Source organism: Tenacibaculum sp. ZH5_bin.1, from assembly GCF_042865525.1.
Classification (GTDB): Bacteria; Bacteroidota; Bacteroidia; order Flavobacteriales; family Flavobacteriaceae; genus Polaribacter; species Polaribacter mesophilus.
In genome coordinates, this window is sequence record NZ_JBEGIO010000001.1 from 116,919 (window position 1) to 232,261 (window position 115,343).

Genomic DNA, 115,343 nt, shown 5'->3' on the forward strand with positions numbered 1-115,343 from the left:
CGACGAGGTGACCTTAAACGGCAATATGGTTGAATTGGAAAGTGGCGCTATAAACAATCAGCCAATGGAATGGTTACTTGCGGATGTTGCCAACGGTACCAAAGTGAATATTTTGGCATATAATCCGTCTACTACCTCAACGGGAAGTTATTGGGTGAGTACGGATGTGTAAGAATAATTTTTTATGAAAAATAACAACGTCATTATGAAGGAGGTACGACTGAAGTAAGCTGTTTATTTTGAACTATAAACTTAAAGGTTACTGTGTTTTCAGCCTGTCTTGAGCCTTTCGACTGTCGCTCAAGATAAACTTAAGTCGTAAGGCTCGTAATGACGTTTTTTGTGGTTTTAATTAAAATTATTGGTATTGTTTATCTCCTCCAAGATGGTTTGCTATTACTAAAATTGTCCGCCAGCAATCAGGAAGTGATGTAGAATTTCCTCTTACACACTTTACAAAACCAGAAGGTTCTGGAAGTCCAAATTCGGTTTCTTTATATTCCTGAACTTCTGAAATAAGTATAATATCTTGTCCCTCTACCCAAGCCTTTACTCTAACATCGTCAGACAAAGCTCTAATTGCATTAGTTACTAAATAAGTACCTGTATTTTCAACAATCGTATAATCCATTTTTTTAAGCCCATTAGGTAAAGACCCAAATGTAATTGCAGCATTTAGTACTTTAATTTTTGTTGAATTTGAATTCGGTTGATTTGTCCAAATAGATGTTTGGTCAGGATTTGTTTCAATAGTTGATACATTAGTTCTTTGACTTGAAGTATCCTTAGCTACATTTTTATAACATGAGCATGAAAAGCTTATTAATCCGAGAATTATTGTAGAAATATAAAGAGTTCTCATAATTGTTTTAGATAGTTTAATCAGCTTAAAATTAATCAATTGCTACTTCCTTTTTAAGCAAGTTCAATATAGTAAATACAAACTAAATAGAAAATCAGCTAGGATTCTTGTAAAAAAGTTCGCACTAGCAGTTAATTATACATGTATTATAGTTATTTTATTTCTTCCTTTAATAATTCTTTTACTAATCTTTCGAGATATCCTTCATATTTTACTTCTACCTCTAATTCCTTAGTTTTATCATTCAAATTAGAATATATTTTCATTTGATTATTACCCAAAAAATATATACCTATATGTGGAATATTCTCATTTATAAAATGTCTTCTTGCTCGTGATAAAATTAACCAAGACAACCGAACACCTATTCTCAATGATTCATTAAGCCCTTTCACTCTCATTTCCTTAATTAATCTTATTGACTCTTTATCAATATGATATTCTATTGAATTAAAAAAAGTTTCTTCAGTTTCATTCCAACTCTCAATAAATTCGCCTTTTACCCCCTCTCCCTTTTCATAGTATTTTGCTAGTTTATTCAATTCTATTTCGGGAAACTGAGTTTGTATTTCTGATGGCTTTGTTTTTTTTAACACCCAACTTTTTATTATTTCTACTTGTCTTTTAACATCAGTATTTGATGTTTGAAAAATAGGGCAGTCATCCCATTCGAATACATATATTGGAATTTCACTAAAATAGAATGGGTATACCTTACAACCTCTTTCTTTCTCTTTTAATTCAATATGAGATTCGTTACCAAAATCAGTTACAACATTTATTTTATTTCTCTCTATTTTATGTAATTCACCACAACTATTATTGAGTTCCAACTGCAATAACTCTAATTCTTTTCTCATTTTAATTTTTATTATTCTTCAATCCAGTATAACGTGCTTCTATATGGTTTGTTGCGTGTTACAACAATTAAGGTTAATAAATAGAAAATTCGGGAGTATTTTCAGGAGTAAGCAATAATAAGTAATTATTTATAGCCATTGTTATGTTTTCGTTTTTTCTTTTTAAAATGGTGCTCCAACAACTATGGATCTGCTCCATTTCCATCCAAAATACAATGTTCTTACGTCTTGTTCATATGTTCTTCCGTCGGCTGGGTCACTAACTATTACAAATCCACTTGGAGAAATCCCTTGAAGCATTATGAAATGTCCAACACTCGGATTATTCGAGGGATTAACAAAAGCAATTAATTTCCATCCACTTGATAATGTATTAAATAATTGTTGTGGATTAGCTGGATGTCCAACCGACCAAGCTCTAAAATTGTATGATTGTAAAACTGAAATTACTTCATTTATAGTTGCTGGTCTATTTTGAGGCCAACCAGTTAATCTTGATACTATCGCAGATTGTGACTGCCTGACATTCGCCTGAAATAAAGAACTTTGAATACAAGATGACCAACACCACATAGATTGTTCTTGTCTCTTTATCTGTGCATCAACATTTATTGTCAAAAATGTAAATACAACTGTCAAGAATAGAATTATTTTTTTCATAGATTATATAATTTAAATTACACTCAAACGTTCGATTTTAGATTCATCATATAATGAAACACAACAGTCCCAGCTATGAGTAGTTTCGTGGTTTATCGTTAAACTTTTGCAAGTACACACCAAAGCATGGGATACCATAAAGTTTAACTATTTTTATATGTTATCAAATACGCTAAAATCAATTATTCTATCTAAATATTATTTCTAGATTAAAGCTTGTTAATTACCTTGGTAATTTCTTATAAACCTAAAAAAACATCTTTACAAATAATCAAAAAAAACCTCAAAACCAAGTATTTAAGTCGTAAAAGTTAGTTTTTTCATCATTAATGTAATATTAAACTGAGTATAGAGTAGATTTATACTTAATAGTATTAATAAACTACTGCCTTCATTTTCTTTGCTTGTCCAAAGAAAACGAACCAAAAGAAAGGACACTTTTACGAGGAATTTTTAAACCTTGTTTAAAAACGTCTGAAAAACGATGCGAGGCAAAGCCTCTGAATCTCATCGCTTTTTCAGACTATTCTGCGTAAAAGAACTTCGAAAAACTCCTTTTTAAAATCGAACTTTTATTAGCTAACGTCATTACGAAGGAGGTACGACTGAAGTAATCTGCTTATTTTGAACTATAAACATACAGATTACTGTGCTTTTAGCCTGTCTTGAGCCTTTCGACTGTCGCTCAAGATAAACTTAAGTCGAAAGGCTCGTAATGACGTTTTTTAAGTGGTTACTTTTCTAGAATGTGTAGTAGCTCAGTTTTTCTCTGGCAAAGTAGTTGTAAAATCTAAACCATATTTTTCTCCTATTCTATAGTTAAGAACTCCATCTTTTTGAAAGGAATCTAATCTCTTTAATTTTTCTAATGGAGCATCTTCTGTCATTCTCATTATTTGATGCCCATATTTTTCAATACGCCCATTATAAAAAACTAAACAATTATAAAGTGTTTCAGGCTTTGTACTTTTAAAAAACAAGAATTTTCGTTTTGGTTCTTTTCTATATAAATAAACCGTTAAGTCATACATAAAATTCTCAATCCAACATATCTCTAATACAATAGTTCCTTCTAAACAATCTCTTTCAGCTTTTAAATAGTAGGATGTATCAGCATACCTTCTTTTATTTTCTGTAATTATTTTCCAATTCATAGTTATACTAACATCTTATATAAGCTTAGCTATATAGTTTGAACACCCAATTTAATAAATATGGGACTAGTAATGATTTATACACCCTTACTCTTTTCTAAAAATCTCATTAATTTAGTATTAAATCAATCACGGTCAAAGCCTAATAAAAAAAAGACGCTCCTAAAAAGAAGCGCCTCTTAAAAATATTGATATGTATTTTATTACAACGGTATGTTCCCGTGTTTTCTATTAGGTCTTTCTACCTTTTTACCTTCTAACATCGCAAAAGCTTTGATTAGTTTTCTACGCGTGTCTTGTGGTAAAATTACCTCATCTACAAATCCGCGTTCTGCTGCTCGGTACGGATTCGCAAATTTATCAGCATACCCTGCTTCTTTCTCGGCTAATTTTGCTTCGTGATCGTCTGCTTCAGCAATTTCCTTTTTAAAGATAATTTCACTCGCTCCTTTCGCTCCCATTACTGCAATTTCTGCACTAGGCCACGCAAAGTTCATATCGGCTCCAATGTGTTTTGAGTTCATTACATCATAGGCTCCACCATAAGCTTTACGAGTAATTACACTTACTCTTGGCACCGTAGCTTCACTCAATGCATACAATAATTTTGCTCCGTTCGTAATAATAGCATTCCATTCTTGGTCGGTTCCTGGTAAGAATCCTGGTACATCTACCAATACCAATAACGGAATATTAAAGCAATCACAAAAACGGGTGAATCGTGCTGCTTTTTTAGAACTGTTTACATCCAAACATCCTGCTAAACTCATCGGTTGATTGGCAACAATCCCCACACTTCTTCCTCCTAAACGCGCAAATCCAACAACGATATTATCCGCATAATCTTTATGGATTTCAAAAAACGAATCCGCATCGGCAATACCGTCAATTACGGCACGCATATCGTACGGTTTGTTTGCATTATCTGGAACTATATTGGCTAGTTCTTCTCTAATTTCATCTCCTAATTCAAACGGTAATTTCTCTGTAGTTTCTTGATTGTTCTGTGGCATATAACTCAACAATGTTTTAATATCTTCCAAACATTGTACATCGTTCGCTGCTGTTAAATGCGTAACTCCCGATTTGGTTGCATGCGTACTTGCTCCTCCTAATTCTTCTGAAGTTACTTCTTCATTAGTTACTGTTTTTACTACGTTAGGTCCCGTAACAAACATATAACTTGAATTTTCTACCATAACGGTAAAATCGGTCATGGCTGGAGAATACACTGCTCCACCTGCACAAGGTCCCATAATTGCTGAGATTTGTGGAATTACCCCTGATGCTTGTACGTTTCTATAAAAAATATCGGCATAACCACCTAACGAACGTACTCCTTCTTGAATACGTGCTCCACCAGAATCGTTCAATCCGATTAATGGTGCTCCTACTTTTACGGCTAAATCCATAATCTTACAGATTTTTTCGGCATGTGTTTCCGATAACGAACCTCCAAATACCGTAAAGTCTTGTGCAAACACGTACACTAAGCGTCCGTTTACCGTTCCGTATCCTGTTACCACTCCGTCACCATAAAACTTCTGATTTTCCATTCCAAAATCGGTCGTTCTATGAGTTACTAAAATACCTACTTCTTCAAAAGAACCTTCATCTAAGAAATAATCGATACGCTCACGAGCGGTTAATTTTCCTTTTTGATGATGACGGTCGATGCGCTGTTGTCCGCCTCCTAACTTTGCTTCGGTAAGTTTATGTTGTAATTCTTCTATTTTAGATTTCATCTATATTCTTTTTTTGGGCGTTCCCCAAGGGTCGGGCTTTCCGCTATATCTTTTGTTGGTTCTCGATACTTGCTTCGCAAACTCGAACTGACAACAAAAGGATGCCGCTGCAATCCCTAACGCACATTATGTATTAACAAGTTTTTAAAATACGTTGCTCTTTTAAATACTGCTGTAAGGCTACCTGTGCAGCAATCTTCGCTTCTTTTTCGTTTCCTGCTTCTAACAACTCAGGTGTGTAATACTTCTTTACAAAATGAGTATCAAAATTCCCTGAAGTAAACGCTTCGTGTTCGCATACGAACTTTCCAAACGGCAACGTAGTTTCTATTCCTTTTACCTTATAATTACTAATCGCTTGTTTCATTAACTCAATAGCTTCTTCGCGTGTATTTCCGTAGGTAATCAATTTAGAAATCATCGGGTCGTAATAAATAGGAATTTCCATTCCTTCTTCAAAACCATCATCTACACGAATATTTTCTCCTTTCGGATGTTGGTAGGTTTCCAACACTCCAATACTCGGTGCAAAATTGTCTAACGGATCTTCGGCATATACACGTAGCTCTAATGCGTGTCCGTTAATTTGTAAATCGTCTTGCGTGAATGATAGCTCCTCTCCTCTTGCTATTTTTATTTGTTGCTCTACTAAATCTACTCCCGTAATGAGTTCCGTAACCGGGTGTTCTACTTGCAAGCGTGTATTCATTTCTAGGAAGTAGAAGTTTTTGTTTTCGTCTAGTAAGAACTCCACCGTTCCTGCTCCTAAATAATCACAGGCTTTCGCAACTCTTACGGCTGCGGCTCCCATAGCTTCTCTAATTTCAGGAGTCAACACACTCGATGGTGCTTCTTCTACTACTTTTTGGTGGCGACGTTGTACCGAACATTCGCGTTCAAATAAGTGTACTACGTTTCCATGAGCATCTGCCAATACTTGGATTTCGATATGACGTGGTGACCCTACATATTTTTCTATAAATACAGAACCATCTCCAAAAGCTGATTCTGCTTCTGAAATTGCACGCTGCATTTGTTCTTTAATATCCGCTTCTTTTTCAACAACACGCATTCCTTTTCCGCCACCTCCTGCTGAAGCTTTGATTAAGATAGGATACCCAATTTCATTCGCTACTTTCGAGGCATATTCTACATCGGTTACCGCTTCGTCAATACCTGGAACCATTGGAATATCATAAGCTTTCACTGCATCTTTTGCAGCTAATTTACTTCCCATAACTTCAATAGCATGAGTTTTTGGACCTATAAATACAATTCCTGATTTTGCTACCGCTTCTCCAAAGGCTGCATTTTCACTTAAAAATCCGTATCCTGGGTGAATTCCATCTACATCTAACTCCTTCGCTACTTCAATAATTTTATCTCCTAATAAATACGATTGATTCGATGGTGCAGGACCAATACATACTGCTTCGTCTGCAAAAGTTACGTGTGGTGAATTTCTGTCTGCTTCCGAATAAACAGCTACCGTTTTAATTCCCATCTTTTTTGCTGTACGCATTACACGTAAGGCAATTTCTCCTCTGTTTGCTACTAATATCTTTTTCATATTATTCCATTTCTATTAAAACCGTATTCTTTTCTACTTTATCACCTGCCTGAATAGCTACCGATTTTACGACTCCGTCTCTTGGTGCTTGTAAGGTATTCTCCATTTTCATGGCTTCTAACACTAAAATTCCATCACCCTCTTTTACTTCTTGACCAATTTCAACATCAACAGAAACAATTAACCCAGGCATTGGTGCCTTGATATCGTTTTCTTTTTTCTCTGCAGCTACTTCTAAACCTAATTCATCAATCAACATATCTAATTCGTTAGAAATATTCACCTCATAGGTGTTTCCGTTGATTTGAATGGTGTATGTTTTTTTGTTGAAATTTGTTTGGAGTATGGTAGCTTGATACGATTGGTTACCATCAAGTACGTGGTAGTTATTTTGTGATTTTTCTACTATGTCTAACGCCTCTATTTGCGCTTCAGTAAAGTCAAAATCATGCGTTTTATTAACGCTCGTTTTAAAAGATTTACTCATAAATGTCTGATATTTTCACCACTAAAATATTAAAATTACAATGGAATGCATTGAGTTAAATCTATAAATTGGCTAGAATGTTTTTTTACTTCCTTGATTACTTCCTATCCATTTACTAACAACCTCAGAAAAACCCGCTATTTATCCCGCTTAATTCATATTTCATATTTACCTTTGCACTGTTCTCATAAAGGGGTGCCTTATTTGAATTACGAATTTTAATTATTAAAATAATTTGTAATTAATCATTTATAATTCATAATTAAATTCAGGCTGAGATCATACCCAACGAACCTGGAACAGGTAATGCTGTTTAGGGATTTTATCGTCATCGCGAAGTAATTTGGAAAATTACTGTGGCAATCTGTTTATTGAAGAAAAGATTACGTCGTCGTAAACTAACTCCTCGTAATGACAAATTTTAATTATTCAATGTTTAACTAAAGAATAATTACCTCTTTTTATTCGATTTTGTTTTTATAAAATGAGACCGATGTCTTTTCGTAAAAAAGTGAAGATAGTAGCTTTTTTACTCGTTGTATTCACAACATTAACAACAACCGCACAAACGTTTATTCTATCTGGTAAAATAGTTGATGCAAACCAAGAACCTTTAGTGGGTGCTACCGTAGCAATTAAAGCTCAAAACAAAGGAACTTCTACCGACTTTGAAGGTAAATTCAAATTAAACTTACCAAAAGGAACACATGTTATTGATGTTTCTTATGTGGGGTTTAAAAGCCTTTCACAAGAAGTTAAAATTACCAATAACCAACAGATTACGTTTCAATTAATTTCTAATGAAACTGTGTTAGATGAAGTGTTGGTATCTGCTGTTCGTGTAAAAGCAGATGCACCCGTAACACACTCTAACCTTGGCAAACAAGAAATTGAAAAACGTAATTTAGGACAGGATATTCCTGTGTTACTAAACTACTTACCTTCTGTAACATCCTCGTCAGATGCTGGGGCTGGTGTTGGTTATACTTATATTCGTGTACGTGGTTCGGATGCTTCTCGTGTGAATGTTACGATTAACGGAATTCCATACAACGACTCTGAAAGTCATGGAACTTTTTGGGTAAATATGGGAGATTTTGCTTCGTCTACACAAAGTTTACAGTTACAACGTGGTGTGGGAACGTCTACGAACGGTTCTGGAGCATTTGGAGCTAGTTTAAATATTTTAACCGATGCTGTTTCGGATGAAGCTAGTGGAGAAATTTCAAATGCTTTTGGTTCTTATGGAACTAGAAAACACACCGTAAAGTTTACCACTGGAAAATTAAATAATGGATTTGAGTTTGCAGGACGTTTGTCTAACATTTACTCTGATGGATATGTTGACCGAGCTTTTACCGATTTAAAATCGTATTTCTTACAAGGTAGTTATACTGATGACAATACGTTGATTAAAGCCTTAGCTTTTGGAGGAAAGCAACAAACCTATCAAGCTTGGTATGGCTTAAGTGCTGAGGAGTTACAAGAAAATCGTCGCCAGAACCCGTATACCTACGATAATGAAACCGATAATTATTGGCAAGATCATTACCAATTACATTGGAATGAGAAACTCTCTGATAACTGGTCTACCAATATTGGATTAAATTATACCAAAGGAGAAGGATATTTTGAACAGTTTAAAGAGGACAAAGATGCTGTTGATTATGGTAATGTAATTGTTGACGGAAGCGATGTTATTGTTCGTCGTTGGTTAGATAATGATTTTTATGTAGCTAATGCTAACGTTACTTATAAAACTGAAAAATTCGAGTTAATTTCTGGTGCTTCTTATAGTAATTATAAAGGAGATCATTTTGGTGAAGTTATTTGGGCTACACAATTTGCAGATGGTGCTAGCATTAGAGATCGTTACTATTTTAGTGATGCTAAGAAAAATGATATTAGCGTTTTTTCTAAAGCTACTTTTAATGTTTTTGATAATTTAAAAGCTTTTGTTGATGTACAAGGTAGGTTTATTGATTATACAACCGGAGGCTTTACTTCTGATTTAAATCCTTTAAATATTGACACTACATTTAGCTTCTTTAATCCTAAGTTAGGTTTTACTTACAGTATTAATAAAGAAAATAGCATTTATGCATCGTATGCTCGTGCGAACAGAGAACCGAACCGTGATGATTTTCAAAATGGCCCGAATGTACAACATGAAACCTTAGATGATTTTGAATTAGGGTGGCGTTTGCATAATAAAACGGTTCAATTGAGCACCAACATCTATTACATGTCGTACGACAATCAATTAATTCAAACTGGTGGACTGAATGATGTTGGAGAATATTTACGAGAAAATGTGAAAGACAGCTATCGTTTAGGAGTAGAAATTGATGCTAATATTAACATTTCAGACAAGTTTAGTATTAATCAAAACCTTACGGTAAGTAGTAATAAAATCAAGAATTTTATTTTAGATCGTGATGGTGTTCAACGCAATATTGGTACGACTAATATTGCTTTTTCTCCAAATATTATTGCTGGAAATGCTTTGGTTTATACGCCTACACAAGGGTTACAGCTTTCTTTATTATCTAAATTTGTTGGTGAACAATATTTAAGTAACACAAACACAGAAGCCTCTAAACTTGATAGCTATTACGTTAGTGATTTTAATGTTAGTTATGAATTAAAAATGAACAAAGTTTTTAAATCTATTGTTTTTACAGGATTGGTAAACAATCTTTTTGATAAAGAATATGTTGATAGAGGATATACCTATTTAAATACTTGGAATACTCCTGGAACTTCTTTTGAGGTCCAAGGATACTTTCCGCAAGCTACTAGAAACTTTTTAGTAGGTGCAACGTTAAAGTTTTAATTGGGAAAATGCTAGAAAAACAAAAAACCGAGACAATTAATTGTCTCGGTTTTTTTATATAATGTATTAAACACTATGTTTCTATCCTCCAAAGTCATCAAAACGAATGTTTTCGTCATCAAGACCAAAATCTTCACCCATTTTTTGTACTGCTTTGTTCATTAATGGTGGCCCACAGAAATATAATTCTAAATCCTCAGGACTTTCATGCTTAGATAAATATTGGTCTATTACAACTTGGTGAATAAACCCAACAAAACCATCTCCGCTTTCATCATTAATATCTTTTTTAACCTTCCAATTATCTTCTTCTAATGGCTCAGATAATGCTAAGTAGAATTTAAAGTTTGGAAAGTCTTTTTCTAACGCTCTAAAATAGTGAATGTAGAATAATTCTGCTTTAGAACGACCTCCGTACCAGTATGTTACTTTTCTACCAGTCTTTAAAGTTCTAAATAAATGATAAATATGTGAACGCATTGGTGCCATACCAGCTCCACCACCTACATATAACATCTCTGCATCAGAGTCATTGATGAAGAATTCACCATAAGGTCCAGAAATAGTTACTTTATCTCCTGGCTTTTGATTAAAAATATACGAAGATGCCACCCCTGGATTTACATCCATCCATCCGCCTTTAGCACGATCGAAAGGAGGTGTTGCTACACGAACATTTAACATGATTTCTCTTCCTTCTGCTGGATAAGAAGCCATAGAGTATGCTCTCTCTACAGTTTCTTCATTCTTCATTACTAATGGTCTTAGGTTAAATTTATCCCAATCAGCCTCAAATTTATCTGGTTCCCCTGGATGATCTTGTGGATGTGCAGAAATATCCATATCAGCATATTTTACTTCACATGGTGGTATTTCAATTTGAATATACCCACCTGCTTTATAATCCATTTCTTCAGGAATCTCAACTACAAACTCCTTAATAAAGGTTGCCACGTTATAGTTTCTTACAACAGTTGCTTCCCATTTCTTAATTCCAAAAATTTCTTCTGGAATAGAGATATCCATATCTTGTTTTACTTTTACCTGACATGCTAAACGGATACCATGTTGTAATTCTTTACGTGTAAAGTGTGGTGTTTCTGTAGGTAAAGCTTCTCCTCCACCTGAATTTACATGACACTCACATTGTACACAAGAACCACCACCACCACAAGCTGATGGTAAAAATATTTTTTCATTACCTAAGGTAGATAATAAAGTTCCTCCTGATGCTACTTCTATTGTTTTTTCACCATTGATTGTAATTTTTACAGGTCCAGATGGTGCCAATTTTTGCTTAACAAATAATAATAAAGCTACCAAAACTAAGATTACCGCTAAAAACGCTAATACTGTAATAGCAACTGTTCCTCCTGTGCTTACTTCTAAAAATACCATTATTCTGTAATTTCTTTAGTGTTATTAGCTAATTCTTCTGCCTTCTCTTCAGTCTTTTCAGTTTCCTCTACTACCTTTTCTTCAACTTCTTTCTTTTCAACCTTAACTTCAGCAGTTTCTTCTTTTTTACCTGCATCATCACCTCCTGTTAACATTCCACCGAAGCTCATAAACCCGATAGCCATTAAACCTGTAATAATGAATGTAATTCCTAATCCTCTTAATGCTGGTGGCACAGAAGAGTATCTGATTTTTTCACGAATAGCAGCAATTGCTAAAATTGCTAAAAACCATCCGATTCCTGAACCAATACCATACGTAAATGATAAACCTAATGTTGGAATTTCACGAGATTGCATAAATAAAGACCCTCCTAAAATTGCACAGTTTACTGCAATTAATGGTAAGAAAATACCTAAAGAGTTATATAATGCTGGCGCAAATTTTTCAACTATAATTTCTACTAATTGTACCATGGTTGCAATTGTTGCAATAAACATGATAAATGACAAGAAACTTAAGTCATAATCTACATATTCCTCTCCCAACCACTTTAAAGCTCCAGGTTGTAATAGGTATTGATCTAACAACCAGTTTACTGGTACTGTTACTGCTAATACAAAGATTACAGCAGCACCTAAACCTACGGCCGTTGATACTTTTTTAGATACTGCAAGGTATGAGCACATTCCTAAGAATGTAGCAAATACCATGTTATCTATAAATATCGATTTGAAAAATAATTCTATATGTTCCATTTTCTATATTTTTAATGAACACTAACTTAAGTTAGTCTTCTACTAATGCTTTATTTCTTGTACGTTGTACCCAAATAATAATACCCACAACAATTAATGCCATTGGTGATAATAACATAAATCCGTTGTTTTCGTATCCTAAAGCATACAATCCTGTTTTCTCGATAGGATCCCCTAATACTTTAAATCCTAATAAAGTACCTGAACCGAATAACTCTCTAAAGAATCCTACAATAATTAAGATTACTGCATATCCTAAAGCATTTCCTATTCCATCTAAAAATGATCTCCATGGTCCGTTACCTAAAGCAAATGCCTCAAAACGTCCCATAATAATACAGTTGGTAATAATTAACCCAATAAATACCGATAAGGTTTTACTTAAATCGTACGCAAACGCTTTTAGCACTTGGTCTACAATAATTACTAATGTAGCTACTACGATTAACTGTACAATAATTCTAATTTTTGATGGAATAATATTTCTCATTAACGAGATTACTACATTCCCTACTCCTAATACAAATAATACCGATATAGACATTACAATAGAAGCTTTTAACTCTGCTGTAATTGCTAATGCAGAACAAATACCTAATACCTGAATTGTAATTGGGTTATTATCTGCTAATGGATCAGTAATTAATGCTGCGTCTTTTTTTGATAAAAGTCCCATAATTATTTTAATGTTTTAAAGTAAGGTACGTATAATGCTAATTCTGATTTAAGCATTGCAGCTACCCCGTCACCAGTAATAGTTGCTCCTGCAATTGCATCTACCTCGTTATCATTTTTATCTTCATTCTTTGGATCGTTATTAGATTTAGATACTGCAATTCCTTTAAAAGAACCGTTGCTCATTAAATCTTCTCCAATAAAATCGTCCATAAAGTAACGTTGCTTAATGTTAGCCCCTAAACCTGGTGTTTCTCCTTTGTGATCGAAGAAAACTCCTTGAACTACCATGTTTTTATCCATTGCAACATATCCCCAAATAGCATCCCAAAGACCTTTACCTCTAATTGGAGCGATATAGAAAGTTTTTCCTTCCTTTTCACCTACAAATAATGGTAATTTTCTTGTTTTTCCTTCTTTAGCTGCTGTTTGTTGCTTTTTTACATCAATTAAATACGCTTTAGTATCTTCAGAAACGTTATCTCCTTCAATTACTAATTGTTTTTTAATGTATTTAGCAAACTCGTCTGCTACTTTATCTTTTGAAACAAACTCTACACTTGTTTCATCGTTTTCGTTTACACCCATTGCATACAAAATGTTTTGCTGCTTCTCGATACGCTTATTAGCGTCGATTGTTGGGCGAAGTGATGACGCTGTAAAAGCTAACAACGCACCCACTACTAGTACCATTCCTATTGCGAATACTACCGTATATACATTACTATCTGTCTTCTTACTCATAATTAGGCAGTTTTAGCTTTTAAACGTTTTAATCTTCTCTTAACATTACCTTGAACTACGTAATGATCAATTGTTGGAGCAAATACGTTCATTAATAAGATTGCTAACATTACTCCTTCTGGATATGCTGGGTTGAATACACGAATCATAATCGAGATAAATCCGATTAAGAAACCATAAATCCACTTTCCTTTGTTAGTTTGCGATGCTGTTACTGGATCAGTTGCCATATATACTGCACCAAATGCGAAACCTCCAATTAATAAATGTTTCCAGAAATCTAAACTCATTAATCCGTAAAACTTACTTGTTTCACCAACCCATCCCATATCAACTACTTGGTTGAAGATGAATCCCATTACTAAAGCTCCGATTACTGAAGATAACATAATTCTCCAGCTTCCAATCTTTGTAAAGATTAAGAATAAAGCTCCTAATAAAATTAATAATGTTGATGTCTCTCCTACTGAACCTGGAATAAACCCAAAGAACATATCAGAAACTGAATAGTTTAATGGTTGTGACTGTGCTAAACTTCCTAAAATTGTTTCTCCTGAAATAGCATCAGCTGTTCCAGCAGCTTCTACAGCTCCTTGAACCCATACTTTATCTCCAGACATCCATGTTGGATATGCAAAGAATAAGAATGCACGAATTGTTAAGGCTGGGTTTAAGATATTCATCCCAGTTCCTCCAAATACTTCTTTACCAATTACTACTCCAAATGCTACCGCTACTGCTAACATCCATAATGGTAAATCTACAGGTACAATTAACGGAACTAACATTCCTGTTACTAAGTACCCTTCTTCTATCTCATGTCCTTTGATTATACAGAAAATAAATTCTATTGCTAAACCAACAACATACGATACAATTACTAATGGTAATATTTTAACTAAACCGATTAGTAAGTTATCCATATTCCAAAATTCTCCAGAAAAGAAACCAGTTGCATTTGAAACGGCTTCTATTTGAAGATTATGCTGATATCCTGCATTAAACATACCGAATATTAAACATGGAACTAATGCCATGATTACTGTATTCATTGTACGTTTAAGATCATCTGCCGACTTAATATGAGTTCCTCCATGAGTAGTCTCATTCGGCATATATAAGAATGTATGAAAACCATTAAATAGCGGAGCTATTTTAGTTCCTTCATACTTCTTTTTTAAATTATGTAAGTTTTGTTTTAAGCCCATATCTTATCCTAATTCTTCTCTCATTAAATCTAATCCTTCACGAATTATTTTTTGGTGAGGTTGTTTCGACACACAAATAAATTCTGTTAACGCAAAATCTTCTGGTGCAATTTCGTAAGCTCCTAATCCTTCCATTTCGTCAAGATCTTTATACATACAAGCTTTTAATAATTGCATCGGATAGATATCTAACGGGAAAATTTCTTCATAAGAACCTGTTACTACAAATGCTCTATGCTCTCCGTTAGTATTCGTATCTAAGTCATATTTTTTCTTTGGGTTTAACCAAGAAAAAGTTAATGCTCTAGAAGTAGATATTTTATTAAAAACTGGCTTATTCCAACCAAATAACTCATAGTCATCTCCTTCTGGGATAGCTGTAATTAAGTTATCGTAGTATCCTAAGAAACCATCTTCTTTAACTTCTAAACCACTTAAAACATTTCCACTAATTATACGAGCATTATTAGCGTCTAAATTTCCTTTAACAACATCAGCAATTTGCGCTCCTGCTTTTGCAGTTACGTACTGTGGTTTGTTAAACTTAGATCCTGCTAATGCAATTGTACGAGTAATATTAAACTTTCCAGTTAATAACAACTCTCCTATTACTACTAAATCTTGAGGTGTAACTACCCACACAACTTCTCCTTTGTTAATAGGATCAATTTGTGCTATTTGAGTACTTACATTCCCTACTGGGTGTGGCCCTGAAACTTTATGTAGCTCAACTCCTTTCACATCTTTAAACGGTGATAGTGTTGAGTTTTTAGCTACAGAAACATGTACTTTACCTGCTGTTAATTTTGTTAACGCTGTTAAAGCTGCTTGTAATTCTGCTTCTTTGCCTTTTAACGCATAATCATAATCGGCTGCTAAAGGTGCACTTGCATAGGCTGATACAAAAATTGCTTTTGGTGCTTGATTAGGGTTTGCAACCACGTCGTACGGACGTTGTTTTACAAACGGCCAACAACCTGAAGCAAACAAGTGGTTTTTCACCTCTTCTCCAGACATTGCGTCTACATCTTTCTTACCAAAATCTTTGTATTCCTGCTGTGCATCAGCAGTGATTTTAATTGCTAAAACTTTTCTTCGTGCTCCACGAACGATTTCTGTAACTTTACCACTAACAGGACTAGGGAATAAAATACGCTCATCACTTTTTGAATAAAAAAGTGCTTCACCTGCTTTTACTTCTGTACCTTCTTTTGCTAAAATTTTAGGAATAACGCCGTGAAAATCATCTGGCTTTACTGCAAACAAACTACCTAATTGAAGTTCAGTAGTTATCTGTTCTGCCTCGCCAACTAGCTTGATATCCAAGCCCTTCTTAATACGGATGTCTTTTGACATAGGAACTGATTAATTTGATTTTCTTAAAAACACGCAAATTTAAAAATTTTGCATCCCTTTGCAGAACAAAACCTTTCTTATCTTTAAAAAACAACATTATTTATACTTATTCTAAATTAGCTTTTACTTTTTTAAGCTTCTTATTGTAGAACAAACAGTCATCGTGGTACTTCTGGAATCTCCATTTTGTACTTTGTTCCATTTAAAGCTTTTAGAAAAGCTACTAAGTCATTAATTTCTTCATCGGTTAAGTTTAAAGGTTTCATTAACGGGTCTACCACAGGAAACAATGAGTCTTTCTTTTTTTCTTCAAAAGATGGGTTTAACATCTGCATACCACTGTTATACATGTTTACCACTCCTGTTAAGTTATCAAAAAAACCATTGTGCATCCATGGTCTTGTATTAAGTAGATCTCTTAAAGAAGGGGTTAAAAATTTTCCAACATCTTCACTATTCTTCGTAACATTATAACGTCCTAGATCTTCTTGTTCTCTCTTGTAATATGTTAATCCTATATTATGAAATTTTTGATCTGTAAAAAATTGCCCATGATGACAATTCATACATCTTGCTTTTGTTCTAAAAAGATGTAACCCTTTAATTTCAGAATCTGTTAATGCTTTGTAACTTCCCTTCATAAATCTATCTACCTTACTAGGTTGACTTTTTATAGTTCTCTCAAAAGCTGCAATTGCACTTAAAACCTGCTCTATTGTTATATTTTCTTTTTTATAAACCTTTTTAAAAAGCTCTTCATATCTTTTTACTTTTTGAAGCTTACCAGGTAGTTCATCAATATTCATATTCATTTCATTATGAGCTGTTATAGGCCCCAGTGCTTGATTTTCTAAAGAAGCTACTCTACCGTCCCAAAAAAAGATTTTTTTTGATGCTACATTTAAAATTGTAGGTGCATTTCTAGAGCTTTGTAAATGATTATGACCCGTAGATTTTTCGGTATGAGTTGCCCATCCCATTTCTGGATGATGACAAGAACTACATGATATTTGATTTGAGGACGATAATTTGGGATCAAAAAAAAGTAGTTTACCTAGCATAACTTCTGGCTTTTTTATGTCTTCGAAATAATTGTAATTTATTTCTATGGGTTTCATTTCTTGCCACTCAACCCCTTCGTCAATGATTGGTTTTGGCCATTTTGAAATTGGTTTTTTATATAAGTCAACTATGGAATAACCTTTGTTTAATTTTTCTTCTTGTGAATTATGTTGCTTGCATGAATACAACACAAGGATAAGAATAAGGTATTGTAAAAATCGTGTCATTTTTTGTTGCAAAAGAAAATAAAAGGAGCATTTAAAAACTTACTCCTGTTGATATTGTATATAAATTATTTATTGCAGTGTTAACTAGAGCTGTTTCTGTATTAATTCCAACGAAAACATTAATTTTTTCCGCTACACTATAATCTAGCTTAAGTTTTACTCCTGAATTAATATAATTAGAGTTTAGTAATTCATTATTTTGATGAAGCATGTTTGATATGGAAACTTGATTATCGTTTCTTAACAAAGATTTCCCTTTTAAAACAGCTTTATAATTAAAGTTTACTACTGCAGAAAACAATATTTTCTCATTAACACTTGTTGTATATCTAGAGACAAATCCGACATTAAGATTATCAACATACTGGTAACTTCTAATTAAAAAATAGTCTTCTTTGTATTTTTGATAGTTAATATATGGAGAGAAGTACATAAAATACTTTTCAGCGTCTTTATAGTAAAGTGTACTTAATTGATAAGTAGTGTTATTTAGTTTGTAATTTTCGTTTTGACCTATAATTTTGAGTGTTGATCCAGTTCTTGAAGAAAGAATAGACTCTAATCCTTTTTTTTCTTGAACCTGATACATTAGTTTAACCCCAAAAGTTTGCCCTTTTTTCGTAAACAATTTTACCAAAGAAGCGTTTATATCGTTGCTTTTTAAGCTAGACAACTCTGTAGATACTGCTTCACTTAAAAATTTACTTATTTTCAATTGTTTTGTGTTTACATACAGCCATAAATCATTATTTTTTATTGGCTGTAACTGCATTCCTAAATTAAATCCACTACCATCATAAAAAACACTTTTATAAGTTCCTCTTACAATATCATTAAAATATCCTAAACCATTTAAATGATAAATCTCTGGTACTGAAATTTGATTAAAAAAACGAATATCATTGGATTGTGTATATTTCTGAAAACCTGCATGAAGCCCTAAGTCAACCCCAAAAAGATCTTTAAAATATACTCCTGATTTTATTTGAAAATTTGAACTTACGTCTTTTACTCTTGGATCTCTACTTCTACTAGCTAAGCTTGCTTTGTATTGTAACTGTGTTCCAAAATCTATTTTTTTAGTTGTTTTTGCATACCCTCCTAAAAAGTGATAACGCTCGTTACTTAAGTTTCCTCCTACCGAATCTGCTGTAATGTATGGATAAATCAAATCATAATCGATAGCTTCATTCCATACTTTATTTTTTTCTTCAATATTACTATAACTGGCTTTACCCCAAACTGTTTTTGTACTATCTATCGGATAAAAAGATGAAGCGGATATTTTAAAACCACTTTCTTTTCTTGGTTTTTGAATAGTATACATTTCATTAGCAGCATTAGAGTATGTTGCTTTTAATCTTGAAAATTGTCTAGTACCAAAACCCTGCATTAATGCAGGGTTTTGAAAAATATTTTTATAAAATTGTTTTTGATTATTGTGTTGTTTTATTTTTTGTAGCAGTTTTATATTTTCTTGTGCAAAAAACTTACCACTAAAAAGCAACACAAGACAAAAAAATATTATTTTAATTTTCATTTTTTGTTATATTAAAAAACAACTTTATGTAAAAACTTATTGTACAGAAAGGCTTGCTTCTGGAATAAAATCATTTGCTGAATTGTTAGTATCTTGCAATAAACGTACTCCATCTATTTCTTGTAACACTTTTCTCTTCACAGATTTTCCGTAACGTGAAGCATCTCTATCAACTTTTCCACAGTAAGTATAACCGCTATCTAATGAAGCGTCTGTTACTACCCATTCAAACTCTGACTCTACACTCATATTAACCGCATCTACAATCCATTCGTTAGGAATCTTATAATCAGATTCATTTTGCGGTATCTCATATTCACCAAAAACAAATAACCACTCATAGTTGTACTTATAATCACTTATATAATTGGTTTGATTTACGCCCTCTGGCAACCTTACTAATACGTAACTATTAAACCCTCTGTTATGAGGCACTATTCTATCGTAAAAATTGATTACATTAGTTACAGCAGGGTTATCCACATCATCTGTTCCTTCATAAAACATTTCAAAATCTGCTGAACTTAAATCGATAGATTTTGCATTATTTTCTTTATGATTAATACCTCCTAATGCTATAATTAATGATTCCCCTGGCTCGACAGCATATTCTTTACCAGACCCTGGAATCTGAATCATTGAACTGGTTGTAAAGTCAGTTTTCATAACATCTGGCGTATATTCTTGTTTATCTACAGTTAAGAATTTAGATTGCGCTAATATTAATCCGTCTGCATATAAAACTTCGTCTGTATTGTTATATATTTTAAAATATTGATCACCGTAGTATTGCTCTCCTTCTGGCGTTAACGTTCCTGTAAAGAATACTTCTTCAATAATAAAATCTTTACTAAAAGCTTTTAACGCTAATTGAATATCTTGTGCTTGTACATCACTTACAAAGTTTAACTCTGGTACAAACGCCACAACAACCCCTTCTCTTGTTTCACCATTTAAATCATATTGCACTTTACCAGAAACAGATACTTCGTAACTTCCTTGATTTAATTCTATGTTAACAAGGTTTGCTGTTACTTTTTGCTCTTGTTTTTCTTTAGTATTAAGCTCTGTAAACGATATAGTAACATCTGTATATTGTGTTATTTTTACCAAGTCCGATGGGTTTAATAAATTAAAAGTCGCATCACTTTTTCTTATTAACACCTCAGGGTCGTCACTACAAGACGTAAAAACTAGTAGTGTAATTACTGTTAAAAAATATGCTATGTTTTTCATGTAAAAGTATTTGTATAATTAAAAATTAAAATTGAGTTCCATTCCAAAATAGGGGTCGATAAAATTTCGCTGTGTTACTTGTTGGTTTGCTGTTGTATTTCTGTCATAATAGTTAAACAAATTGTTTACATACATAGAAACCACAAAATTTTTGTAAAACTTTTTTGAAATTTTAATGTGTGTATTTAAGCCCAGGGGACTCTCTCTGTATGCAACCTCTCCATCCCCTCTTACATCTAAGATTAAAGATTTTAAAACAGGGTCGTTAGCCTCTACTATGGTATAGGGCACAACAGTACCATCATTTTTTACATAATGTGTAGGCACACTACTTTCAGGCAAATAAAACGACTTAGTATACCATTGTACATCCATTCTAAAAGAAGTAGTTAAACCTAAATTCTGCAAATAGGTATCTGCTGTAAAACTTGTTTGTAACGACTCTTTAAAAGAGTTGTTATTAGCCATTTTATACAAACCAATATTGGTGTAGTTTACACCTCCTATAATTGCTGTTTCCGATTTATATCTTGGTAATGAATTAAAATATTCACTTTGTAACCAAGCACCATTAATTGTAAAGCGTGTTTTTAATGCCTCAATTCTTTTAGTAGCATATTGAAATTCTACTCCCTTTTTAAATATTGAGCTTCCATTACTTTCTTGTGATGATAACGCTAAACTATTTACTGTTTTGTAGGGTAAATTTTCTACGAGCGGCGCACTTGTTATCGTTTCATGGTTTAACCCTGATACATCATATTTTTTATAATTTACCTGATGAAAATTACTAATTGTTCTAAATCCAGAAGACATTTTTTCATCAAAATAAGTTATGTACAATGAGTGATGATCATAGTTTAACCCTAATCTTACTTCTTTTTTTACATTTAAAGCAGGCTGAATTTTGTAGTTTACTTGTGAAAACTTGTATGTTTTATAATGAACTTGTCTATACTCTTTAATATTATGATAATAGTTTAATTGCTCATAGTCTTCATACAACTCTTGCGGATATAACATATTTAGTGTTGGTAATTTATGATGTTTACCATAACCACTTGTTACCTCTATATTTAAAGCTTCGTTATTATTGAATTTTATTGCAGGAAAGGCTATCTTAAGATTAAGTCTAGGATCTAAAAACAGCTCATTATGTATAGCGTATTTTTTATTGAGCCCTAAAAACGATGTTCCTCTAACACCCGCTCTTAAAGTAAAATTTGTAGTGTTTACATCCCACTTTATTTCATCTTCTACATAAAAAGCCAATGATTGCATTGCTGGTATTTCTTTGTATGTTCTCGGTCGTGTTTTAATCGACGGAGAAGGTGGTAATTTACGATCGTATACTTGTCCTAACCCATTATTTTTAGCATATAAATAATTGACACCTAACGTAATATTGTTTTTAATTTTGTATGCTGAAAAATTTAAAATTCCAGAAAAATCTGCAAAAATATCTAAAGGCTTCCCATCAATTAATTGGTTAGACACGTAACTAGGTAAAAGATAAAAACCATAGCTCTCTCCTGCTTCTGTAGCCAATGGAAGTGCTGTTGCATCCCATAATTGAACCCATCTGGTCTGCTTTATTTTATCAAAAGACTGGTTAAAGCTTGTTTTAAAGTTTATGTTTTTTAATATACCTTCAGAAAAATCAATGTTAAACTCGTTAGACACACGAATACTATTATATGAGGATTTAAAAGACTCATATTTATCAAAAGGAACATCTGGATCCGATTTTTCACCATCTACAGTACCTGTATAATCTACATTTAAATTCCAACTAACAGGATTTCTTTTTTCAAACAACTTTTCTAACCGTAAAGATGTAGTGTATCTTTTATAATTTTCGTAGTTATCTCTAGGATCTGCTTTTGCATCTAAATACGCTACATCAAAATTAAGTTTTAAGTTTTCTTCGTTAAAATTGTATCCTTTTCCTAAAGAATACAGCTTACTAAAACCATCTGATTTTATTCTAGATTTCCAGCGTGTATATCCATTTTTACGCTTTATCTTTACTAAACCACTACTTAAATCTCCGTATTTTGCAGAAGCTACTCCTCTTACAATTTCTACCTTCTCTATCTCATCAGTAGATATTGATCGCATATCCACTCCTCTTCTTACTGTATTTCTATTATAATCTTTCGTAGATTTATTTACTGGTGCTGCCTCTACCACCTGTTGCAAGTTTGCATTAGTGTTTATTGGTACACCATCTACCAAAAAAGAAACACCTAATAAAGAAGTATCGTAATCTCTATCAGAAGAACCTACCTCTCTTAAACGTAAATGAGTAGATGCATTTAAATTACTATTAGTTATGTTTTTACCTGGAAGCAAACTAACCAAATCTGTAAAACTACTGGGCTGTAAATGACTCATCGCCTTTCTATCTACTAGAGACGAGGAGGTCATTCCTTCAGATTCTTTAGCTGTTATTACCACTTCTTGTAATAACTCTTTATTTTCTCTTAAAACTATAGTAACTATACTATCTTTTGACGCTAAAATTACTTTAGAAAAATCTAAATAAGCAATGTGATTAACCTTAATCGTATAGTTGTCTTTTTCTACATTAAAAAAAACTTCTCCTTTTTTATCAGTTACCTTTGCTTTGGAATTTATAAAAACATATGCATCTTCTATTGGGCTACCTAATGTGTTACTAACCTTAAAACCAATCTTTACTTGCGCCTTTGAAATTGCTGCCACAAACAACAACATAAAGAAACCAAACTTCATACCCCTCTTAATTTGAAATGCAAAAGTATAAATTATCTTTATTTAATCTAAATAAAAAGTAAGTAAATTAATGTTTTATATATTCGTAGTTTTACAAACTGAATCTTCACGTTTTTTAACGTATTAAGGCTTTATAAATGCGATTATCAAATTATTTTTTATTATTCTTTGCATTGTTATTTTTGAATATTCAAGCTCAAAATGTAAAAACAGTACAACTACGACCTAAAAATAACCCAAACTTTTATGCCCCTATTGTTCGCTTGGGTGATGTTTTAAAATTATCTTTTGATGATTTAGATGCTGATAGCAAACAGTATTTATACAAAATTGAACATATGACTCATGATTGGAGACCCAGTTCAATAACAAGTAATCAATACATTCAGGGTTTTGAACAAAACGAAATCTTCAACTTTACCAATTCCTTTAATACACTCCAACCTTATACTCATTATTCTGTAGAAATCCCTAATGAGAACACAGTTGTCACAAAAAGTGGTAATTATTTAATTTCTGTTTTAGATGAGGATTATAAAGTTGTTTTTACAAGACGCTGTGTCTTTTACGAAGATATTACCACCGTTGGTGTTGCTGCTTTTAGAAGCAGAAACACAACAACAACCAACCAACAACAAACCGTTCAATTTTCAGTTAATCACTCAGGTTTACAAATCAATAATCCTTCTCAAGAAATCAATGTTACATTGTTTCAAAACCATAATTGGAATACAGCTATTACTAATCTTCAACCTATTTTTATAAAACCTCAACAACTTTTATATAATCACACTGTAAAAACTAATTTCTGGGGAGGGAATGAGTTTTTAAATTTTGACACTAAACTGATACGAAACTCTAGTTTAAATGTTGCTAAAGTAGAACGCAAAAACGTATACCACAGCTACCTCTACACAGACGAGCCTAGGGCTGATAAAACATATACCTACAACCCTGATATTAACGGACAGTTTGTTATAAGAACCACTGAACGTGATGTTGTTGACAACAGAGATAACACTGAGGCTGATTATTCTTTAGTTCATTTTTCTTTAGATGCTTTTGAGCCTTACGAAAACAAGGAGGTTTATGTTTATGGAGCTTTTAACAACTACGAATTGTCTGAAGAAAATAAAATGACCTATGATCCTTCTCAGAAAATTTACAAGGCAATTTTACCTTTTAAACAAGGCTTCTACAACTATAGCTACGCTACTTTAAACAAGAAAAAAAACATTGACTTACACGAGGTTAACGGTTCTTTTTATCAAACTGAGAATGAATATACCGTAATTGTTTATTACAGACCTTTTGGTGAAATTTACGATAGAGTAATTGGTGTTGGTTACGGTTTTTTTAACCAAAATAGGTAAGGTATTTATGTAAACGTTGACTAAAAACTGAAAAAGAACTATCTTTATCATATGTTTCAGCAAATTACAAAAGGTATTAAGGTTTCTGTAAAAACGTCTTTTAGAGGCTCAGTTTACAGAGAGCATCGGCAATACTACGCTTTTAGTTATTATGTTTCCATAGAAAATAGTTCGAAAGAAACTGTAAAGCTATTGGAACGTTTTTGGGTTATTTTTGATGCTCTTAACAATACTGAATATGTAGAAGGTGAAGGTGTCGTTGGTGAAACTCCAATCTTAAGACCTAACGATATTTATAATTACAGATCAAATTGCTTTTTACTATCTACTACAGGTGCTATGGGTGGCAATTACAAGATGATTAACGTAGAAACTTTTGAGGAATTTCTTGTAATTATTCCTACTTTTCAATTAACCACCTCTTCTATTTTAAATTAATGATTAAGAAAAATAAAGTTCCGGTTATTAAAGATGCTAACTGTTTAAATTGCGGATGTCCTTTTACTAATAACGAAAAGTTTTGTCCTGAATGTGGACAAAAGAATAGAGGTAAGAAAATTACACTAAGTGTTTTTCTTCGTGAACTTTTTGCTGGTTTTTTCTCTTTAGATACTAAGTTTTGGCGAACACTAATCCCTTTACTAATAAGCCCTGGAAAAGTTTCAAAAGACTATATAGAAGGAAAAAGAATTAAATACACAAATCCTTTTCGGTTCTATTTAGCTACATCTATTATTTTTTTCTTAATCATAAGCTTAACAGATAGTTACAAAAAGTTTGAAGAATTAAGGATTGGACGTTCATCTAATATTAAAATAAGTAATGATGACTCAGAGGATATTCAAGTAGATTTGGACTCTATCCAAAGTATCGTTTTTAAACAACTTGAAGAACAAGACTCTATTGACACTAAACAAACTGAAACTGATTCTACTAAAGTTTCGTATAATATAAAACCAAAAACAGTTAAATCAAATCTTAGTAATTCTTTTGATATTATAGAGTTTATGAAATTTCAAAAGACGCATCCAAAAACCTCTATTGATGCTGCTTTGGACAGTTTACAAGTTACCAAAAATTTTAGCAATCGTTTTTGGTATTCTCGCGCTAAAGTTTTTAATTCAATTTTTTTAGATAGAGATGAAGCAAAGAAGTTTTTCCGTCAGGTACTATCATATGCTTCTATAGCACTTTTTGTTCTACTGCCTTTATTTACTTTATTTTTAAAATTTATTTATATTAGAAAAAAATATACTTACGTAGAGCATCTAGTTTTTGTATTTCATGTACAAACTGTGCTATTTCTTCTTTTTTCAATTTTTTATATTATAGACTTTTTTAAACACTCTAATAACTTTCTTTCTATTTTCTTATTACTTTTTATGGTTTACCTATACATTGCCATGAAAAGGTTTTACAATCAAGGATATTTTAAAACATTTACTAAATATATGCTTGCAAATACGATGTTTTTTATTCTAGCCATGCTTGGATCAGCCGCTATATCTTTTGCTGCATTTGCCCTGTATTAATTCAAGGCTTGTAAAAAAAAGTTTTTTGAAGTGTTTTTTAACTCTACAGTCGCCTTTAACTCGTTGTTATTAGCTACTAATAACTGCATTGTTTTCACTTTACTTAAATATTTATTTTTAATAGAATAAATACCTCTATCCCTATTCTGATAATCAGCCACGTTAAATAAGAAGTAAAATTTATTCTTTTTATTAACCTCTTTAATTGGCTTATCTCCTTTTATTGACACAAATCTTAAACCTTCTTCTTCGCAAAAGCTATAGGTAGTAAAAAAAGGCATTAATGTTAGAATGTCTTCATTATCTAGTTTTTGAATTGCTCTTTTTTCTTCTAAATACCTGCACAAATCATCTCCATCAACTTCTAAAATCACTTTGGGTGTTATTATTTTTTGAATTTCCTTCTTTTCAACCTTATTAAAATCATCATCGTACTCATAAGTTACAATCGTGTCTAATTTTTCTACGAAAGAACTAAGATTAAAATCTATCACTCCATCCCATTTATTAGTAACAGAATCTAATGACAATGTTGTTAGCTTTTTAAACTTTTTCTTAAAATCTACACCTAACCTATCTCTTAATACTTCGGTGTTTAATTTCCCTGACACAGTTACTATCGAACTACCCACTGAAGACGCTTTAAATGGCTTAAACAAGTTATTCTCTTCACTTAACTCTCCTTGAATCTTTAAACCACCTCCATCTGCAGAAAATTCAAAAAAGTCTCCTTGCAAAGTACTTATAACTATTGGCTGTTTACTATCCTTTATCCGCCTTAAGATTAAGTCGTTTTCAGAAAAATAGTTCTCATGACTTAGTTTAGATAATAACTGAGGGAGTATTTGTGCTCCTTTATATTTTTTTAATAGTACTTGCAAAGAATTACCTTTCACTACACAACTTATTACCCCTTTACTATAAACAGTTGTCTTATTTATATTTTTGACTGCAAATCCTTCTTCTTTTAAAGCTTCTTCAAAATTTTGTTTTACAACTATTGGGTTACTAATAAAAAAGTTTTTAAACTCTTGTTCATTAGTATAAAAAAACAAACCAGGAGGCACTTCTACCTCATCTAACCATGTTGTTTTCTTTTTTGCTTTTTTGCTTGTAGATTTCTTGAAGTCTAACTGAGAAAGTGGATGTTTTAAAAAACTACTAAGTATACTATACTCTATTTCTCTAAGATTGAGGTAAACTATAGTTTCAGCTGAAGTTGGTACTTTTTTTTCATAAATTACGGTTGGATTATATCTAAAAAATCCAACCGTAACTATAATACAGCATACTGTTACAAGTATATATGCTATTCTTTTTATCATTTAGCTTATTTCGCTACTGTATTGATAAATTCTAACAATAATTTTAACGTGTTCTCTTCTGTTCCTTGTGTAGATATTTTTAATTCAGAAGAAATTGTGTTTCCTCTCATTCTAGACACTCTAAATACTCCATCATTTAAGTTATCTGTTGAAAAGCGCATTGCCTCTTTTTCCGATTTACTCATCCATTTATTAGGAATTTTATTTAAAACCGCATTTACATCTACAAAAAGCACTGTTGAGTTGTCTCTAACCAACTTACTGTGTTTTTTTGTATTAAAGTTATTATTACCACTAGCAATGCTTAACGCATTCGTTTTTGATGTAGTTAAGTACAATACATCATTTTTAACTACTGAATATAAATCAAATGGTATATCAGACTTTTTAGTTTTAAACTTTACTACGTTATTTTCAATCTCAACTGCTTTATGCTTTTCCCCTAATTTGAAAAACTTATTCAATAAATCTTCTTCTTCTGAACCAATCATCAACATAAAATCAGGAATGAACTCTTCTTTTGTTTTTGTTACTTCTTTACGCTTATAATCTTTATCATATTCGTAAGTAGTGTACTCTACTTCTTGTTTAGAAAAATCGTTCAATACTAAAAGAGCATCTCCAGTAACTAATCTACCTACTGCTTTTTCATCTATAACTAAAGAAAATAAATCACCTACAAGTTCCATTTCTTCTTGAAATTTAGGTAAAATACCTCCGTACATCTTATGTAATAATTCTGGATATTCCTTTAATGTTTCTTCAGTATCTATAGAAATACTCCAAAAAGCTAATGCTTTATCATGATCAAAGCTATTAACTAAATTGCTACTCATTTTTTTATTATAAATCTTCTTAAAAGATTTCTTCATATCAGAACTAACCGACATATCTAATAAAATTCTTGCATCACTTTTATCAAAAAACAAATTAGCAGTTACTTCTTCAACTCCATAAATATTTTGATTTCCTCCTTCAGCATACATAGGATATAGATAACCTCCAAAAGACTTAAATAAGTCTGTCATTAACATTCCATAGTTACGAATCCAAAGTGTTGCCGATGCATTTTTCTTTTTACTCTTTTGAAACTTTTTATTAGTAGCAATAGACATTATAACATTCTTATTAAATAGGTCTAGCACATATTTTTTTGTCCAATCTTTACCTATTCTTTTTCTGAAGTTGTAACCAAACTCTCCTTCTTCTTTAAGCTTATCTAGACGTTCTTTATGAGTTGAGAAATATCCTCTTGACGCATCACCGTTTACCAATAAAAGGTAATTATCGTTCCATATTCTAATATCACTTCGTCCTTCAATAATATTATAACCCTCCATTCTCCTTATTTTCTTCTTATTTCGTTTACTTAACATAGACTCAAAGAGCTCTCTATCTTTCAACTCCACATAAAAGTTATGGTATGAAATACTATCTGTTTTACTAAAGAAATAATAGGCATTTGACTTAATATCTATCCCTGCATTAGCTACTGAAGAAACTTTTTTTCTCTCTTCTATATCTTTTGAGTCTTCTTTCTTTTCATCTGATTCTGACTCAACTACAGATTCTACTCTGTAAATATTATTATCTCTATTTAAATCCTTTAAAATTTCTTTTCCAATAGCATTTTTGTCAATATCTGATACTTCTATCAATTTAAATAAATTTTCTGCGTTTGCAGAAACTAACACATCTATGTTGTTAGGTATCTTAGACTCTAGTCGTTGAGCCTGTATAACTGTAAGTATATTTAAAAACAGTAGTGTAGCAATAATTTTTTTCATCCTAAATTTAATTCTCTAATTGTATTTTATTTTTGATTGTTTGTTTGTTTGCTATGATGTCTTGTGCCTGTAAATGCAACATAATAGCTTTTTTACTTTTTGATATTCTTGCTTGGTTGTTTTCTGTATATTTTATAGGTATTTCAAACCTATACACACTGGTGTAAGTTGCAGTTTCAAATACTTTACGGTCTTGATTTTTTGTTTTTCTAAACTCTTTTCCTAGATCAAAATGATGACTGCGTGTAAATGTTTTACTTTTTTCATTAAAGGTAAAATGTTTATTCTTTTTAATAGCTTTTATATGTTTCTTTGAGCTAAAATTAGCTATTACTTCATTTAAAGCTTCTACATTATCAAAATCACACGAAACTGTAACAATAAACTCATTAAAATCTAACGTGTTTTTTACATTATGAACTCCTTTTGTTCCTTTAATTTTAGAAACTATTTCTTGTACTTTTTTTCTTATAGTTACTTTTGAAGGTACTTTATAGCCATTAATACTGTCAAGTAGCATTATAGAAGCTAGCTTTGTTTTACTTTTACTTAAGTTAATGGTAAGTACAGCACTTCCTGAGCCATCTTTATTAAAACTCACTTCTTCAACAAACTCAAAACAGCTAGTAAATAAAAGGATAGAAATTGTAGAAAATAGCAATAATATTTTTTTATTCATAAAAACTTTTTTTGCAAAGATATTAAATCGCTTTTATTACAAACTAATGATTTCGACTCCTATTTTGTTAATATTTGAATGCAGGTCGTAGTAGCTCATGGTAAGTTGCTTTTCTTTTTTTATTACTGAAGTTACACTAACAGTTTCTACACTTTGACGCTTCATCTTTAATGACACTTCTCTATTACCTCTAGTTTTATCTTGATGAAAATTAATTATACCTGATTGATGAAACTCTTTGCTGTTGGATAACCAATCTGCAAACCACTCTTTTCTTAGCTGTTTCATTTCATCAGTATATAGTGTAGATGATGACCATATTTTAGGAGTTTTACCTAGCTCTTGAAAATGTTTTTTAACTCCATCCCAAACCAATTCATACGCTTGCAACCCATTATTCCAATCAACTAACACAATGGTAAAAGGCTCAATTCCTTCAAAGTCAAAGTGATTGATAATTTCAACAGGATCATCAACTTTTAATAACTGCTTTACAATCACTCCCCTACTCATTCGGTACGATTCTGCTCTTTGGTGTTTTGTAAACCCTCCATTTAGCAAACAAATCAATCTATTTTTTTCACTTAACCCTATCCATGTACCTCCAGCTAATTCATCTTTAGGGTATGTTAACTTCACTCCTTCTTCAACATACGTTTTTGGTGCAATCGTTTTTCGTTTCGGGTCTTCATCTCTATTTGATGTTAATATAAAATTATTATTCCCTAAAGGTAAATAAGTTACCGTACACATATTGTTTTACTTTTATATAATTCCAGCCTTATGTCCATTTAAATATTCCTAAAATAACCGTAACTTTGTCATTTAGGAAAGTCTGAGATAGACTTTTCAATAACAAAGAAAGAAATTTAATTCAACAAACAACATACAAATGGGAAAAGGATTTTTTCACGTACCAACTGCCATTAACGAACCGGTAAAAGGATATGCTCCAGGATCTTCAGAGCGCGAAGCCGTTTCAAAACAATACAAAGAATATTTTAACGGATCTGTAGATGTACCAATGTACATCGGTAACGAAGAGGTTAGAACAGGAAATACTCGTAATATGACACCTCCACACGACCACCAACATGTGGTAGGACAATATCATATTGGAGACAAAACACATGCAGAAAAAGCAATTGCTAATGCTTTAGAAGCTCGTACGGAATGGGCGCAAATGCCATGGGAACAAAGAGCTGCTATCTTTTTACGTGCTGCTGAGTTAATTGCTGGTCCTTACCGTGCAAAGATTAACGCTGCAACTATGATTGCGCAATCTAAAACTGTTCACCAAGCTGAGATTGATGCTGCTTGTGAATTAATTGACTTTTTACGTTTTAACGTAGAATATATGTCTGAAATTTACAACGAACAACCAAACTCTGACGACGGAATTTGGAACCGTGTTGAATACCGTCCGTTAGAAGGGTTTGTATATGCAATTACTCCATTTAACTTTACTGCAATTGCTGCAAACTTGCCTGCATCAGCTGCAATGATGGGGAATGTTGTAGTATGGAAACCATCTGATAGCCAAATTTTCTCTGCAAAAGTAATTGTAGATGTATTTAAAGAAGCTGGTGTACCAGACGGTGTTATCAACGTAATTTATGGTGATCCTGTTGAAATTACTGATGTAGTTTTATCTTCTCCTGATTTCGCTGGAATCCACTTTACAGGTTCTACTTATGTATTTAAGGAATTATGGAAAAAGATTGGTGAAAACATTCACACTTACAAAACATACCCAAGAATTGTAGGAGAAACTGGTGGTAAAGATTTTATCATTGCTCACCCTTCTGCAAACCCAAAACAAGTAGCTACAGGTATTTCTCGTGGTGCTTTTGAATTCCAAGGTCAAAAATGTTCTGCGGCTTCAAGAGTATACTTACCAAAATCGTTAGCTGAAGAAACCTTAAACTATGTAAAAGAAGACATCGCTTCTTTTAAAATGGGTTCTCCAGAAGACATGAGTAACTTTATTACTGCAGTAATTCACGAAGGTTCTTTTGATAAGTTAGCAAAATATATCGACCAAGCTAAAGCCGATGCTGATGCTGAAATTATTGCTGGTGGTAACTACGATAAATCAAAAGGATATTTTATTGAGCCAACTGTTATCTTAACTACAAACCCTAAATATACGACTATGGAAACTGAGTTATTTGGTCCTGTAGTAACTATTTATGTGTATGAAGATGCAGATTGGGCTGATACGTTAAAATTAGTTGACGGAACTTCTGAGTACGCTTTAACAGGTGCTGTATTCTCAACAGATCGTTATGCTGTTGCTGAAGCTACGAAAGCATTAGAAAACTGTGCTGGTAACTTCTATGTAAACGATAAGCCAACAGGAGCTGTTGTAGGGCAACAACCATTTGGTGGAGCAAGAGCTTCAGGAACGAACGATAAAGCAGGATCTGCTCAAAACTTATTACGTTGGGTATCTCCTCGTTTAATCAAAGAAACATTTGTTTCTCCAACTGATTATCGTTACCCTTTCTTAGGATAAAATATTCCGATTACGGAAATTTACTATAAGTTAAAAGCAACCTCAATGAGGTTGCTTTTTTTATTTGTTTTCAAACAGAATTCAACTAATTTCGTTTAACACATATTAGCGTTTATAAACAATGAATTATAAAGAAATACTTGAAGCTGTATATCAAAAAATAGCTCCTATTGAAAATATAGGTGAGTTGGCTACCTATATTCCTGAATTAGCTACCATTGATACTGAAAAATTTGGCGTATATATTTCAACAGTTACTAACACCAATTTTGGTTTAGGAAACTTTCAAGAAAAATTCTCTATTCAAAGTATTGCTAAAGTATTATCACTTTGTTTGGCTTATAAACATCTTGGTGAATCTATTTGGGACAGATTGGGTGTAGAACCCTCTGGTAACAGTTTCAATTCACTTGTTCAATTAGAAACTGACAATGGTATTCCTAGAAATCCGTTTATCAACGCAGGTGCTATTGTAATTGCCGATATTTTAATTAGCAGCTTAGTAAATCCGAAGGAAGATTTATTGAATTTCATTAAAAGTCTTTCTAAAAATAAAGACATTGACTACTCTGCAAAAATTGCGGCTTCAGAAAAATCGGTAGGATACAGAAATGTGGCCTTGTGTAATTTTATCAAGTCTTACGGAAACATTTATAATGATCCTGAAGTGGTGCTAGATTTTTATTTCGATTTATGTTCGCTGGAATTGACTTGCGAACAGCTTTCTGAATTGTTTTTCTTTTTAGCTAATAACGGACAAACCAGACAGGGAGAACAAATATTAACTAAAAGTCAATCCAAAAGAATCAATGCATTAATGCAAACCTGTGGTTTTTATGACGAATCTGGGGAGTTTGCTTTTAAAGTTGGACTCGCAGGGAAAAGTGGCGTTGGTGGTGGTATTATTGCCATACACCCTAACCAATACGCCATTGCAGTATGGAGTCCTAAATTGAATAAAAAAGGAAACTCATATAGAGGCATGCGCTTTTTAGAAGAGTTTACCACACTTTCTGAACAGTCTATTTTTTAGGTTTGATTTTTATCAGATTTAAACTAACTTGGTTGACGTTAAATATTAATGAACTTAAATGAGTACATATCAAGGCGCTTTAGAAGAGTACAGAAATGAAGATAATGACGGAAAATATCGTTTGATTTATACTTATTTCGGACTTGCTATTTATTTCAGTCAAGTTTTAGAAGAAACATTTTCTATAATGTTGTGGACTAATAGAATTTTCAAAGATAAAGCTAAAACCAACAAAGAAGTAAATGATATTATAGATACCATTGAAAACTCAAGAAAAACTATGGGGGTTTTCATAAATATTTTAAATTAGAGATTCAAAAGTGTTATTCTGATTTAGGAAGAAAAGAAATGCTAGAATATTTTGGAAACTTCATAGACGAAGCACAAAAAATCGATTCTGAATTAAATTTTTATTACTCAAAATACACGAAAAAAATGGGTCTAACACAAGAAAAAACAGAAGAATTAGTTAACAATATGAAAATAGAAGAGTTAAAAAGAGAAAGAGCTACAACCAACAATTTGAACGCAACTCTTTAATCTAACTAACTCAACTCAATTTTCATATTTAAGTACATCCATTTTGTTGGAACGTTTGATGATTGTCCGTTTACCAGTTTATAATAATTAATCTAAGTTTAACTAATCCGTTGACAAAACTTACCAAAACACACAACAGTATAAAATAAATTTTTCATTCTCTGTTTTAGCCTACCTTTGCAAAAAAATATTTGAATGCAGTTTACAGACTTACAACTCAATAAATCTATCTTAAAAGCGCTTACGGAAGAAAGGCATCACAAACCAACTTTAGTACAACAAAAAGTAATTCCGTTAGTACTAGACAAAAAAGATGTGATTGTAGCTGCACAAACAGGTACTGGCAAAACTGCTGCTTTTGCGTTACCTATCATTCATGAACTTTCTAAGGAAGATGATGTTGAAAAAAGAGCAAAAAAAATCAAAGCTTTAATTGTAAGTCCTACTCGAGAACTAGCTATTCAAATTGAAGAAAATTTTAAAGCATATAGTAAGTACACCAACTTAAGAAGTACTGTTATATACGGTGGTATGTCTACACAACCTCAAAAAGATGTGTTAGAAAAAGGAATAGATATTTTAATCGCTACACCAGGTCGTTTTATCGACTTGCATAAACAAGGTAGTATTGATGTTCGCCAACTGAAAACTTTTGTTTTAGATGAAGCTGATTTAATGTTAGATATGGGCTTTATCGACGATGTAAGAAAGATTGAAGAATTATGTCCACGTAAAAAACAAACCTTACTATTTTCTGCAACAATGCCTGACAAAGTAAGTGACTTGGCTCAATCAATGTTATACAAGCCAGAGAAGATAGACATTTCACCTGCAGAAACCACTTCAACAAATATTGGTCAGTTACTATACTACACCCCTAAAAAGCATAAGGTCGATTTGTGTTTGCACTTATTACGTAATACCATAAAAGGTCGTATTATTATATTTCGTCGTACCAAATTTGGGGTTGACAAATTGGAGAAAACTCTTCAAAAAAACGGATACAAAGCTACCAGTGTGCATGGTGATAAGTCACAAAACTTACGAAACCAAGCTATTGAAGATTTCAAAAACAATAAAGCCAACATTTTAATTGCTACCGATGTTGCTGCTCGTGGAATTGACGTTAGTAAAGTAGATGCGGTAATTAATGTTGACTTACCTAACATTCCTGAAACCTACGTACACCGAATTGGTAGAACTGGTAGAGCAGGTAAATCTGGAATCGCCTTTTCGCTATGTAGTGCCGATGAAACTTCGTACATTAAAGCTATTCAAAAGTTTATGGATAGAACTATAAAAATTATAGAAGACCATCCATTCCCTCTAGCTAAACCAAAGAAGAAAAAACAACCCAATACCATTAGCAAACATAAAAAAGGAAGAAAATCAGAAGCTTCTAAAAAGAAGAAAAAACGCTGGTATTAAACTTTTTATAAAAAATTTAACTTTTAAAGTTTTGTAAAAACCATTACTTAATCGTAATATTGCAATTAAATATTTAATAAATGGGATTAACTAAATCTGAAATTTTTTCTGAAGAGCAAAACCAATTGGCCTCTATTGCGAAAGTATTAGGACACCCTGCTCGTATTGCCATTTTACAACATTTATTCAAACTGAATTCTTGTGTTTGTGGTGATTTAGTAAATGAAATAGGTTTAGCGCAACCTACTATTTCGCAACATTTAAAAGAATTAAAAAAAATAGGAATTATTAAAGGAACTATTGAAGGCACAAGTGTTTGTTATTGCATAAATCCAGCTAAATGGCAAGAAACAAAAACTTTATTATCTTCATTTTTAAATCTTGACATAAAAGACATGTCGTGCTGCTAAAAAAATTTAAACTCATTAATCGTAATATTGCAATATAAAAATATATTAAAATGAATTTATCTGAAATAAAAAAACATCTAGAAAACTTAAAAACTATTGCTTTTCAACTTCCTGATGGTAGTTTGGTCCCTAACCATTTTCATGTAACGGAAGTTGGTAGAGTTACTAAAAACTTTATCGATTGTGGTGGAGTGGTAAGAAATGAAGAAGTGGTTAACTTTCAGCTTTGGAACGCAAATGATTATGATCATCGATTACACCCTGAGAAACTAATATCTATTATAGAATTATCTGAAAAGACATTAAACATTTCACCTAACTTAGAAATTGAAGTGGAATATCAAGGTAGTACTATAGGTAAATACGGACTAGATTTTGACGGAACTAACTTCTTACTTACTACAAAACAAACAGATTGTTTGGCGAAAGATAACTGCGGAATTCCACAAGAAAAACCAAGAGTAAAGCTATCTGACTTACAAAAACAAACTACTTGTGAACCTAACTCTGGATGCTGCTAATATGAAAACACAAACCTCAACACTATTTACTGAAATACAACAAACTCTTTCAAGTTTACCAACTGTTTCGGAAGAGCGAAAACAAGTTTTACAACCGCTTATAAGTTACATTCAAGAAAAACTGGATAATAAAGGACTTATAAACCTGAATTTTATTTGTACTCATAATTCAAGAAGAAGTCATTTGTCGCAAGTATGGGCACAAACGATGACTTCTTATCATCAAATACCAAATGTAAACGCATACTCTGGCGGTACAGAAGATACAGAGATGAACGAAATAGTAGTAAGCACTTTGGTTGATAACGGATTTCAAATTCAACAATTATCTGATGGAACAAATCCTATATACGCGGTAAAATATGCTGATAACGCATCACCTATTATAGGTTTTTCTAAAAAGTATGATAATGACTTTAATCCAAGCTCAGCTTTTTGCGCTATCATGACTTGTTCACAAGCCGATGAAGGTTGTCCATTCATTGCTGGTGCTGATAAAAGAGTACCTGTTACTTATGAAGACCCTAAACTATATGATGGTACACCTTTAGAAAAAGAGAAATACTTAGAGCGTAGCCTACAAATTGCTGCTGAAATGCACTATGTTTTTTCTTCTGTAAAAGCTTAACCTTTATATTTCATAGGTAAATGCACCACTTTTTTAGTTTCGAAGAAATCTTCTTCAAAAAAGTCTGGTAAATCATAAATGGTGGCTTTAGGAAAGTTCGCAAGTTCTTCCGTAAGGTCACCACCTTTTAAATATAAAATTCCGTTTTTAAGTGCATGATTTTGTTTTTTATGCACTTTATTTTTCACCCAACGGTGAAATGTTTCCATTTGCGCTACCGCTCTACTTACAATAAAATCGTACGTATCATCAACTTCTTCAACACGTCCGTGAGTCGTTTTTATATTCTGTAAACCTAAACCTTCAGCAACTTCATTTACTACTTTAATTTTCTTTCCGATAGAATCTACCAAATGAAATTGGGTTTCAGGAAATAAAATAGCTAACGGAATTCCTGGGAAACCTCCTCCTGTACCTACATCCATCACTTTGGCTCCAGCTTTAAACTCCATCACCTTTGCAATTCCTAACGAATGTAATACGTGACGTAAATACAACTCATCAATATCTTTACGAGAAACTACATTAATTTTTAAGTTCCAGTCTTCATACAATTCTTGCAACTTAGAAAATTGCTCTAATTGTGTTTCCGATAAATTGTCAAAGTATTTTTTTACAAGTTTCAAACCAATGTGTATTTAAATTAAGCACTTACTTTTTTTAGGTAACCTATTAAGACATATTAATCAGTACAAAATACTACCTACTATAAAATTTCTTCTCTTTGGGTATTACAACAGACTCTGTCTATTCAATAATTCCTCTATAGGAGGATTCCATGAAGTGATTTTTTCCGTTGCAAAAATAAAAAACTAATTGGTATTGTTAATTTTTCTACAAAAGATATTAATCTAGTTAAAAAGTTAAGCTTTAGCAATAACCGTGAACCAAAAACGTTTATTTTTGCGGTACAAACAAACAATAAATGAAGACAGTAAACTTCTCAAGAATAGACAAAGCCAAGTTTTTTAGAACTCTGAATAAAAGAGTTAACACTTACTTTAAAGAAAACAACATTAAGCGTACAGGTAACTGGAAACTATATTCAAAAGCTATTATTATGTTAGCTACGTTTATCGTTCCATTCATATTAATTTTAACTGTTGATATGTCGCAATGGATAAAATTAGCTCTTGCTATTGTAATGGGTATTGGAATGGCTGGAGTAGGAATGAATGTGATGCACGATGCCAATCACGAATCTTTTTCTAGTAAAAAATGGGTAAATAAGCTTTTTGGAAGCAGTATTTATATTTTAGCAGGTAACGTGTATAACTGGAAAGTACAACACAATGTATTACACCATACTTATACTAACATTCAAGATCATGATGAAGATATGGATGCTGGTAGAATTATCCGTTTTTCAAAACACACACAATGGTTATGGATTCATAAATTCCAAAAATATTATTCAATCTTTTTATACGGATTGTTAACGATTAACTGGGCAATCACTACTGATTTTAAACAAATGCACAGTTACTTAAAGCGAAAGTTATCGTATGGAGAATTTCCAAATCCAGCTAAAGAATGGACAAAACTAGTAGTTTCGAAAGTTATTTATTATTCACTTTGGATTGTATTACCAATTGCAGTAATGAATGTTGCTTGGTGGAAAGTATTAATCGGATTTTTTGTAATGCACTATACTGCAGGAATCATTTTAAGCGTGGTTTTCCAATTAGCACACATTGTTCCTAAAACAGAAACTCCTTTACCAGATGAAGATGGTAATATGAAAAACACTTGGGCAATTCACCAATTATATACTACAGCAAATTTTGCTCCTAAAAATTGGTTTATCAACTTTTATACAGGTGGATTAAATCATCAAGTAGAGCACCACATTTTCCCAAATATTTCTCATATTCACTATAATAAGTTAGCTCAAATTGTAAAAGAAACTGCTAAGGAATTTAACCTTCCTTATAATGAGTATAAAACTACACGTAAAGCAGTTATAGAGCATTTTAGACACTTAGCTGAATTAGGAAAAAAACCGCAATTAGCATAAATCAACATACAACATAACAACACAATGTCAAACGCATTATCAAACAGAATTCAAAGTTTACCAGTATCGCAAACTTTAGCAATGGCTGCTAAAGCGAGAGAATTAAAAGCTGAAGGTAAAGACATCATTAGTTTAAGTTTAGGAGAACCAGATTTTAACACTCCTGATTTTATTAAAAATGCTGCAATTGAAGCTATTAATCAAGATTATAACTCTTACACTCCAGTTGACGGGTATGTAGAGTTAAAAGAAGCTATTTGCGAGAAGTTTAAACGTGATAATAACTTAACTTATGCTCCAAACCAAGTAGTTGTTTCTACAGGAGCAAAACAATCTATTGCTAACGTAGCTCAGGTGTTATTAAACCCTGGTGATGAAGTATTATTACCAGCTCCATATTGGGTAAGTTATTCTGCAATTGCAACTTTGTGTGAGGCTAAGTTTACCGAAATTCCTTCTTCTATTGAAAACGATTTCAAAATCACTCCAGAACAATTAGAAGCCGCTATTTCACCAAAAACAAAAATGATTTTCTTTAACTCGCCAAACAACCCAAGTGGAACAATTTATAGCGAGGAAGAATACAGAGCATTGGCTAACGTATTAGAGAAGCATCCGGATATTTATATTTTATCTGACGAAATATATGAGCACATTAACTACGGAACAAAACCTTTTAGTTTTGCTGCTATTGAAAGTATGTACGATCGTACCATTACCGTGAACGGTTTAGCGAAAGCTTTTGCAATGACAGGATGGAGAATCGGTTATATCGGAGCTCCTGAATGGATTGCTAAAGCATGTACAAAAATGCAAGGTCAAATTACTTCAGGAACCAACTGTATCGCTCAACGTGCTGCAATTACAGCTGTAAAAGCATCGCCAGAAAAAGTACAGTACATGGTAGATGAGTTTAAAAATCGTAGAGATTTAGTGTTACAGTTATTAGGAGAAATTGATGGATTTAAATTAAACGTACCTGAAGGTGCTTTTTACGTATTTCCAGACATTTCTTATTTCTTCGGAAAAACTATCCAAGGAAAAGAAATTAAAAATGCAAATGATTTTTCTATGCTATTATTAGAAAAAGCAAATGTAGCTACTGTAACTGGTGAAGCTTTTGGTGCACCAAACTGTGTTCGTTTATCATATGCTGCTTCTGAATTACAATTACGTGAAGCAATTAAAAGAATAAAAGAAGTTTTAAGCTAATTAATTTAAACAATTGTACCGTCCTAAAAAACGTTACAGCTTTCATTAGGGCTAGAGTTATAAAAATCTCTCAATAAACAGTTGTTTGTTGAGAGATTTTCTTTTTATAAGTTTTTAATTTTACCTTGTTTATGCATTTGATCTGACACATAGCTTTGGCTTTCCTATAATCAAAGCTATCTTATTTTTCAAGCCAGTTCACAAATGGTTTTTCTACACTGAATACCATAAGCCTGAAATATTGATAAACAGTCCTACTCTACTTCTTGTACAGTACTAAAGTTAAAACTTACTGGTTACTCTTTTTGAGTATGTTTTTTATACTTATTATTCATTACACTTGTTCTTAATACAACGCTATTTCAGGACGAAGCGCCTTTAAGATAAATAAATCCCGAGTAGTATACTCGGGATTTTCTTTATTCTTTATTTTTCTCTGTCCATTCTAGATAACCTCCTAAAACATTGTATACTTTAAAACCTTTTTGAGCAAGTAACTCACTTGCTTTTAAACTTCTTCCGCCTGAACGGCAATAAAGGTATACCGGTTTTGTTTTATCTAATTTCTCCAGAGCTTTTCCTTCAAAATCATTACCTGTAACATCTATTTTAATTGGGTTTTCAATAACTCCTCTTGACCACTCTTCTGGGGTTCTAACGTCTAATAACTGTGCATTATTTTCATTCTGTAAAACTACTTGTAAGTTATCTATAGTAATGTTATTTACCTCAGTTTTTTGTGGTTTACACGACAATATCACTGTTAAAAATAAACCTACTAAAAAAACGCCTTTGTTCATATTGCTTATTTTAAAGTTGATGGACATACCGTTGCTGTCCTTGGAATATCAGTTTCTTTAATAGCCTTATACCCTCCAGCAACATCAATGATGTTATGAAATCCTCTGGCTTTTAAAATAGACGCTGCAATTACTGAACGGTATCCTCCAGCACAATGTACATAAAAGTCTTCTTTTGTTGGAAACTCTTCAACATGCTCGTTTAAGAAATCTAACGGTGTACTTGGTACATCTACAATATGTTCATTTGCATATTCTCCTGGTTTTCTAACATCAAAAACAGGTGCTTCTTTTGTTATTGCTTCTGCTAAAATAGTTGCAGAAACAGAACGTAACGTATCTACTTCTTTTCCTGCTTCTTTCCAAGCTGCAAAGCTTCCATCTAAATATCCTAACACATTATCAAAACCAACACGAGATAAACGTGTAATCGTAGTTTCTTCTTCTCCTTTAGGAGTAACTAATAAAATTGGTTGAGTAACATCTTTAATCAATGCTCCTACCCATGGAGCAAATGTTCCTCCTAAACCAATAAAAATTGATTGAGGAATAAATCCTTTAATAAATTCTGATTGATGACGTACATCTAAAATCAACGCATCTGTTTCGTTTGCTATTTTTTCAAAATCTATTACTGATAAAGCTCTTGCTCCATTTTTGATAACTTCATCGATAGATTGGTATCCTTCCTTATTCATTTTTACATTTAAAGGAAAATATTCAGGTGGAGGTAGTAACCCGTCTGTTACTTCTTTTACAAACTCCTCTTTGGTCATGTCTGCACGCAATGCGTAATTGGTTTTCTTTTGATCGCCAATTGTGCCTACTGTTTCTTTGCTTAAGTTTTTACCACAAGCCGATCCTGCTCCGTGTGCCGGATATACAATTACTTCATCTTCCAATGTCATAATTTTTGTACGTAAACTATCGTACAATAATCCTGCTAATTCATCTTGCGTTAAGTTTGCTGCTTTTTGTGCTAAATCTGGACGTCCAACATCACCTAAAAACAAAGTATCTCCACTGAAAACTGCATGATTTTTTCCGTCTTTATCTTTTAACAAATAAGAAGTACTTTCCATTGTATGTCCTGGAGTATGTAATACAGTAATTGTAATTTCTCCTAATCTAAATACTTCTCCATCTGTTGCTATATGAGCTTCATAATTTGTTTTTGCTGTTGGTCCGTATACAATTGTTGCTCCTGTTTTTTCAGCTAGTGTAACATGACCACTTACAAAATCTGCATGGAAGTGAGTTTCGAAAATATATTTGATTTTAGCGCCTTCTTTTTCAGCTCTGTTTATGTAAGGATCAACTTCACGTAATGGATCTATAATTGCTACTTCTCCATTACTTTCAATATAATAGGCTCCTTGTGCTAAACAACCTGTATAAATTTGCTCTATTTTCATGATATTATATATTATTTATACGCTTGGTGTATATACTGTGCGTATTTTTTCTGATTTTGATTATCTCCTGTTTTATAAAAATTTACGGCACCATTGGCACGCATAAAAAAGTGGTCTAAACTCACAACGTCTAATAAGCCTCCTCTAAAAAAGGCATCTCTTACAGGTCCTTTTACTCCTGCAAAGTAAAATTGAATGTTATGCTTGTTAAAATAAATAATACGTTCTTTTAACATATCAATTCCTGTACTATCAACTCTGTTTATGCTTTCAGCATCTAAAACAATCAACTTTAATGCTTTTCCTTTTTCTGATGCCATTTCATCTAACTTATCTCTAAAGTAATTTGAATTAGCATAAAAAAGTTGTGCATCAAAGCGAAATACTAAAATTTCATCATCTAGAATGACTTCCTTAAACCTGCTTTTATTACGATAGAAATCTGAATTTGGTACTTTTCCTAACTCTGCTACGTACGGTCTTGAAGTTCTAAAAATTAAAACAATTAATGATAAAACTACCCCGATTAAAATTCCATATTCAATTCCGAAGAAAATAGTAGCTAAGAAAGTAGCTAAGAGTAGCCAGAAATCTAAATTATTTGCTTTCCATAGCCTTCTTGCTTCTTTTAAATTTATTAAGTTAAAAACTGCAACTATAATAATTGCTGATAAAATAGTTTTTGGCAAGTGATAAAAAACTGGGGTTAAAAAAAGTAAGGTAAACACTACCAAAATTGCGGAAACTATTGCGGAAACTCCTGTAGTTCCTCCCGATTCTGCATTAATTGCCGAACGAGAAAAACTTGATGCTGACGGATATGATTGAAATAATGACCCAACCATATTACTTAAACCCAAAGCTACTAATTCTTGATTGGGTCTTACTCTATACTCATCTTGCTTAGCTTCCAAGGTTTTTCCGATAGAAATAGTTTCTAAATATCCTACCATAACCAAAGTTGCCGCTATCGGCATTAATTCACGTATTAAAGCTACATCAATTACTGGCATTGAAAATTTAGGTAAGCCTGATGGAATATCTTTTACAATGGCTACATCTGAAAATTCTGTTCCAAAAAAACGGATACTTATTATACCCAATATAACAACGATTAATGCATTGGGTATTTTTCTATTAATTCTTCTAAAAATTATAATAATAGCACATGCTATTAAACCTATTATTGTTGTATTTGTTTTAAAATATTTAAGTCTAAAGAGAATATCTTCTAATAATACATGGATTTGATCACTTTGTACAAAATCTACTCCGAATAAATTCCTAAATTGATTCAATCCAATAATTAAAGCTACTGCAGAGGTAAACCCAGTTATTACAGGTCTTGATAAAAAGTTAACAATAAATCCTAAACGGAAAATTCCCATTAAAAACTGAATAGTCCCTACTACTAGCGCGAGTAATATTGCTATAGCTATATAACTTTCAGAACCTGTTAATGCTAAGGTAGATACTCCTGTTGCTACAATCAATGAGTCCATTGCTACAGGACCAATTGCTACTTGACGTGACGTACCAAAAATAGCATATAGTAATTGAGGCACTAACGCAGCATACAACCCATAAATTGGTGGTAAACCTGCAATAAGTGCATACGCTATACCTTGTGGAATTAGCACAATAGCAACGGTTATACCTGCAACTACATCACCTTTTAACTGTGACTTTTTATAGTTGGGTAACCATTCTAGTATCGGTATAAGTTTTTTTAGTAATTCCATTTATTTAAAAGAGCTCTCCTTGACTAGTTCCTTTAATTCTTCCTAAATGTTTATATGCCAAATCAGTTACTTCTCTTCCTCTTGGCGTACGCATAATAAACCCTTGCTGAATTAAAAAAGGTTCATAAACTTCTTCTATTGTTTCTGAATTTTCTGCTACAGCAGTAGCTAACGTAGTAATTCCTACTGGGCCACCCTTAAACTTATCGATAATGGTGGATAAAATTTTATTATCCATTTCATCCAAACCATGTGCATCTACATTTAAAGCTTTTAAAGCATATTTGGCTATTTCTATGGTAATTGTACCATTTCCTTTAATTTGAGCAAAATCACGCACTCTACGTAGTAATGCATTAGCAATACGAGGAGTCCCTCTACTTCTTCCTGCAATTTCAATTGCGGCTTCCATAGAAATAGGCACTTTTAAAATAAATGCACTTCGTTGTATGATGGTTGTTAATAATTCTGTTGAGTAATAATGTAATCGGCTACTGATACCAAAACGAGCTCGCATAGGCGCTGAGAGCAATCCTGAACGAGTAGTTGCTCCTACTAAAGTAAATGGCTCTAAGTTAATTTGAACTGTACGTGCATTTGGACCAGATTCAATCATGATATCGATTTTATAATCTTCCATTGCTGAATACAGGTATTCTTCAACTATTGGACTTAATCGATGTATTTCATCTATAAATAAAACATCTCGTTCATCTAAATTGGTTAGTAAACCCGCTAAATCTCCAGGTTTATCTAGTACAGGCCCTGAAGTTACTTTTATTCCAACTCCTAATTCATTAGCTAAAATATGAGCCAATGTTGTTTTTCCTAATCCTGGAGGGCCGTGAAATAAGGCATGATCTAACGCTTCATCTCGTTGATTCGCTGCCTCTACAAAAACCTTTAAATTATCTATTGCCTGATCTTGGCCAGTAAAATCATCAAATGAAAGCGGACGCAGTTTTTTTTCTACATCTAATTCTTCATTTGAATAATTTGTGTTTTCAGGGTTTAAGTTTTCATTCATATTGTTGCAAATATACTTGAAATAAAATGTTCACATTGTAATATAAGTTACTTAACTAATATTTTATGCTAAAAAATTATTACAAGATCTACTAATACTTATAGAAAACAAAAGCCTCCCAGTTTTGGGAGGCTTTATAATTTATCTTTTTTAAGAAGGCTCTTCGCCATCTAATAGTGGTACGTTTTGTGGTACAAAGTCTTTTCCGTGTACATACTCACCATTTTCATCTGTTTTACTGTAATCGTAAGCCCATCTGTGAACTTCAGGAATTGCTCCTGGCCAGTTTCCATGAATATGTTCAACTGGAGTAGTCCACTCAAGTGTATTTGCATTCCAAGGGTTTTGTGTTGCTTTTTGACCTCTATACATAGAAATAAAGAAGTTTGCTATGAAGATTAACTGTGCTAAACCTCCAAGAATAGCCATGATAGTCATAAACACGTTTATATCTGCCAAATCATCGAACATTGGAAAGTTTGTATTTGTATAATAACGACGTGGTAAACCAGCTAACCCTATAAAGTGCATTGGGAAAAATACTCCGTAAGCACTGATTATTGTTAACCAAAAGTGCCAATATCCTAATGTTTTGTTCATCATTCTACCATACATCTTAGGGAACCAGTGATAAACACCAGCAAACATCCCTAATAAAGCAGATACACCCATTACCAAGTGGAAGTGTGCCACTACAAAATATGTATCGTGAACATTGATATCTAAAGCTGAATCTCCTAATACTAGTCCTGTTAAACCTCCTGTTACGAACGTAGAAACTAATCCGATTGAGAACATCATTGCAGGATTTAACTGTAGGTTACCTTTCCATAGTGTAGTAACATAGTTAAATGCCTTTACTGCTGATGGAATTGCAATTAATACTGTTGTAAATGTAAATACAGAACCTAAGAATGGATTCATTCCAGAAACGAACATGTGGTGACCCCATACAATCGTAGATAAGAATGCAATTGCCATAATAGAACCAACCATTGCACGGTAACCAAAAATTGGTTTACGTGCGTTTGTTGAAATTACTTCTGAACTAATACCTAATGCTGGTAATAAGATAATATATACCTCTGGGTGACCTAAGAACCAGAATAAATGTTCGAATAATACTGGTGACCCTCCTTGGTAATGTAATACTTCTCCAGAAATAAAGATGTCTGATAAGTAGAATGAAGTACCGAAGCTTCTATCAAAGATTAATAATAAGGCTGCTGATAATAATACCGGGAATGAAATTACACCAATAATCGCTGTAATAAAGAATGCCCACATTGTTAATGGCAATCTTGTCATTTTCAATCCTTTTGTACGTAAGTTTAAAACTGTTACGATATAGTTTAACGATCCGATTAATGACGATGCAATGAAAATTGCCATAGACACTAACCATAACGTCATTCCTGTACCTGAACCTGGGATTGCTTGTGGTAATGCAGATAATGGAGGATAAATTGTCCATCCTGCTGATGCTGGTCCTGCTTCTACGAATAATGAAATAATCATTATTACTGATGATAAGAAAAACAACCAATAAGATACCATATTTAAGAATCCAGAAGCCATATCACGAGCTCCAATTTGTAACGGAATTAATAGGTTGGAGAATGTACCACTTAAACCTGCCGTTAGGACAAAGAATACCATGATTGTACCATGAATCGTAACTAACGCTAAGTACATATCTGGGTTCATAATTCCATCTGTTTGATGGTTTCCTAAGAATGCTTCAACAATTGAAAACGATGTATCTGGCCATGCAATTTGTAAACGAAATAACATAGACATGAAACCTCCTATGATACCCATAAATATACCTGTAACAAGGAATTGTTTCGAGATCATTTTATGATCTTGACTAAAGATGTATTTAGTTACAAATGTTTCTTTGTGATGATGATCTGACATAATCTATATATACTTTAAAAAAATATCTTATTTAATAACTTGAGCTAATGTTTTTTGTTCTGATAACCACTTGTTGTACTCTTCTTCTTCAACAACAGTGATTTTCATTTGCATATTGTAGTGAGATGCTCCACAAATTTTGTTACACAATAATAAGTAATCAAACTCATATGGGTCTTCTCCTTTAGCTCTTCTAATTTTGTTAATTCCTTCTGTTTTTGCAATTACCTCAGAATTTTGACGCATTTCTGCTGTGGTATACTTTGGCGTAAATGCGAATTGAGTAACCATACCTGGAACACAGTTCATTTGTGCTCTAAAGTGTGGCATATAAGCAGAGTGCAATACATCTTGCGAACGGAACTTGAATAATACTTTCTTCCCTTTAGGTAAGTATAATTCTGTTACTTGCTTATCATCTTGTGCACTTGGGTCTGACATATCAACCCCCATAGTGTTAATTCCTTTGATAAAGTTTACATTACCTAAACCTAATTGGTTGTCTTCACCTGCATAACGTGCATCCCAGCGGAATTGTTGAGAGTATACTTCAATTACAATAGGGTTTTCATCGTCTCCAACATACATAATGTTATTCCAAGCCCATAAACCATATCCAATTAATAACACAATTGTTACTGCAGGAATAGTTGTCCAAATTAATTCTAACTTATGACTATCTGCATAAAATAATGCCTTATTGTTTTTATTTCCTCTGTACTTGTAAGTAAAGAAGAAAATTAAAAACTGCATTCCAAACTGAACTATTCCAATTAACCAAAAAGTGATATTAAAAAGGTTGTCATCATGCTCTCCTTCAAAAGAAGCAGCTTCTGGTAACATAATTACATTCATGGCAATTAAGCAGTAAATCATCATTGCATAAAGGAATGCTAGGAAAGCTAATGAATATTTAGCTTGTTTTTCGTTGTCTTCATCTGTAGCAATTACAGAACGGAAATTCATTATACGAGTAATTTGCCAAAAACTTACTCCGATTGCAACTGCTATGAAAATATAAAATAAAGCGAGCATATTATCTAAACTATTTGTTTATTAATTCTTTTTATTAATGATGATTACTATCTTCTCCTGTGTGTTCGATGTTGTAGTAATGATAGGTTTCACTTTCGTGTAAATAAGGATTACCTTTTGGCACTGGGTTAGCTTTTGCAAACGCATTAAACGTAGCAAAAATAAACAATCCTGTGAAGAATAGTACCCCACTTATCTCTCCAATTCCAAATACCCATTGACCACCTACTGTTCCTGGCATAACCATTACAAATAAGTCAATATAATGACCTGCTAAGATTACAACTCCTCCTAAAATTACAAACCAAGGTCTACTCTTAAAATCACTATTGATTAATAATAATACTGGGAAAATAAAGTTCATTACAACCATTGCTAAAAATGGTACTTTATATTCGTTAAAACGTAATAAGAAATAAGTTGTTTCTTCTGGCATATCTGCATACCAAATTAACATAAACTGTGCGAACCATAAATATGTCCAGAATACTGAGAAACCAAACATAAATTTAGCTAAGTCGTGAATATGACTATCATTTACCAATGGTAATACTCCTTTTGAACGTAAGTAAATAGTTACCATTGCTATGACTGTTAAAGCAGACACTAAGAAAGTAGCTAATACGTACCATCCAAACAATGTTGAGAACCAGTGCGGATCTATTGCCATAATCCAGTCCCAAGAAGCCATACTTTCAGTAATCATGAAGAATATAAGAAATATAACTGTTGCATTATAATTTTTCTTATGCTGCTTTAAATCTCCGTTATCTTGAGCTAACGACCACTTTCTTATTAGAAAACGATAAACATTCCAACCTGCTAAGTAAACAATACTTCTTATTAACCAACCTGGAGTATTTAACCACCATTTTTTTCCATCTACTATAGCATCATAATTTGGGCTTGTTGGGTCAGTTACTCCTTCTCCCATCCAAGTAAACAGGTGATTCATATGCATTGCTGTAAGTATTAAGAATACTAACATTATTAAACTCACATAATGTAAATTTGATGAAATAGCTTCCATTACTCTGTGCAATACTACAGACCATCCTGCTTGTGCAACAATTTGTGAACCATAAAAAGCAAGCACTAACAATGTAATACCTAAAGAGAATAATAAAGCAACATACAAAGCAGACCAAGGTCTATTTTGCATTTGGTGTAAAGCGTGTTCTGCATGAGCATCTCCGTGATCTTCACCATGAGCAGCTACTTCAGTATGTGCTTCAGTTGTTTCATTCGCTTCATCAGTTGCTGTTTCTTTATGATCATCTTCAGCTACATGTACTGCCGAACTATCTTTTGCTTGTGTATTTTCAGTAGCTTCTTCCGAATGATTTTGTTCACCGTTGTGTGCTACTTCTTCAGTGTGTGTAGCAGTACTGTCTGCAACATGCTCTTCAGTTGTTGTATCTTCTTCGTGATTTTCAACTTTAGCTTCTTCTTTATGCTCTACATCAGCATGATCTGCTTTCGCTTCATGACCTCCATGATGTGCATCTTGTTTTGCTAAAATTTCTTTTGCTTCTTCTAATGTTTTAGGCGCTGAAAAGAAACTATAACCTGTTCCTAAAAGTCCTACAGCCATCAAAACAATAGCTAGCATTTTTAATTTTCCTGAAAACTGGTACATATCTTAACTATCTATTATAGACTTATTTTAATTCGCTTCTTAATTTTTCTACGTATTGTACAACTTGCCATCGCTCATTGTATCTTAACTGTGATGCATGAGATCCCATTAAGTTCTTACCATACATAATTACATGATAAATATTCCCTGGGGTTAACTCTCTGTCTGCGTAATTTGGGATACCATTAAATTTATCTCTTTGCGATAACACTCCGTTACCATCCCCTTTTGTTCCGTGACAAGAAGCACAGTATATGTCATATAACTCTTTACCTTTTTCTAAGTTAGCCTCAGTAGTTGGTAATGGGTTTTTTAATTCAGTTTTTGCTTTTTCATATCCTTCATTAGTGTCAGGAATATCATAAGCTACAACTCCGTTTCTGCTTACAGTACCTGCTACTGGTAATTTATTTACCTCTTCATTATTAATACCTTCGGCTCCATTTGCATCGTAGGGTACAGATACATACATATCTGGCATGAACTGAACTTGTGGTTTTCGTTTATCGTTACAAGAACTTAAGCTTGTTGCTGCTACAGCTAAAGCGATAATTATTTTTAAATTCTTCATATCTCTTTATTAGTGCGTTTCTACTACGTTAATTTCTACAGCTCCAGTTTTCTCTAATAATGACACCAACTCTTCTTCACTCCCTTTAACAGGAATCTCCATTAAAAAGTGATCATCTGTAGTTCTTGGGTCAGGGTTTTCAGCTTCTTTAAATGGCCATATCTTACTTCTCATATAAAAAGTAATTACCATTAAGTGTGCTGCAAAAAACACTGTTAATTCAAATAATATTGGAACAAAAGCTGGCATATTGGTAGCCCATGAAAAGTTTGGTTTTCCCCCAATATCTTGAGGCCAATCAGCAATCATAGTATACCATGTTAACCAAACTGCTACTGATAAGCCTGTAATACCATATAAAAAAGCGGTAATTGCTAAACGTGTTGGTGCTAATCCCATTGCTTTGTCTAATCCATGAACTGGAAAAGGACAAAATACTTCTTCAATATGATGATTTTCTGCTTTTACTTTCTTAACGGCATCCATTAAGATATCATCATCATTATATAATGCGTGAATTACTTTATTAGTGCTCATTGTTCTCTTCTCTTGATTTTTTAAAATTCTCACCTGATGATTTCAAAATAGTCTTAATCTCTGCTGTAGGGATTACTGGGAAAGTTCTTGCATATAATAAGAATAATACAAAGAAGAATCCGATAGTTCCTATAAAGATACCTACGTCTACGAACGTTGGTTCAAAACGCCACCATGTAGATGGTAACTGTCCTTTACTTAATACAATTGCAATAATATCAAAACGCTCAAACCACATACCGATGTTAATTACTATCGAGATAATAAAAGACCAAATAAAACTTCTTCTAATCTTTTTGATCCATAATAACTGTGGTGTGAAAATGTTACAAATTAATAACGACCAAAATGCCCATCCGTAAGCTCCTGCTTCTGCTCCAAATGATAAGTATGTGTAGTTTTCGTAAGGAGAACCTGTATACCATGCAATAAAGAACTCTGTTGCATAAGCTACTGCTACGATACCTCCTGTTAAAATGATTACGATGTTCATATACTCTACGTGTAAACGTGTAATATATGCTTCCATATTTGTAACCTTACGCATAATACCTAATAAGGTTTGTACCATTGCAAATCCAGAGAAGATCGCCCCTGCTACGAAATAAGGAGGGAAAATTGTTGAGTGCCATCCTGGGTTGATAGAAGTTGCGAAGTCCATCGATACAATTGTGTGTACAGAAAGTACTAATGGTGTTGCTAATCCTGCTAATACTAACGACACTTCTTCAAAACGTTGCCAGTCTTTTGCTCTACCTGACCACCCGAAAGATAATAATGCATAAATTTTCTTTTGGAAAGGTTTAACAGCTCTATCACGAATCGTTGCAAAATCAGGTAATAAACCAGTCCACCAGAAAACTAATGATACCGATAAATACGTAGAAATTGCGAATACATCCCATAATAATGGCGAGTTAAAGTTAACCCATAATGATCCGAATTGGTTTGGAATTGGTAATACCCAGTATCCGTTCCATGGACGTCCCATGTGAATAATTGGGAATAATCCTGCTTGGAATACCGCAAAGATTGTCATCGCTTCTGCAGAACGGTTAATTGCCATTCTCCATTTTTGACGGAATAATAAAAGTACTGCAGAAATAAGTGTTCCTGCGTGACCAATACCTACCCACCATACGAAGTTGGTAATATCCCATGCCCAACCGATGTTTTTACTTAATCCCCATACACCAATACCTGTTCCTACGGTGTAAAAGATACATCCAAATCCCCATAACATTGCTGCTAAAGAGATATAGAATGCTATATACCAATTTTTGTTTGCTTTCCCTTCAATAGGTCTAGCAATATCTTCAGTAATATCATGGTAACTCTTGTCACCAAGTATTAAAGGTTCTCTATAAGATGATTCGTAATGAGACGACATAAATCTATATACTTATTAATTTTACTATTAAGCTTCGTTTGTATTTCTTACTTTCACTTGATACACTACGTTTGGTTTTGTACCAATATAATCTAAAACGTGGAAAGCTCTTTTATCTTCTTTTAATGCTGTAACTGTATCTTCAGTGTTGTTTATATCTCCAAATACCATAGAACCAGTAGAACATGCTGCTGAACATGCTGTTTCAAACTCGTCTTTTTTAACAGCTCTACCTTCTTTCTTAGCCTTTAAGATAGTAGCTTGTGTCATTTGAATACACATAGAACACTTTTCCATTACACCACGAGAACGAACTACTACGTCTGGGTTTAACACCATTTTACCGTACTCGTTATTCATGTTAAAATCAAACTCGTTGTTTTCAGCATAATTAAACCAGTTGAAACGACGAACTCTATATGGACAGTTATTTGCACAGTAACGAGTACCTACACAACGGTTATATGCCATTTGGTTTTGACCTTGACGACCGTGAGATGTTGCTGCTACCGGACATACTGTTTCACATGGTGCGTGGTTACAGTGCTGACACATCATTGGTTGGAAAGCAACCTGTGGATTTTCTGCTGGGTTTTCTAAAGCATCAAATAAATCTCCTTTGCTTAGCTCTAATACTTTTTCAGTATAACGTCTTTCAATTTCTTGGTTAGCTATGTTTGGATTTTGAGCTTTGAACTCCTCCAATGTCATTTTAGCCTTATGTTGCTTATCTTCCACAGTAGAAGAATAATAACGATCAATACGTAACCAAGCCATATCTCTACCAACTCTCATTTCATCTTTACCAACAACTGGTACGTTGTTTTCTGCGTGACATGCAATAACACATGCTCCACAACCTGTACAAGAAGTTAAGTCGATAGATAAGTTAAAGTGGTGTCCTAAACTTCTGTCATGCTCTTCCCATAAGTCAATTTTACTTCCTTCAACTTCTTGATGATCATAAGAGACCATGAATGGCTTATTCCAAGTATGCTTAGGATCTAATTTTTTATCGTTTACTTCTTTTAATGAAGCTTCTTTTAATATATCGTGACGACCTGCTAAAGTACTTTGTACTTGCATACAAGCAAACTTGTGCCATCCTGAAGTTCTTTCAATAGAAACATTATACTGAACATTGTTTCCATTTTGGTAGAATGGATAGGCATTGACACCTACTTGCATTTCTGATTTTAATCCTTGAGTTCTACCGTATCCTAATGCTAAACCTACTGATCCTTTTGCTTGACCTGGTTGTATAAGTACTGGTACTTTATTTATTGTTATGCCATTTACTGTTACGTTAGCATAATTACCATCAATAGCACCATTATCTTTTACTGGGTTTTCAAAACCTAATTCTTTTGCATCTGAAATCGAAATAGTCAAGTAGTTATCCCAAGAAGCTCTTGTAATAGGGTCAGGTAATTCTTGTAACCAAGGGTTATTTGCTTGTTTACCGTCTCCTAACGCTGTTGATGAGTATAAGTTTAATTCGAATCCTGAAGCATTATTAGCATTTTTCACTAATTGCGCTGCTACTACATTTATATCTACAGTAGTTTCAAAGGCTGTTTCTTCTTCAACAGTAACTTTTTCAGCTTTAAAGAACCCATCATGTAATGCTTGATTCCATGAAGCCCCTCCTAATACATTTGTACTCCAAAATTCTTTTAAAGTGTCGTAATAGTTCACTGTACTTCCAGACCATTTTAATAAAACGTCTTGTACTTGACGTGTGTTAAATAGTGGCTGTATAGTTGGTTGCATTAAACTATAAACACCTTGCTTCGCCATAACATCTCCCCAACTTTCTAAGTTATGAGGTGCTGGCAATGTATATTGTGTAGCATTAGCTGTAGCATCATCTTGAGTAGATAGAGCTATAGATAATTTTAAATTTTTAATTCCTTCTGCTAAATCAACTGCATTTGCTAAAGTGTATAAAGGATTTACATTATAAGTAATTAAACCTTTTACTTTACCTCCTTTAACGTCTGCTATCAATTGAGCTACTTGGGTATCGTTACCTTGACGCTTTAAATTCACCGCCTCAGTATCTATTACCTCACTATTTAACGCTTTATTGATTGCTAATGCAATTAATTGTGCGTTTTTATCATTTAAACCTGTAACAACAACCCCTTTTGAACCTGCTTTTTTAAGGTCTTTAGCTAATTGCTTTACCTCTACATCAAAAGTTGTTGCTTTTGAAGGAAGGCTATTTCCTGTTATTTGGTTGTATAAGTTTATTAAAGCGAAAACTTGCTCAGATGGTTTGGCTACAATTCTTTTATCGGCATTTGCTCCCGCTAAAGACATGTTAGCTTCTATTTGAACATGGTATGACATTTTACCAGTTTCTACTCTACGTCCTTCTGCATAAGACTTTTCGTATCCCCCTTGCCAATCACCAATAAAATCTGCCCCTATGGACGCGATAACTTCCGCCTTACTAAAATCGTAATCTGGCAATGCTCTTTTACCATACATGGCTTCAAAAGCATCAGCAGTTGCACTTTCAGAAATTGCGTCATATACCACATGCTTAACATTTGGGTAAGCTGTAATAAAATCTGCTATTACTTTTTCAGTAGAAGGACTCGCTAAAGTTCCTGTTAATAATACTACTGGTTCATTAGCATTCTTTAATTCGTTTAATTTTGCGATAATTTCTTTATCTGCATCTGCCCAAGAGATTTGAGTTTTTCCTTTTCTTGGTTCTTTTAAACGTAATTTTTCATCGTATAATGATAAAACTGACGCTTGAGTACGTGCGCTAGTTACACCTCCTGCCTCTTTATTTGGCATGATTTGAATTGGACGTCCTTCGCGTGTTTTTACTAATACGTTTGCGAAATCAAAACCGTCTGCAATTGTAGTTGCGTACCAATCAGCAACGCCTACTACGATATCATTAGGTTGCACTACATAAGGAATTGATTTTCTTACTGGACCTTCACAAGCTGCTAAAGAAGCTGCTGCAGTGGTAAATCCAACATATTTCAAGAAGTCTCTACGTGAAGTTGATGATGTTTCTAAGGTATCTTTGTCGCCTAAAAATTCATCTGTAGGAATATCTTGTACAAACTCATTATTACGTAGCGTTTCAACAATAGAACTACCCTTTAGTTCTTCAACACTTTGCCAGTATTTTTTGTTTGAAGCCATTTATATATGTGTTTTTCTACTTTCTAAATTGATTAATAGTGGCATTTACCACACTCTTTTCCTCCTAATTGAGCAATAGTTACTTGCTCAACACCGTACTTCTTAGCTAGTTCTTCATGAATTTTAGCATAGTACTCATTACCTTTTAAGTCAACCTTAGTTTCCTTATGACAGTCAATACACCAACCCATTGTTAATGGCGAATATTGATATACTTCTTCCATTTCCTCTACTGGACCATGACATTTTTGACATGCAATTCCTCCTACAGTTACGTGTTGTGAATGGTTAAAATATGCGAAATCTGGCAAGTTATGAACTCTCACCCATTTAACCGGCTTAGTATTTCCAGTATATTCTAATTTTTCTGCATCCCAACCAGCTGCTTCATAAATCTTAGCGATTTCTTTATCTAAATCAGCTTTTACTAATGTATGATCATCCATCACAACTTTTGTATCGTCTGCTACTTCAGAAATATTTTTATGACAATTCATACAAACATTTACAGATGGTATACCTGAATGCTTACTATGTTTTGCTGCAGAGTGACAGTATTGACAATCTATCTTATTATCTCCTGCGTGAATTTTATGTGAAAAAGCTATAGGTTGAATTGGCTGATACCCCTCATCAACACCAACTTTAAACAAAGTTCCAAACAAGAAATAAGCAGCAATTAAAGCTCCAAAAATAACGGTTAACACTTTTAAGAAAGTATTCTGTTTAATTCCTTGCCACAACTCAGCAGTTTGCCCCATTAAACCTGGAGTTTTTGGAGCGCCTTTTAATTCACTAATAGTTTTTAACAAACTACCAATAATTAAGAATGCCACAACAATAGCTGCAGCCAATATATATATCAACCATTTTGGTGCCTGATCACCTTGAGATCCAACTCCTTCAATATCAGCTCCTGCTGCTGGAGTCTTCTTTAACTCACCAACCGTGGTATAGTAAAGGATATCATCAATGTTTTGATCCGATAACTGCGGAAAAGCAGTCATATTAGAACCATTATACTCTTCAAAAATCGCAATTGCTTCTTTATCTCCTGAAGCTCTTAAAGCAGCATTATCTTTTATCCATGCTTTCAACCATTCATTGGTTCTTCTCTCTTCAATCCCAGCCAAAGCAGGACCAACCAGCTTCTTATCTAACTTATGACAAGATGCACAAAGAGATTTAAACAATTTTTTCCCTTCTTTTTGACGCGCCTCATCAATATCTTGTGAAAACGCCGAAAAACTTACTAAGAAAACTAAAAAGAAAGCTAAACTCTTTGCTAGAGTTTTAGTTAATCTACTGTGATGATTCACACTTTTCATACTATAAAAATATAAGTTTTGTATCTATTTTGGTACAATTTTTTCTGTTACACTAATTTTAAAATTAGCACACAGAAAGTTGCACAAAAGTACTACTTCTGTCTAAATTGTGAAATGTTAAGAGAATCCTAATCTATAATTTATAACAATTCTAAATAACTAGCGTTAACAATGTATTAACTCACAAGTCATTACTTTTGTAAAAAGATTCATCAAAATGAAAAAACATAGCTTAATTATTACTTTTATATTTCTTGTTACTGCTTTTGCACTCAAAGCTAATGCTCAGGAAAAACTTACTGACAACAAGCACATTATTTCACTGATAGAAAAGAAAAGAACCTACAATAAGAGCAATGGAAACGGGTACAGAATCCAACTATACAATGGACTTGAAAGACGCGCTAGAAGCCTCCGTAATAGGTTTAAAGTTGAATACCCTGATGTTTACACAAAACTAATTTATAAACAACCTGAATGGAAAATACAAGTAGGAAATTATAAAACACGCTTACATGCTGATAGGGCTCTAAATGAAATCCGAGAAAAATTCTCTGGTGCCATTGTAGTACCTATGTAATTAAACATATTTTATCACATAAAAAAGAGTAATCGAACAAACGATTACTCTTTTTTATTTACTGGCTAATTAATTATTAATAAGCCCTCTTATCATTTCCTTCATAAAAATTGATAAATGCCTGATTTACCACCCTATGACCTCCATCAGTAGGATAATCTCCAGTAAAATACCAATCTCCTAAATTGTCTGGACAAGCTTTATGTAAACCACTTACTGGCTGAAAAATCACCTCGACATCAGCTTTTATCTCTGCAGTTTTTAACATTTGTGCAATCTTTGCAGAAACTTCTTCATCTGTAAAAGGTGCATAAATTTCCTTAACGTAGTTTATCACATCTTTATCTTCACTGTTTTCTTGTTGCTTACATTTTTGATACACTTCATCAACAATATGATACTGATTTGTTTCTTTTAACAATTCCAACGCAGCTTTAAAAGCAATAAAATCGTTAATCTTAGCCATATCAATACCATAACAATCTGGATAACGTATTTGAGGCGCAGAAGAAACTACTACTATTTTCTTAGGATTCAATCGATCCAAGATTTTAATAATACTTTTCTTCAAGGTAGTACCTCTTACAATACTATCATCAATAATTACTAAATTATCTGTTGGTTTTACAACTCCGTAAGTAACATCATAAACATGCGCAACTAAATCATCACGACTACTATCATCTGTAATAAAAGTACGTAGTTTAGCATCTTTAATCGCTATTTTTTCAAAACGTGGTCTTTTAGAAAGAATTTCAATTACTCTTTCTTTTGAAAGCTTTCCTTCACCCGCTAAAATTGCATCAGTCTTTTGCTGATTTAATACATCTTCAGCAGCTTCCATCATTCCAAAAAATGATGTTTCTGCCGTATTTGGTATGTAAGAAAACACTGAATTTTCTATATCACTATCAATAGATTTTAAAACTTCAGGAAACACATATTTCCCTAAGTTTTTACGTTCTTCATAAATTGATGCATCACTTCCTCTTGAAAAATAAATACGCTCAAATGAACATGCTTTTTTGGGACGCTGCTCTAAAATTGGCGACATTGTTGTCTCTCCATTCTTTTTGATTATTAACGCATGTCCTCTTTCAACCTCTTTTATTGACTCTATATCAACGTTAAAAACTGTTTGAATAACTGGACGTTCAGAAGCAACCACAACTACTTCATCGTCTTCATAAAAAAAAGCTGGACGAATAGCTGATGGGTCTCTCAACACAAACGCATCTCCATGCCCCAGCATACCTGCCATAGCATATCCACCATCCCAGTTTTTAGCCGAACGTTTTAAAATTCGTTGAATATCTAGGTTATCTTCTATGTAAGGAGAAGCATCCTTTTTATTAAATCCTTCTTCTTTAGCTTTCAAATATAAATCTGAAACTTCCGACTGCAGAAAGTGTCCTATTTTTTCTAAAATTGTTACAGTATCAGTAGACTCTTTAGGGTGTTGACCTAATTCAATTAAATCATTTAACAAATGTTTAGAATTAGTCATATTAAAATTACCAGCAACAATTAAGCTTTGATGTTTCCAGTTGCTTTGGCGTAAAAAAGGATGTACACTCTCTATAGAGTTTTTACCAAAAGTACCGTAGCGAACGTGCCCTAAAAATAAGTTTCCAATGTAAGGTACATTTTCTTCTTGCCATTTCACATCATCAACCTTATCTGGATTCTCTTCAAAAACTCCATTGATTCTATGATTAATTTTCCCAAAGATATCCTGGATTGGTTGTGATTGGTTGGAACGGATTCTGCTTATATATCTTGTTCCAGGCTCTACATTAAATTTTATACTTGCTAATCCAGCACCGTCTTGCCCCCGGTTGTGCTGTTTCTCCATTAACAGGTACATTTTATTTACACCATAAAACGCGGTACCGTATTTGTCTTTATAGTATTGTAATGGCTTCTTTAAACGAACCATTGCAATTCCGCATTCGTGTTTAATAGCGTCACTCATTTAATTTCAAGTATTTAGTTGTGTTGTAGTTTTGTGTGTTGTATAAAAAAATCCGCAGCAAAAAGCGCGGATTTATAGTTTATGATAATGCTATATCAAATTGTGTTAATTCTTTAAACGCTTTTAAACGCGCTTGTACCTCTTCGCTAGTTAATGCCTCCATACGCTGTGTTCCGAATTTTTCAACACAGAACGATGCTAAGTTAGATCCATATATAATTGCACTCTTCATATTTTCGAATGAAATATCTTCGGTTTTAGCTAAATATCCGCAGAAACCTCCTGCAAAAGTATCTCCAGCTCCAGTTGGGTCGAACACCTCTGCTAATGGCAATGCTGGTGCAAAGAACATATTTCCTTCATTGAATAATAAAGCTCCATGTTCCCCTTTTTTAATTACCACGTATTTTGGCCCCATTTCATGAATTTTCTTTGCTGCATTTACCAAAGAATATTCTCCACTTAACTGACGTGCTTCCTCGTCGTTAATTGTAATAACATCTACACGCTTTAATACTTCATGCAAATCGTTTAATGCTATATCCATCCAAAAGTTCATAGTATCTAACACTACTAACTTAGGTCTTTCATTCATTTGATCTAATACCGATGCTTGTGTTAATGGGTGTAAATTACCTAACATTACAATTGGTGCATCTTTAAACGATTCTGGAACCACTGGTTGAAAATGTTCTAATACATTTAGTTCAGTTACTAAAGTATCACGAGAATTCATATCATTATGATACTTTCCACTCCAAAAGAAAGTTTTTCCTTCTTTTACGATTTCCACTCCATCAGTATTAATTCCTTTATCGTTCATCATATCTAAGTATGATTGTGGAAAATCTCCTCCAACTACAGAAACAACTCCTGTTTGCACTCCAAATTGTGAAGCTGCTAATCCTACAAATGTTCCTGATCCTCCTAAGATTTTATCAGTTTTTCCAAATGGTGTTTCTATAGCGTCAAATGCTACTGTTCCTACTGCTAATAATTTACTCATAACTCTACTTAATATTTCTTCAACTGAAGAAATGTATTTGTTTCATTAAGTCTTTATAAATTACTAAGACTTAAATTTTTACTAATTATACTCATTAAGGCTTAAACTCTCATGTCAACTGCCTTTTTTGTCGTAATTTTGCGTCTTTAATTAAAAACGGTCTTTTTGACTTTGCAAAAATAGTTTTAAAAAATGACTATCAAAGAAATACAAGAAGAAATTATTGACGAGTTTTCTATGTTTGAAGACTGGATGGAGCGTTATGAGTACATTATAGAGCTAGGAAAATCGCTACCTTTAATAAGTGAAACTTACAAGTTGGATGAAAACCTAATTAAAGGATGCCAATCGAAAGTATGGTTACATTCTGAATTAAAAGGTGATACTATTGAGTTTACTGCCGATAGTGATGCTATTTTAACAAAAGGAATTGTGGCTTTATTATTGAGGGTATTTTCTAACCAAACACCTAAGGCTATTTTAGACGCCGATACTGATTTTATTGATGAGATTGGCCTGAAAGAACATTTAAGCCCTACACGTGCTAATGGTTTAGTATCCATGGTAAAACAAATTAAAATGTACGCAATTGCACAGCAAAGCAAATTAGCGAATTAGCGAATTAAAAGAAGTTTAGAATTATGACTGAAGACAAATTAGAAGAATTAGGAGATAAAATTGTACGTGTATTAAAAACCATATATGACCCAGAAATACCTGTTGACATATATGAGTTAGGTTTAATTTATGATGTTTTTATATCAGAAGAAAATGATGCCAAAATATTAATGACATTAACTTCTCCTAACTGTCCTGTTGCAGAAACTTTACCTGTTGAAGTAGAAGAAAAAGTAAAAACTTTAAAAGAGATTAACAATTGTGAGGTAGAAATCACCTTCGATCCTACTTGGACTCAAGATATGATGAGTGAAGAAGCTAAATTAGAATTAGGAATGTTATAGAGCAGTTAATACAACTTTAACCTTTTCAACTAAAAAATATGTCAGAAGAAATTATAAATAGAGTTGCTAATAGTAAGCTTACTACAATAGACCTTGAAGATTTTTACCCTGAGGGTAAACGTGTAATATTTGATATTAAGGATTGGTTATTTGAAGAATTAATTCTTCGTGAAAAAGATTTTAGAGAGACTGTAAAAAACCATGACTGGTCTCAATATCTAGATAGTTATGTTTCTTTAACTTGTTCTACTGACGCTATTATTCCTTCGTGGGCTTATATTTTACTAACTACTGAACTTACTCCTTTTGCTAAAAAGGTTGTTGTTGGGGACTTAATATTACTAGAAACTGTAATATATCAAGAGATAATTCAACAGCTTAACATCTCTAATTATAAAGACAAACCTATAATAATTAAAGGGTGCTCAAATAAACCTATACCACCATCAGCATACACCTTACTAATTGAAAAAATTAAACCTGTAGCTAAAACCATTATGTTTGGAGAGGCTTGTTCAACAGTACCACTTTATAAGAGAAAAAATAATTAGACTCGTATAATTCCTCAACTTAATCACAAATGAAAAAGCTGTTCTTAATCTTAATTTCTTGTTACTCCTTTTCTTTAGTTTCACAAGAAACTAAAAAAGATAGTATCTCAACTTTAGGTTTACAAAACTCCCCTTTAGACACTAGTTTTGCTTTCTACATATTTAACAAGCGAGTGTTTGCAGAGCCTTTAGTTAAGAAAAATCCACCAAAAAAATGGACTGTAACTGGAAAATACACTTTTCTTTTTAATCAATCATCTTTTTCAAATTGGGCAGCAGGTGGTAACAATACCGTTGCTGGAAATATGACACTTGGTTATGACTTTAACTACAAAAAGAAAAAATGGAACTGGGATAATAAAATAATATCAGCCTATGGATTAAGTTATATAGATGGTCAAGGTATAAGAAAAACAGAAGATCAGTTTGAATACAATTCTCTTTTAGGGTTTAAAACTTCAAAATTATGGTTTTTATCTTTTTTTAGTAACTTTAAAACACAGTATACCAAAGGTTATGATTACAAACAAGAACCTAAAGTAGCGGTTTCAGACTTCTTTTCTCCAGCATATTGGAGTTTTGGACCTGGTATGTTATGGAAACGGAATGATGACGCTAGAATAAACATAGCTCCCGCAACTGCTCGTTATACTTTTGTTTCTGACGAATTTTCGGGAAAATATGGTGTAGATGAAGGTAAAAATACTAGCTTTAGTTTAGGTTTTAACTTATCTGCCTATTTTAAAAGCGAAATAATGGAGGACGTTACTATGGAAAGCATAGTTGCTGTGTATTCAGATTATTTAAACAAACCTCAAAATATAGATATTGATTATCAGTTAAACTTCTTTGTTAAAATTAATAAAAACCTATCTACCAATCTCAGTTTGCATACTATTATTGATGACGATGCCTCTAGCAGAGTACAGTTTAAAGAAGTTTTTGGGCTTGGTTTAAACTATATTTTTCATAAAACGTGACTTTTAATACAATATTATTGTCTAACTTCTATGTTAAACATTTATACACTTTAATTTAAAACTATTAAAATGAAAAAATTATTAGCTATTGCTGTTATGTTTGGAGCTTTAACAGCTAATGCTCAAGAAGAAAAAAAAGAAGAGCCTAAAGAAGGATGGAAAAGGAGTGGTAACATCTCTTTTCTATTCAATCAGTCCGCTTTTAATAACTGGTTAGCTGGTGGAACAAATAATATTTCTGGTACCATTGGGTTAAATTATGATTTTAATTACACCAAAGGTGACTGGACTTGGGATAATAAACTAATTGCTTCTTATGGTTTAACAAAGTTAAAAGGAGAAGCAATGCAAAAAACAGATGACCGTTTAGAGTTAAACTCTTTATTAGGTAAAAAAGCTAGTGGGTATTGGTATTATTCTACTTTTTTTAACTTTAAGACTCAAATGTCTTCTACATATGTTTCTGGCGAGCAAACATCTCATTTCTTTTCTCCTGCCTACTTCCAATTTGGACCAGGTATGTTATGGAAAAAACACGACAATTTAAAAGTAAACATCGCTCCTGCAACTTCTAAACTAATTTATGTACACAAACACCTAACAGACTTAGGACCTGCTTTTGGAGTAGAACAAAACGAGACTACTCGTTATGAACTAGGTGCTGCGGTTAATGCTTACTATAAATTAGACGTTATGAAAAATGTGTCTGTTGAAAATATACTAAACTTATACAGTAACTACTTAGAAGATTTTCAAAATGTTGATATAGATTACACTGTTAATGTGGTAATGAAAGTTAATAAATATCTTTCTGCAAACCTTTCTATGCAAGCTATTTATGACGACAATGCTTTCAAAGGGTTCCAAACTAGAGAAGTGTTTGGTCTAGGAGTAAATTACGGTTTCTAAAAAATAAAACATCAAGGTAAAACCTCAAGAACGTGTTCTTGAGGTTTTCTTTTTTACGTATTTTAGCCTAAAAATTTTAACAAATGACTTTATTAATTGTTTACGCCACCTTATCTATATTTTTCTCTTTTTTATGCTCCATACTAGAAGCTGTACTATTAAGTGTAACTCCTACCTTTGTAAATGTAAAAAAGAAAGAAGAAAAAGCTTATGCAAGCGATCTTGAAACATTAAAGAAAGATGTAGACAAACCTCTTATTGCTATTTTAACTGTAAACACAATTGCTCATACCGTAGGTGCTATACTTGTTGGTGCTCAAGCAAAAAAAATATTTAGTGATGAAGGAAACGGTGTTTTTATCGTTTCTGCTATAATGACAATTTTGATTTTAGTTGCCTCTGAAATTATTCCTAAAACCATTGGTGCTACTTACTGGAAGTCTTTAGCTGGCTTTACAACTAAAGCTTTAAATGTGCTGATTTTCTTTTGTAAATACACCGGTATCATATGGATACTTCAATTATTTACTAAACTATTTGGTAAAGGAGCACATGGAGAAAGTGTTTTAAGTAGAGAAGACTTTTCTGCAATGACAGATATTGCTGAGCAAGAAGGTGTTTTTCATGAAAGTGAAGGTAAAGTAATTAGAAACATGCTTAACTTTAAAGAAGTTCAAGCTAAACATATTATGACACCTCGTACAGTACTTACTACTGCTGATGAAAACCAAAGTATTGAATCTTTTTTTAATGAAAACAGGCCTTTACGCTTTTCTAGAATACCTGTATATGCTGAAAATCCAGATAATATAACTGGATATGTTCTAAAGGACCAATTATTACTTTCTTTGGTTGATAATAAAGGAAATGAACCTTTAAAAACAATTAAAAGGGAAATTATAATAGCCAGTAGAGAGTTATCTATTCCTAATTTATTTGAAAAACTAATTGAACAAAGAGAACATTTAGCTTTAGTTGTAGATGAATATGGAGCTGTTAGCGGTTTAGTAACCCAAGAAGATGTTATAGAGACTCTTTTAGGTTATGAAATAATGGATGAGAGTGATAACGTTGCTAATTTACAAAGCTTAGCTAGAAAAAGCTGGGAACAACGCGCTAAACGACTAGGAATTATTAATGATTATGAAAATGAATAATAACTTTAGTCTAAAAAATAAAAAAGAGGCGTGAATTTGTTCACGCCTCTTTTTTATTTTATAATTTAAACTATTTCTAGTCATTAATTGTCCAAGAAATATAATATAAAGAACCTATTGCTCCAGCCCCAGGAGCTATAAAATACTCCTTACCAGTAAGGTTTGTACCACCTATTTTAAATCTTGATTTAATTGCTGGTACTGTATAATTTATTTGAGCATCTATTACTGTTCTAGCATCTACTAATCCCTGTAAAAAAGAAGATTGCCAATAGTATTCATCTTGCCAACGGGCATTTATATTAAACCCAAAGTTTTTGAATAAATTTGGATGACCAAATTGAACTTTAACCTTATGTTCCGGTGTGTTAAATGCCGGCTCAAAATCTGGATCAGAAGTTTCTTCAAAATCAAATTTTGCATAGTTATAGCTCAAACCTAAATCAAAGCCTTTAAAAACCTTAGTTGACATTCCTACACCTACACCATACGAGGTAACATCTGCCTTAGAGTTTGTGTTTACTGAGAAAGCTGTTACATCATTATTTTGAAGCGCTAATAAAGCTTGAGCATTTGGAGTTCCATCTGCATTAAACCCTCCATAATGAGGAACAAGAACATCTTTAATTGCTGTAAAAGATTCATAATTGTTATAATACCCATTTACATCTAATTCTAAAATTTTATTGGAGCTTAAATTAACAATACTTCTATACCCTAATTCATATGAAATTACCTTCTCGGGTTTGATTGTGGTTAACTGAGATTTTACAAGGTTTCCTCTGTCTAATTCAGCTCTTGAGAATGAATTTTCAAAAGCATCTCTACCTGTTAAGGTATTACCTCCTCCAATATTAACAATGTAACGATCTAAGTTTTCATCAACTCCTCCTATTAAATGACCTGTACCAATTGGAAGTCCAAAGTACTGCTCTTGTAATGTTGGGTTTCTAAATCCTGTTTGATAAGAGGCTCTAATTACATGATCTTTATTTTCACCTAAAGCATAATTTAAAGACACCCTTGGAGAATAGTTACCTTTAAAGTTTGTCGATTTATCATAACGAATCGAACCTGTAAACTTCAGTCTTTCTTCTAAAAACTTCTTCTGTAACTGAGTATAAACACCAAATTCATCAAAAGAAATTTTAGAATTTGCGTCTGTAAAAACAGAACCTTGAGAATTTAAATTAATTTTTCTATATGAACCACCAATTTGGATTTCACCAAACTTAATTATATCACGGAAATTATAGTTACCATCTGCATGGTAATATGACGTTTGGTCTGTTAATTTCGCTCCTCCTTCAGGAACTGTTTTAGAAGCTACATCATTAGCCGCTGCATTAAACTCTACTGAACCAGGTTCAAAACGTCCTATATTAGCAAAGTCTCTAGCTTTTCCATGGCTCCTTCCTTGTGTTAGATAAGCATTTAGGTAATCTCCAAACCAATCTTTATCACTCTTCCAAGCCCTGTTAATATTAATTGCTTTAAAACGAGAATCAAAATAGTCTCCTGAATCATTTGCTGAATAGTATCCTCTTAAGAAAAAGTTCTTTCCTAAGAACTCTAATCTATGTTGCTCAAACGAAAATCCATCTTGAACATATCTATTAGCTCCTTGATAAATATTTTTTCCTCTTGCAAATCTTGAATTCCAAATAATTTCTAAATTTTCATTCTCCCAAGGACGGTAATGCAAAGAAGCATCAAACTTTAAACCATTTGAGTCATAATCTACTAAACTTGATTCATCATAACCTGTTCTTGTTATTTTTTCATCAGGTAAACTGTTTATGATTGCCGGGGTAATTAAAGGGTTTGTTTTACTTGCCTCAGTTGCAATTTGTTTTAAAGTAGCTCCTACTTCGTCTCCATACACGTTTATACCATCATATCCAGGTAAAGTTCTATCTCCACCAATAGCAACTCCACCTATTCCTGTAGAGTTCCCTGTATTATTCGCATGCCATTCTTCTGACTTATAATAGGTTAAATTAACCTTACCTGCTATCTTCTCATTAAATTTATAGGCCATACGAATACCAAAATCATAAAAAGGATTATTTCCTGCCGCATCTTGTGATGTGAATCCTGTTTTAAAATAAGTGCTAATTCCTGAATGTTTAAACGGGTTCTTGCTTTTAAGAAGCATAATTCCATTAAATGCATTTGCTCCATATAAAGCAGATGCTGCACCTGGTAAGACTTCAACGCTTTCTACATCTAAATCAGACGTACCTGCTAAATTCCCCATAGAGAAAGTTAATGCTGGAACCGCAGTATCCATTCCATCAACCAACTGTACAAAACGTGTATTTTCAAATGAAGAAAAACCTCTTGTATTAATTGACTTGAAACCATAACCACTTTCTCTAAGGTCTATTCCTTTTAAGTTTGCCATTCCATCATAATAGGTTACAGAAGTATTCTTTTTTATATCATTTATACCTATTCTTTCAATAGTTACTGGCGATTCAATAACTCGTTCTGGAGATCGAGATGCAGAGATTACAACTTCATCTAATGCTGTATTTTCTTTTAAAATTATATTTATTTCTTGCTCTTTAGAAGTTACTTCAATTAATTCTGTTTTGTAACCGAAAGCTGAAACTTGAATTATAAAAGGGTAATTTGATTTTGTAGCTAATATGAAAGTTCCATCAGAACTCGAAGTAGTTCTATCACTTCCTATTAGCACTACTGCATTGGAAAACGGCTCTAAATATTCATCGTAAACCTTTCCGTTTATTGTAGTTTGCGCATATATTGACACACCACAAATTACCAAAAACATGGTTAGTAGTTTTTTAAACATATTGTTTATTTTAATTATTTTTATATTGAGTTACTTATGTTATTCATCAAGAGCGAACATGATTGGGAAACCATATTTTACAGATGTTTCTCCTCCTGATTTTTTTGCTGGAATAAATTGTGGCAATTGAGATACCACTCGAACAGCTTCATTATTTAATAATTCTCCATTTTTAGGTCCTAAAGTTTTAATATTCTTAACCTGACCATTTTTATCAATAATAAAACGCACCCAAACTTCTCCTTGTATAGATTCTTTTACTGCTTGACTAGGGTATCTAAAATGTTTTTGAATGTGTTTTACCATTTCCATATTAAAGCAATCTAACCTTTCGTTCTTTTTTGCTTTTTTACATGCAGTAAACAGAGGTATTTTGTCTACAGTAGAGAACTTTTCTGCTTTTCGTACTTCTTCTGCTGATAATTTACTTGTTAAGTTTTCAAGGTTACTTTTAAAAGTTAAAGGTTTACTTAACTCTGTTTGCGAAGTTGTACTTTTTATTGCTGCCGTTCCTGCTCCTGACAAATTTGTAGCATTTGAAACTACTTTCTTTTTCGAAATTTCTCTCTTTTTTAAATACCTTCTATTGGCAGATACTTTTACAGAGATCTGTCTTGTTCCTTTATTTTTTTTGTCTTTTGGAGCAATAGTACATTTTGTTATACTATTTAAATCTACTAAAGACTCTTCTGGCGTCTCACATACTTCTCGTTGCGACATTACATTGGTTACATAAAAGCAAACTAACGTAATTAATAAAATAATTTTTCTCATGCCTTAAAGGTTTAACATTTTTCCAATCAAACAATTACACTTGTTACTCATGAAAATTTGGCATGCAAAGGTATTCTTTTTTTCACATAAAATAAACTATTTTAACACTCTAATAATCAGAACTGTTTAAACTAAAAATCATAGGAAAGCGATATAACACCCTAGCATTTTTGCTTTGTTGTTTTCCTGGAATAAAATCAGGCAATAGTAGTACAATTCTTTTTGCTTCTTTTTTTAATATTTCAGGCACATTAATTCCTTCTGTCTTAACCTCAGTCACCTTACCCATTTCATTTATAACAAAACTCACTAAAACTTCTCCTTCTAACCCTTTTTCTATAGCTTCTTCTGGATAAACTAAGGTGGTCATTATATGGTCTTGCATTTTATAATTAAAGCAATCTTCTTTTTCTTTTAATGATTCTTTGCATGACAAGAATGCAGGAATTTCTTCAACCACATCAAAAGAAATTGATTTTTTTGTTGTTTCTTTTATAATAGGGTAAACATTTCCTAAACTACATTCAGCTAGCTCATTTAATGTATTTAATCTCTTTAAACTTTTTGCTTCAATACCTTCTGCAAAACTAATTACTTTCTCAAAATAAATACGTTTTCTTATGTGCCTTCTACTAGGAATAGTAGTTACTATAACTGAAGCTTCTGTATTATTGCTTTCTACTTTCTTTTCTGCTAAACACTTGTGAACTATATTTACATCTACTGAATGAATACTTTCAGATGTACATTTCTCTTGCGCACTAACAGCTTGCATACTGAAATACAATAATAAGAGGGGGATTATTTTTTTCATCATGATCTATTCAGGTTAATACATGATAACTCAAAAAGAGTAAACACTTCATTTAACTATACATACTTTGTAAGTAAAGATTATAATTACTAGGTATGGCATTATACTAATAAAATTAATTACGTTAAGGCTTTTAATTTATTGTTAGTTAATAAATATGAATAGAATCGTCTAAATTTTGTTTGTGAAGTTTTATTATTTTTCATTTTCAGGGGGATAAAATGGTTAAAAATATAATTTACAATGCTTTATAAAACACATAAAAAGCAACATTAGGGATTATAAATATAACAAAAAAGAACTTAAAGTTTTAATTATTTAAGTCCTTTTTAAGTTATGTTTGCGTTTTTTTACTGTAAACTAATATTCTTGATATAGAAAATCATTATATGGAAAACGTTGAATATGTATTTTCTTTACCTCCTCATATACTTTCTCTTTAAAATTTTCTAAATTATCTTTATTCAAGGCTGAAATAAAAATACTTTCCGTTTCTAAGTCATTCATCCAGGTTTTTTTCCAATCCTCTAGTGTATAATGTTCTTTTGTTTTTTCTGTTATCAAATCATCTTCATCAATAGTTTCATGAGTATAAGCGTCTATTTTATTAAATACCATAACTGTCGGCTTATCTTTACTATCTATTTCATCTAAAATTTTATTTACAGAAGCTATATGATCTTCAAAGTTTGGATGTGAAATATCTACGACATGTAATAATAAATCTGCTTCACGAACTTCATCTAAAGTAGACTTGAACGACTCTACTAATTGTGTTGGTAATTTTCTAATGAACCCAACGGTGTCTGTCATTAAAAAAGGAATATTTTTTATTACCACCTTTCTAACTGTAGTATCTAATGTTGCAAACAGTTTATTCTCTGCAAAAACCTCACTTTTACTAACAACATTCATCAAGGTAGATTTACCAACATTGGTATATCCTACCAAAGCAACACGCACCATTTTTCCACGATTTTTTCGTTGTATGGACATTTGCTTGTCAATAGTTACTAATTTCTTTTTTAGCAACGAAATTTTATCTCGAATAATACGTCGGTCAGTTTCTATTTCTGTTTCTCCAGGACCACGCATACCAATACCTCCTTTTTGCTTGTCAAGGTGTGTCCACATTCTGGTTAATCGAGGTAATAAATATTGGTATTGTGCTAATTCTACTTGAGCTTTTGCTGAGCTTGTTTGTGCTCTACTTGCAAAAATATCAAGTATTAAGTTGGTTCTATCTAAAATTTTACAATCTAAAAAACGTTCAACATTTCTAAGTTGCGCAGGTGACAGCTCATCATCAAAAATAGCTGTTCCAATATCATTGGAATCTATATACGCTTTTACATCTTCTAGTTTACCTGTTCCAATAAAAGTTTTTGGATGGGGTTTATCTAATTTTTGAACAAACCTTTTTACAGCTACTCCTCCTGCTGTAAGTGTTAAAAACTCTAGCTCATCTAAATATTCTTCTGATTGTTTTTCATCTTGATGCTGGGTTATAATACCTATTAAAACCGCTTTTTCTGATATGGCTTCTCTTGTTTCTATCATACATTGCAAAAATACAAATTTATCAATGCATGTATTTAACTTTCTTTTAGTATTAAAATCACTATATCAGCTTTTTTACCGTGTTTTTTAACATAGGTAAAACTTCTTTTTCAAACCATGGGTTTTTGGTCAACCAAAATCGATTTCTTGGTGATGGATGGGGTAATACAAAATACTTAGGTAAGTATTCTCCAAAAGTATTTACTGTTTCTGTAAGTGTACGTTTTGCTTTCTCTTTCAAATAATAGTTTTGAGCATACATTCCTATTAAAATAATCAGCTTAACTTCTGATATTTCTTTTAATAAAGGTTGATGCCACTGTGGAGCGCATTCTTTTCTTGGTGGTAAATCTCCTGATTTTCCTTTTCCTGGATAACAGAAACCCATAGGTATTATTCCAAAGTTATTGGTATCATAAAACTTCTTATCAGTAACACCCAACCATTTCCTAAGCTGTTTTCCACTAGCATCATCCCAAGGAATCCCAGACTGATGTACTTTGGTTCCAGGTGCTTGACCTACAATAATGATTTTGGATTTTTTACTAGCAAGAACTACAGGATTGGGTTCTATATATTTCTCACAAATCTTACAGTTTTTTATTTCGTTTAACAGATTCTCCACACTGTAAAGTTACTATTTATGTATAAAAAAACACTCGTTTACATCATAAAACGAGTGTTTTTTAGATTCTAACTATTTAAACCTTAATTATTAATTGCATAACTAGCACCATTACCTAAATCTGATAAAAATGCCATAATAGTTTTCATAAATCTTTTTCCTTTTTTGATTAGTAGTTGTCTTTTCATTTTTTAGATATTTTATTAATTTCCCTTAGGTAAAATTAACATACAACTACTTGATGGCTAATAGGTTTTTCGCCCTTTTCAACCTATTAAAAACCTATTTTTTAACAGGTTAAAAAAATGTTTTGATTTTTTATGAGATCTTTATAAAATCATCAAAAGCAACATAATAAGGTTTATCTTTAAACACAGGTAAATCTACACTTTCAGCATTTGCTATTCCTATACCTGCATACCAAACCTTTGCATTTTGTTTTTCTGCGTGTTTTTTAAAAGTTTCCATCCACAATACATCATATTCTTGGGGTGACTGTATATTGTTCGTAGTTTTTACTAATACAAAAATGGTAGGCTCTCCTTTTTTAAACAACACAAACTGTGGATGCTTTTTCAACTCGCTATTTATTGCAACAAATTCATATCCCATTTCTTGCAGTTTTTTACCCACAATATTCATTCCTAAATTGTGAAGTTCTTGCTTAGTAAGTTCTTGCATTATTTACGTTTCTTATTGCGTTTGTTATAATTTTTATCTCCTCTTGTTTTTGGCTTTTTGTACTTCTTGGCAAGCTCTCTTCTATAAGAACCTCCTTGGTTTGTTTTTTTATTCTTTTCCTTTTTCTCGTGAAAAGCGGGACCTGGAATGTATTCTTGAGAAGTTCTGTTTTTATTTACTTCTCTTTCTTCTTTCGGACGTTCTTCTTCCGTTAATTGCTTGGTTATTTCAACTTGTTCTGGAATTTCTTCCTTTGGAATTGTGTAATCCATCAATTCCTCAATTCGTTGTTTTGCTTCCTGCTCTTTTTCCGTAGCGAATAAAATTGCTTTTCCTTCTCTTTCTGCACGACCTGTACGACCAATTCTGTGCATATAGTTTTCGGGGAAGTGTGGCACATCAAAATTGATTACATGTGTTACTTCTTCTAAATCTAATCCACGTGCAATTACATCGGTAGCTATTAAGATTCGTTTTTCTCCTTTGTTGAATTGTTCTATAGAGCGCAAACGGTAGTTTTGTGTTTTATTTGAATGAATTACACAGGCTTGTGATGGATATTCTTCGACTACACAATCAAATAGTCTGTCTGCATTTCTTTTATTAGGTGCAAACACCAACACTTTACTAAACTCTGATTTATCAAATAATAAATAGTTTAATAAGTTGACTTTTGTATAAAAATTAGGAACATCATAGCTTATTTGCTGAATGTTATCTAATGGTGTTCCACTTACTGCAATTGCTATTTTATGTGGAGCAATAAAAAAATCATCAATTAATGCTTCAACATCCTCAGTCATAGTTGCTGAAAACATGATGTTTTGACGTCTTTGAGGTAATAAATCAAAGATGTTTAACAACTGAAAACGAAAACCTAAATCAAGCATTACATCTACTTCATCAATGACTAATTTTTGAATAGACTTTAATTTTAATACGTTACTTAACGCTAAATCGTACAAACGTCCTGGTGTGGCAACAATAATGTCAGCTCCTTGCATTACTGCTTCTTTATGGCGATTTAAATTAACTCCGCCATATACACCTACAGTTCGTAAAGTGATGTATTTAGCTAGCTTTTCTATCTCTTCTACCACCTGAACCACTAATTCTCGTGTAGGTACTAATATCATCACCCTTGGGTGTTGTTGTTTTGAAAACTTTAAATCACGTAATATTGGGAGTAAGTACCCAAAAGTTTTACCTGTACCTGTTTGTGCAATCCCTACCACATCTTTTCCTGAACGAATTACAGGAAATGCTTGTTCTTGAATAGGTGTTGGATTTACGAAACCTAATTCTTCAATTGAATTTCTTAGTGGATTTGATAAGTCTAAATCTTGAAAAGTCGTCATTAACAATAATTTGATGCAAAGGTACAACCAATATTTTGTATATTTAAGGGAGTAAATCCTTTTTGATTATGGAAATACCTAAACGATTAGAACAAGCACTTATAAAGCTTTATAATGCTTTTCACAACGATGAATTGAACCCTGAATGTTGCTCAGCATGTGCGGTTGGAAATATATTAGACAATCGAGATAGTTGGAAACATCTCACGAATGATCATGGCTCATTGCAACTAAGCTATGTGGGTAGGGTTCATCAAAATTTAGGTAGAAAATTTAATGGTTACACTCCACTTGAATTACTACAGATTGAGAGGGTGTTTTTAGAAGCATGCGGTTTTACTGTTCCTTTATGTCATTATAATCCAAAACCTCAAAATCCGACCGATAAAGAGAGGTTATTTAATGGTTTATGCGCTGTAGTTTCACAACTATGTAAACTCGAAGAAATAGCTAACGTTATGGATTATGCTAGAGTTTTTGAATATGATAGCGACAACCCTGTATATAAGTTTGATATAATTTATGAATAACATTATTTTACTAAAAATGTTGTTTTTCCTCATTACATCCAAACCACATTTCTTAGACCTAGTGACTTCTTAATTAGATTCTTCGTTTTTATTTTTTTTAAAGAAAGTAACAATATATAAAACAATAATTGACAAAGGCAAAAATGTTGTTTTTAATCTCTGATAAGTAAAAAACTCATCATACTGCTTATTATAGATAAGGGAAGAAAGCTCCCACACATAAATAAGCAAACCAAATATTACCCAAACTAAAACAAAATAGTTAAAAAACAATTTATTTCTTTTCATAGCTATCACAGTATTTTATTATAAAAATATTCAAAATATCTTTATAGTTTTCATTCTAGTATTGAATCTATTTACATTATAAAAATTTATACATAGAGCCACAACATTAGAAAGGAACTTTTAATTTCCTTACTTTTTTCTTTTTAAGCTTCTTTAAATACAATGCCTTCTTGTTATAATCAATAAAGGCTTTTCCTTCCTCTAAAATATCTGCCCCTATAATTCCGTCTACCTCATCAGCATCGTGTTGTTTTAAAGCTGTATTTACATGTGTTAAGTCAAACAATACTAAATCACACTCATTCGCTTTCCACTTTCCTATTTTAAGAGAATTATTTCCTGACTTATGTGTTTCCATATCCGTCGCTCCTGCTCCTGCAGCTTTTACTTCACTTTCTTCAGAAATAAGCTTGAAACGCTCTATTAAATCTAATCCAACACACGAATTAGAAGCGCCTGTATCTAAAATAAACCTTCCTTTAACACCATTTATCTCCGCATCTAACTCTAAATGATTTGTAATCATTTTTTTGAGTTTTATTTTAATGTATTTCTTTTTTCGTAATACTTTTTTCAAACTTGCCATTTCTTGTACTTTTGTCTCGTAAAGATACGGCAATAAATGATTACAGATACACATACCCACTTATATTCAAGTCAGTTTGACGAAGACAGAAATGAAATGATACAACGTGCTAAAGAAGCTGGAGTTTCTCGTTTCTTTATTCCTGCGATTGATAGTTCTTATACTGAACGTATGTTTGACTTGGAAAAAAACTATCCGAAAGATGTGTTTTTAATGATGGGGTTGCATCCAACTTCAGTAAAAGAAAACTATCAAGAAGAGTTAGTTCATGTAAAAGAATGGTTAGACCAACGTGATTTTTATGCGATTGGTGAAATTGGTATCGATTTGTATTGGGATAAATCATTTTTACCACAACAACAAGAAGCTTTTCGTACTCAAATTCAGTGGGCAAAAGAGAAAAAACTACCGATTGTTATCCATTGTCGTGATGCTTTTGATGAGATTTTTGAAGTACTAGAAACTGAAAAAGGAGATGATTTATATGGAATTTTTCACTGTTTTACAGGAACTTTAGAGCAAGCTGAAAAAGCAATTTCCTACAATATGAAATTAGGAATTGGTGGTGTAGCGACATTTAAAAATGGAAAAATTGACAAGTTTTTAAACCAAATAGACATTAAACACATTGTCTTAGAAACCGATTCGCCATACTTAGCACCTACTCCATACCGAGGAAAACGTAATGAAAGCAGCTATATTACTAATGTTGTGGATAAGTTAGTAGATATCTATGGATTGACTTTCGATGAAATTTCGGAAATTACCACACAGAACTCTAAAGACGTTTTTGGTGTCTAACTTACAAACCACATATTATAAAACTCCTATCGGGATTGCCAAAATTGAAGGTGATGAAAATGGAATCCAATCGATTTCAGTATTGGACGAAGATACTTCGGCTGCATTCAATTCCTCAAAGGAAATTCCATCTTGTTTACAAAATTGTGTTACGCAGCTGGATGAATATTTTGCTGGAAAAAGAACAGGTTTTGATCTACAATTGAATCCACAGGGAACAGCTTTTCAACAATCGGTTTGGAATGAATTATTAAACATCCCTTTTGGAAGGACTAGAACCTACTTAGAACAAACCAAACAATTAGGTGATGTAAAAGCAATTCGTGCTGTAGCTTCTGCTAACGGTAAAAACCCTATTTGGATCGTTATTCCGTGTCACAGAGTTGTAGGTTCTGATGGCTCGTTAACAGGGTATGCAGGCGGTGTTTGGCGTAAAAAATGGCTATTGGAGCACGAAAGCGGAGCAAAACAACAAACATTATTTTAAATTGTTTAGTTAAACTTAATTTCAACTTCTCATAATGAAATTCCGAAACAAGTTCGGAATGATTATCGTCAATTTAAGTTCCGTTTTTCAATAAAAAATTTCTTCAGTAAAAATCCACATTCCTCCTCTAAAACCCCTGAAACTACTTTAGTTTTTGGATGCAATTTAGTTTGCAACACAGAAAATCCTAATTTAGGCTCGCTTGCTCCATACACTATCTTCCCTATCTGCGTCCAGTAACTCGCTCCTGCACACATTTGGCAAGGTTCTAATGTAACATACAAGGTACAGTCCTTTAAATATTTTCCACCTAAAAAGTCTGCTGCTGCAGTAAAAGCTTGCATTTCGGCATGTGCTGTAACATCGTTTAATAACTCCGTTAAGTTATGTGCTCTCGCTATAATCTGGTTATTAAAAACAATGACCGCTCCCACAGGAACTTCTCCTTTATCAAAAGCTATCTCCGCTTCTTGTAAGGCTTTTTTCATAAAGTAGATGTCGTCAAACGGATTCATATATGTGGATTCATGTAAGTTCTTAAACAAATGTAGCCAAAATTTGTTTGTGCTAACTCTAAGTAAAATACTTATTTTTACCAAAATTTACAATTTGATTTCAATCAACACTTCTGAAAATAAAAAAGTTTATTTTGCTTCCGATCAACATTTAGGAGCTCCAACATCTGAAGCTAGTTTTCCTCGTGAACAAAAATTTGTTGCATGGTTAAACGAAGTTAAAAAAGATGCTGAGGCTATCTTTATTTTAGGTGATTTATTCGATTTTTGGTTTGAATATAAAACTGTCGTTCCTAAAGGCTTTGTTCGCGTTTTAGGTAAACTTGCTGAACTAAAAGATAGTGGTATCCCGATTTACTTTTTTGTTGGGAACCACGACTTATGGATGCGTGATTATTTTGAAAAAGAATTAAATATTCCTGTGTATCATTCTCCTCAAGAATTTAAAATCAACGATAAATTGTTTTTAATTGGTCATGGTGATGGATTAGGCCCTGGGGATAAAGGATATAAACGCATGAAAAAAGTGTTTACATTTCCGCTATTTCAATGGATGTTTCGTTGGTTGCATCCAGATTTAGGTGTGCGATTAGGACAATATATGTCCGTAAAAAACAAACTGATTTCTGGTGATGAAGATGCTAAATTTTTAGGTGAAGATAATGAGTGGTTAGTACAGTATTGTAAGCGCAAACTAGAAACTAAACACCACGATTATTTTGTTTTTGGACACAGGCATCTTCCTCTAGAAATTCAACTTAAAGACAACAGTGTTTACCTTAACACTGGTGATTGGATTCAGTATTATACCTATGCTGTTTTTGAGAATGATAAGTTAGTTTTAAAAAAATATAACTCATAAAAAAACACCTCGAAAAGGTGCTTTTTTTATGGTTTATCCTAGTATTAATCTAATACAAAACGTAATCTAGCAAACAAATGCCTACCATTAGTTCCGAACTGTACAGAACGTCTTGAGTAGATAAAACGTCCACTAGACCTAAAAGCAGGATCGTTCTCATCTGGATAAACATCAAATAAATTATTTGCTCCTAATGTTAAACTTAGAGTCTTATTAAAATTATACCCAAAAGAAATGTCTGTTAATACTTTTCCTCCAAATGTTGTATCTACATTAGGACTGTCATTATTAGTTGCTTCTTCAACTTCTCCAAAATAACTGTTTCTTAAAAAGATATTCCATTTATCATTAACACTTAAATTATGTGATAAATTCCCTTTTGTTGTAGGAACTGCGGACTCTAAATAAATTCTACTTGTTGGGTCAAAATAAACATCAGACAATCCAGCGTTTTCTATAGCAGTTGGAATATTCACTCCTTCTACATTCGTTTTCGAAAATGCAAATGCTAAAGTATTAGTTAACTTCATCTTATCAGAAAGATCTGCTTTGTGATCTACAACAATATCTACTCCTTTTGTTTGAGTATCTACAGCATTTGCAAAAAATGCTGCTTGTGTAGCATTTGCTTGTTGGAACAATCTTTCTAACTCAGCGTCTCCATTATCATCAAAACTTCCTGTTAATATTACTCTGTCATCAATATTTATTATATATCCATCAACTGTAAACTTTAAGTTTGCACTTGGCACTTTTGCTGTAAATCCTGCCGAAAATCCAAAAGAAGTTTCTTCTTTTAATTTACCTATTCCTAAAATCCTTGCAACTCTCGAAGTGTTTGAAAACACCCCAACTTCATTTGGTATACCATCTACAAACAAGGTACTGGTTGAACTATAAGATATTTGATGTAGTGATGGTGCTCTAAACCCTGTTTGTAAACTAGCTCTTAAATTAAAGTTTTTAGAAGCTTTTACCCTAGATGCTACTTTTACATTTAAAGTACCTCCAAAATCTGAGAAATTCTCATAACGTACAGCTCCACTTAATAAAAAAGACTCTGTAACATCTGCTTCTACATCTATGTAACCAGCTATAGAATTTCTAAATGAGTTTACTTCATTTTCTGGTTTAAATCCGGGAAACACTTGAATACCCCCTGGTCTTGAGTTACCAAAAAAATCTTCAGGAACCATTGAGTTAGGGTCTGTCGGATCATGTACATTACCTAATGTATTGTATTGCGCGTAGGATGCTTCCTCTCCTGCTACGATACCATAATTTTCTAAACGATATTCAGCACCAAAAGCTATATTTAAACCAGACATTACGTCTTCGTAAAACTTACTAAGATCAATATTTGTTGTGTTTTCACATGAATAAAACCCACCTGAATTCGCTTCAAAAGGCGTTGAATTACCTAAAGATGCATTACTTGAATTGCTTATCAAATAGTTAAATTCATTTCTACCAAATGTATTTGAAAAATCTACATTCCAATCACCTAACTTTCCTTTTATTCCAACCGCATACGATTTGTCTTGAATGTTAGAATTTATTTCTGGTAAGAATCCATTCATATATGCTGGAGTGTATGCTCTAGATTGATTTGGCAACCTATAAAAACCTGCCGCATTACCATTTTTATAACTTAAGCCAGCATTACCATAAATAAACGTTTCATTTCCTAACGGGATTTCCATGTTCGCAAAAAATTGCGCTCCTCTTACCTTAGATTGCCCAACTCTCATATTAAAATCACTTCTTTTTAAGCCACGAGCTAACAATTCTGCTTCAGTAACATCAGCTCCTAGAATTGTTCGCAACTCTTCTTTTGTTTCAGTACCACTTAATGTAATACCCGCATCACCAGCATAATTAAAAATATCATCTAAATCATCATCTAATAGATTTGAAAGATTATACCCATCTGCAGCTGCAACTCTTTCAATAGAGTTATATGCATTAAATATTGAACCTTCCCATTCTTGCATTCTATTAGTCCATCCTCTAAAATCAAAGTTTCCAGTAAAATTTATAAACCCACCATCTTTACCAATTGGCACCCCATAATTTAATCCCAAGTTTAATTTTTCTCCGTCTATCTCTCTTTCTGGACTACTTTCACTTGTAAAATTAGCACCTGTTGTTAGGTTAACTTCTAACTTATTTGTAGATTTTTTTAGGACAATATTTATGATTCCTGCAATAGCATCAGAACCGTATTGAGCGGCAGCACCATCTCTAAGAATTTCTATTCTTTCAATAGCCATTGAAGGAATTGTTGTCATATCTGTACCCACTGAACCTCTACCAAAAGTACCATTTACATTTACTAAAGCTGTTTTGTGACGCCTCTTCCCATTAATTAACACTAACACTTGATCTGGACCTAATCCTCTTAATGCTGCTGGCGCAATATGATCTGTACCATCTGAAATTGATTGAGGATTAGAGTTAAAAGAGGGAGCTGCATAATTTAAAATTTCTGTCACTGTAACTTGTGGTGCTGACTCTGTTAGTTTGGAAACATCTAACACATCAATAGCCACGGGAGAATCTATTGCGACCCTTCCTTTATTACGAGAACCTACAATTACTACCTCTTCTAAAGACTCACTTGATTCTTCAATTACAATTGTAAGATAAGAATCATCTGTAACTATTAATTCTTTCGTTCTAAAGCCCACTGAAGAAACTATAACAGTAGCAGGTAATTTACTTACTTTTAAAAAATATTCTCCATTATCATCAGTAGTTATACCATTAGTAGTTCCTTTTTCTATTACGTTTACAAAAGGCAAACCTATTCCATTAGTATCTGTAATTTTTCCTTTTATCGTTTGACCAATTATTGATGTAACCGACATCAATAAAACACAAACAAGTAGTTTTATTTTTTGCTTCATAACTGTATTTATTTTATTTTTTTATGTTAAAAAAGTTAATTTACTATAAACATACTAATATTTACAACTCGCAACAAGAATATATATAAATAAATCATTCACAACACATTAAGAAAAAAAAGAATATTCATTAAAACCAATAAGAAACCTATGTATTTCAATAAAAATTCAACCTTCTTAAAACTATCATATATTTAGAATTTCTTCATCCTAATTTCTTTTAAAAACATTTGTTATCTTTTACTACTATTTTAATCCATCACACGAACACTTTTTATAAAATAGTTGGATATAAATACATAACTTTTTTGGTGATTGAATTTACATCCTATTTATTATTTTTTATAAATGAAGAAATAGCTTATAAAAAAAGACACCTTAATAAGGTGCCTTTTCATTATCAAATATCACAATTAAAAACAAACTATATTGTTAATTAGCATTCTCACTAAATGGTGTTGGAAAGGCATCAATAATATTATCTCCTGATCTATCTAGTGGGATATAGGTCGAATTCAATCTATTTAAACGCCTTAAATCAATCCATCGATGTCCCTCCCCTAGTAAAGAGTATCTTCTTTGTTTTAAAACTTCTTCTACTAACTCGCTATCTGAAGTACCTCCAGAGTAATCTAGCAAACCAGCAGCATTTCTAACAATATTGATAGCAGTAATAGCCTCTGCATTGTTTGTACCTATATTAGCTTCAGCATACATTAAAATCAGTTCTTCATTCCTGACAAGATACACAGGATCTGTATTGCTTTTATACACAGAGATTTGATGCGTCCCTGTAAGCCCATCAAAAGAGGCAGGTTCACTTAACTGTATAGACTTACTAGAAACACGATTATCTCCAGATTCTGCATCTGTAATCCACGAATTATGAATTACAAAATTATTCCCTGTTTGTAATACATAAAATAAGTCATTCTTAATATCATTACCTGTCAATCCAAAAATATGAGATACCCCAAATGACATAGTGCCATTTAAATCTAAAAAAGAATCATTCAACATTGACAACACTTCTGACATATTATTTTGATATAGTGCAACCCGTGCAGCAATTGCCCTATTAAACTTTAAAAAACCGCTTGGTAAGAGAGGTAGCTTCTTACTTGAATCTGATGGATCCATAGGCTTTAAATCATTATACCCTGAGCTAAAAAGAAATAGAAAATTACTAGAAGAAGCTTCTAAATCGCTTTTAGCTTCATTTAATAAATTTTTTATTGCAACTAAAGCTTCATCATACCCTACAAAAGGGCCTAGGTTATCTGGATCTTCTACATCTAATCTAATTCCATTTGTATATTGCCTGTTTGCTGCCATTAAAAGAGCGTATGCCTTTATTGTCTTAGCATACCCATAATAAGAGTTTTTTTCTTCCTCAGAAAACCCTGCATTTGAGTTTTCTACAGCGGTAATTAAAACATTTGCTGCTTTAACAATTCTATACCAAGCCGCAAAAGAACGGGTTGTTAAAAATCCGTTATTATCTAAAGGTCCTTTTAAAATCTCTCCTGTATATCTTGGGTCTGCTTTAGACAAATCATAGTACTCTCTTGCTAAATAAGCTACCGTTTCATAATGAAAGTCTAAATCATTTCTCATTACAGCTTCCAAACCTACAGCCAAAGCTTCTACATCGGCCGCAGATGCTCCATCTACATAAGAGTCTAATGTAGGAGCATTTTGATTAGGCAACTCCTCTAATTCACAACTTTGAATAAAAGGAATAAAAACGATTAATATTAATTTATAGAATATATTTTTCATGATAATTTATTTTAGGAGATTAAAAGTTAACTTTTAGATGAAAATTAACAAATTTAGATGCAGGATAAGGAGTAACCTCAACATTATTAGCTAATACATTATTTCCAAAGTTCGATGCTTCAGGATCATAACTATTATAATCAAAAATATTGATTAAGTTTCTACCAGATATCCCTACTTTAACTTTTTCTACTCCTTTAAACACTCCTTCATCAAATGTATAAAAAAGACCTACTTCTCTTAACCGAAGATAACCCGCATCTTCTACTAATGGTGCTGTATTTCCTATTCCTATCTGCCCCAGTCTATAAGGCCCATTGGTAAGCGTACCTGTTGGGTCTAAATCAGTATCATCAAAATCCCATGTAGTTCCAGCATTATCATATAAAAAAGTTGTTAAATTAATACCGTCTCCTCCTTTTTTCCAGTGCCATAAAAATGATAAATCGAAGTTTTTATAACGTATGTTGTTTTGCCATGACATTTGAAAATCTGGTTCTGCATTACCATAAACAGCAAATCCATCTCCATCAGGATCAATTACAGCTATTTCTTCTGGAGTAAGTCCGCTAGGATAAGTCCCTACAATTTGCGTAGCACTCTTACCCTCTTGTATTAAAAAAGTTCCTAAGAAAGCCGCAAAACCTCCTTCTGTAAAGGCAGGAACGTCTAACTTATTAATTTTAGATTTGTTTTTCCACCATTTAAAGTTTGCATTCCAAGAAAAATCTTCTTTTTCAATAAAGTTCGCATTTAAACCTAATTCTATACCTGTATTCTCAAGCTCTCCTCCATTTTTAATTTTTCTTGTAAAACCAGATGATGTTGGAAAATTTTCTTGAATAAGTAGATCGCTTATTTTTTTGTTGTATACCGTAGCTTCTAATGTAAACCTATTATCAAACAGACCTAAATCTAATCCATATTCTAATTCTTTTTGACGTTCTGGCCCTATGGTAGGGTCTCCTTTAAAAGTTCCAGGAGCAAAACCAGAGACACCTCCTATAAATTGTGGTGCAGCCAAAGTAAATTGATCATTAAAGTTAGGGAATCTTCCTGCTTCTCCATAGGCAATCCTAGGTTTTAAACTAGTAATTTCTTTTATATCCCAAAAACTAAACTTATGTAAATTAATTGCTAAGTTTGCTTTAGGGTAATAATACATCTTATCTGAAATACCATTATTGGTTGACTTATCTCCTCTAATACCAATAGTACCAATTATTTTATCGTCATAATTTATTTCTTCCTGCACAAAAAACCCTGTATCTCTCTGAAACCTAACAACTTGCTGAGACGATAAATTTTCCGCCAACGATAAACTTGTTAATGAGGTGTTGAAACCTGTTCCTACACTAATAACAGTGTTACGGTCAAAATCTTGAAAAAAGGTTCCTGTTTGAGTTGTGAACTGTAACCCATTATTTAAACTTAAATTATGAACTAAAAAGGCAGATAAGTTATAATTAGTATTTCTCGTCGTTCCAGATATTGAAGCTCCTTTTAAAGTAGATCTATCTCTAAAATAAGTTAATTCTCTAGGGAAAATACTTGTTGTACGAAGTGTGTACTGATCAAACCCCGCTTCAAGCACCAACTTGAGTCTATTTTTTTCTCCGTTAAGAATTTTGATATTAGACTTAGCACTACCAATAAACCTATTTACGTTTTCTCTATTAGTAGTTAGTGCTATTGTTTCTAATACATTTGAACCAGCACCTCCAAAAGGATAGACTCCATCTGTAGGAGATAAGTTTTCCCATGGATAAGTAAAAGCTAGGGCGTACCCTATAGTTCTATTGGCATTACCGTTATTAAAAAAACCTCTATCTGCTTGAGAGCTTATATAATTTGACGTGACATATAAATCTAACCAATCTGTAAATTTTTGACCTATATTTAAACGAGCCGCTGCTTTTTCATAGCCTGTATTTTCAACTAATCCAGGTTCATCTTTATAAGTTACTCCAAAAAAGTAATCGCTTCTTTCTGAACCTCCTGATGTTGTAAACCTTGTTGTTGTAGAAATTCTAGTATGATCAAATAGCTCTGCTTCATAGTCTCTTAGTTTTGCATTCGCTGGTCCTCCTAAAGCAACAACCTCTGAATCATCCCAGTCTCTTAAACCTAATAATCTTGTTGGACTTCTCAAGCCTACAGTTTGTGAAAAGGATACTCTAGGTTTACCTTCTTTACCTCTTTTTGTTGTAATAATAACAACACCTCCTGCCGCTCTTGATCCGTAGAGAGCTGCCGCTGAGGCACCTTTCAGTATTTCTACAGTCTCTATATCTTCGGGGTCAATATCTGCAATCCTATTAGAAGCGTCATCCTGATTTGATGAAGGATTACCACCTCCAGCAGCTTCACTTACAATGTTATTTCCAGAAGAAATTGATGAGTTGTCAACATACACACCATCTACCACAAATAACGGTTGTTGATCTCCAAAAATAGAAGTAACACCTCTTAATCTCATAGAAATTCCTCCCCCTGGAGCCCCTGAGTTCGCTTTTATCTCTGCTCCAGTGAACTTTCCTGATAATGCACTATCAAAACCCGATTGTGATGTGACTTGTGTTAATTCAGCAGCTGAAATTGTCGAAACTGTGTTCGCTAAATTAGATCTTTTCGTTGTAGTTGCTAACCCCGAAATCACTACTTCTTCTAAAACATCAGAATCTTCTCGTAGTGTTACCTGTAAAAAAGTATTCGTATCTGCAATATTTCTTTCTACTGTAACAAACCCTAAGGAAGATATTGTTACTACTGCTGGTAGTTTTTTTATATTTAAACTAAATTCACCATTCTCATTAGAAGTGGTACCATTTGTTGTTCCTTTCTCTATAATATTTGCAAAAGGAATACTTTCTCCATTTACATCCACAATTTTTCCTTTTATTGTTTGCCCGTAAACAAAACCAGAAAACAGAAAAATAAGTGCGTTAATTAGCAACGTTTTGCTAAAAGACATTTTCTTCATAAAATTTAAGTTTAAAGTTAGTAGAAGCTAAATTTCATTTTTTTTATTCATAAAAACAAATTATAAACAACTTATTTTCAAACACATAAAGCACATAGTCAAAAACTTAACTTTAAAGAACCACACCTTTTAGCTTGTAAATACAAGGTTTAACCAACTTTTAACAACTAAAAAAACACTATTATTGTAGCTTTGTTTCATAAAAATTCTAATTTATTTCAATTACTATGGATATAGACGTAAGAGCCATCAATGAAAAAATAGAAAGAGAAAGTGCTTTTGTAGACTTGTTAACTACAGAAATGAACAAAGTAATTGTAGGTCAGAAATACATGATTGAACGATTACTCATCGGCCTTTTAGGAAATGGACATATTTTATTAGAAGGTGTACCTGGTTTAGCAAAAACCTTAGCTATTAACACACTTTCTAAAGCTGTTGACGGAAGTTTTAGTCGCGTTCAATTTACTCCAGATTTATTACCTGCCGATGTAGTAGGTACTATGATATACAATGTAAAAGAAAACGATTTTTCTATTAAAAAAGGACCAATTTTTGCCAATTTTGTACTAGCCGATGAGATTAACCGTGCTCCTGCTAAAGTACAGTCTGCCTTACTAGAAGCTATGCAAGAGCGTCAAATTACCATTGGAGATGAAACTTTTAAATTGGATGAACCATTCTTGGTAATGGCTACTCAAAACCCGGTAGAACAAGAAGGAACATACCCACTTCCTGAGGCACAAGTAGACCGTTTTATGCTAAAAACTGTAATTGATTATCCAAAGTTACAAGACGAACAACTTATTATGCGTCAAAACTTAAACGGAGGCTTTCAAAAAGTAAATCCTGTAATTTCAATAGAACAAATCATTAAAGCTCGTAATGTAGTTAACGAAGTTTATATGGATGAAAAAATAGAAAAATATATCTTAGATATTATTTTCGCAACTCGTTACCCTGAAAAATATAATTTAGAAAAATTAAAACCTCTTATTAGCTTTGGATCTTCTCCACGTGGTAGTATTGCTTTGGCTAAAGCTGCAAAATGCTACGCCTTTATTAAACGAAGAGGATATGTGATTCCTGAAGATGTTCGAGCAGTCGTAAACGATGTGTTACGTCATAGAATTGGAATTACTTACGAAGCTGAAGCTGAAAATATTACTTCAATAGATATTATTAACTCTATTATTAACGAAGTACAAGTGCCTTAATCAATTATCAATGAGCAATTATCAGCCAAAAATACTTTACTGATTATTGATAACTGTTAACTGACAATTGAAAACATGGATACAAAAGAGTTACTAAAAAAAGTTCGAAAAATAGAAATAAAGACACGTAGGTTGTCTAATCATATTTTTGGAGGAGAATACCACTCAACCTTTAAAGGTAGAGGTATGACTTTCTCTGAAGTACGTCAATATCAATACGGAGATGATATTAGAGCAATTGACTGGAATGTAACTGCTCGCTATAACGAACCCTATGTAAAAGTTTTTGAGGAAGAGCGTGAGCTTACCATGATGTTGGTAGTCGATATTTCTGGCTCTGAATTTTTTGGTACTTCTGAACAATTTAAAAAAGATACCGTAACAGAAATTGCCGCAACACTAGCCTTTTCTGCAATTCAAAACAACGATAAAGTTGGTTTAATCCTGTTCTCTGATCAAGTTGAACTATACATTCCTCCTAAAAAAGGAAAAAGTCACGTATTACGAATTATTCGTGAGCTTATTGAATTTCAACCAAAAAGTAGACAAACCAATATTAGTGAAGCTCTCAAATTTTTATCCAACATCATGAAAAAGAAAGCAATTGTTTTTATGCTTTCTGACTTTATGGATGATAATTACGAGCGTACACTAAAAATTGTTGGTAATAAACATGATGTTACTGGTATTCGTGTATATGACAAACATGATGAAGAAATTCCTAATTTAGGAATGGTTCCTATGATAGATGCTGAAACAGGAAAAACACAGCTAGTTAACACTAGTTCTAAATCTGTTAGAACTCATTACAAGGCAAATGCTTTACGTTTGTCTAATTATTTTGAAACCACTTTTACCAAGAGTGGTGCAGGAACTATCAACACTAGAGTTGACGAAAGTTATGTACGAAAGCTATTAGGTTATTTTAAACGAAAAGGATAAGAACAAACAATGAAACACAAACTACTTTACATATGCTTGTTTTTAACTTCTTTTGCCTTTGCACAACAACCTCAGGTAAAAGCAGAAATTGACACCACAAATATTAGAATTGGTGAGCAGTTTCAATATAAAATATCTGTTGACGAAACTGAGAATGTTATCATTCCAAAACTAGAAAACTTAAAAGGATTGGAAGTTATTGATACATTAAAAATTGACACTATTGAAAACAAGCTCATTCGAAAATACATTTTAACAGGGTTTGATAGTGGTGCATTTTACATTCCTCAACAACAAATATTTATTAGAAATCAAGCTTATTTAACCGATAGTTTATTGGTTAATGTAGCTACTGTCCCTATCGACACTACGAAGGTTAAAAAGTTTCCAATTAAGGGAATTAAAGGAGAACCTTATCAGCTTGATGATTTCAAACAATACATTTGGTGGATCATAATAGCTATTCTTGTCATAGTGTTATTACTTTATTTCTTTGTTTTCAAAAAGAAAAAAGAACAAGAAGAAAAAGTTATTATCCCTTTATTACCTCCTTATGAAGAAGCTATGCAAAAACTGGAGGAACTGGACAAAAAACTATTATGGCAAAATAATCAGGTTAAAAAATATTATAGTGAATTAACAGACATTGTAAGAGGTTATATTGAACGAGAGCTACATGTTCCAGCCCTGGAAAGCACTACTGATGAATTAATTGACGTTTTAAAAGACTTCAATGACACAAAGTCAATAGAAACTTCGAGAGAAATTATTGATAAATTAAAAGGTCTTTTACAAGAATCTGACCTAGTAAAATTTGCGAAATCAAAACCTTTATCTCACGAAATAGAGGAAGACCGAAAAGACGCAAAGCTTATTATAGATAATTTAAAACCCAAAAAACAAGAAGATGATGATGAAGTGGAATAATTTCGAGTTTCATAGTCCCGAGTTTTTATGGTTGCTAGTATTAATTCCTCTGTTAGCTTTTTGGAGTTTTTATACTCGAAAAAAAGATGGTGCTCAACTTAGAATGCCAAGTACTAAAGGTTTTAAAATACAAGGTTCTATTTTACCCAAACTCAAACCCATACTACCGTTCTTAAGACTACTGGCATTAACCTGCTTAATAGTTGCTTTAGCACGCCCTAGAAATGTAGCTGTTAGTAAGAAAACAAAAACAAATAGAGGTATTGATATCGTAATGGCTGTTGATGTTTCGGCTAGTATGCTAGCAAAAGACCTTAAACCAAACCGATTAGAAGCCTTAAAAAGAGTAGCTACCGATTTTATAAACCGACGCCCTAATGATCGTATTGGTATCGTAGTATATGCAGGAGAAAGTTTTACACAAACTCCAATTACCAGTGATAAATCTATTGTGAAAAGAACAATTTCAGAAATTAAATGGGGACAGTTAGAGGGTGGAACTGCTATTGGAATGGGCCTAGGTTCTGCTGTTAATAGACTAAAAGATAGTAAAGCCAAAAGTAAAGTTATTATCTTATTGACAGACGGTGTAAACAATGCTGGTTTTGTTGATCCTAAAACAGCTACTGATTTAGCAAAAGGAAACGGAATTAAGGTTTATACTATCGGAATTGGAACTAACGGGATGGCTCCTTTTCCATGGGCTAAAGACCCAAGAACAGGAAAAATTTCATTTAAAAATCAACCTGTTGAAATTGACGAAGATTTGCTAAAGCACATTGCCAGCGAAACTAGTGGTAAATATTTTAGAGCAACTAATAACACTAAGTTAAAAGAAATTTATGACGAGATTGACAAGTTAGAAAAAACTAAAATCGAAGAGTTCAAGTATTATAATTACTCTGAAAAATATCGTTTTTTAGTTTTCTTAGCAGGGATATTTTTACTTTTAGAATTCACCCTAAAAAACACGTTATTTAAAAGTTTTATTTAAGCAAGATGTACAAACTAGAAGAACCAATATATTTTTATCTTTTTGCAATTATTCCTGTAATAATTGTGGTTTTCCTATTAGTTTTATGGTGGAAAAAACGAACTCAAAAAAAGTTTGCTAACCCGTTGCTTTTATCTAAAATAGCACCAAATACATCAACCTTTAAATCGGTACTAAAACTTGTTTTCTTTTTGGTAGGATTATCATTTTTAATTCTATCATTAGTTAATCCTAAAATGGGAACAAAACTAAAAACTGTGAAAAGAGAAGGTGTTGATGTGGTGTTTGCTTTAGACGTTTCTAAGAGTATGTTAGCAGAAGATATTGCACCTAATAGATTAGAAAAAGCAAAACAAATTATATCTAAAACTATTGATAAGTTAGGCAGTGATAGAGTTGGTATTATTATCTATGCAGGTAATGCATATCCCCTACTCCCTATTACTACCGACCATGCTGCAGCAAAAATGTTTTTGCAAAATGCAAACCCAGACATGGTTTCAAGTCAAGGTACAGCCATTAATGAAGCTTTAAATTTGGCAAATACTTATTATGATAACGACGAACAAACAAATCGTTTTTTAATAATTATTTCAGATGGTGAAGATCATCAAGAAGAAACTAAACAAGTTGCCCAAAACATCGCTAACGAAGGTGTTAAAGTATATACCGTAGGTGTAGGAACCGAAAAAGGAGGGCCAATACCTATCAAATTAAATGGCGCGCTTATTGGTTATAAAAAAGACAGAATGGGAGAAACAGTAATTACCCAAAGAAAACCTGATGTTTTACAAGGAATTGCTGATGCTTCTGACGGACAATATTTTGATGGTAATAAAACTGAAAATCCAGTAGAAGCCATTGAGAAGATTATTGGAAACGCACAAAAAAATGAATTTGAAACAAAACAGTTTTCTGATTATAAAGACCAATTTCAATGGTTTGTAGGTATTGGACTATTGTTTTTGATTCTAGATATGTTTTTGTTTGATAAGAAAACCAAATGGTTGAAGAAAGTAGATTTGTTTAACGAAGAATCTTAACATGTAGTATGAAAAGTTTACAAAATTTAATATTCATTATAGTCCTTACTGTTTCTACGGCGGTCAATGCACAGCAAGACACACTTAAACTACAACGTGAAGCACGTGCTTTGTTACGAGAAGGAAACAAGTTATACAATAAACAAAAGTTTAGTGATGCTGCTATTGCTTACCGGAAAGCTTTAGGTAAGAATAGTAAGTATGAAAAAGCAAGTTATAATTTTGGTAATACTTTATACCAAGAAAAGAAATACAAAGAAGCTGTAGAACAGTTTAAAGTAACCACTGAAACTTCAAAAGACAAGATGGCTCAGGCTGAAGCATATCATAACATTGGTAACGCAATGATGGAGCAAAAACAGTATGAACAAGCAGTTGAAGCTTTTAAAAATTCCTTACGTAGAAACCCAAATGATGATGAAACACGTTATAATTTAGCTGTTGCTCAAAAAGAAGCTAAAAAGCAACAACAAAATCAAAAAGATAACAAGGATAAAAATAAAGACGAAAAAAATAAAGATCAGAAAGATCAGCAGAAAAAAAACGACAAAGACAAACAAAACGATAAAAATAAAGATCAAAAAGGAGACGATAAGGATAAAAAAGATGATCAAAAAGATCAGAAAAATGACGATCAAAAAGATCAACAAAAACCTAATCAAGACCAAAAAGACAAACAAAATCAAAAACCTAAACCTCAACAAGGTAAGATGACTCCTGAACAAATGAAACAATTGTTAGAGAGTTTAAACAATGAGGAAAACAAGACGCAGAAAAAAATGAATGCGAAAAAATCAAAAGGAAGAAAAGTAAAACAAGAAAAAGACTGGTAATTTTACAGTTTTTAAAATCTTATTTATTTTTAGACAATTTTGAAAATTAACATGAAGTTAAAAATATACATATCGTTATTAGTTAGTTTTATAACATTTACCATTCATGCACAAGATGCTGCATTAACGGCCACCGTTAGTAAAAATAAGTTAGGTGTAAACCAACGATTACGTATTGAGTTTTCAATAAACAAACAAGGAGCCGATAATTTCAAAGCACCAAGCTTCACAAACTTTAAAATAGTTGGTGGTCCTAGTCAATCAGTAAGTCAATCTTGGATTAACGGTAAGGTTTCCTTTAATCAATCATACACTTACATTTTACAACCTAAGAGAAAAGGAGAATTTAACATTCCTTCTGCGAGTATTGAAATTGATGGAAAGACACTCACCTCTAACCCTATAAAAGTTATCGTTCTAGATGCTGTAGACATCCCTAAAAACCCGAACGATCCTAATTACATTGCAGAACAGAACATTCATTTAGTTGCTGAAGTTTCCAAATCTCAACCTTATGTTGGTGAAGGTATTTATGTAGAATATCGATTATATTTTAGCGATAATGTTGGAATTTACGATAATGCCATAACAGAAGCTCCACAATACAATGGTTTCTGGAACCAAGAAATTAAACGTAACGGAATGCCTGTTAAAACTGGAACATACAATGGAGAGCAATATCGTTATGCTGTATTACACAAAGCTTTATTAATTCCAACAACATCTGGTAAGCTAACAATAGACCCTATGAAGATGGATATTGTTGTAGCAGTTCCTACTGGAAGAGCTGACTTTTTTGGAAACGTAATTACACGTCAAGTCCGTAAAGAATTCTCTTCTGCTAAGAAAATAGTTAATGCTCAGGCCTTACCTATGAATAACAAACCAAAAGACTTTACTGGTGCTGTTGGTCAGTTTTCATTCGATGTTTCTTTAAGCAAGAATACCTTAAAGGCTAACGAATCATCGCAAATTAAGGTTTCTGTGAAAGGAAAAGGAAATTTAAAACTTTTTGAACTCCCAAAAATTGAAACCCCTAAAGAACTAGAGGTTTATCAACCAGAAAGAAAAGAAAGCGTTCGTATTACTGGAACAGGACTATCTGGATCTATTACAGATAATTACACTGTTGTTCCGGAATTCAAAGGAAAATATAGAATTCCAAAAACTAGCTTTTCTTACTTTAACCCAAAAGAAAAAGTGTATCAAACCATCACTACAGATGATTTATATGTTGATGTTTTGGAAGGAAAAGAAATTCCGACAGATTCAGATACTAATGCAGTTGCTAAACAAGACGTAAAAGTTACGGGTAGCGATTTCAGATACATCCAAACATCTACTAACTTACAACCTATAAAAACTGAAGATTTCTTTAAATCTACATTATTTTATATTCTTTTGTTGCTTCCTATTTTAACAATTCCTATTGGAATTATTATTCAGAAAAAGAGAGAAGAACGTAATAGTGATGTGCTAGGAAACAAGCTACGAAAGGCTGACAAACTCGCCAAGAAATACTTATCGGAAGCACAAAAACAATTAGGAAATAAAGAAGCTTTTTATGAAGCCTTAGAAAGAGCTTTACATAATTACTTGAAGGCTAAACTAGGCGTAGAAACTTCTGATATAAGTCGTGAAAAAATTACTGATTTACTAGCTAATAAAAATGTTAGCAAAGAAACCATTAGCAACTTTATTGAAGTATTTAACAATTGTGATTTTGCTAGATATACTCCAATTACCAATACACAAATGAAGGAAGAATATGAAAAAGCAAAACAAGTAATAACGCAATTAGACAGACAGTTATAATGAGAAATTTAGTTATATATTTATTCTTATTTGTGTCAATTAGTATGTTGGCACAAAATGCCAATGATTTATTTTTAAGTGCTAATTCTTTATATAAAGAAGGAAAGTACGAAGAAGCTATTAAATTATATGAGCAAATAGAAAATGAAAACCTAGCTTCATCTGAAGTTTATTACAACTTAGCTAACTGTTACTATAAACTCAATAAAATAGCTCCTACTATTTATAATTACGAAAAAGCATTACAGTTAAACCCTTTAAACGAGGATGCAAAAAACAACTTAGTTATAGCAAAACGTTTAACTCTTGATAGAGTTGAAGCATTGCCAAAATCAGTATTTCAGAAGCTTAATGAAAACTATTTACAAAAGTTTACTTATAATACGTGGGCTGTAATTACTGTTGTATTTTCTTTTATGGCTTCTATTTTATTTTTACTGTTTTATTTTTCTTATACTCCAAGTAAAAAAAGAACCTACTTTACAACTAGTATTATCTCATTTCTATTTCTAACATCCTCTTTAGCTATAACATACATTCAATATAACCAAGCCCAAAACAATATTGAGGCCATTATTTATAGCGAAGAAGTTTCTGTTAAAAATGAACCTACTAATAATTCTAATGAGATTTTTACACTACACGAAGGAACTAAAGTTAATATATTAGACTCTGTAGATAATTGGAAAAAGTTAAAGTTAACTGACGGTAAAATTGGATGGGTAAAAACTAAAACTTTAAAAGAACTATAACATTTTTCTTCAAAAATTTAATTACTTTTACCAGTGAACAAATAAAAAAGTATCTTGAAATCCAAAATAGCTATCTTTTTCATCGTCTTATTCACAGGCATAATTATTACGCCCTCGATTATTACGTTAGTTGATAAAGATCAAGATATTACTATATTTTTAAATCTTAGCGAAGAAGAAGAAAATACTAAACACGTTAAAGTAGCTGAATTAAAAGCTCATCCTAACGAAGACTACACTTCTTTTTTATATAAGAAAATTCAAAAAAAGAAAAACGTTCGTTTTCAGTCTAAAAACTACGTTTCACAATATCCAAAAATTCTTACCCCTCCTCCAGAATTACTTATTGCATAATAACACAGGTAAACCACCTCATATAAGGTGATTAGCTAAAAAAATGAAAAATATTTCAATGTACAGTAAGAGTACTATTACTTTCCTTGATATATTTTAAGTTTCTATTGCTAATAAATCAATCATTTTTAAAATTAAAACATACTCTAAAATTTTATTTAGAGTTTAACAAACACATATATCATGTTTAAAACTATTAAAAGCGACTTACCCGCAAGTATTGTCGTATTCTTTGTTGCCTTACCTTTATGTTTAGGTATTGCTTTGGCTAGTGGAGCTCCTCTTTTTTCTGGTGTAATTGCAGGAATTGTAGGAGGTATTGTAGTAGGTGCCTTGAGTGGCTCTAAAATAGGAGTTAGCGGTCCTGCAGCTGGTTTAGCTGCTATTGTATTAACTGCTATTGGTAATTTAGGTGGTTATGAAAACTTCTTAGTTGCAGTTGTACTAGGTGGAATTATCCAAATTCTTTTTGGTATTCTTAAGGCTGGTGTAATTGGCTATTATTTTCCATCATCTGTAATTAAAGGAATGCTTACTGGTATTGGTATTATTATTATCTTAAAGCAAATTCCTCATTTTTTCGGATATGACGCTGAACCAGAAGGTGCTGATAGTTTTATTGAACCTTCAGGAGAGAATACTTTTTCAGCTCTTTTAAGTATTACTGACAATATCACTATAGGATCAATGATTATTGGTTTTATTGGATTAGCAATATTAATTCTCTGGGATAGAGTTTTAAGTAAAAAAGGGAAAATATTTCAGTTAATTCAAGGACCATTAGTAGCAGTTGTTATGGGAATTGTCTTTTTTACTCTAACACAAGGAAATGAAACATTGGCAATACAAGCATCTCATTTAGTAAGCGTACCTATTCCTGAAAGTTTTGATTCTTTCTTAGGGCAATTTACCTTTCCTAATTTTAGTGCTATTGCCAACTACGAAGTTTGGGTAACCGCATTTACAATTGCACTAGTAGCCAGTTTAGAAACGCTACTTTGTGTTGAAGCTACTGACAAATTAGATCCTGAAAAAAATGTAACCCCAACAAACAGAGAATTACTAGCACAGGGAACAGGAAATATTTTATCTGGTATAATTGGAGGGCTACCTATTACTCAAGTAATTGTAAGAAGTTCTGCAAATATTCAATCAGGAGGTAAATCTAAAATGTCTGCGATTATACATGGTTTCTTCTTATTAATTTCAGTAATACTAATACCTACTTTATTAAATAAAATTCCATTATCTGTATTAGCAGCTATATTATTAGTAGTAGGTTATAAATTAGCCAAACCAAGTTTATTTAAGCAAATGTTTATTTTAGGATGGAAACAGTTCATTCCTTTTATTGTAACAGTTTTAGGTATTGTTTTTACTGATTTACTTACAGGAATTTCTTTAGGATTAGCTGTCGGTGTTTTTGTTATTTTGATAAAAAGTTACCAAAACTCTCACTTCTTACATATTGAGGATAAAAGCAACGGAATACACAAGATAAAAATGACACTTGCAGAAGAGGTTACTTTCTTTAACAAAGGAGCTATTTTAAAAGAATTAGATAGCTTACCTGAAAACACTCATTTAGAATTAGATGTAAGAAAAACTAGATACTTAGATAACGACATTATCGAAATTTTAGAAGACTTTGCTTTTAAAGCTAAAGAAAGAAATATTAATATTAAACTTATTTCAGAACGTGGTATTGTAGAAAACCCAGAAAGTTTTATTAAGTTTTTTAAACTTAGGCCAAAAGCAGCATAAACTTTTTAACTTCGTAAATTCTTAAAACGACATAAATAATCTTATAAAAATATAATGAAAGCACATACTAAAGAAACACAAGCCACTATGACACCTGAAAAGTCATTACAATATTTAAAAGAAGGAAACTTAAGATTTCAAAATAACTTAAAAGCTAATCGTAATTTATTAGAGCAAGTCAACGATACTAGAGAAGGGCAATTTCCTTTTGCTACTATTTTAAGTTGTATTGATTCTAGAGTTTCAGCCGAATTAGTTTTTGATCAAGGTTTAGGTGATATTTTTAGCGCAAGAATTGCCGGTAATTTTGTAAACGAAGATATTTTAGGTAGTATGGAGTTTGCTTGTAAATTAGCTGGCACAAAATTAATCGTTGTGTTAGGACATACTAGTTGTGGAGCTGTTAAAGGAGCTTGTGACAATGCTCAGTTAGGTAACTTAACCAACATGTTGGGTAAAATTAAACCTGCTGTTGAAGCTGTCACTGAACCTAAAGACGAAAGCTTAAGAAACTCATCTAATATAGAGTTTGTAAATAACGTTGCCGAAAAGAATGTACATTTAACTATCGACCGAATTTTAAACGAAAGTGAAGTTTTAGCTGAAATGCATAACAACGGTGAAATCATGATTGTTGGAGCTATGTACGACATTAAAGATGGGGCTGTTACTTTTTTTGAATAAAGAACACCAATTTTAAATTATATTATAAAGAGAATCTAAACTTAGTTTTAGGTTCTCTTTTTTATTAACTTCGAAAACTGTTATGCTTAGTATATAAGCAACCGCTAAAGATTCTTCTAACAAACATTTTATACTAATGAATCTATCTAAAATTTTTGCAAATAATAAAGAGTGGGTAAAAAGTAAACTGTCTACCAATAAAGATTACTTTAAAAAATTAAACGAAGGACAAAGTCCAGAGCTTTTGTATATAGGTTGTTCTGATAGTAGAGTTTCAGCAGAAGATTTGATGGGACTAAGCCCTGGTGACGTTTTTGTACACAGAAACATTGCTAATATGGTTCCTGCAATCGATTTAAATTCTGCTTCCGTTATTGAATATGCTGTTGAACATTTAAAAGTAAATCATATTGTGGTTTGTGGTCACTACTCATGTGGCGGAGTTAAAGCCGCAATGCAGTCTGCTGATTTAGGATTGCTAAATCCATGGCTACGCTATATCAGAGATGTATACCGTTTACACAAAGAGGAACTAAATGCAATAGAAGATGAAGATGCCCGCTACGATCGTTTGGTTGATTTAAACGTACAAGAGCAATGTGTTAACCTTATTAAAACTGCTGCTGTACAAAAAGCATACAGAGATAGAGGTCTAAAAGTACACGGTTGGGTTTTTGATATCAAAACAGGAAACCTCATCGATTTAAATATCGATTTTGAGCAAATCTTAGAAGATATTATGGAAATTTATCATTTAGACTAAATATAAAATTGAGTAAAAAGATTATCTGCTTTTATATTGTTATTTCTAGCTCTTTATTATCTTCATTTTCTTGTGTTTCTTGGTCTTTTATAATCGAAGGAAAAATCGTTGGAGCAATCTTCTTTACTGGCTTAAATAAAATAGACTCTTCTAGGCTTTTCTCTTTTACAAACGGAATAGTATCATTCATTTTTCCGAAGAAAATAAAAACTACACTTAAAATTAATCCAATTTTTAAAGCACCGAAAACACCACCTAAAATTTTGTTCAAAATTCCTAAAGCTGCAAAATCAGCTATTTTGGTTAAAATTTTTCCTAATAGTGCTATAGCTACAATTATGACCACAAAAGTTCCAGCAAAAGCCGCCAAAGAAATATACTTTTCATCCCAAGTAACACTAGTTTTCAACCAATCTCCAATAAAGTATGAAAAATGGATAGCCCCATAAACTCCTGCAACCAAAGCAACTAGTGAAGCAACCTCTACAAACAACCCTTTCATTAAACCTCTTACAAAGCCAAAAAGTAGTAATGCTGCAATAATAATATCAAAAGTATTCATAAATATAAAAGCCTTCTACTATAAAATCTATGCTCAAATATACATAACTCATTTGTATCTTTGCTTTTTCAAAAAGCACAAATGGCAAAAGAAATCAATTTAAAAGAAAAGTGGGATTTTGTAATAACTCAATTATCACAACAATTTGCTGACGGTGATGAGCTTAATATAGATGGAGTTATCTACCTAATTGGCGTTCAAGAATTGGGACAAGGGCATCGTAAGTTTAAAAAAGATGAAAAGGTCAACCTTATGCATATTGCTATTTGTAAGTTGTTAGAACCTTACGGATACTATGAATTCGATTTTTTTGACGATGATGGATGGCCTCACTATAAAACTGTAACCGAATTACCCAACTTAAAACCAGGTGAACAATCTGTTTTAATGAAAGAAGCCATCATTAATTATTTTGAACTAATTAATTTTTTTGATTAAGTAACACTTAATTTCCGAATCATTTTTGATAATAACTTAGGGAAAAAACGTTTCGTATATACACCTAACTTTTCCTTCACACCTGCTATATAAACTTCTTCTTTTTTATTCTTTATAGCTTTTAACATCATTCTAGCAAATCTATCTGGATCTATACCATTTGCTGTCGCTATGTCCATTGTACTTTGCGGGGTACCATTTCCTGTTAATGCATTTTTCGACACATTGGTAGTTACAAATCCTGGACAAATTAAAGTAACAGCAATGTTGTCTTTATAATGTTCTGCTCTCAAACTATCAAAAAAACCATGTAAAGCATGTTTCGTAGCAGCGTACGTAGAACGTAATGGAGTTCCTATTTTACCAACAATACTCGTAGTTACAACAAAATGCCCTGATTTATTTTCAATAAAATGAGGTAACAAGGCTTTTGTAAGCGCCACAGTTCCTAAATAATTAACATCCATCAAACGTTTATCAACTTTTATTGAAGTATTTTTCACTAGCGATCGTTGACTTATTCCTCCGTTGTTCACTAAAACATCTACTCTTCCAAAAAATGAAATTGCTTTGATTACCCTCTCATGAAGGTTTTCATAATCTTCTAAATCTAAAGGCAAAATCATAACTTTTTCAGGAAATTTACAACTCTTTTTCACTTCTCTTAAAATGCTTTCATTTCTTGATGATATAATTAATTTTGCTTCATAATTAGATAACTCAATGACTAGAGATTTACCGATTCCTGAAGACGCACCTGTTACCCAAAATATTTGTTCTTTAAAGTTCATGTTTTCAAATGATTAAAAAAACGTTTCTAAAATACACAAGATAAAATAAAAGTGGTACACTTCTTGGATAGAAGTTCGTAAATGACTAGTTTTAAAACCTTATTAATAACCCTTTTTAAATATTATGATGAAAAAATTACTGGCTCTATTAATATTCACTACATCACTTGCAAATGCACAGTATACTGTTAAAGGTACCATGACCCCTCCAGACAAAGGAGATTGGGTTATTTTATATAAAATTGAGGGAGCAAAACAAAAGTTTCTTGCCAATGCCACCATTAAATTTGATACTGTAGCTATAAGCGGTGAAAAACAAGTTTTAGGTAAATTTAGTTTTGAACTACCTAATACAGCAACTCCAGGTGCTTACAGAGCTACTTACAGAAATTCTGGTGCAGGTTTTGTTGATTTTTTCTTTAATAAAGAAAATGTTGAATTTGTTTTTAATCCAAAATATCCGGACCAATCGGTTTTATTTACTAGCTCTAGAGAAAACAAATTATACAATGAATACTTACAAGCATATAATGCTGTTCAAAAAAAGATAGATTCATTACAAGCTTCTTATATTGAAACTAAATCAAAAGACACAAAAAAAGCATACAAAAAAGAGCTTAAAGAGTTAGAAGATGTTCAAGAAATGTATGAAAATAAGTCTGAAGGAATGTTAGTAAATAGTTTTATAAAAGCCTCTCGCCGTTATAATTCATCTAACCCTCATGATAATGTTCAAGATTATTTATCTGCTACTAGTGAAAACTTTTTTGAGTATGTAGATTTTAAAAGTGACAAACTATACAATTCTTCTTTTTTGATTGACCGAATTAACGATTATGTTTTTTACCTAAATTATTCTGAAGATAAGGATGTTCAACAAAAATTAATAAAGGAATCTATTACCAATGTTATGAAGAAAATTTCTTCTGACAAGTTAGAAAAAGCAGTTATCGATTATTTAATTAGTGCTCTTACTGAAAAACGTAACGGGCCTGCAGTAGACTGGATGTTTGCTGAATATTATGACAAACTTCCTACTGAAGATCAAGATGTTAATTTTAAAAAGGAAAAACTAGACATCTTACTTGCAACAGTAGGTAGAGTGGCACCTGATTTTTCTTGGAAAGAAGGAGATAAAGAATATAAATTATCAACATTAAATGATGGAAACAAGTATTTGTTAGTATTCTGGAGTACTGGTTGCCCACACTGTATAAAAGAAATTCCAGAACTTTATAAGTTTATGCAAACTCATAAAGAAGTATCGGTAGTTTCTTTTGGTATTGAAAATGAAGAAAATGAATGGGACGAGTTTGTTAAGAATTTACCAGGATGGCACAATGCTATTGGAACACATCCTGAGTATAAGTTTGACAACGAAACCGTAAAAAAATATAACCTACTTGGTACTCCGTCTTATTTCGTATTAGACAAAGACAAAAATATTATTGCTATGCCTGATCACGTTGAAGACGTAGAAAAATATTTCAATAACGATAAGAAATAAATATCAATATAACGTAAAGAAAAAGCTCAACAAATTTGTTGAGCTTTTTCTTTTTTAAAAATATAAAAATGCATCTTCAATATGCTCTATTACAAACTCATTTCGTTGTTTAATGATAGCAATGATATCAAACTGTATTTCAACATCTAACCCTCGTTCATTTACATAATTATCAATAGCAGTAACTAATAGCTTTATTTTCTTTGAGTTCACAAAGTCTTGTGGATTTCCAAAATAAGATGTAGATCTTGTTTTAACCTCAATAACAACCAATACATCTTTTTTTTGAGCAATAATATCAACCTCTGCTTTTTGGAAATAGTAATTTTTTTCAACAATAGTGTACCCATTTTTAACAAGATAATCTATTGCTAGTTGCTCTCCCTTCTTACCAAGTTCATTGTGTTGCGCCATTTAAAAACTTATATTTGAGTAACCGTAAATCTTTTTATCATGAAAAAAAACATAGGAAACATTGATAAAGCTATTAGAACTTTCATTGCTCTTATAATGGCTATGCTATCTTACTTTGAATTTATTACAGGAATTTTTGGTAATATCTTACTTGTATTAGCAATTATACTTTTGGTTACTAGTTTAATAAATTTTTGCCCACTATACAAGTTGTTAGGAATAAACACATGTAAAACAAAAAACAGTTAATTAAATTCTACCAAACACTGCTTATTCTTACTTATCGATAATTTAACTTCTCTACCCATTATCAATGCTCTATTATCTGGTTCATGACCTGCAGGAAAATTAAATAATATAGGGATATCTTTAGGAACAACGTCCAAAATTAATTGTTCTATTGAACTTCCCCAAGGAGTGGTATTTCTCTTAATCTTAGTCATATCTCCCACAATAATCGCTTTAACTTTAGTAAAATACCCTGCTCGCCTTAAACTTTGTAACATTCTATCTATCGAGTACTTATATTCTCCTATTTCTTCAATAAACAAAACTTTTCCATCTGTAGAAATTTGACTGTCCGACCCTAACATCGAAGCCAAAATAGCAATATTACCACCCACTAATTCTCCTGAAACCTCACCTACTTTATTCTCTTGTGAAGCAGGAACTTCATAGCGTAATTTTTCTCCAAATAATGCTTTCTTAAAAGTAGCGATTGTTTGCACAAGATCTTTTGGATCTTCTTCCATACTTGTTCCCATCATCGCATGCATTGTTTCAATACCTAAATTATGAATATGGTTATGAAATGCTGTAATATCAGAATACCCAATAATCCATTTTGGATGTTTTTTAAAATTAGTAAAATCTAATCTATCTAAAATCCTCACAGAACCATATCCTCCGCGTGCACTCCAAATAGCCTTAATATTAGGATTGTCTAACGCGTCTTGAAAATCTTGACAACGTTCTTCATCAGTACCTGCAAAATGATCATTCTGATTAAACATATGCTTCCCATACACTACCTTTAACCCCCAAATTTCTGCTAATTTTTTAGCTTTATCAATGGTTTGTTTACGATTTTTTAATATTCCAGCAGGAGCAACAATTGCAATCGTATCTCCCTTTTGCAAATAGGGTGGTGTGGTTAACTTCATCGTTTTATTTTGTGCATAACCTGATATAATTATCAGTATAAAAAATAAGGTGAAAATTCTTTTTTCCATAAACAAGTTACTTTTCTTGACTTTAAAAGTCTAAAATCCATCAAATGTACCTAATTTATAACAGTATAAAAAATTGCTTTTTCGTACTTTTGCGCTTTAATTTTAGTAGAAAAACATGAGTACACCAAAAAGATATACAATTACAGCAGCATTACCTTATACAAATGGCCCAATCCATATTGGACATTTGGCAGGAGTGTATGTTCCTGGAGATATTTATGCGCGTTATCTGCGTCAAAAAGGAAAAGACGTAGCCTATATTTGTGGGTCTGATGAACACGGAGTTGCAATACCAATGCGTGCTAAAAAAGAAGGTGTTACTCCACAAGATATTATTGACAAGTACAACGGAATCATTAAAAAATCGTTTGAAGACTTTGGGATTTCATTCGATAATTATTCACGTACTTCAGCTGAAATTCATCATAAAACAGCTTCAGATTTCTTTATCAAATTATACAATGATGGTGAATTTGTTGAAGAAGTTACGCAACAATTGTATGATGAAGAAGCTAATCAATTTTTAGCAGATCGTTTTGTAATTGGTACGTGCCCAAAATGTGGAAACGAAGAAAGTTATGGAGACCAATGTGAAAAATGTGGGACAAGTCATAATGCTACAGATTTAATTAATCCTAAATCAGCTATTACTGGAAATGTTCCTACCTTAAAAGAAACTAAACATTGGTTTTTACCTTTAGATAAACACGAAGCTTTCTTACGCGAATGGATTTTAGAAGGACATAAAAATGATTGGAAACCTAACGTATTAGGGCAATGTAAATCATGGATTGATGACGGACTACGTCCTCGTGCAGTAACCCGTGATTTAGATTGGGGAATTCCTGTTCCTGTTGAAGGTGCTGACGGAAAAGTTTTATATGTTTGGTTTGATGCGCCTATTGGTTATATCTCTTCTACTAAAGAATGGGCTGCTCGTGAAGGTAAAAACTGGGAAGATTATTGGAAAAAAGACGATACCAAATTAGTACACTTTATTGGTAAAGATAATATTGTATTTCACTGTATTATTTTCCCTGCTATGTTAAAAGCTCATGGTGATTTTATTTTACCTGAAAATGTACCAGCCAACGAATTTTTAAATTTAGAAGGAAATAAACTATCAACTTCTAAAAATTGGGCTGTTTGGTTACACGAGTATTTAGAAGAGTTTCCAAATCAACAAGATGTGTTACGTTATACCTTAACAGCTAACGCTCCTGAAAATAAAGACAATGATTTTACTTGGAAAGATTTTCAAGCTAAAAATAATAATGAGTTAGTAGCCATCTTCGGAAACTTTATCAACCGTGTCGTAGTATTAACAAACAAATACTACAACGGGCAGGTACCACCTGCGGGGGAATTCTCAGAAATTGACAAAGACACTTTAGAGCAATTACAGCAATTCCCAGATATTATTGCAAAATCTATAGAACGTTATCGTTTTAGAGAAGCTTCTCAAGAAATGATGAATTTAGCTCGTTTAGGTAACAAGTATTTAGCTGACGAAGAGCCATGGAAAGTAATTAAAGTTGACGAAGAGCGCACCAAAACTATTATGAACGTTGCCTTGCAAATCGCAACAGGTTTAGCAGTGTTATCAGAACCTTTTTTACCGTTTACTTCAAGTAAATTAAAGTCAATTTTAAATATTGATACTACGCTTGCTTGGAATGATGTAGCTGAAAAAGATGTTTTATTACCTGAAGGCCATCAAGTAAACAAAGCTGAATTATTATTTTCTAAAATTGAAGATACTACAATTCAAACACAGTTAGATAAGTTAGAAGCTACCAAGAAAGCAAATGAAGCTGCTAACAAAGTAGTAGAACCTCAAAAAGAAACTATCCAATTTGACGACTTTACCAAAATGGATATTCGAATAGGGACTATTGTTGCTGCTGAAAAAGTAGCTAAAACAAAAAAGCTACTGAAGCTTACCGTCGATGTTGGTATTGATACACGTACCATTGTTTCTGGTATTGCAGAAAGCTTTAAACCAGAAGATATCGTTGGTCAGCAAGTATCTGTACTGTGTAATTTAGCTCCTAGAAAATTACGTGGTGTAGAAAGTCAAGGAATGATTTTAATGACAGATACTCCTGATGGTAAATTAGCTTTTGTTCAACCTTCTGAAAAGGTGAATAACGGAGAGTTTATAGCCTAAACAAAAAACAGCTTTTATTATATTCGCAACCTCGCTTAAATGCGAGGTTTTTTATACCTCTTAATAACTAAAAATGAAAAAAAATTGTATCAACATCCTGTTTTTAATAGGATTTATGTGTAATTCTTTATTTGCTCAAACAGAAATTGCTAGTTTTAAAAACTTTTTAAAAGAAAACTCAACAGACATTAAAGATGTAATTCCTGTTGTAAATACTGAAAATAATGACTTGGCTATTTTAATTGCTGATGCTAAAAATGTCTACGCATATAAATTTAATGACGATTTTAAATTAACCGGTCAACTTTCATCTGAAACTAAGAAAAGGAAGTATAAAATACTTTTGGGAAGCAGTATTTACAATAATGAATATAAAATATTTTTAACCAATAAAAGTAACACACAATTTGCTGCAGTAAGTTTTTCTTTTAATAATAAAAAAAACACAGTAAAAGAGTTTTTACTTCCTTCTGGACAAACTTTTATCCAAACAATATCATTAAAAAATAAGTTTTATATCATTTCTGGAAACAAAATAAATGGCAATGTATATCTAAACTATATTAATGAAGATGGTAACTTACAATACATTCCACTAGACATTTCTGAGCTAAGACTTCTTAACGAAAAGAATAAAAAAGTAAGAGTTGTAGATCTGTTATTACCTTTTAACTACTCACCTATCAAAAAGTTTGAAGAAAATACACCTAACTCGATTGAATCAGTTTCTGAGACTGCCAAAATGTATTTAAAAGATAATAACCTTATTATTTCTTTTGATAATAATAAAAATATAACTCAATTATTTACTGTAAACTTAACAAACTATAAAGTTTCAACAGCAATTTTCAACAAACCTCTTTCTAATATTAAATCAGGAAGAAAAAAAACCAATTCTTTTATTTTTGACAATAAAATAGCAGTAGTAGCAGCTACGAAGGATGTTTTATCAATGTACATCTTAGACTTAGCAACTGGGAATTTTATAAAAGAATATGCTGCTAGTAAAGATGAGGAAATACTCTTTAAAAACTCTCCAATCATTCAAAAAGGAGGCTTTTATAACGGTTATAGAGAGCTAGAAAAAACTAAGAAATTTTTACGTAAAATAACTACTGGTAAAATTGGTGTTTCAGTCATTAAAAATAAAAACAGTTACTTGTTTACTTTAGGGGGGTATGTTGAACAAAGGTCTGCTGCTCCAATGATGATGGCAGGTTTTGGAGGAATAGGTGGACCAATAGCTAGCCTAGGAAGTGTAAATGTGAACCTTTTCTTTAACCCTACCATGTTTGCATATAATTCTTTCACCAATACAAAATCAACTCAAATTGAATGTTTATTTGACACAGGTTTTGAGCACATTAAAGACACCAAAATACCTAGGAATATTTTTGATAAAATAAAAAGTACCCCTAGAAAAAGCGATATTGCCTACACTATTTTTAAATATAAAGATTTTTATATTAGAAGTGATTATACCCCTAGCGACAAAACATATCACTTAAGAAAATTCACAAGATAAATTAACCTTTTACTATATTTGAAACCTCGCTATTCATGCGAGGTTTTTTATTTAAAATAATTTTCAATGCAACTTATCTCCTATATAACCTCTCGTACGCAAATATCACAAAAATCAATTCAAAATACGATTGAATTATTAAATGAAGATTGTACCATTCCTTTTATATCCCGTTACCGAAAAGAAAAAACAGGTAATTTAGATGAAGTTGAAATAGGTCAAATTGTACAACTTAAAGAACAGTTTGAAGCAATTGAGAAACGGAAAGCAGCCATTTTAAAAGCTTTAGAGGAGCAAGAAGTTTTAACCGATGAGTTAAAAGCAAAAATTGAAAAGACAGAAGACTTAACTACACTAGAAGATTTATACCTTCCTTATAAAAAGAAACGAAAAACCAAAGCAGAAACAGCTCGTAAAAACGGGTTAGAACCGTTGGCGAAGATGATTATGAGTCAGCGAGTAAACGATTTGGAATTTACTGCTTCAAAATACCTTTCGAACGAAGTAGAACAAATAGACGATGCTTTAGAAGGTGCCCGTCATATTATTTCTGAATGGATTAACGAACGAACGGATGTCCGTAATAACATTCGTTACCAATTAGAGCGTTTTGCAACCATTGCTACCAAGGTTATCAAAACTAAAAAAGACGAGGATGCTGCCCAAAAATTTAAAGATTATTTTGACTGGGAAGAAAATCTAAATCGCATTCCTTCACATCGATTGTTAGCTATTTTGCGCGCCGAAAAAGAAGGTTTTATTCGTGTAAAAATTAGTATTGATGATGAACGAGCTACTCAAAAAATAGAAGACAGAATTATTCGTTCGCATAACGAATGTGCTGAACAAATTGAATTAGCTATTGCTGATGCTTATAAGCGTTTGCTTTTTCCTGCATTATCAAATGAAGCTTTGTCTATAGCTAAAGAAAAGGCAGATGAAAATGCCATTAAGGTATTTGCTAAAAACCTTCAACAATTACTATTAGGCTCTCCTCTTGGTGAAAAACGAATTTTAGCTATTGATCCAGGATTTAGAACAGGGTGTAAAGTGGTTTGTTTAAGTGCTCAAGGAGATTTATTACATAACGAAACTATTTTTCCACACGCACCTCAACATCAATCAAAAGAAGCAATAAATAAACTTAGCTCTTTAGCTAATGCTTATAAAATAGAAGCTATTGCTATAGGTAACGGAACCGCTTCAAGAGAAACTGAACGATTGGTAAAAAGTGTATATTTTAAAAATCCCGTAGAAGTATTTGTTGTAAGTGAAGCTGGTGCTTCTATTTATTCGGCTTCTAAAATTGCACGAGATGAGTTCCCTAATTATGATGTAACTGTTCGTGGAGCTGTTTCAATCGGTCGTAGATTAGCTGACCCTTTAGCTGAACTGGTAAAGATAGAAGCAAAATCGATTGGGGTTGGGCAATATCAACATGATGTAGACCAAACACAACTAAAAAAATCATTAGACACTGTAGTAGAACATTGTGTAAACAAAGTAGGTGTTAACATTAACACTGCTAGTGCTTCTCTGTTAAGTTATGTTTCTGGTATTGGCCCTAAATTGGCTGAAAACATAGTGAATTACAGAAATGAAAATGGAGCTTTTTCCAATAGAACAACAATAAAGAAAGTCCCTCGTTTGGGAGGAAAAGCATTTGAGCAATCTGCTGGGTTCCTACGAATTAAAAACAGCGATAATCCACTAGATGATTCTGCTGTACATCCAGAGCGCTATGCTTTAGTAAAACAAATAGCCAAAGACGTTGGTAAAAAAGTAGATGATTTGATTGGTAATTCTTGTGTTTTAAAACAAATTAAGCTCCAGCAATATGTAACCGATTCTTACGGGTTACCTACGCTACAAGATATTGTAAAAGAGTTAGAAAAACCAGGATTAGACCCTCGTGAAAAAGCCAAAGCTTTTAGTTTTAACGAACATATTAAAACAATAGATGATGTACAAACAGGCATGGTACTACCCGGAATTGTAAATAACATTACAAATTTTGGTTGCTTTGTTGATATAGGTATTAAAGAAAGTGGTTTGGTACATGTTTCTAACCTTTCTGATTCTTTTGTAAAAGATGTTAACGAACATGTAAGTTTACATCAACACGTTCAAGTTAAGGTATTGGAGGTAGATATTACAAGAAAACGTATTCAATTAAGTATGAGTTTTTAACTAAAAAAAACGAGCTAATTAAATTAGCTCGTTTTTTGTATGCAAAATACTATTATTTTAGTTATTAATAATCCAAGAAAGATAATACAAACTACCTATGTTTCCTAAACCAGGAGCATGTTGATATTCTTCTCCAAATAAATTTGTTCCACCTATTTTAAACTTCGATTTTAAACTAGGTACACGATAATTTAATTGTGCATCTAAAACAGTTCTTGCTTTTACATCTCCCTTTACAAAAGTAGACACCCATCTGTATTTATCTCTCCATCGTGCATTGATGTTAAATCCAAAATTTTTGAAAAGCTTTTCATTACCAAACTGGATTTTAACACTATGTTTTGGTGTGTTAAAGTTAGGTTCAAAAGATCCAAAATCTAAATCTTCTTTCATTTCAAAATCTGTGAAGTTATAATTTGCACCTATATTAAAGTTTCTAAATAGCTTTGTGTTAAGCCCTACACCCACACCATAAGAGTTTATCTTAGATTTAGCATTGGTTATTAAGTTAAACTCTGTTACACTTCCCGTTCTAACTGCTTCAGCAGCTAAAGGGTCTAATTGTCCTGTTGCTATAACATTTCCAATATTAGGCACTACTACATCTTGAAAGAATACAAAGTCATTATGGATACTATAAAAAGCGTTAAAATCTATATCTAAATTAGTATCATTAATGTTTAAAAGGCTTCTATAACCTAATTCAAATGTTTTTACCTCTTCTGGTTGTATCTCTTTATAATCAGATTTAATATTTTGTCCTTTATCGTTAATAAAATCTAAATCATATACAGACCTTGTTAATAAAGCATTATTAATTATATCATCTCCTGTCGTAATAGAATTTTCTGTTACAGTATTACCCGTAGTAGGATCTTCATATCTACTAACAGTAGGGATGCCTATTCTTCTTAGGTTATCTGCTGTAGAACCTATAGTAGTTTTTCTTGCAGAAGGCAAAAACATATATTGTTCTTGAATTGTTGGGTTTCTAAAACCTGTTTGATAAGATGCCCTAATTATATGTAGTTTTTCTTCTCCTAAAGCATAATTAAGCGCTAATCTTGGAGAATAGTTTGGAGAAAAATTCTCAGATTTATCGTAACGGATAGAACCTGTAAACTTTAATCTGTCATTTAAAAATTTCTTTTGAAGTTGAGTATAAAAACCATATTCTTCAATACTAATTTCTTCGTTAGCATCATTAAATATTGTTCCTTTTGATTCTGGATTATAGTTTCTATAAGAACCTCCTACTTGAACATCTGCCCAATCATTAAGTAAGCTTCTAAAGTTGTAGTTTGCATCTACATGCGCATAAGCACTTTTATCGTAAATTTTACTACCTCCTTCAGTTATTAAGGTTGATGTAATTGAATTAAACCCATTGGTAAATTCAGCAGTACCTGGGTTTAACCTATATTGATCTGCAAATTCTCTAGACATTGCTATAACTCTTGAATCAACATCACTTACATTAAAAGGATTACCTGAAGCTCCTATTAAAGATGAGTTATTATTAACTAAATCCATATACTGTATTGCATAATAATCTCCCCAGCTTGGTCTGTAAGTTGTACCAGATAAAACAGGAATCTTAGCATCAGCTAAAGAATTTAGTCTTTGAGCTGTTCTTGTTAAATCGTAAGTATCACCAGCGTCATTACGTGTATAATAACCTCTTACAAAGAAATTATCTCCTTTTATTTCTAATTTAGATTGTCCAATATAATAGTTACGTTGCGCAAACCTTGAAGCAGCTCCTTGAAACATATTATCTCCCATTGCTATTCTTGTAGCTAATTGAATCTCTAATGATTCATCTTTAAAGGGTCTATAATGTAAAGAGGTTGAAAATTTTAAGTTTTTAGATTTGTAATCTTTAACTAATTCTCTTTCTGAATACCCTTTTCTACTAATATGTGTTCCTACAGGGAAGTTTAATGTAGAATCTTCATCTAGTGATGAAGCATCTAAATACCCTAAATATACAAGCACAGGAGTTGAGCTAGCTAAATCAGCAAAATCTTCATCTCCATACATATTTATACCATCATAATCTAAGCTTAAAGGAGCATCAAAACTTCCATTAATAATTTCGTTGGTGTCAATTCTTTTGTTTCTATTGTCGGTAGCATGCCATTCTTCTGCTTCAAAATAAGAGAAGTTTACTTTTGCAGCGAAAGCATCACTAAACTTATAGGCCATTCGAGTACTTACATCATAAAAAGGACTGTTTCCTGCTGCTTCTTGACTGGTCATTCCTCCTTTTGCTAAAACACTTATTCCTGTATGATTAAAAGGATTTTTGGTATCCATTATCATAATACCATTATAAGCATTGGCACCATATAATGCAGAGGATGCTCCTGGTAGTATCTCTACACTTAAAATGTCTAGTTCTGATACACCAGATAAATTACCAGCACTAGTATTTAAAGCTGGTGCTGCTGTATCCATACCATCTACTAACTGAACAAACCTTGAATTATTAAAATCAGCAAATCCTCTAGTGTTTATAGATTTGTATCCATAACTAACTTCTCTAGCATCAACACCTTTTAAGTTTACCAAGGCATCATAAAATGAATTAGAGCTACTCTTTTTAATATCGGTTAACCCTAATCTTTCTATGGTAACAGGAGATTCAATAATTTTTTCTGGTGTTCTAGAAGCTGATATAACGACTTGGTCTAATAACAAGTTTTCTTTTAAAACAACATTTACTTTTTTCTCGAAAGAAACAATTGAAACCTCTTCTGTATTAAACCCAAAAGCAGAAATTGTTATTGTTTGAGGTAACGTATTGCTCGGTAAAACGATTGAGAAATTTCCTTCTTCATCTGAAACAACAAATGTTTCTCCATTTGAAATTTTTGCATTGTAAAACGGTTCTAAATATTCATCATACACAGAACCTGATATTTTTACCTGAGCATAACTTGATAGCATAGCCAAGGTAAAAACAATCATTACTAATTGTTTTTTTAACATTTTAAATTTAATTGATTTTTATTCTTCTAATGAAAAGTTTATTGGAAAACCATATTTTACAGGTACACGTTTTCCATTATTTTTCCCTGGTTCGAAGCGAGGTAGCATAGATACCACTCGTTTTGCTTCTTCATTAAGAATTTCTCCTCCGTCAGGGCCTAAAGTTTTAATATTTGTTACATAACCATCTCTATCTATAACGAAACGAATCCAAACTTCTCCTTGAATTTGGTTTCTTACAGCTTCTCCTGGATAGCGAAAATGTTTATTAATGTGATTAACCATCTCTAAATTAAAACAATCAAGTCTCTCTTTTTTCTTGGTATTTTTACATTTATCAAAAGAAGGTATTTTTTCTGTATAATAAAGTTTAGTTGCTTTTGATAACTCTTCTTTAGATAACATTTCTGTTATTCTTGTTAAATTATTTTCATACCCTGATGTTAGGTTTTTATTTTCAATATCTACAGGTTGTGTAGTTGAAACCTCGTTAACATTTAAAGTACTAACTGAATTTATAGCTTGTGCCTTTTTTTTAAGGACTCTTTTTTTAAGATATCTTTTGCTTGCTGATATTTTAACTTTAATTTGTCTATCTGCCTTTTTCTTTGAGTTTTTTACAGGTTCTATAGTACACTTTGTTATACTATTTACATCCATAAAAGAATCATCTGGAGATTCACACACTTCTTTTTGAGCATAAAAACTTAAAGATGACAACAAAAAAATCACTAAAAAATACTTTCTCATATAAATAATTATATATTATTAAAATAATAAGGATTAAGAGTATTCTTACGAATTAGATATCATCGGGGGAACGGCCGGCAAAATTACATGTTTTAAAAATATTATTAAGTATTTTTTTAAAAAAAATAGCTACATTTACCTTTATTTTTTTTGATATTGATTATCAGTGTTTTAGTCGTTTTTACTTGCTCCCTAACATTAATAATTCATTACAAACTACTTCTGTTATATAACGTTTATTACCTTCTTTATCTTCAAAATAACGAGAAGTCAATCTACCTTCAATCATTACTTCTTTTCCTTTTTCTAGGTATTTTTCTATTATTTCTGCTGTTTTATTCCAAGCAACAATATTATGCCATTGGGTATCGGTTATCTTTTCTCCTTGTGCATTTTTATAAGTCTCATTAGTTGCAATAGCAAATTTTGCTAGTTTCTTTCCAGAATCTAAAGTGATGATTTCTGGAGTGTTTCCTAAATTACCTATTAACTGTACTCTGTTTTTTAGTGCGTTCATAATATTTTTTTAATGTTAAATAGTTAAGAATTTGCCATTCAAACGAATTGACTCTGCAAAGATGATACAGCATGCAAATTAAAAACGTCTAGTAAACATTTGTTTTCGTTTGTAATTGAATGTAATCGTTTAATTATATTTTATACCTTTGAAAACAAACATTTAGCATGAAATTTTATTTAGAAACCGAACGCTTAATTTTAAGAGAATTTAGAGAAAGTGAAACAGAAGGGGTTTTTGAGTTAGATTCTAATCCTGAAGTACATAAATATTTAGGAAAGAATCCTATAACAACTTACAAACAAGCTGAAGACATTATAACCTTTTTTGAAGAACAATATAAAGAAAGGGGTATTGGTAGGTTTGCTGCCTTTGAAAAAGCATCCGGAGAATTCATAGGATGGTCTGGATTAAAACTCAACACGGGAGAAAAAGAAGCATTAAATGGTTTTACTAATTTTATTGATGTTGGTTACCGACTAATTCCAAAGTTTTGGGGTAAAGGTTATGCTTCAGAATCTGCTTTTGCTTGTTTAGACTTCGGCTTTAAAGAAATGAATTATGATATTATTTATGGTGCAGCTGATGTAGAAAATATTGGTTCTAACAAAATTCTACAAAAAATAGGATTACAGTTTATAAACCAGTTTGGTTATAAGGGTGTAAATGTTAACTGGTACGAACTTAAAAAATCAGATTATGGAAAATAAAAAATGTTTAGAGTGTGGTGAGAAAGTAATTGGAAGAATTGATAAAAAATTCTGTTCCGATTACTGCCGAAACGCCTTTAATAATAAAGTTAATAAAGAAAGTAAGAACCTAATACGAAACACCAACAACCGCTTACGAAAAAACTATAAAATTCTTTCCGAATTAAATACTTCTGGTAAAACTAAAGTAACCCGTCGTAAATTATTTGATAGAGGTTTTGACTTTAAGTTTATTACATCTCTTTATACAACAAAAACAGGTAACACCTATTTTTATGTATACGATCAAGGATATTTAGTATTAGAGAATGAATTATACTTATTAGTTAAGCAAGATTAATTATTTCCATGTGTTTCCTTTTAATTTCATGGCTGCAATAAGCAAATCTTTTTGACTGATTTGTCCTGCTAGCTTACCATTTTGAACAATAGGGAAACGTCTTCTACGTGATTTTAAAAATTTATTGGCAGCATCTAAAATATTCATATTACCATCAATCGTTTCAACTTCTTTCACCATGGCTTTTCCAACTGTGTTGTTCTTACTTGTTGGTGAGTTATAATACCTGCTTTCTGATATTTGTTTTATACAATCACCTTCTGAAATAATTCCTACCAATTCATTTTTTTCATTAACAACAGGTCCTCCCGATATTTTATGCTTAATAAGTATATCTATCGCATCTTCAATAGGTTGTTCTTCTTTAAATGTAATTAACTTTGTGCTCATATAATCCGATACTAGCATTGGCACCTTCTCTTCTTGTGGTGTACTCGATCTCTTTCCTTGAAAACTTTTAATTGCCATAATCTTAAAATTTGCTATTAAATATACTGATTTTTAATTGATTATGTTTTTTCTTCTTAAAAAATAAATTACTTACTTTTATAAATACTAAAGTCCTACTATGAAATCATCAAGAAATTACCTGGCAGTTTTCATTATTATTTTAACCGTTTACTGGAGTTTTTACACTATACTTCCAAGTGCAACTTCTTCAAAAAAAGAAATTAGTGCTACTGAGTTTTCAATTGATAATGCACTGTATCATTTAAAAAACATCTCTCAAAAACCACATCATACTGGATCTGAAGAACATAAAAAAGTACAAGAATATCTGGTTCAAGAGTTACAAAAACTGAATTTAGAACCTGAAATTCAATATCAAACTGCTATTAATAAAAAGTGGAGGGCAGCAACTACAACAGAAAATATTATTGCTAAAATTAAAGGAACTGAGAACGGAAAAGCTTTATTACTTTTAACTCATTACGACTCTAATCCACACTCCTCTTTAGGTGCAAGTGACGCTGGCTCTGGTGTCGTAACTATTTTAGAAGGTATAAGAGCTTACCTAGCCGCAAATAAGACACCTAAAAACGATATTATTATACTTTTTTCGGATGCTGAAGAATTAGGGCTTTTAGGCGCACAAGCTTTTGTTGAAAATCATCCTTGGGCAAAAGATGTTGGGTTAGTGCTAAATTTTGAAGCTCGTGGTAGCGGTGGTTCTAGTTATATGTTGATGGAGACTAACGGGAAAAACAAAACGTTATTAACTGAGTTTTTAAATGCAAACCCAAATTATCCAGCTGCCAACTCTTTAATGTACGGTGTATATAAAAAGCTTCCTAACGATACGGATTTAACTGTTTTTAGAGAAAAAGGGAATATTAACGGGTTTAATTTTGCTTTTATTGATGATCATTTTGACTATCACACCGAACAAGATTCCTACGAAAGATTAAATAGAGAAACACTCTTACATCAAGCAGATTATTTTACCACTTCGTTAAACTATTTTGCAAATGCTGATTTAACGAACTTAAACAGTGACACTGATTACATTTATGTAAACTTTCCTTTTACTAAGTTACTAACGTACCCGTTTTCTTGGGTGCTGCCAATGCTAATCATTGCCTTTTTGTTATTTATAGTACTGGTTGTAGTAGGTATATACAAGAAGAAGATGACTGTAATAGGTCTTTTAAAAGGTTTTATTCCTTATCTAGTATCTTTAGTATTGTGCATCGCTATTTCATACGGGCTGTGGCAATTGTTGTTGATTATCCATCCACAATATACAGATATACTTCATGGTTTTACTTATAACGGATATCAATACATTATTGCTTTTGTTCTTTTAAATCTTTGGATTCTTTTTAAGGTATATAATAAGCTAAAAGAAGCCAAAGCCATCGATTTACTAATTGCTCCCATAACTTTTGGATTGGTTATAAAT

103 protein-coding genes (2 of these 103 cut by a window edge) are annotated in these 115,343 nt (G+C 32.3%); 47 read left to right on the forward strand and 56 right to left on the reverse strand.

Going from position 1 to position 115,343, the window contains the following annotated elements:
- Positions 1-172, forward strand: partial view of a hypothetical protein gene (locus ABHQ57_RS00490; RefSeq protein WP_389861868.1) — the final stretch only. 611 nt of this gene lie to the left of the window's left edge; only the last 172 of its 783 coding nucleotides appear in the window; its start codon lies beyond the left edge, outside the window; the stop codon is at positions 170-172.
- Between the two features lie 186 nt (positions 173-358).
- Here the strand turns inward: ABHQ57_RS00490 and ABHQ57_RS00495 are convergent, their stop codons facing one another.
- The 7 genes from ABHQ57_RS00495 to ABHQ57_RS00525 form a co-directional block, all read right to left on the reverse strand.
- Entirely contained in the window at positions 359-862 is a 504-nt protein-coding gene (locus ABHQ57_RS00495) for a hypothetical protein (RefSeq protein WP_167712461.1), read from the reverse strand.
- A 152-nt stretch (positions 863-1,014) separates the two neighbouring features.
- Positions 1,015-1,722: a hypothetical protein gene (locus ABHQ57_RS00500; protein ID WP_167712462.1), complete on the reverse strand. Its 708-nt coding sequence runs from the start codon at positions 1,720-1,722 to the stop codon at positions 1,015-1,017.
- 162 nt (positions 1,723-1,884) lie between these two features.
- The gene (locus ABHQ57_RS00505; RefSeq protein ID WP_167712463.1) at positions 1,885-2,382 is read right to left on the reverse strand and encodes a papain-like cysteine protease family protein; all 498 of its coding nucleotides are present in this window, start codon (positions 2,380-2,382) and stop codon (positions 1,885-1,887) included.
- Between the two features lie 758 nt (positions 2,383-3,140).
- On the reverse strand, positions 3,141-3,536 hold the full coding sequence (locus ABHQ57_RS00510; RefSeq protein ID WP_167712464.1) for a hypothetical protein: 396 nt from the start codon (positions 3,534-3,536) through the stop codon (positions 3,141-3,143).
- Between the two features lie 203 nt (positions 3,537-3,739).
- Complete coding sequence (locus ABHQ57_RS00515) at positions 3,740-5,281, reverse strand: acyl-CoA carboxylase subunit beta (protein WP_167712465.1); 1,542 nt, start codon at positions 5,279-5,281, stop codon at positions 3,740-3,742.
- Positions 5,282-5,414: 133 nt separating this feature from the next.
- Complete coding sequence (gene accC / locus ABHQ57_RS00520) at positions 5,415-6,851, reverse strand: acetyl-CoA carboxylase biotin carboxylase subunit (protein WP_167712466.1); 1,437 nt, start codon at positions 6,849-6,851, stop codon at positions 5,415-5,417.
- Position 6,852: 1 nt separating this feature from the next.
- Positions 6,853-7,338, reverse strand: coding sequence for a biotin/lipoyl-containing protein (locus ABHQ57_RS00525; RefSeq protein ID WP_167712467.1), 486 nt, complete (start codon positions 7,336-7,338; stop codon positions 6,853-6,855).
- Positions 7,339-7,831: 493 nt separating this feature from the next.
- Between ABHQ57_RS00525 and ABHQ57_RS00530 the strand changes: the two genes are divergently transcribed.
- On the forward strand, positions 7,832-10,174 hold the full coding sequence (locus ABHQ57_RS00530) for a TonB-dependent receptor (RefSeq protein ID WP_167712468.1): 2,343 nt from the start codon (positions 7,832-7,834) through the stop codon (positions 10,172-10,174).
- 81 nt (positions 10,175-10,255) lie between these two features.
- Here the strand turns inward: ABHQ57_RS00530 and nqrF are convergent, their stop codons facing one another.
- The 10 genes from nqrF to ABHQ57_RS00580 form a co-directional block, all read right to left on the reverse strand.
- Positions 10,256-11,572 (reverse strand): NADH:ubiquinone reductase (Na(+)-transporting) subunit F, encoded by a 1,317-nt coding sequence (nqrF, locus tag ABHQ57_RS00535; RefSeq protein WP_047788331.1) that lies wholly within the window; start codon positions 11,570-11,572, stop codon positions 10,256-10,258.
- Complete coding sequence (gene nqrE / locus ABHQ57_RS00540; protein ID WP_099215192.1) at positions 11,572-12,330, reverse strand: NADH:ubiquinone reductase (Na(+)-transporting) subunit E; 759 nt, start codon at positions 12,328-12,330, stop codon at positions 11,572-11,574. The genes nqrF and nqrE overlap by 1 nt, the downstream gene beginning before the upstream one ends.
- A gap of 31 nt (positions 12,331-12,361) precedes the next feature.
- On the reverse strand, positions 12,362-13,006 hold the full coding sequence (locus tag ABHQ57_RS00545; RefSeq protein WP_099215191.1) for an NADH:ubiquinone reductase (Na(+)-transporting) subunit D: 645 nt from the start codon (positions 13,004-13,006) through the stop codon (positions 12,362-12,364).
- 2 nt (positions 13,007-13,008) lie between these two features.
- A complete protein-coding gene (locus ABHQ57_RS00550; protein ID WP_167712469.1) occupies positions 13,009-13,749 on the reverse strand; it encodes a Na(+)-translocating NADH-quinone reductase subunit C in 741 nt (246 codons plus the stop codon).
- A 2-nt stretch (positions 13,750-13,751) separates the two neighbouring features.
- Positions 13,752-14,957, reverse strand: coding sequence for an NADH:ubiquinone reductase (Na(+)-transporting) subunit B (locus tag ABHQ57_RS00555; RefSeq protein ID WP_125066587.1), 1,206 nt, complete (start codon positions 14,955-14,957; stop codon positions 13,752-13,754).
- 3 nt (positions 14,958-14,960) lie between these two features.
- A complete protein-coding gene (locus tag ABHQ57_RS00560) occupies positions 14,961-16,313 on the reverse strand; it encodes a Na(+)-translocating NADH-quinone reductase subunit A (protein WP_167712470.1) in 1,353 nt (450 codons plus the stop codon).
- A gap of 158 nt (positions 16,314-16,471) precedes the next feature.
- Positions 16,472-17,602, reverse strand: coding sequence for a cytochrome-c peroxidase (locus ABHQ57_RS00565; protein ID WP_159509460.1), 1,131 nt, complete (start codon positions 17,600-17,602; stop codon positions 16,472-16,474).
- A gap of 31 nt (positions 17,603-17,633) precedes the next feature.
- Positions 17,634-19,142 (reverse strand): DUF6850 family outer membrane beta-barrel protein, encoded by a 1,509-nt coding sequence (locus ABHQ57_RS00570; protein ID WP_167712471.1) that lies wholly within the window; start codon positions 19,140-19,142, stop codon positions 17,634-17,636.
- A 36-nt stretch (positions 19,143-19,178) separates the two neighbouring features.
- Complete coding sequence (locus tag ABHQ57_RS00575; RefSeq protein ID WP_167712472.1) at positions 19,179-20,378, reverse strand: DUF4876 domain-containing protein; 1,200 nt, start codon at positions 20,376-20,378, stop codon at positions 19,179-19,181.
- An 18-nt stretch (positions 20,379-20,396) separates the two neighbouring features.
- Positions 20,397-23,135 carry a TonB-dependent receptor gene (locus ABHQ57_RS00580; RefSeq protein ID WP_167712473.1) on the reverse strand — a complete coding sequence of 913 codons (2,739 nt, stop codon included), beginning with the start codon at positions 23,133-23,135 and terminating at the stop codon, positions 20,397-20,399.
- A gap of 137 nt (positions 23,136-23,272) precedes the next feature.
- On the opposite strand from ABHQ57_RS00580, the gene ABHQ57_RS00585 reads away from it, so the two are divergent.
- Genes ABHQ57_RS00585 through ABHQ57_RS00595 form a run of 3 tightly spaced genes read left to right on the forward strand, consistent with a single transcriptional unit; the run spans position 23,273 to position 26,040 of the window.
- The gene (locus ABHQ57_RS00585; RefSeq protein WP_167712474.1) at positions 23,273-24,508 is read left to right on the forward strand and encodes a DUF5103 domain-containing protein; all 1,236 of its coding nucleotides are present in this window, start codon (positions 23,273-23,275) and stop codon (positions 24,506-24,508) included.
- Between the two features lie 51 nt (positions 24,509-24,559).
- Positions 24,560-24,946, forward strand: coding sequence for a Co2+/Mg2+ efflux protein ApaG (gene apaG / locus ABHQ57_RS00590; RefSeq protein WP_047788321.1), 387 nt, complete (start codon positions 24,560-24,562; stop codon positions 24,944-24,946).
- Positions 24,946-26,040, forward strand: a complete 1,095-nt coding sequence (locus ABHQ57_RS00595; RefSeq protein ID WP_159509038.1) for a DUF3667 domain-containing protein — start codon at positions 24,946-24,948, stop codon at positions 26,038-26,040. The genes apaG and ABHQ57_RS00595 overlap by 1 nt, the downstream gene beginning before the upstream one ends.
- On the opposite strand, the gene ABHQ57_RS00600 is transcribed toward ABHQ57_RS00595, so the two are convergent.
- Genes ABHQ57_RS00600 through ABHQ57_RS00615 form a run of 4 tightly spaced genes read right to left on the reverse strand, consistent with a single transcriptional unit; the run spans position 26,037 to position 30,584 of the window.
- Positions 26,037-27,365, reverse strand: a complete 1,329-nt coding sequence (locus tag ABHQ57_RS00600) for a hypothetical protein (protein WP_389861883.1) — start codon at positions 27,363-27,365, stop codon at positions 26,037-26,039. The genes ABHQ57_RS00595 and ABHQ57_RS00600 overlap by 4 nt on opposite strands.
- Before the next feature lie 5 nt (positions 27,366-27,370).
- Positions 27,371-29,152 carry a hypothetical protein gene (locus tag ABHQ57_RS00605; RefSeq protein ID WP_389861886.1) on the reverse strand — a complete coding sequence of 594 codons (1,782 nt, stop codon included), beginning with the start codon at positions 29,150-29,152 and terminating at the stop codon, positions 27,371-27,373.
- Positions 29,153-29,159: 7 nt separating this feature from the next.
- A complete protein-coding gene (locus ABHQ57_RS00610; RefSeq protein WP_389861889.1) occupies positions 29,160-29,831 on the reverse strand; it encodes a hypothetical protein in 672 nt (223 codons plus the stop codon).
- A 36-nt stretch (positions 29,832-29,867) separates the two neighbouring features.
- Positions 29,868-30,584: an NRDE family protein gene (locus ABHQ57_RS00615; protein WP_389861891.1), complete on the reverse strand. Its 717-nt coding sequence runs from the start codon at positions 30,582-30,584 to the stop codon at positions 29,868-29,870.
- A gap of 139 nt (positions 30,585-30,723) precedes the next feature.
- On the opposite strand from ABHQ57_RS00615, the gene pruA reads away from it, so the two are divergent.
- The 8 genes from pruA (at position 30,724) to ABHQ57_RS00655 (ending at position 36,909) form a co-directional block, all read left to right on the forward strand.
- On the forward strand, positions 30,724-32,349 hold the full coding sequence (pruA, locus tag ABHQ57_RS00620; protein ID WP_159509044.1) for an L-glutamate gamma-semialdehyde dehydrogenase: 1,626 nt from the start codon (positions 30,724-30,726) through the stop codon (positions 32,347-32,349).
- Between the two features lie 121 nt (positions 32,350-32,470).
- A complete protein-coding gene (locus ABHQ57_RS00625) occupies positions 32,471-33,382 on the forward strand; it encodes a glutaminase (protein WP_167712478.1) in 912 nt (303 codons plus the stop codon).
- A gap of 58 nt (positions 33,383-33,440) precedes the next feature.
- Positions 33,441-33,692, forward strand: a complete 252-nt coding sequence (locus ABHQ57_RS00630; RefSeq protein ID WP_167712479.1) for a hypothetical protein — start codon at positions 33,441-33,443, stop codon at positions 33,690-33,692.
- Between the two features lie 38 nt (positions 33,693-33,730).
- Complete coding sequence (locus tag ABHQ57_RS00635) at positions 33,731-33,922, forward strand: hypothetical protein (RefSeq protein ID WP_167712480.1); 192 nt, start codon at positions 33,731-33,733, stop codon at positions 33,920-33,922.
- Positions 33,923-34,117: 195 nt separating this feature from the next.
- Complete coding sequence (locus tag ABHQ57_RS00640; protein ID WP_167712481.1) at positions 34,118-35,350, forward strand: DEAD/DEAH box helicase; 1,233 nt, start codon at positions 34,118-34,120, stop codon at positions 35,348-35,350.
- Between the two features lie 80 nt (positions 35,351-35,430).
- Positions 35,431-35,760 carry a helix-turn-helix transcriptional regulator gene (locus tag ABHQ57_RS00645; protein WP_047788311.1) on the forward strand — a complete coding sequence of 110 codons (330 nt, stop codon included), beginning with the start codon at positions 35,431-35,433 and terminating at the stop codon, positions 35,758-35,760.
- Positions 35,761-35,810: 50 nt separating this feature from the next.
- Positions 35,811-36,281, forward strand: a complete 471-nt coding sequence (locus tag ABHQ57_RS00650; RefSeq protein WP_047788310.1) for a DUF6428 family protein — start codon at positions 35,811-35,813, stop codon at positions 36,279-36,281.
- A gap of 1 nt (position 36,282) precedes the next feature.
- On the forward strand, positions 36,283-36,909 hold the full coding sequence (locus ABHQ57_RS00655) for a low molecular weight phosphatase family protein (protein WP_167713628.1): 627 nt from the start codon (positions 36,283-36,285) through the stop codon (positions 36,907-36,909).
- Here the strand turns inward: ABHQ57_RS00655 and rsmG are convergent.
- Positions 36,906-37,535, reverse strand: a complete 630-nt coding sequence (rsmG, locus tag ABHQ57_RS00660; protein WP_167712482.1) for a 16S rRNA (guanine(527)-N(7))-methyltransferase RsmG — start codon at positions 37,533-37,535, stop codon at positions 36,906-36,908. The genes ABHQ57_RS00655 and rsmG overlap by 4 nt on opposite strands.
- Before the next feature lie 299 nt (positions 37,536-37,834).
- Between rsmG and ABHQ57_RS00665 the strand changes: the two genes are divergently transcribed.
- Together ABHQ57_RS00665 and ABHQ57_RS00670 are read left to right on the forward strand one after the other, a co-directional pair.
- The gene (locus ABHQ57_RS00665; protein WP_125066569.1) at positions 37,835-38,926 is read left to right on the forward strand and encodes an acyl-CoA desaturase; all 1,092 of its coding nucleotides are present in this window, start codon (positions 37,835-37,837) and stop codon (positions 38,924-38,926) included.
- 24 nt (positions 38,927-38,950) lie between these two features.
- Entirely contained in the window at positions 38,951-40,138 is a 1,188-nt protein-coding gene (locus ABHQ57_RS00670; protein ID WP_196781594.1) for a pyridoxal phosphate-dependent aminotransferase, read from the forward strand.
- Between the two features lie 419 nt (positions 40,139-40,557).
- On the opposite strand, the gene ABHQ57_RS00675 is transcribed toward ABHQ57_RS00670, so the two are convergent.
- The 12 genes from ABHQ57_RS00675 to ABHQ57_RS00730 form a co-directional block, all read right to left on the reverse strand.
- The gene (locus tag ABHQ57_RS00675) at positions 40,558-40,938 is read right to left on the reverse strand and encodes a rhodanese-like domain-containing protein (protein ID WP_053056634.1); all 381 of its coding nucleotides are present in this window, start codon (positions 40,936-40,938) and stop codon (positions 40,558-40,560) included.
- A 5-nt stretch (positions 40,939-40,943) separates the two neighbouring features.
- Entirely contained in the window at positions 40,944-42,353 is a 1,410-nt protein-coding gene (locus ABHQ57_RS00680; protein WP_167712483.1) for a rhodanese-like domain-containing protein, read from the reverse strand.
- A gap of 11 nt (positions 42,354-42,364) precedes the next feature.
- Positions 42,365-44,095 (reverse strand): SulP family inorganic anion transporter, encoded by a 1,731-nt coding sequence (locus tag ABHQ57_RS00685; protein ID WP_159509054.1) that lies wholly within the window; start codon positions 44,093-44,095, stop codon positions 42,365-42,367.
- 4 nt (positions 44,096-44,099) lie between these two features.
- Positions 44,100-45,122: a Holliday junction branch migration DNA helicase RuvB gene (ruvB, locus tag ABHQ57_RS00690; RefSeq protein ID WP_167712484.1), complete on the reverse strand. Its 1,023-nt coding sequence runs from the start codon at positions 45,120-45,122 to the stop codon at positions 44,100-44,102.
- A 150-nt stretch (positions 45,123-45,272) separates the two neighbouring features.
- Complete coding sequence (locus tag ABHQ57_RS00695) at positions 45,273-47,042, reverse strand: cbb3-type cytochrome c oxidase subunit I (protein WP_073182524.1); 1,770 nt, start codon at positions 47,040-47,042, stop codon at positions 45,273-45,275.
- Positions 47,043-47,069: 27 nt separating this feature from the next.
- A complete protein-coding gene (locus ABHQ57_RS00700; RefSeq protein WP_073182523.1) occupies positions 47,070-48,077 on the reverse strand; it encodes a cytochrome c oxidase subunit II in 1,008 nt (335 codons plus the stop codon).
- Between the two features lie 34 nt (positions 48,078-48,111).
- Positions 48,112-49,716, reverse strand: coding sequence for a quinol:cytochrome C oxidoreductase (locus ABHQ57_RS00705; protein WP_167712485.1), 1,605 nt, complete (start codon positions 49,714-49,716; stop codon positions 48,112-48,114).
- Between the two features lie 22 nt (positions 49,717-49,738).
- A complete protein-coding gene (locus tag ABHQ57_RS00710) occupies positions 49,739-50,287 on the reverse strand; it encodes a cytochrome c (protein WP_196781595.1) in 549 nt (182 codons plus the stop codon).
- Positions 50,288-50,296: 9 nt separating this feature from the next.
- Positions 50,297-50,824 carry a DUF3341 domain-containing protein gene (locus ABHQ57_RS00715; protein ID WP_047788300.1) on the reverse strand — a complete coding sequence of 176 codons (528 nt, stop codon included), beginning with the start codon at positions 50,822-50,824 and terminating at the stop codon, positions 50,297-50,299.
- Complete coding sequence (gene nrfD / locus ABHQ57_RS00720) at positions 50,814-52,214, reverse strand: NrfD/PsrC family molybdoenzyme membrane anchor subunit (RefSeq protein ID WP_028891351.1); 1,401 nt, start codon at positions 52,212-52,214, stop codon at positions 50,814-50,816. Before nrfD ends, ABHQ57_RS00715 begins: the two co-directional genes overlap by 11 nt.
- 27 nt (positions 52,215-52,241) lie before the next feature.
- A complete protein-coding gene (locus ABHQ57_RS00725; protein WP_167712486.1) occupies positions 52,242-55,388 on the reverse strand; it encodes a TAT-variant-translocated molybdopterin oxidoreductase in 3,147 nt (1,048 codons plus the stop codon).
- 32 nt (positions 55,389-55,420) lie between these two features.
- Entirely contained in the window at positions 55,421-56,716 is a 1,296-nt protein-coding gene (locus tag ABHQ57_RS00730) for a c-type cytochrome (protein ID WP_047788298.1), read from the reverse strand.
- A 217-nt stretch (positions 56,717-56,933) separates the two neighbouring features.
- On the opposite strand from ABHQ57_RS00730, the gene ABHQ57_RS00735 reads away from it, so the two are divergent.
- Positions 56,934-57,296: an SPOR domain-containing protein gene (locus ABHQ57_RS00735; protein ID WP_073182519.1), complete on the forward strand. Its 363-nt coding sequence runs from the start codon at positions 56,934-56,936 to the stop codon at positions 57,294-57,296.
- 76 nt (positions 57,297-57,372) lie between these two features.
- Here ABHQ57_RS00735 and ABHQ57_RS00740 read toward each other — a convergent pair whose 3' ends face one another.
- Positions 57,373-59,271: an amidophosphoribosyltransferase gene (locus ABHQ57_RS00740; protein ID WP_047788296.1), complete on the reverse strand. Its 1,899-nt coding sequence runs from the start codon at positions 59,269-59,271 to the stop codon at positions 57,373-57,375.
- A gap of 79 nt (positions 59,272-59,350) precedes the next feature.
- Entirely contained in the window at positions 59,351-60,277 is a 927-nt protein-coding gene (locus ABHQ57_RS00745; RefSeq protein WP_047788295.1) for a PfkB family carbohydrate kinase, read from the reverse strand.
- Positions 60,278-60,469: 192 nt separating this feature from the next.
- Between ABHQ57_RS00745 and ABHQ57_RS00750 the strand changes: the two genes are divergently transcribed.
- From ABHQ57_RS00750 to ABHQ57_RS00775, 6 genes are all read left to right on the forward strand, one after another.
- Positions 60,470-60,895: a SufE family protein gene (locus tag ABHQ57_RS00750; protein ID WP_047788294.1), complete on the forward strand. Its 426-nt coding sequence runs from the start codon at positions 60,470-60,472 to the stop codon at positions 60,893-60,895.
- A 23-nt stretch (positions 60,896-60,918) separates the two neighbouring features.
- The gene (locus ABHQ57_RS00755; RefSeq protein ID WP_047788293.1) at positions 60,919-61,239 is read left to right on the forward strand and encodes a DUF59 domain-containing protein; all 321 of its coding nucleotides are present in this window, start codon (positions 60,919-60,921) and stop codon (positions 61,237-61,239) included.
- Positions 61,240-61,277: 38 nt separating this feature from the next.
- Entirely contained in the window at positions 61,278-61,790 is a 513-nt protein-coding gene (locus ABHQ57_RS00760; protein WP_167712487.1) for a DUF2480 family protein, read from the forward strand.
- A 29-nt stretch (positions 61,791-61,819) separates the two neighbouring features.
- Positions 61,820-62,770 (forward strand): DUF3078 domain-containing protein, encoded by a 951-nt coding sequence (locus ABHQ57_RS00765; RefSeq protein ID WP_083574791.1) that lies wholly within the window; start codon positions 61,820-61,822, stop codon positions 62,768-62,770.
- A gap of 69 nt (positions 62,771-62,839) precedes the next feature.
- Positions 62,840-63,679 (forward strand): DUF3078 domain-containing protein, encoded by an 840-nt coding sequence (locus tag ABHQ57_RS00770; protein WP_073182515.1) that lies wholly within the window; start codon positions 62,840-62,842, stop codon positions 63,677-63,679.
- Between the two features lie 83 nt (positions 63,680-63,762).
- Positions 63,763-64,836: a CNNM domain-containing protein gene (locus ABHQ57_RS00775; RefSeq protein ID WP_047788290.1), complete on the forward strand. Its 1,074-nt coding sequence runs from the start codon at positions 63,763-63,765 to the stop codon at positions 64,834-64,836.
- Positions 64,837-64,912: 76 nt separating this feature from the next.
- Here ABHQ57_RS00775 and ABHQ57_RS00780 read toward each other — a convergent pair whose 3' ends face one another.
- The 7 genes from ABHQ57_RS00780 to ABHQ57_RS00810 form a co-directional block, all read right to left on the reverse strand.
- Positions 64,913-67,657, reverse strand: a complete 2,745-nt coding sequence (locus ABHQ57_RS00780) for a TonB-dependent receptor domain-containing protein (protein ID WP_047788289.1) — start codon at positions 67,655-67,657, stop codon at positions 64,913-64,915.
- 39 nt (positions 67,658-67,696) lie between these two features.
- Positions 67,697-68,431: an energy transducer TonB gene (locus ABHQ57_RS00785; protein ID WP_053056633.1), complete on the reverse strand. Its 735-nt coding sequence runs from the start codon at positions 68,429-68,431 to the stop codon at positions 67,697-67,699.
- 109 nt (positions 68,432-68,540) lie between these two features.
- Complete coding sequence (locus ABHQ57_RS00790; protein ID WP_167712488.1) at positions 68,541-69,248, reverse strand: energy transducer TonB; 708 nt, start codon at positions 69,246-69,248, stop codon at positions 68,541-68,543.
- 357 nt (positions 69,249-69,605) lie between these two features.
- Positions 69,606-70,805, reverse strand: a complete 1,200-nt coding sequence (gene hflX, locus ABHQ57_RS00795) for a GTPase HflX (protein WP_047788288.1) — start codon at positions 70,803-70,805, stop codon at positions 69,606-69,608.
- A 61-nt stretch (positions 70,806-70,866) separates the two neighbouring features.
- The gene (locus ABHQ57_RS00800) at positions 70,867-71,430 is read right to left on the reverse strand and encodes a uracil-DNA glycosylase family protein (RefSeq protein WP_073182512.1); all 564 of its coding nucleotides are present in this window, start codon (positions 71,428-71,430) and stop codon (positions 70,867-70,869) included.
- A gap of 318 nt (positions 71,431-71,748) precedes the next feature.
- The gene (locus tag ABHQ57_RS00805; protein WP_073182511.1) at positions 71,749-72,111 is read right to left on the reverse strand and encodes a Na(+)-translocating NADH-quinone reductase subunit F; all 363 of its coding nucleotides are present in this window, start codon (positions 72,109-72,111) and stop codon (positions 71,749-71,751) included.
- Positions 72,111-73,469, reverse strand: a complete 1,359-nt coding sequence (locus ABHQ57_RS00810) for a DEAD/DEAH box helicase (RefSeq protein WP_167712489.1) — start codon at positions 73,467-73,469, stop codon at positions 72,111-72,113. The genes ABHQ57_RS00805 and ABHQ57_RS00810 overlap by 1 nt, the downstream gene beginning before the upstream one ends.
- A gap of 68 nt (positions 73,470-73,537) precedes the next feature.
- On the opposite strand from ABHQ57_RS00810, the gene ABHQ57_RS00815 reads away from it, so the two are divergent.
- A complete protein-coding gene (locus ABHQ57_RS00815; protein ID WP_073182509.1) occupies positions 73,538-73,999 on the forward strand; it encodes a Na(+)-translocating NADH-quinone reductase subunit F in 462 nt (153 codons plus the stop codon).
- Between the two features lie 394 nt (positions 74,000-74,393).
- Here ABHQ57_RS00815 and ABHQ57_RS00820 read toward each other — a convergent pair whose 3' ends face one another.
- Positions 74,394-74,873, reverse strand: coding sequence for a retropepsin-like aspartic protease (locus ABHQ57_RS00820; protein WP_073182508.1), 480 nt, complete (start codon positions 74,871-74,873; stop codon positions 74,394-74,396).
- Positions 74,874-74,909: 36 nt separating this feature from the next.
- On the opposite strand from ABHQ57_RS00820, the gene ABHQ57_RS00825 reads away from it, so the two are divergent.
- Together ABHQ57_RS00825 and ABHQ57_RS00830 are read left to right on the forward strand one after the other, a co-directional pair.
- Positions 74,910-75,674, forward strand: a complete 765-nt coding sequence (locus ABHQ57_RS00825; protein WP_073182507.1) for a TatD family hydrolase — start codon at positions 74,910-74,912, stop codon at positions 75,672-75,674.
- The gene (locus ABHQ57_RS00830) at positions 75,667-76,161 is read left to right on the forward strand and encodes a methylated-DNA--[protein]-cysteine S-methyltransferase (RefSeq protein ID WP_231128360.1); all 495 of its coding nucleotides are present in this window, start codon (positions 75,667-75,669) and stop codon (positions 76,159-76,161) included. Before ABHQ57_RS00825 ends, ABHQ57_RS00830 begins: the two co-directional genes overlap by 8 nt.
- Before the next feature lie 68 nt (positions 76,162-76,229).
- Here the strand turns inward: ABHQ57_RS00830 and ABHQ57_RS00835 are convergent, their stop codons facing one another.
- Positions 76,230-76,676: a nucleoside deaminase gene (locus ABHQ57_RS00835; protein ID WP_047788279.1), complete on the reverse strand. Its 447-nt coding sequence runs from the start codon at positions 76,674-76,676 to the stop codon at positions 76,230-76,232.
- Between the two features lie 103 nt (positions 76,677-76,779).
- Here ABHQ57_RS00835 and ABHQ57_RS00840 point away from each other — a divergent pair, with 103 nt between their 5' ends.
- Positions 76,780-77,538 carry a UDP-2,3-diacylglucosamine diphosphatase gene (locus ABHQ57_RS00840; RefSeq protein ID WP_125064458.1) on the forward strand — a complete coding sequence of 253 codons (759 nt, stop codon included), beginning with the start codon at positions 76,780-76,782 and terminating at the stop codon, positions 77,536-77,538.
- Positions 77,539-77,582: 44 nt separating this feature from the next.
- Here the strand turns inward: ABHQ57_RS00840 and ABHQ57_RS00845 are convergent, their stop codons facing one another.
- The 3 genes from ABHQ57_RS00845 to ABHQ57_RS00855 all read right to left on the reverse strand — a co-directional run bounded on the left by ABHQ57_RS00845 (position 77,583) and on the right by ABHQ57_RS00855 (position 85,212).
- Positions 77,583-80,447 carry a TonB-dependent receptor domain-containing protein gene (locus tag ABHQ57_RS00845; protein WP_389861924.1) on the reverse strand — a complete coding sequence of 955 codons (2,865 nt, stop codon included), beginning with the start codon at positions 80,445-80,447 and terminating at the stop codon, positions 77,583-77,585.
- 432 nt (positions 80,448-80,879) lie between these two features.
- On the reverse strand, positions 80,880-82,229 hold the full coding sequence (locus ABHQ57_RS00850; protein ID WP_073182504.1) for a RagB/SusD family nutrient uptake outer membrane protein: 1,350 nt from the start codon (positions 82,227-82,229) through the stop codon (positions 80,880-80,882).
- Between the two features lie 19 nt (positions 82,230-82,248).
- Positions 82,249-85,212 carry a SusC/RagA family TonB-linked outer membrane protein gene (locus tag ABHQ57_RS00855; protein ID WP_389861927.1) on the reverse strand — a complete coding sequence of 988 codons (2,964 nt, stop codon included), beginning with the start codon at positions 85,210-85,212 and terminating at the stop codon, positions 82,249-82,251.
- Positions 85,213-85,439: 227 nt separating this feature from the next.
- On the opposite strand from ABHQ57_RS00855, the gene ABHQ57_RS00860 reads away from it, so the two are divergent.
- From ABHQ57_RS00860 to ABHQ57_RS00915, 12 genes are all read left to right on the forward strand, one after another.
- Positions 85,440-86,429 (forward strand): MoxR family ATPase, encoded by a 990-nt coding sequence (locus tag ABHQ57_RS00860; RefSeq protein ID WP_047788275.1) that lies wholly within the window; start codon positions 85,440-85,442, stop codon positions 86,427-86,429.
- 75 nt (positions 86,430-86,504) lie between these two features.
- Complete coding sequence (locus ABHQ57_RS00865) at positions 86,505-87,371, forward strand: DUF58 domain-containing protein (RefSeq protein WP_159509327.1); 867 nt, start codon at positions 86,505-86,507, stop codon at positions 87,369-87,371.
- Between the two features lie 9 nt (positions 87,372-87,380).
- Entirely contained in the window at positions 87,381-88,298 is a 918-nt protein-coding gene (locus ABHQ57_RS00870) for a hypothetical protein (RefSeq protein WP_389861931.1), read from the forward strand.
- The gene (locus tag ABHQ57_RS00875; protein ID WP_073182501.1) at positions 88,285-89,292 is read left to right on the forward strand and encodes a VWA domain-containing protein; all 1,008 of its coding nucleotides are present in this window, start codon (positions 88,285-88,287) and stop codon (positions 89,290-89,292) included. Before ABHQ57_RS00870 ends, ABHQ57_RS00875 begins: the two co-directional genes overlap by 14 nt.
- A gap of 5 nt (positions 89,293-89,297) precedes the next feature.
- Entirely contained in the window at positions 89,298-90,335 is a 1,038-nt protein-coding gene (locus ABHQ57_RS00880; protein WP_172644826.1) for a VWA domain-containing protein, read from the forward strand.
- A gap of 8 nt (positions 90,336-90,343) precedes the next feature.
- The gene (locus ABHQ57_RS00885) at positions 90,344-91,168 is read left to right on the forward strand and encodes a tetratricopeptide repeat protein (protein WP_047788270.1); all 825 of its coding nucleotides are present in this window, start codon (positions 90,344-90,346) and stop codon (positions 91,166-91,168) included.
- A gap of 51 nt (positions 91,169-91,219) precedes the next feature.
- Positions 91,220-92,983 carry a BatD family protein gene (locus ABHQ57_RS00890; protein WP_073182500.1) on the forward strand — a complete coding sequence of 588 codons (1,764 nt, stop codon included), beginning with the start codon at positions 91,220-91,222 and terminating at the stop codon, positions 92,981-92,983.
- The gene (locus ABHQ57_RS00895) at positions 92,983-93,735 is read left to right on the forward strand and encodes a CDC27 family protein (protein ID WP_047788268.1); all 753 of its coding nucleotides are present in this window, start codon (positions 92,983-92,985) and stop codon (positions 93,733-93,735) included. The genes ABHQ57_RS00890 and ABHQ57_RS00895 overlap by 1 nt, the downstream gene beginning before the upstream one ends.
- Before the next feature lie 54 nt (positions 93,736-93,789).
- Complete coding sequence (locus ABHQ57_RS00900) at positions 93,790-94,089, forward strand: hypothetical protein (RefSeq protein WP_047788267.1); 300 nt, start codon at positions 93,790-93,792, stop codon at positions 94,087-94,089.
- Between the two features lie 183 nt (positions 94,090-94,272).
- Positions 94,273-95,853, forward strand: a complete 1,581-nt coding sequence (locus tag ABHQ57_RS00905; RefSeq protein ID WP_047788266.1) for a SulP family inorganic anion transporter — start codon at positions 94,273-94,275, stop codon at positions 95,851-95,853.
- A 54-nt stretch (positions 95,854-95,907) separates the two neighbouring features.
- A complete protein-coding gene (locus tag ABHQ57_RS00910; protein WP_159610825.1) occupies positions 95,908-96,537 on the forward strand; it encodes a carbonic anhydrase family protein in 630 nt (209 codons plus the stop codon).
- A 136-nt stretch (positions 96,538-96,673) separates the two neighbouring features.
- Complete coding sequence (locus ABHQ57_RS00915; RefSeq protein ID WP_167712493.1) at positions 96,674-97,300, forward strand: carbonic anhydrase; 627 nt, start codon at positions 96,674-96,676, stop codon at positions 97,298-97,300.
- A gap of 31 nt (positions 97,301-97,331) precedes the next feature.
- Here ABHQ57_RS00915 and ABHQ57_RS00920 read toward each other — a convergent pair whose 3' ends face one another.
- Positions 97,332-97,862: a CvpA family protein gene (locus tag ABHQ57_RS00920; protein WP_047788263.1), complete on the reverse strand. Its 531-nt coding sequence runs from the start codon at positions 97,860-97,862 to the stop codon at positions 97,332-97,334.
- Between the two features lie 81 nt (positions 97,863-97,943).
- Here ABHQ57_RS00920 and ABHQ57_RS00925 point away from each other — a divergent pair, with 81 nt between their 5' ends.
- A complete protein-coding gene (locus ABHQ57_RS00925) occupies positions 97,944-98,300 on the forward strand; it encodes a hypothetical protein (RefSeq protein ID WP_159611055.1) in 357 nt (118 codons plus the stop codon).
- Here the strand turns inward: ABHQ57_RS00925 and ABHQ57_RS00930 are convergent.
- Positions 98,297-99,091 carry an SDR family oxidoreductase gene (locus ABHQ57_RS00930; RefSeq protein ID WP_159509225.1) on the reverse strand — a complete coding sequence of 265 codons (795 nt, stop codon included), beginning with the start codon at positions 99,089-99,091 and terminating at the stop codon, positions 98,297-98,299. The two genes, ABHQ57_RS00925 and ABHQ57_RS00930, sit on opposite strands and share 4 nt — an antisense overlap.
- Positions 99,092-99,215: 124 nt before the next feature.
- Between ABHQ57_RS00930 and ABHQ57_RS00935 the strand changes: the two genes are divergently transcribed.
- The gene (locus ABHQ57_RS00935) at positions 99,216-100,598 is read left to right on the forward strand and encodes a TlpA disulfide reductase family protein (RefSeq protein WP_167712494.1); all 1,383 of its coding nucleotides are present in this window, start codon (positions 99,216-99,218) and stop codon (positions 100,596-100,598) included.
- A gap of 54 nt (positions 100,599-100,652) precedes the next feature.
- On the opposite strand, the gene ABHQ57_RS00940 is transcribed toward ABHQ57_RS00935, so the two are convergent.
- Complete coding sequence (locus ABHQ57_RS00940) at positions 100,653-101,012, reverse strand: YraN family protein (RefSeq protein ID WP_167712495.1); 360 nt, start codon at positions 101,010-101,012, stop codon at positions 100,653-100,655.
- Between the two features lie 39 nt (positions 101,013-101,051).
- Between ABHQ57_RS00940 and ABHQ57_RS00945 the strand changes: the two genes are divergently transcribed.
- A complete protein-coding gene (locus tag ABHQ57_RS00945; RefSeq protein WP_073182496.1) occupies positions 101,052-101,261 on the forward strand; it encodes a DUF2892 domain-containing protein in 210 nt (69 codons plus the stop codon).
- Here ABHQ57_RS00945 and ABHQ57_RS00950 read toward each other — a convergent pair.
- Positions 101,258-102,244: an LD-carboxypeptidase gene (locus tag ABHQ57_RS00950; RefSeq protein ID WP_167712496.1), complete on the reverse strand. Its 987-nt coding sequence runs from the start codon at positions 102,242-102,244 to the stop codon at positions 101,258-101,260. The genes ABHQ57_RS00945 and ABHQ57_RS00950 overlap by 4 nt on opposite strands.
- A gap of 115 nt (positions 102,245-102,359) precedes the next feature.
- Between ABHQ57_RS00950 and metG the strand changes: the two genes are divergently transcribed.
- From metG to ABHQ57_RS00965, 3 genes are all read left to right on the forward strand, one after another.
- Positions 102,360-104,414 (forward strand): methionine--tRNA ligase, encoded by a 2,055-nt coding sequence (metG, locus tag ABHQ57_RS00955; protein WP_167712497.1) that lies wholly within the window; start codon positions 102,360-102,362, stop codon positions 104,412-104,414.
- Between the two features lie 73 nt (positions 104,415-104,487).
- Positions 104,488-105,939, forward strand: coding sequence for a hypothetical protein (locus tag ABHQ57_RS00960; RefSeq protein WP_167712498.1), 1,452 nt, complete (start codon positions 104,488-104,490; stop codon positions 105,937-105,939).
- 66 nt (positions 105,940-106,005) lie between these two features.
- On the forward strand, positions 106,006-108,129 hold the full coding sequence (locus tag ABHQ57_RS00965; protein ID WP_167712499.1) for a Tex family protein: 2,124 nt from the start codon (positions 106,006-106,008) through the stop codon (positions 108,127-108,129).
- Positions 108,130-108,186: 57 nt separating this feature from the next.
- On the opposite strand, the gene ABHQ57_RS00970 is transcribed toward ABHQ57_RS00965, so the two are convergent.
- The 3 genes from ABHQ57_RS00970 to ABHQ57_RS00980 all read right to left on the reverse strand — a co-directional run bounded on the left by ABHQ57_RS00970 (position 108,187) and on the right by ABHQ57_RS00980 (position 112,390).
- Complete coding sequence (locus tag ABHQ57_RS00970; RefSeq protein WP_167712500.1) at positions 108,187-111,123, reverse strand: TonB-dependent receptor plug domain-containing protein; 2,937 nt, start codon at positions 111,121-111,123, stop codon at positions 108,187-108,189.
- A gap of 18 nt (positions 111,124-111,141) precedes the next feature.
- Positions 111,142-111,873 carry an energy transducer TonB gene (locus tag ABHQ57_RS00975; RefSeq protein ID WP_073182492.1) on the reverse strand — a complete coding sequence of 244 codons (732 nt, stop codon included), beginning with the start codon at positions 111,871-111,873 and terminating at the stop codon, positions 111,142-111,144.
- A 181-nt stretch (positions 111,874-112,054) separates the two neighbouring features.
- A complete protein-coding gene (locus ABHQ57_RS00980) occupies positions 112,055-112,390 on the reverse strand; it encodes a single-stranded DNA-binding protein (RefSeq protein ID WP_047788254.1) in 336 nt (111 codons plus the stop codon).
- Between the two features lie 167 nt (positions 112,391-112,557).
- Between ABHQ57_RS00980 and ABHQ57_RS00985 the strand changes: the two genes are divergently transcribed.
- Together ABHQ57_RS00985 and ABHQ57_RS00990 are read left to right on the forward strand one after the other, a co-directional pair.
- Positions 112,558-113,100 (forward strand): GNAT family N-acetyltransferase, encoded by a 543-nt coding sequence (locus ABHQ57_RS00985; protein ID WP_167712501.1) that lies wholly within the window; start codon positions 112,558-112,560, stop codon positions 113,098-113,100.
- Entirely contained in the window at positions 113,090-113,440 is a 351-nt protein-coding gene (locus tag ABHQ57_RS00990) for a hypothetical protein (RefSeq protein WP_047788252.1), read from the forward strand. The genes ABHQ57_RS00985 and ABHQ57_RS00990 overlap by 11 nt, the downstream gene beginning before the upstream one ends.
- Here ABHQ57_RS00990 and ABHQ57_RS00995 read toward each other — a convergent pair whose 3' ends face one another.
- Positions 113,441-113,908, reverse strand: a complete 468-nt coding sequence (locus ABHQ57_RS00995; protein ID WP_167712502.1) for a CBS domain-containing protein — start codon at positions 113,906-113,908, stop codon at positions 113,441-113,443. It abuts the gene before it with no gap.
- A 100-nt stretch (positions 113,909-114,008) separates the two neighbouring features.
- On the opposite strand from ABHQ57_RS00995, the gene ABHQ57_RS01000 reads away from it, so the two are divergent.
- On the forward strand, positions 114,009-115,343 hold the 5' portion of the coding sequence (locus tag ABHQ57_RS01000) for a M28 family peptidase (protein ID WP_167712503.1). The gene runs 966 nt beyond the window's last position; 1,335 of the gene's 2,301 nt are visible here — the first part of the coding sequence; it begins with the start codon at positions 114,009-114,011; its stop codon lies off the right edge, out of view.

Excerpts from the sequence above, each read along its gene's own strand:
- ABHQ57_RS00695 (WP_073182524.1), bottom strand. The coding sequence starts at position 47,042 with ATGTCAGATCATCATCACAAAGAAACATTTGTAACTAAATACATCTTT.
- ABHQ57_RS00915 (WP_167712493.1), top strand. The coding sequence starts at position 96,674 with ATGAATCTATCTAAAATTTTTGCAAATAATAAAGAGTGGGTAAAAAGT.
- ABHQ57_RS00950 (WP_167712496.1), bottom strand. The coding sequence starts at position 102,244 with ATGGAAAAAAGAATTTTCACCTTATTTTTTATACTGATAATTATATCA.
- ABHQ57_RS00810 (WP_167712489.1), bottom strand. The coding sequence starts at position 73,469 with ATGACGACTTTTCAAGATTTAGACTTATCAAATCCACTAAGAAATTCA.
- ABHQ57_RS00895 (WP_047788268.1), top strand. The coding sequence starts at position 92,983 with ATGAGAAATTTAGTTATATATTTATTCTTATTTGTGTCAATTAGTATG.
- ABHQ57_RS00605 (WP_389861886.1), bottom strand. The coding sequence starts at position 29,152 with ATGAAAAAAATTATTGCTACACTACTGTTTTTAAATATACTTACAGTT.
- hflX (WP_047788288.1), bottom strand. The coding sequence starts at position 70,805 with ATGATAGAAACAAGAGAAGCCATATCAGAAAAAGCGGTTTTAATAGGT.
- ABHQ57_RS00725 (WP_167712486.1), bottom strand. The coding sequence starts at position 55,388 with ATGGCTTCAAACAAAAAATACTGGCAAAGTGTTGAAGAACTAAAGGGT.
- ABHQ57_RS00970 (WP_167712500.1), bottom strand. The coding sequence starts at position 111,123 with ATGTTAAAAAAACAATTAGTAATGATTGTTTTTACCTTGGCTATGCTA.
- ABHQ57_RS00770 (WP_073182515.1), top strand. The coding sequence starts at position 62,840 with ATGAAAAAATTATTAGCTATTGCTGTTATGTTTGGAGCTTTAACAGCT.
- ABHQ57_RS00905 (WP_047788266.1), top strand. The coding sequence starts at position 94,273 with ATGTTTAAAACTATTAAAAGCGACTTACCCGCAAGTATTGTCGTATTC.
- ABHQ57_RS00745 (WP_047788295.1), bottom strand. The coding sequence starts at position 60,277 with ATGAGTAAATTATTAGCAGTAGGAACAGTAGCATTTGACGCTATAGAA.
- ABHQ57_RS00850 (WP_073182504.1), bottom strand. The coding sequence starts at position 82,229 with ATGAAAAATATATTCTATAAATTAATATTAATCGTTTTTATTCCTTTT.
- pruA (WP_159509044.1), top strand. The coding sequence starts at position 30,724 with ATGGGAAAAGGATTTTTTCACGTACCAACTGCCATTAACGAACCGGTA.
- ABHQ57_RS00985 (WP_167712501.1), top strand. The coding sequence starts at position 112,558 with ATGAAATTTTATTTAGAAACCGAACGCTTAATTTTAAGAGAATTTAGA.
- ABHQ57_RS00945 (WP_073182496.1), top strand. The coding sequence starts at position 101,052 with ATGAAAAAAAACATAGGAAACATTGATAAAGCTATTAGAACTTTCATT.
- ABHQ57_RS00510 (WP_167712464.1), bottom strand. The coding sequence starts at position 3,536 with ATGAATTGGAAAATAATTACAGAAAATAAAAGAAGGTATGCTGATACA.
- ABHQ57_RS00890 (WP_073182500.1), top strand. The coding sequence starts at position 91,220 with ATGAAGTTAAAAATATACATATCGTTATTAGTTAGTTTTATAACATTT.
- ABHQ57_RS00805 (WP_073182511.1), bottom strand. The coding sequence starts at position 72,111 with ATGCAAGAACTTACTAAGCAAGAACTTCACAATTTAGGAATGAATATT.
- ABHQ57_RS00815 (WP_073182509.1), top strand. The coding sequence starts at position 73,538 with ATGGAAATACCTAAACGATTAGAACAAGCACTTATAAAGCTTTATAAT.
- ABHQ57_RS00995 (WP_167712502.1), bottom strand. The coding sequence starts at position 113,908 with ATGGCAATTAAAAGTTTTCAAGGAAAGAGATCGAGTACACCACAAGAA.
- ABHQ57_RS00555 (WP_125066587.1), bottom strand. The coding sequence starts at position 14,957 with ATGGGCTTAAAACAAAACTTACATAATTTAAAAAAGAAGTATGAAGGA.
- ABHQ57_RS00580 (WP_167712473.1), bottom strand. The coding sequence starts at position 23,135 with ATGAAGTTTGGTTTCTTTATGTTGTTGTTTGTGGCAGCAATTTCAAAG.
- apaG (WP_047788321.1), top strand. The coding sequence starts at position 24,560 with ATGTTTCAGCAAATTACAAAAGGTATTAAGGTTTCTGTAAAAACGTCT.
- ABHQ57_RS00680 (WP_167712483.1), bottom strand. The coding sequence starts at position 42,353 with ATGAAAATAGAGCAAATTTATACAGGTTGTTTAGCACAAGGAGCCTAT.
- ABHQ57_RS00775 (WP_047788290.1), top strand. The coding sequence starts at position 63,763 with ATGACTTTATTAATTGTTTACGCCACCTTATCTATATTTTTCTCTTTT.
- ABHQ57_RS00530 (WP_167712468.1), top strand. The coding sequence starts at position 7,832 with ATGTCTTTTCGTAAAAAAGTGAAGATAGTAGCTTTTTTACTCGTTGTA.
- ABHQ57_RS00870 (WP_389861931.1), top strand. The coding sequence starts at position 87,381 with ATGAAACACAAACTACTTTACATATGCTTGTTTTTAACTTCTTTTGCC.
- ABHQ57_RS00860 (WP_047788275.1), top strand. The coding sequence starts at position 85,440 with ATGGATATAGACGTAAGAGCCATCAATGAAAAAATAGAAAGAGAAAGT.
- ABHQ57_RS00700 (WP_073182523.1), bottom strand. The coding sequence starts at position 48,077 with ATGCTCGCTTTATTTTATATTTTCATAGCAGTTGCAATCGGAGTAAGT.
- ABHQ57_RS00965 (WP_167712499.1), top strand. The coding sequence starts at position 106,006 with ATGCAACTTATCTCCTATATAACCTCTCGTACGCAAATATCACAAAAA.
- ABHQ57_RS00755 (WP_047788293.1), top strand. The coding sequence starts at position 60,919 with ATGACTGAAGACAAATTAGAAGAATTAGGAGATAAAATTGTACGTGTA.
- ABHQ57_RS00500 (WP_167712462.1), bottom strand. The coding sequence starts at position 1,722 with ATGAGAAAAGAATTAGAGTTATTGCAGTTGGAACTCAATAATAGTTGT.
- ABHQ57_RS00735 (WP_073182519.1), top strand. The coding sequence starts at position 56,934 with ATGAAAAAACATAGCTTAATTATTACTTTTATATTTCTTGTTACTGCT.
- metG (WP_167712497.1), top strand. The coding sequence starts at position 102,360 with ATGAGTACACCAAAAAGATATACAATTACAGCAGCATTACCTTATACA.
- ABHQ57_RS00750 (WP_047788294.1), top strand. The coding sequence starts at position 60,470 with ATGACTATCAAAGAAATACAAGAAGAAATTATTGACGAGTTTTCTATG.
- ABHQ57_RS00625 (WP_167712478.1), top strand. The coding sequence starts at position 32,471 with ATGAATTATAAAGAAATACTTGAAGCTGTATATCAAAAAATAGCTCCT.
- nqrE (WP_099215192.1), bottom strand. The coding sequence starts at position 12,330 with ATGGAACATATAGAATTATTTTTCAAATCGATATTTATAGATAACATG.
- ABHQ57_RS00675 (WP_053056634.1), bottom strand. The coding sequence starts at position 40,938 with ATGAACAAAGGCGTTTTTTTAGTAGGTTTATTTTTAACAGTGATATTG.
- ABHQ57_RS00740 (WP_047788296.1), bottom strand. The coding sequence starts at position 59,271 with ATGAGTGACGCTATTAAACACGAATGCGGAATTGCAATGGTTCGTTTA.
- ABHQ57_RS00640 (WP_167712481.1), top strand. The coding sequence starts at position 34,118 with ATGCAGTTTACAGACTTACAACTCAATAAATCTATCTTAAAAGCGCTT.
- ABHQ57_RS00825 (WP_073182507.1), top strand. The coding sequence starts at position 74,910 with ATGATTACAGATACACATACCCACTTATATTCAAGTCAGTTTGACGAA.
- ABHQ57_RS00705 (WP_167712485.1), bottom strand. The coding sequence starts at position 49,716 with ATGTACCAGTTTTCAGGAAAATTAAAAATGCTAGCTATTGTTTTGATG.
- ABHQ57_RS00835 (WP_047788279.1), bottom strand. The coding sequence starts at position 76,676 with ATGAATCCGTTTGACGACATCTACTTTATGAAAAAAGCCTTACAAGAA.
- ABHQ57_RS00610 (WP_389861889.1), bottom strand. The coding sequence starts at position 29,831 with ATGAATAAAAAAATATTATTGCTATTTTCTACAATTTCTATCCTTTTA.
- ABHQ57_RS00575 (WP_167712472.1), bottom strand. The coding sequence starts at position 20,378 with ATGAAAAACATAGCATATTTTTTAACAGTAATTACACTACTAGTTTTT.
- ABHQ57_RS00820 (WP_073182508.1), bottom strand. The coding sequence starts at position 74,873 with ATGGCAAGTTTGAAAAAAGTATTACGAAAAAAGAAATACATTAAAATA.
- ABHQ57_RS00990 (WP_047788252.1), top strand. The coding sequence starts at position 113,090 with ATGGAAAATAAAAAATGTTTAGAGTGTGGTGAGAAAGTAATTGGAAGA.
- ABHQ57_RS00765 (WP_083574791.1), top strand. The coding sequence starts at position 61,820 with ATGAAAAAGCTGTTCTTAATCTTAATTTCTTGTTACTCCTTTTCTTTA.
- ABHQ57_RS00780 (WP_047788289.1), bottom strand. The coding sequence starts at position 67,657 with ATGTTTAAAAAACTACTAACCATGTTTTTGGTAATTTGTGGTGTGTCA.
- ABHQ57_RS00630 (WP_167712479.1), top strand. The coding sequence starts at position 33,441 with ATGAGTACATATCAAGGCGCTTTAGAAGAGTACAGAAATGAAGATAAT.
- ABHQ57_RS00855 (WP_389861927.1), bottom strand. The coding sequence starts at position 85,212 with ATGAAGAAAATGTCTTTTAGCAAAACGTTGCTAATTAACGCACTTATT.
- ABHQ57_RS00595 (WP_159509038.1), top strand. The coding sequence starts at position 24,946 with ATGATTAAGAAAAATAAAGTTCCGGTTATTAAAGATGCTAACTGTTTA.
- ABHQ57_RS00525 (WP_167712467.1), bottom strand. The coding sequence starts at position 7,338 with ATGAGTAAATCTTTTAAAACGAGCGTTAATAAAACGCATGATTTTGAC.
- ABHQ57_RS00615 (WP_389861891.1), bottom strand. The coding sequence starts at position 30,584 with ATGTGTACGGTAACTTATTTACCTTTAGGGAATAATAATTTTATATTA.
- ABHQ57_RS00960 (WP_167712498.1), top strand. The coding sequence starts at position 104,488 with ATGAAAAAAAATTGTATCAACATCCTGTTTTTAATAGGATTTATGTGT.
- ABHQ57_RS00715 (WP_047788300.1), bottom strand. The coding sequence starts at position 50,824 with ATGAGCACTAATAAAGTAATTCACGCATTATATAATGATGATGATATC.
- ABHQ57_RS00865 (WP_159509327.1), top strand. The coding sequence starts at position 86,505 with ATGGATACAAAAGAGTTACTAAAAAAAGTTCGAAAAATAGAAATAAAG.
- ABHQ57_RS00925 (WP_159611055.1), top strand. The coding sequence starts at position 97,944 with ATGGCAAAAGAAATCAATTTAAAAGAAAAGTGGGATTTTGTAATAACT.
- ABHQ57_RS00495 (WP_167712461.1), bottom strand. The coding sequence starts at position 862 with ATGAGAACTCTTTATATTTCTACAATAATTCTCGGATTAATAAGCTTT.
- ABHQ57_RS00980 (WP_047788254.1), bottom strand. The coding sequence starts at position 112,390 with ATGAACGCACTAAAAAACAGAGTACAGTTAATAGGTAATTTAGGAAAC.
- ABHQ57_RS00875 (WP_073182501.1), top strand. The coding sequence starts at position 88,285 with ATGAAGTGGAATAATTTCGAGTTTCATAGTCCCGAGTTTTTATGGTTG.
- accC (WP_167712466.1), bottom strand. The coding sequence starts at position 6,851 with ATGAAAAAGATATTAGTAGCAAACAGAGGAGAAATTGCCTTACGTGTA.
- ABHQ57_RS00545 (WP_099215191.1), bottom strand. The coding sequence starts at position 13,006 with ATGGGACTTTTATCAAAAAAAGACGCAGCATTAATTACTGATCCATTA.
- ruvB (WP_167712484.1), bottom strand. The coding sequence starts at position 45,122 with ATGAATGAAAACTTAAACCCTGAAAACACAAATTATTCAAATGAAGAA.
- ABHQ57_RS00645 (WP_047788311.1), top strand. The coding sequence starts at position 35,431 with ATGGGATTAACTAAATCTGAAATTTTTTCTGAAGAGCAAAACCAATTG.
- ABHQ57_RS00655 (WP_167713628.1), top strand. The coding sequence starts at position 36,283 with ATGAAAACACAAACCTCAACACTATTTACTGAAATACAACAAACTCTT.
- ABHQ57_RS00565 (WP_159509460.1), bottom strand. The coding sequence starts at position 17,602 with ATGACACGATTTTTACAATACCTTATTCTTATCCTTGTGTTGTATTCA.
- ABHQ57_RS00585 (WP_167712474.1), top strand. The coding sequence starts at position 23,273 with ATGCGATTATCAAATTATTTTTTATTATTCTTTGCATTGTTATTTTTG.
- ABHQ57_RS00930 (WP_159509225.1), bottom strand. The coding sequence starts at position 99,091 with ATGAACTTTAAAGAACAAATATTTTGGGTAACAGGTGCGTCTTCAGGA.
- ABHQ57_RS00670 (WP_196781594.1), top strand. The coding sequence starts at position 38,951 with ATGTCAAACGCATTATCAAACAGAATTCAAAGTTTACCAGTATCGCAA.
- ABHQ57_RS00650 (WP_047788310.1), top strand. The coding sequence starts at position 35,811 with ATGAATTTATCTGAAATAAAAAAACATCTAGAAAACTTAAAAACTATT.
- ABHQ57_RS00665 (WP_125066569.1), top strand. The coding sequence starts at position 37,835 with ATGAAGACAGTAAACTTCTCAAGAATAGACAAAGCCAAGTTTTTTAGA.
- ABHQ57_RS00940 (WP_167712495.1), bottom strand. The coding sequence starts at position 101,012 with ATGGCGCAACACAATGAACTTGGTAAGAAGGGAGAGCAACTAGCAATA.
- ABHQ57_RS00760 (WP_167712487.1), top strand. The coding sequence starts at position 61,278 with ATGTCAGAAGAAATTATAAATAGAGTTGCTAATAGTAAGCTTACTACA.
- ABHQ57_RS00685 (WP_159509054.1), bottom strand. The coding sequence starts at position 44,095 with ATGGAATTACTAAAAAAACTTATACCGATACTAGAATGGTTACCCAAC.
- ABHQ57_RS00790 (WP_167712488.1), bottom strand. The coding sequence starts at position 69,248 with ATGATGAAAAAAATAATCCCCCTCTTATTATTGTATTTCAGTATGCAA.
- ABHQ57_RS00600 (WP_389861883.1), bottom strand. The coding sequence starts at position 27,365 with ATGATAAAAAGAATAGCATATATACTTGTAACAGTATGCTGTATTATA.
- ABHQ57_RS00935 (WP_167712494.1), top strand. The coding sequence starts at position 99,216 with ATGATGAAAAAATTACTGGCTCTATTAATATTCACTACATCACTTGCA.
- ABHQ57_RS00710 (WP_196781595.1), bottom strand. The coding sequence starts at position 50,287 with ATGAAGAATTTAAAAATAATTATCGCTTTAGCTGTAGCAGCAACAAGC.
- ABHQ57_RS00880 (WP_172644826.1), top strand. The coding sequence starts at position 89,298 with ATGTACAAACTAGAAGAACCAATATATTTTTATCTTTTTGCAATTATT.
- ABHQ57_RS00845 (WP_389861924.1), bottom strand. The coding sequence starts at position 80,447 with ATGAAGCAAAAAATAAAACTACTTGTTTGTGTTTTATTGATGTCGGTT.
- ABHQ57_RS00910 (WP_159610825.1), top strand. The coding sequence starts at position 95,908 with ATGAAAGCACATACTAAAGAAACACAAGCCACTATGACACCTGAAAAG.
- ABHQ57_RS00785 (WP_053056633.1), bottom strand. The coding sequence starts at position 68,431 with ATGAGAAAAATTATTTTATTAATTACGTTAGTTTGCTTTTATGTAACC.
- ABHQ57_RS00885 (WP_047788270.1), top strand. The coding sequence starts at position 90,344 with ATGAAAAGTTTACAAAATTTAATATTCATTATAGTCCTTACTGTTTCT.
- ABHQ57_RS00515 (WP_167712465.1), bottom strand. The coding sequence starts at position 5,281 with ATGAAATCTAAAATAGAAGAATTACAACATAAACTTACCGAAGCAAAG.
- ABHQ57_RS00975 (WP_073182492.1), bottom strand. The coding sequence starts at position 111,873 with ATGAGAAAGTATTTTTTAGTGATTTTTTTGTTGTCATCTTTAAGTTTT.
- ABHQ57_RS00570 (WP_167712471.1), bottom strand. The coding sequence starts at position 19,142 with ATGAAAATTAAAATAATATTTTTTTGTCTTGTGTTGCTTTTTAGTGGT.
- ABHQ57_RS00920 (WP_047788263.1), bottom strand. The coding sequence starts at position 97,862 with ATGAATACTTTTGATATTATTATTGCAGCATTACTACTTTTTGGCTTT.
- ABHQ57_RS00730 (WP_047788298.1), bottom strand. The coding sequence starts at position 56,716 with ATGAAAAGTGTGAATCATCACAGTAGATTAACTAAAACTCTAGCAAAG.
- ABHQ57_RS00505 (WP_167712463.1), bottom strand. The coding sequence starts at position 2,382 with ATGAAAAAAATAATTCTATTCTTGACAGTTGTATTTACATTTTTGACA.
- ABHQ57_RS00550 (WP_167712469.1), bottom strand. The coding sequence starts at position 13,749 with ATGAGTAAGAAGACAGATAGTAATGTATATACGGTAGTATTCGCAATA.
- nqrF (WP_047788331.1), bottom strand. The coding sequence starts at position 11,572 with ATGGTATTTTTAGAAGTAAGCACAGGAGGAACAGTTGCTATTACAGTA.
- nrfD (WP_028891351.1), bottom strand. The coding sequence starts at position 52,214 with ATGTCGTCTCATTACGAATCATCTTATAGAGAACCTTTAATACTTGGT.
- ABHQ57_RS00560 (WP_167712470.1), bottom strand. The coding sequence starts at position 16,313 with ATGTCAAAAGACATCCGTATTAAGAAGGGCTTGGATATCAAGCTAGTT.
- ABHQ57_RS00635 (WP_167712480.1), top strand. The coding sequence starts at position 33,731 with ATGCTAGAATATTTTGGAAACTTCATAGACGAAGCACAAAAAATCGAT.